Raw genomic sequence first — 115,343 nt, 5'->3', positions numbered from 1 at the left:
ACAGCGGGCTGACGGTGACCTCGCTGTGCCGCGGCGGCTTCTTCACCGCTACGGACGCGGAACTGCGTGCCCGGGCGCTGGACGACAACCGCGCGGCGATCGACGAGGCAGCCACCCTGGGGACGGGCACGCTCGTGCTGGTGTCCGGGGGCCTGCCGGCCGGTGACAGGGGCATCGCGGCGGCGCGCGAGCGGGTGGCCGACGCAGTGGCGGAGCTCGCCCCGTACGCCGGGGAACGGGGGGTGCGGCTGGCGATCGAACCGCTGCACCCGATGTATGCCTCCGACCGGTGCGTGATCTCCACACTCGGGCAGGCACTGGAGATCGCCGAGCGCTTTCCCGCCGACCAGGTCGGTGTCGTCGTCGACACCTACCACCTGTGGTGGGACGACCAGGCGCCGGCGTACACCCGGCGCGCCGGGGAGGGCGGCAGGATCGCGGCCTTCCAGCTCGCCGACTGGGTCACGCCGCTTCCGGAGGGAGTGCTCCTCGGGCGCGGCCAGCTCGGTGACGGGTGCATCGATCTGCGCGGGTGGCGGGAGACGGTGGACGCGGCGGGTTACCGGGGCGCCGTCGAGGTGGAGATCTTCAACCCGGCGCTGTGGGCGAGGGAGGGTGCCGACGTCGTCGCGGAGATCGCGGAGAGGTACGTGAGGCACGTCAGCTGAAAAAATCTTGAGAAGTATGGCGGTCGTAGGACAACCCTGACGGCCGGTGGCATGTCGTATAAGGCGTCACGGCTTCCGGGAGGGCTTCTGGGAAGCCGTGAGGGTAATACGCCCGAGGGGGGCTTCGGGGGTGGTAGGACGGGAGCGGGGTCCGGTGTGCCGGGCCCCGCTCCCGTCTTGTTTCCGCGTACGTGTGGGCGCCGCCCGCGGGGTTGTCCACAGGCCGCGAACGCCGTGTCCCTGCCTGCCGGTACCGTCGGACCAGATCGGCTCCGGGGAGGGAGGTCGGCATGACGGACAGGCCACTCGCGGTGCTGGAAGGTGTGCTGGAGAGGATCACCTACGCCAACGAGGACAACGGTTACACGGTCGCCCGGGTGGACACCGGGCGCGGCTCGGGCGACCTCCTGACGGTCGTGGGCGCGCTGCTCGGCGCCCAGCCCGGCGAGTCCCTGCGCATGCACGGCCGCTGGGGTTCGCACCCCCAGTACGGCAAGCAGTTCACCGTTGAGAATTACACCACCGTGCTGCCGGCCACGGTTCAGGGCATACGCCGCTACCTCGGCTCGGGGCTGATCAAGGGGATCGGCCCGCGGATCGCCGAGCGGATCGTGGACCACTTCGGCGTCAGCACGCTGGAGGTCATCGAGGGCGAGCCGAAGCGGCTGATCGAGGTGCCCGGTCTCGGGCCCAAGCGCACCAGGAAGATCGAGGTCGCATGGGAGGAGCAGAAGGCCATCAAGGAGGTGATGGTCTTCCTTCAGGGGGTGGGGGTGTCCACCTCCATCGCCGTCCGGATCTACAAGGAGTACGGCGACGAGTCCGTCTCCGTGGTGAAGGGCCGGCCCTACCGGCTCGCGGCCGACGTGTGGGGGATCGGCTTCCTGACCGCGGACCGGATCGCCCAGGCCGTCGGCATACCGCACGACAGTCCGGAGCGGGTGAAGGCCGGACTGCAGTACGCGCTGTCGCAGGCCACCGACGGGGGCAACTGCTTCCTGCCGCAGGAGCGTCTGATCGCCGACGCCGTGAAGCTGCTCCAGGTCGACACCGGCCTGGTGATCGACTGCCTGGCCGAGCTGGCCGACGAGGAGGGCGTGGTCCGCGAGAGCGTCCCGGCCCCCGACGGAGACGGCGAGCCGGTCACGGCCGTCTATCTGGTGCCCTTCCACCGTGCCGAGATCGCACTGGCCGCGCAGGTGGTCCGGCTGCTGCGCGGGCCCGAGGAGCGGCTGCCGGCCTTCCGGGACGTGGACTGGGACAAGGCGCTGTCATGGCTGGCGGGACACACGGGCGCGGATCTCGCCCCGGAGCAGCAGCAGGCGGTGCGGCTCGCGCTGACGGAGAAGGTCGCCGTCCTGACCGGCGGTCCGGGCTGCGGCAAGTCCTTCACGGTGCGCTCCGTCGTGGAGCTGGCCCGTGCGAAGAAGGCGAAGGTGGTGCTGGCGGCCCCGACCGGGCGCGCGGCCAAGCGCCTGGCGGAGCTGACCGGGGCGGAGGCGTCCACCGTCCACCGCCTGCTGGAGCTGAAACCGGGCGGCGACGCCGCGTACGACCGCGACCGCCCGCTGGACGCGGACCTCGTGGTGGTCGACGAGGCGTCCATGCTGGACCTGCTGCTGGCGAACAAGCTGGTCAAGGCGGTGCCGCCGGGAGCGCACCTGCTCTTCGTGGGGGATGTCGACCAGCTGCCCAGCGTGGGTGCCGGAGAGGTGCTGCGGGATCTGCTGGCGCCGGACAGCCCGGTGCCCGCCATGCGGCTGACCAGGATCTTCCGGCAGGCCCAGCAGTCCGGGGTGGTGACCAACGCGCACCGCATCAATTCCGGGCTGCCGCCGGTGACGCAGGGACTGCCCGACTTCTTCCTCTTCGCCGAGGAGGATTCGGAGGAGACGGGCCGGCTCACCGTGGACGTCGTCGCCCGCCGCATCCCGGCCAGATTCGGCCTGGACCCGCGGCGGGACGTCCAGGTGCTCACCCCGATGCACCGCGGCCCGGCAGGGGCCGGGACGCTCAACGGACTGCTCCAGCAGGCCGTCACCCCGGCCCGCCCCGACCTGCCCGAGCGCCGGTTCGGCGGCCGGACGTTCCGTGTGGGCGACAAGGTCACCCAGATCCGTAACAATTACGACAAAGGTGCCAATGGTGTCTTCAACGGCACGGTGGGCGTGGTCACGGCCCTGGACGCCGTGGAGCAGGGGCTCACCGTGCGCACCGACGAGGACGAGGAGGTCGGCTACGACTTCGACGAGCTGGACGAGCTGGCCCATGCCTACGCCGTGACCATCCACCGCTCCCAGGGCAGCGAATACCCGGCGGTGGTGATCCCGGTCACCACCGGGGCCTGGATGATGCTCCAGCGCAATCTGCTCTACACGGCGGTCACCAGGGCGAAACGCCTGGTCGTCCTCGTCGGCTCGCGGCGGGCGATCGGGCAGGCGGTGCGCACGGTCTCGGCAGGCCGACGCTTCACGGCTCTCGACCACCGGCTGTCCAGGGGCGCAAAATAGGCACTCCGTGCCACTTTTCGGCCCGATGGCCGACCCCGAGTGCACGCGCCAGTGCCAAATGGGGGACAGTGGACGTAGTCAGGGCACCTCGAAGAAGAGGCAAAACCGTCGGTGAGGGAATGACGTGAGCGACAACTCTGTAGTACTGCGGTATGGGGACAGCGAGCACAGCTACCCGGTGGTTGAGAGCACTGTCGGTGACAAGGGCTTCGACATCGGCAAGCTGCGCGCCGACACGGGCCTGGTGACACTGGACAGCGGTTACGGCAACACCGCGGCCTACAAGTCCGCGATCACCTTCCTTGACGGCGAGGAAGGCATCCTGCGCTACCGGGGCTACCCGATCGAGCAGCTCGCCGAGCGCGGCACGTTCCTGGAGACCGCCTACCTCCTGATCAACGGTGAGCTGCCGACGGTCGACGAGCTGGCGGAATTCAAGGGCCAGATCACCCAGCACACCCTGCTGCACGAAGACGTCAAACGGTTCTACGACGGCTTCCCGCGCGATGCCCACCCGATGGCCATGCTGTCGTCGGTGGTCAGCGCGCTGTCGACGTTCTACCAGGACAGCCACAACCCCTTCGACCCCGAGCAGCGCTACCTGTCCACGATCCGGCTGCTCGCCAAGCTGCCGACGATCGCGGCGTACGCGTACAAGAAGTCCGTCGGCCAGCCGGTGGTCTACCCGCGCAACGACCTCGGCTACGTCGAGAACTTCCTGCGGATGACGTTCTCCGTCCCCGCCGAGGAGTACGAGCTCGACCCGGTGGTCGTCAGCGCGCTGGACAAGCTCTTCATCCTGCACGCCGACCACGAGCAGAACTGCTCGACGTCCACCGTCCGCCTGGTGGGCTCGTCGCAGGCGAACCTGTTCGCCTCGATCTCGGCCGGCATCAGCGCCCTGTGGGGCCCCCTTCACGGCGGCGCCAACCAGTCGGTGCTGGAGATGCTCGAAGGCATCCAGGCCACCGGCGGCGACGTGGACTCCTTCATCCGCAAGGTGAAGAACAAGGAGGACGGCGTCAAGCTCATGGGCTTCGGCCACCGCGTCTACAAGAACTTCGACCCCCGGGCGAAGATCATCAAGGCCGCGGCGCACGACGTCCTCTCGGCGCTCGGCAAGTCCGACGAGCTGCTCGACATCGCGCTCAAGCTGGAGGAGCACGCGCTCAGCGACGACTACTTCGTGTCGCGCAAGCTCTACCCGAACGTGGACTTCTACACCGGCCTGATCTACCGCGCGATGGGCTTCCCGACCAGCATGTTCACCGTGCTGTTCGCCATCGGCCGACTGCCCGGGTGGATCGCCCAGTGGCACGAGATGATCAAGGAGCCCGGCTCCCGGATCGGCCGCCCGCGGCAGATCTACACCGGCGTCGAGATCCGCGACTACGTCTCGGTCGAGGCCCGCTGACGCTCGGCGTCACCCGCGCGCCCGGGCGGACGCCTCTGCGTCGTCCGGGCGCGCACCCGCTCCCGGCGGGACGGAAGCAGTACAAGGAAGCGCCCCGCGCAGGATCCCCCCACGGGTCCGGCACGGGGCGCTCCCGTTCCCCGGAACGGATCCCCCCACGGGTCCGACCGGGCGTTTTGTCGGCGGCTGTGCGCCGTTGCCGGGACGAAAACGGCCCGGGAGGGCCGCTCAAGCTCCCCGGGCGTCGCCCCGGCGACGCGTTCCGGACCGTCCCCCAAGACAGTCCGACCTACAGCCCCCTTACCGGTTCCGCCGGGAACACGGTACTCAAGACATAAGACCCGCCAACCACTGTAATGGTTACGTTCTCCGCCGTGTGATCTATGTCTCTCCGAGAAGGCTGTTTTCGCAGGCTACCCCGCTCGCGTCCGCTTCGCGGGCATCCCGTACCGTGCTGTCTCTCCTGGAGGGGCGGAGTTCATGGCACAGAGCGCGGCAGCGGTGCGCAACATCGTGGTGACCGGGGGCGGTACGGGCATCGGGCGGGCCGTTTCGGTGCGTTTCGCCGAGGAGGGCCACCAGGTCACGATCGTCGGTCGCCGCCGGGAGGTCCTGCACGCCGCGGTCGAGGAGATCCGGGCCGAACGCGGCCTGGACATCACCCCCGTGGTCTGCGACCTCGCGGACCCCGACGACGTCGAGGCGGCGCTGGCGCACCTGCCCGAGCGGGTGGACGTGCTGGTCAACAACGCCGGCAGCCGGGAGCTGGCCGTCGGTGCCGGGCCGCACGGCGTGCTGGCCCGCTGGCGCGGCGACTTCGAACGCAACGTGCTCACCGCCGTCCTTCTCACCGAGTCGCTGCGGGACCGCCTCACCACCGACAGCGGCCGGGTGGTCACGGTGACGTCGGTGGCCGCGCTGCGCGGCGGCGGCTCCTACGGGGCCTCCAAGGCCGCCCTGCACGCGTGGAACCACTCCCTCGCCGCCCAGCTCGGCCCGCAGGGTGTGACCTGCAACATCGTGGCGCCGGGCACGGTCGCCGGCACCGAGTTCTTCGGCTCGCGGCTCAACGACGCCGAGCTGACGCGCCGCGCCGGTCGGACCCTGGTCGGCCGGGTCGGCCGCCCTGCGGACGTCGCCTCGGCCGTGCTCTTCCTCGCCTCCCCCGAGGCCGGATTCATCACCGGCGAGATCCTCCAGGTCAACGGAGGCGAACTGCTCGGCCGCTGAACGGCCCGGCTGCACCCGCCGCAGCAACTCCCGTGCGGCGACGTACTACCTGAGGAGTACCGAGGCTGGACCCTCAGGATGAGCTTCCCTGGGAATCGGACCGAGCGCGGCCAATGCGCTTGCCGACCCCGCCCCGCGCTGTCAGCGTTGAGTGAGGGGACGGGGAAGAGGGGCGGTGGGATGGACGTTGCACTGAGTGTGTCGTCACTTGACTTCACCTCCGGACTCGCCGAGTTCCTGAGGGGCGGCCACGTCATCTGGGCGTACGCGATACTGGCCGCGACCACGGCTCCGCCGCTGGTGCCCAACTCCGTACTCCTCGTGACGGGCGGCGTGATGGCCGCGGAAGGCCATCTGAACCTCGCCCTCGTGCTGCTCGTGGTCGCCGCCAGCGCGGTGCTCGGCGACCTCGCGATGCATCGGACCGGGCGCGCGCTCAGCGGCCGGGTGCTGGAGCGGATGCACCGCAGGCCGCGCCGCGAGGCACTGCTGAAGTGGGCCGCGCTGCGCATACAGCGGCACGGCGTCCCGTTCGTGATCGGCGTGCGCTTCCTGCCCAGCGGCCGGGTGATCGGCGGCCTGGCGGCGGGGATCATGCGCTATCCGGTGCGCCGCTACGCGGTCGGTGCGGGCGTGGCCGAGTCGGTCTGGGCCTCGTACTCGGTCGGGGCCGGCTACGTCAGCGGTGAGGCCGCCTCCAACTCCTTCTACGCCCTCTCCCTGGGCCTCGGGATCTCCCTGCTCGTCGCCGCCCTCGGCACGGGCGCGCAGTGGCTCTCACGGGCCGCGGAGCGCCGTCAGACGGGCGGCGCGCCTCGGCCCTCGGCCGTGATCGCCGCTTCCGTGGCCGGCGAGAGCCGCACGGTCCCCGGCCCGTCCAGGCCCTCCGGTCCTTCCGGCGAGGGTGCCGGAAGGGCCGGACCGCCGCCGGGGCCGCGGGACGGCCGCGACGGGACGTTCAGCTGCCCGTCGGCAGGCCGGGGGGAGTAACCACCTCCGGCGCCGTGCGGTCCTCCGCGCCGGTGCCGGTGCCGGTGCCGGTGCCGGTGCCCGACGCCGGGCGGTACGTGATGTCCTGCGGCGAACCGTCGAACCAGAGGGCACCCCCCGCGGCCAGCGAGGACCGCGCGGCGGCCTTCTCCTCCTCCCCGATCTCGACCGGACCCGTGCCCACGTGGGGCCCGAGGTAGCGGTAGAGCATGCTCTTCAGCTCCCTGGCGTACGCCGTGCGCGCGGCGTCGTCCTCGGTCAGCAGGATGAGTTCGAGGCCGGCCTTGAACATCGCGAAGCTCATCTGGGCGATCACGGTGCGCTCGGTGGGCGGCAGCGACGGGCGGCGCAGCGCCAGCACCCAGGCCACCCGGTCGAGCAGCGTGGCGTGCAGCGTGTCGTGCTCCTCCGCTATCCGGCCCGGCGTGTCGGAGCCCTTGATGAGCGAGAAGAACGCGGGGTTGGCGCAGTTGAACTCGATGAAGGGGTCCGCCACCGCCTCCACCAGCCGGTCGAGCGGGAGGCGGGCGTTCTCCGCGGTGAAGACCCGTCCGTGGGTCTCCTCCATCTCCCCGATCAGCCGGCTTCCCAGCTCGACGGCGATGGCCTCCTTGTTCGGGAAGAACTGGTAGAGCGTGCCGGGTGACACGCCCGCCGCCCGCGCGATGGCGTTGGTGCTCGACGCCGTGTAGCCGACCGTGCAGAACACGCCGGCGGCAGCCTTCAGCAACTGCGCGACCCGGCGCTCGCCGCGTGCCTGCCGCCGTTTCGGTTTCTCGTCCGCCTCGGACACGTGTACTCCCAGAGGGGGATTGACAAACACGAGCTATCACTCGCATTCTGAGAATGCGAGTGATCATTCGTGTTTGTGATTCTAGTCGTTCTAGGGGGAGAGGACACCTCTGCCATGGCTGATGTCAACCATGCGGGTGCGGTCGGTGGCTGGACACGGGTCGTGACCGCCAGACCGCGGCTGACCCTGCTGCTTGCGCTGTTCTTCACCGCGCTCGCCGTCGTGGCGGGCAGCGGGGTCGGGGAGCGGCTGTCCAGCGGCGGCTTCGAGGCCCCCGAGTCCCAGTCGTCGTACGCCACGAAGGCGCTCGCCGAGCACTTCCCCGACTCCCAGCCCAACCTGGTGCTGCTGGTCGACACCCGGGGTGCCGGCCCGGACAACCCGGGTGTCGCGGCCGAAGGGCGTCGGCTCGCCGCCCGGCTCGCCGCCGACCCCGACGTCTCCGGCGTCAGCTCGTACTGGGACACCCGCGCACCGGTGCTGCGCGCCGAGGACGGCAGCTCCGCGATGATCGCCGCCCGGCTGCGGGGGGACGACGACGCCGTGGCCACCGAGGTCAAACGCATCGCGCCCGCCTTCCGCGGCCCGCACGGCCCCGTGAGCGTGACGGTCGGCGGCACCGCGGAGGTGCTGCACGAGATGCAGACGACGATCCAGCAGGATCTGCTGCGCGCGGAGATGATCGCGCTGCCGATCACGCTGGTGCTCCTCGTCATGGTCTTCGGCAGCGCCGTCGCCGCGCTGCTCCCACTGGGCATCGGCATCATCGCGATCCTGGGCACGAGCGCGGTGCTGCGTGGCATCACCGGATTCACCGACGTCTCGGTCTTCGCCGAGAACCTGACCACCGCCCTGGGCCTCGGACTGGCCATCGACTACTCGCTGTTCATCGTCCGCCGCTTCCGCGAGGAGCTGTCCGCCGGCGCAGTCCCGCGGCGCGCGGTGGCGACGACCCTGCGGACGGCCGGCCGCACGGTGCTCTTCTCGGCGCTCACGGTGGCGGCCGCGCTCTCGGCGATGCTGGTCTTCCCGCAGTATTTCCTGCGCTCCTTCGCCTACGCGGGGGTGGCCGTGGTGCTGCTCGCCGCGGCGGCGGCACTCATCGTGCTGCCCGCCGCCCTGATGCTGCTGGGCGAGCGGGTCAACGCGCTGGACATGAGGCGGCTGTTGCGACGCCGGTCGCGTGCGGGGGAGGCGGCGGCCGAGCCGGGCGCCCGCTATGCCGCGCTGGCCCGGGTGGTGATGCGCCGGGCGCCTGCTTTCGCGGTGGCCGCGGTGGCGGCGCTGCTGCTGCTCGGACTGCCCTTCCTGCGCGTGCAGTTCGGATCAGCCGACGACCGGCAGTTGCCGTCGGGGGCCGAATCGCACGTCGTGCAGCAGCACCTCCGGCAGGACTACAGCGGGAGCCCGGTGGGAGCGATCACCGTACTCGCCGAGGGCGCCGATCCCACCGCGCTGGCGGATTACCGCGCCCGCGTCGCCGGTCTGCCGGGAGTGGTCCGGGTGGAGGGGCCGGTTGTCGGCAAGGAAGCCGACACCGCCTATCTGACGGTGGTGCCCAAGGGGGCCGCGGTGGACTCCGGCCCGCAGCGCCTGGTGGGGGAGATCCGCGGTGTGCGGACGGACTTCCGGGCTTCGGTCACGGGCCAGTCGGCGGTGCTCGTGGACAGCAAGCACGCCATAGCGCAGCGACTGCCCTGGGCGGCGGCCATCGTCGGTGTGGTCACCCTGCTGCTGGTGTTCCTGCTGACCGGCAGCGTGATCGTGCCGGTGCAAGCGGTGCTGCTCAACGCGCTCAGCCTCACGGCGATGTTCGGCGCGGTGGTCTGGGTCTTCCAGGACGGCCATCTGTCCGGACTGCTGGGCTTCACCTCGACGGGCAGTATCGAGACCAGCCTGCCGGTGCTGATGTTCTGCGTCGCGTTCGGACTGTCCATGGATTACGGGGTGTTCCTGCTCTCCCGGATCAAGGAGGAGTACGACCGGACCGGCGACCACCAGTCGTCCATCGTCTTCGGCCTGCGGCGGACGGGCGGGCTGATCACTGCCGCCGCCGTCATCCTGGCCGTGGTGATGGTGGGGGTCGGCATGTCCCGGGTCGCCAACACCAAGATGCTGGGGCTGGGCATCGCGCTGGCGGTGCTGATGGACGCGATGGTGATACGCACGCTGCTGGTGCCGGCCGTGATGCGGGTGACCGGGCGGGCGACCTGGTGGGCGCCGCCCGTCCTGCGCCGCTTCCACGAGCGGTTCGGCATATCCGAGGGCGGGGACGCGGCCCACGGCGGGGAGGACGACCAGGCCCCGCGCCCCGGCGAGCGGCGGGACCCCGAGCCGGCGGGAAGGAGCTGAGGTCGCCCGGTGCCTAGCGGCCGCGGTTCCGCGGCCGCCGGGCACTCCAGGCCCGGATGGTGTCCGCGTACCAGTACGGTTTGCCGCCCTCCACACGGTCAGGATCCGGGAGGTGCCCGTGCTTGCGGTAGGAACGCACGGTGTCGACCTGCACGCGGATGTACGTCGCGATGTCCGCGTACGACCACAAGGTCCGGTCCGGCATATCGCTTCCTCCCGAGCGGGGATGACTGTCCGTCAGCACACTCGCCGGGTCAACGGCGCCGGTAGGGAAGCCGCGTGGGCCTGTCGATCACCTGTGACACGGAACCCGCGTAACGGTGACAAATGTCGCGAGCGGCGGGCAGGGTGTCAGGAGGTGAGGGCGGAGCCATCGGAGGGGGAGGGGGGCGCGGCGCGGGAGACGATCCGGAGGAGGTGCTGGGCGGTGGCGGTCATCGCGTCCCTGGCCGGGCGCAGATAGCGGCGCGGGTCGACCACGGCCGGGTAGGCGTCGAGGTGGTCGCGGACTGCCGAGGTGAAGGCGACGTTCAGAGCGGTGCCTATGTTGACCTTCACCATGCCGGAGACAACGGCCCGGTGGAGTTCTTCGTCGGGCACACCGGAGGAGCCGTGCAGTACCAGCGGCACGCTGACGGCCGCCCGCAGCCGGGCGATCAGGACGTGGTCGAGGCGTGCGGTGCGTGCGGTCATGGCGTGCGAGCTGCCCACGGCGACGGCGAGCGCGTCCACCCCGGTGGCCGCGGTGAAGGCGGCGGCCTCGTCCGGGTCGGTGCGCACGCCGGGTGCGTGGGCGCCGTCCTTGCCGCCGACCGCGCCGAGTTCGGCCTCGATCCACAGCCCCCGGGCGTGCGCCCAGGCGGCGACGCGGGCGGTGGCGCGGACGTTCTCTTCGTAGGGCAGGGTCGAGGCGTCGTACATGACGGAGGTGACTCCGGCGGCGGCGCCCGCGCGTACCAGGTCCTCGTCGGTGACATGGTCCAGGTGAACGGCCACGGGCACGGCCGCCGCCTCGGCGAGGCGGACGGCCGCGGCGAGCAAGGGGGCGGCGCGCCCGCCGTGGAAGGCCACCGCGTTCTCGCTCACCTGGAGGACGACCGGCAGACCGGCGCCCTCCGCTGCGGCGGCAATGGCCTCGGCGTGCTCCAGAGTGATCACGTTGAAGGCGGCGACACCGCGGCCCGCGGCCCGTGCGGCGGTGACGAGGTCGGCGGTGGACGTGGCGGTCATACGGTCCTCCGGGCGCGTGGCGGTCGGGTCAGCCGAGGACGACCGAGCGGGTCAGATGGCGCGGGCTGTCCGGGTCGAGGCCCCTGCGCCCGGCGACTTCGACCGCGAGCCGCTGGGCGCGGATCAGGTCGGCGAGCGGGTCGAGGTCCTGGCGGGCCTCAAGGGTGCCGCCGGTCGCGGCGACGGCTTCCGCGAGCCCGTCCGGCAGGCCGCCGAATGCCCAGACCGCCCTGCCGGGGCCGGTGATGCTGATCGGGCCGTGGCGGTATTCCATCGCGGGGTAGCTCTCGGTCCAGGCCCCGGCCGCCTCGCGCATCTTGAGGGCTGCTTCCTGCGCCAGGCCGTAGGTCCAGCCGGTGCCGAGGAAGGTGGTCTGCTCGGCGACCGGCAGCGCGGCGGGGAGGTCGGCGGACACGGCGGTGCGCGCGTCGGCGACGGCGCCGGTCAGGTCGTCGCCCAGGTGGGCGCGCAGCAGGGCGAGGGCGGTGGTGGCGAACCGGGTCTGGACGACGGAGCGTTCGTCGGCGAAGTCCAGCACCACGAGGTCGTCGGCGGTCTGCCGCACCGGGGTGTCGGGGTCGGCCGTGACGGCGGTGACCGGGACTCCCGCGGTCCGCAGCCGGGTGCACGCGCGGAGCACCTCGGTCGTGGTTCCGGAGCGGGTGAGGGCCAGGACGCGGTCGTAGCCGCGGCCGAAGGGGTAGGCAGACGCGGCGAAGGCGTCCGTCAGGCCGTGGCCTGCCTGCTCGCGCAGCACGGCGTAGGACTGCGCCATGAACCAGGAAGTGCCGCAGCCGATCACTGCGACGCTTTCGCCGCGCCGCGGCAGTACCCCGGCGGCGTTCGGGGCGATCTGTGCGGCTCGCAGCCAGCAGTCGGGCTGGGTGGCGATCTCGGCGGTGGTCAGGGACGCGGACATGGGTGCTCCTCGACAGCGGACGCGGTGCCGGCCCGCCCCGGGGTCGGGGCGTCGCGTGCAGTGTAGATGAGCGTTCGTGCGCGAAACCAGCCATTATCGAGCAGAAACGCGCATGAAGGTGCGAGGCCCGCGGGCATGCCGAATCGAGGAGTGCTGACGAGTGGAGAGGGAGGTGGCGGTGGGGAGATGCCGCTCGCCGGGGCGCGGGCGGCGGCCCGGCGTCCGCACCCGGGCATGGCGAGGCGCGCGGCGGGCGGTGGGCCGTTGCCGCGCTCGGGGCCCCGCGGTCAGGGTCGGCGCTCAGGAATTCCGGGGAGAGGGCAAGGTGTGTGGGATCCGCCGGTCAGCTGTCGGCCAACTCGTCCGTGGCCAGGCGTCCGGCGCGTGAAGTGCGCAGCAGGAAGTCGGCGATCAGGACCAGTTCGGCGTCGTCGTAGTCGGAGCAGATTCCGTCGACCGCGCTGTTCATCGCGGCGAAGAGGTGCGCGATTTCGGCCGTGCGCTCCTTGACCACCTGGACCAGTACCGACCGGCGGTCGGTGGGATTGGGCGTGCGCACCACCCAGTTGCCCCGCTCCAGACGGTCGAGTACGCCGGTGAGGGTCGCCGGGTGCATGCCGGCGCGCTTGGCGAGGGCGGTCGGTCCGATCGGCCCGTGCCGGCTGATCAGGTCCAGGCATTCCAGATCGGCGTCCCGCAGATCGAGGTGCATGCCGACCTGGTGGTTGAGCAGCGCCATCTGGATGCTGAGATCGCGCAGGCCGTCCTGGATCCGGTGGGTCAGCCGCCTCCGCCGCCGTGCCGCCGAAGCTGCCGACGTGGTTCCGGGGAGTGTGGAATCCATACGCAGACGATCCTCGTAATCGCTAGCACGCGGGGACAGGCCAAAAACTACCGCACCGCCGCGGCGCGACTTCCGGGCGGAGGTGATCCTTCCGGCTGCCGCATCTGCGGTCCGGCAGAAGTGGCTTTGGTGCACACCCTCTCACAACCCCATAAGCGGCTCATACGACTTACGTAAAACCTCGCTACCCCTGCTGACCAGTGGGACAGGCGGGATTGGCGAGGTTGTCCGCTCTCCCCGGGTGCTGCTTCGGCGGGTGCCGTGCCTGCGCTGATCGCGGTGGGAGACGCCGAACCGGCGGAGCGGACGAACGTGTTCCTTTACGCCGTTGCTACGCGCACCCCGCTAGATTCGGGCCCCCCGAAGCAGCGGATGCCGATGGGTGCCTGTGCCGGGCACGTGCTGTCGGGGTCCGGCGCGAGTGCCGGCCGCAGAACGACGGCCGGTGCCTCTGGGGGAGGCACCGGCCGCGCGAAGGCGCCCCCGGCAGGACTCGAACCTGCGGCCAAGTGCTTAGAAGGCACCTGCTCTATCCGCTGAGCTACGGGGGCCGGACAGCGGCCGCGGCTGTCTTCGCCCCTGGCTGGTTCCGTGACCTGTGCCGAGGTCAAGGATAGGGCGCCGCGTCCGTGCTGCTGTCTGCTTCACTCGCGTGGCACGTTGTGGAGGTTCGGTGAAGCGGTCCGATAATCGCAGGCAGGCGCGCGAGCCGCATCGCTTTTGACGGGTCGCAACGCTGCTGTTGTGCACTCGTTATGCCGGTGGCTCATTCTGGCTCCTGTGTCCCACTGGGCACCGCCCACCAGGGCTTCCGCGCTGTCCGCCGCTCTTTCGGGTGACCATTGACCGGTGTTTCCGGTGCCTGCGGCCCCGCCTGCCGACCGGCGTCCGCGCGGCCCGGCCTGCCGCCGCCGGTTGGGCGTTATCCCGGCCGAATGGGGCCAATTGCCCGAAATACGCTTCGTAAACGGTCCAATATCGGGCATTCTGCCGATGTGGCGATCTTGGATGTACGGCCCGAGCTGCTCGACGCGTTGTCCGCGCTGCGTGATCGCGTCGGCACTGCCTGCTTCCCCTTCCCGCTGCCCGGCGCCGACCGCGCCCGCCGCACTCGCCAGGAACTGCTGGCGCAGTTGGACGACTACCTCATGCCCCGGCTCACCGCGCCCGAGGCGCCGCTGCTCGCCGTGGTCGGCGGTTCGACGGGTGCGGGCAAATCCACTCTTGTCAACTCACTTATCAGCCGTCGTGTGAGCGAATCCGGCGTTCTGCGCCCCACCACCCGGACCCCCGTACTGGTCTGCCACCCCGAGGACCGCGCGTGGTTCGCCGACCCCCGGGTGCTGCCCCGACTGTCCCGCGTGTGGGCCGTACGCCAGCGGGTCCGCGGGGACGACGACGCGCCCGACCGCAGCGAACCGGCCCGCCGCGAGCTGCGCCTGGAATGCGACGACTCCCTGCCGCGCGGACTCGCCCTGCTCGACGCACCCGACATCGACTCCCTCGTCGCCCGCAACCGCGAACTGGCCGCCGAGCTCATCTGCGCCGCCGACATCTGGATCCTGGTCACGACCGCCTCCCGCTACGCCGACGCGCTGCCCTGGCACCTGCTGCGCACCGCCAGGGAGTACGACGTCACGCTGGCCACCGTCCTGGACCGCGTACCCCACCAGATCGCCGACGACGTGAGCAGGCACTACGCGGCGCTGCTGGCCAAGGCCGGGCTCGGTGACGTACCGCGCTTCACCGTGCCCGAGCTGCCCGAATCCGCGGGCGGTGGCGGGCTGCTGCCGCTGACCGCCGTCGCCGGGCTGCGCGAGTGGCTCACGCACTGCGCCCAGGACCCCGCCGCGCGGCAGCACGCCGCCCGCCGCACCGCCGAGGGTGTGCTCGACTCGCTGCGCAGCAGGCTGCCCGCGCTGGCCGCCGCTTCCGCTGCGCAGCACGCCGCCGTGCTGCGGCTGGCCCGCGCAGCCGAGGAGTCGTACGCGCTGGCCGCCCGGCACGTCGACGCCGCCGTGCGCGCCGGTGTCCCGCTCGCCGGGGAGGCGCTCGCCCACTGGCGCGGGTATCCGGCCTGCGGGCCCGACGCCCTGCAGGGTGCGCTCGCGGAGGAAGTGGCCGCGCTGCTGCGCGCGGAGACCGACGCCGCCGACGAGCGCATCGCGGACGCCTGGCGGAACGACCCGGCCGGCGCCGCGCTGCTCGACGACCCCGGCACGCGGCCGGACCGCGACCAGGTGGCCGTCGCCGCGCGGATCGACAAGGGCGTACGGCGCTGGCGCCGCGCCGTCCTCGACCTCGCCTACGCCCATGTGCGGTCCGGACGCGACGGCGAGCGGCAGGCCGCCGACCCCGAGGACGTCGCCGCACTGCTGTGTACCGCGCTGCTCGGCGGCCGGCGCGGGCGGGCGGCCGGCGAGCGCCTCGCCGAGACCGTCGGGGCCCAGGCGGCGCTGCGGATGCGCGACGCGGCGCGGGACCGGCTCGTCGACGCGGTCGCGGGCCTGCTGGACGCCGAGCGTGACCGCCGGCTCGCACCGGTCGACGGCTACGACGTCACGGCAGGGCAGCAGGCCTCGCTGATTTCCGCGCTGTCCCTACTGCAGAAGGAAAGGTGACCCCGGTGCGCCCGACCACCACCGACCAGTCGTCCGCGGTGCCGGAGCCGGAAGCGGGACGTGCGCTCCCCGGTGCCGTGAGTACGGCCGCGTACGGCGCATCCGCGGGCTCCGAGACAGGCGGCGGGGCGGTCGATCCGCTCGGCGAGCGGGTGGACGCCCTCGGCGAACTGCTCGGGCTGTCCCGCGCGCGGATCAGCTCCGACGCACTCGCAGAGACCGGCGAGCTGCTGGAACGCATCGGGGAGCGCCGCAGGCTCTCGCACGAGCACACTGTGGTGGCGCTCGCCGGCGCGACCGGAAGCGGGAAGTCGTCGCTCTTCAACGCTCTGGCCGGGCTGCCGCTGTCCGCGACCGGACTGCGCCGGCCGACCACCGCGCGGCCCGTCTCCTGCGCCTGGCACCCCCAGCGGGCCGCCGGGCTGCTGGACCGGCTCGGCATCGCGCCCCAGGACCGCTACGCCCGGCGCCCCCGCATCCCCGCCCCGGCGGGCGCCCCCGGCGGTCCCGGAGCGGGCACGGGCACCACTGGGCCCGCGGCGGACGGGCTCGCCGAGGGCGATTTCGGAGCCGAAGCCACGGGGCCGGCCGACGCCACGGCCGAGGCCGGCGGTGGGACGGGTGGAAGCTGCGGATACGGCGGGGCCGACGGCATCCCGGTCGGTGACGGCGGATTCCCCGCCGGCTCCGGGCACGTGGCGGCCCGCACCGGCGACGACCGGCCCGAGGGCGGGAGCGGCGACCCGGCGGAGGGCGGCACGACCCTGGACGGCCTGGTCCTGATCGACCTGCCCGACCACGACTCCGCGGCGCCCGGCCACCGCGCGCAGGTGGACCGGTTGCTGGGGCTGGTGGACGTCGTGGTGTGGGTGCTGGACCCCGAGAAATACGCCGACGCGGCGCTGCACGAGCGTTACCTGCGCCCCCTTGCCGGACATGCCGATGTGACGGTGCTGGTGCTCAACCAGGTCGACCGGCTGCCCGGCGACTCGGCCGAGCTGGTGCTCGACGACCTGCGCAGGCTGCTCGACGAGGACGGCCTCGCGGTGGGGGAGCACGGCGAGGCCGGCGCGGTGGTGCTGGCAGCTTCCGCGCTCACCGGGCAGGGCGTGGCCGACCTGCGGGGCGTGCTGGCGCAGATCGTCGCCGAGCGCGCCGCCGCCGGCCGCAGGCTGGCGGCCGACCTGGACCGGACGGCGGACCGGCTGCACCCGCTCTACGTGGCCGAAGGCGGCGCCGGGCTCACCGACCCGGCGCGGGAGGAATTCGTCGACCGGCTGGCGGACGCGGTGGGGGCCGCCGCGGCCGGTCAGGCGGCGGAACGGGACTGGGCGGCCGCCGCCCGCGCGGCGTGCGGCACCCCGTGGGGGCGGCTGAGGGGGGAACGGACGGCAGCGGATCCGGGATCCCGGGAGGCGCCGGCTTCACCCGACCGGCCGAACCCGCCGGGCGGCGGGGCCGGTGCGGTGCCGCTCGTGGCCTCCCGCCCGCTGGTCGGCGAGGCGGTGCGGGGACTGTCCGCCGATGCCGCGCGCGGCCTGCCCGCGCCCTGGGGGCAGGCGGTGCGCGACGCGGCCCGGCGCGGCGGCGAGGGGCTGCCCGCGGCGCTGGACGCCGCGGCGGGCCGCGCCGAGCCGGGGCCGCCGGAGCGCCCGGGCTGGTGGTCGGTGGCACGTGCCGTGCAGTGGTTGCTGATGACGCTCGCGGTCGCCGGGGCGGTGTGCCTGATCACCTTGGCCGTCGGCTCGCTGGCACTGGCGTGGTGGCCGCCCGTGGTGATGATCGCGACCGGCGGGGCGGGCGGGCCGCTGGTCTCCGCGGTCTGCCGGGTCGCGGCGCGCGGCCCCGCCCGGCGGCACGGGCAGGCCGCCGAGCGGCGCCTGCGGGACGCTGCCGCCGACTGCGGGCGGGCCCGGGTGCTGGAACCGGTCGCCGCCGAGCTGATGCGCTACCGCGAGGTGCGCGAGCAGTTCGCCGTCGTGGCCGCAGCCTCGCCCGTTTCTCCGCGCGCACCGCACGCGCGTGATTCCCGCGCCGCGGTGTCCCACACCCGCTCGTCCGAGTGACCTGGTTGTCCACAGAAGCGAGTTATCCACAGGCTTGCGACGATCCCTCCTTGACTGTCCTGGATTCAGGGCACGATGTTCTCAGCGCGTCCCACCGGGGACGCCGAGAAGAGGGAGGAACGTGCGATGAACGAGACCCTGGTGACCGTTGTCGGAAACGTGGCGACGGAGCCCGAGATGCACACGACGGCGACGGGCGTGGGCGTGACGCGCTTCCGGCTGGCCACGACCGCCCGGCGGTGGGACGCGACGCGCGGGGCATGGGCGGACGGGCCGACGAGCTTCTACACGGTGCGCGCGTGGCGGACGCTCGCCGGACACGTCAAGGAGTCGGTCGGGATCGGCGAACCACTCGTCGTCCAGGGTCGGTTGAAGATTCGTGAGGACGAGCGGGACGGGCGCCGCTTCACCGACGCCGAGATCGAGGCGGTGGCCGTCGGCCACGACCTGGCGCGGGGCGTCGCGCGGTTCAGCCGGACGCTGCTGCCGCCCGCGGCCCGGCCGGAGCCCGTGGCACCCCCGCCGGCCGCACCGGTACCGGTGCAGGTGACCTGAGCGCCGGCGCACGGGAGGGTCGCAGGCCCCCGCGGCCCGCGCCCTCCGCGCCGCCGGAGGTACCGGCCCGCCCGCACCCGGCGCCGGTACCCGTTCGCCCCTTGGGGTGGACGTACGGCAAGATGGGGTGTATCTGCCCTCACGCGGCGGAGCCGCACATTGGCCCTTCTCGATCTGCCGGACGGTTTCTCTTGGCTGAGTACATCTACACGATGCGCAAGGCGCGCAAGGCGCACGGCGACAAGGTCATCCTCGATGACGTGACGCTGAGCTTCCTGCCGGGCGCGAAGATCGGTGTGGTCGGCCCGAACGGCGCCGGAAAGTCCACCGTTCTCAAGATCATGGCGGGGCTGGAGCAGCCGTCGAACGGCGACGCGTTCCTGTCGCCCGGGTACAGCGTCGGCATGCTGCTCCAGGAGCCGCCGCTGGACGAGTCCAAGACCGTGCTGGAGAACGTGCAGGACGGTGTGGCCGAGGTCAAGGCGCAGCTGGACCGCTTCAACGAGATCGCCGAGCTGATGGCGACGGACTACTCCGACGCGCTGCTCGACGAGATGGGCAAGCTCCAGGAGAAGCTCGACCACGCCGACGCCTGGGATCTGGACGCGCAGCTGGAGCAGGCCATGGACGCCCTCGGCTGCCCGCCCGGGGACTGGCAGGTGACCAACCTGTCCGGTGGCGAGAAGCGCCGGGTGGCGCTGTGCAAGCTGCTGCTGGAGGCCCCCGACCTGCTGCTGCTGGACGAGCCCACCAACCACCTGGACGCCGAGTCCGTGCAGTGGCTGGAGCAGCACCTGGCCAAGTACGCCGGCACGGTCGTGGCCGTCACCCACGACCGGTACTTCCTGGACAACGTGGCCCAGTGGATCCTGGAGCTGGACCGCGGCCGGGCCATCCCCTACGAGGGCAACTACTCCACCTACCTGGAGAACAAGGCGTCCCGGCTCAGGGTCGAGGGGCAGAAGGACGCCAAGCGGCAGAAGCGCCTCAAGGAGGAGCTGGAGTGGGTGCGCTCCAACGCCAAGGGACGGCAGGCCAAGTCCAAGGCGCGCCTGGCGCGTTACGAGGAGATGGCGGCCGAGGCCGACAAGGTGCGCAAGCTCGACTTCGAGGAGATCCAGATTCCGCCGGGCCCGCGGCTGGGCTCCGTCGTGGTCGAGGTCGAGCACCTGTCGAAGGCCTTCGGTGAGAAGGTGCTGATCGACGACCTGTCGTTCACGCTGCCGCGCAACGGCATCGTGGGCGTCATCGGCCCCAACGGCGCGGGCAAGACCACGCTGTTCAAGATGCTCCAGGGGCTGGAGGAGGCCGACTCCGGCAGCATCAAGGTCGGCGAGACGGTGCGGATCTCCTACGTCGACCAGGGGCGGTCCAACATCGACCCGAAGAAGACGCTGTGGGAGGTCGTGTCCGACGGCCTGGACTACATCAACGTCGGCCAGGTCGAGATGCCGTCGCGGGCCTACGTGTCGGCGTTCGGCTTCAAGGGGCCGGACCAGCAGAAGCCGTCCGGAGTGCTGTCCGGTGGTGAGCGCAACCGGCTGAACCTGGCGCTGACGCTCAAGCAGGGCGGGAACCTGCTGCTGCTGGACGAGCCGACCAACGACCTCGACGTCGAGACGCTGTCGTCGCTGGAGAACGCGCTGCTGGAATTCCCCGGTGCGGCCGTCGTCGTCTCCCACGACCGGTGGTTCCTGGACCGGGTGGCGACGCACATCCTGGCCTACGAGGGCAACTCGAAGTGGTTCTGGTTCGAGGGCAACTTCGAGTCGTACGAGAAGAACAAGGTGGAGCGGCTGGGGCCGGACGCCGCACGGCCGCACCGCGCCACCTACAAGAAGCTGACACGCGGCTGATGGCACGCCACGTCTTCCGCTGCCCCCTGCGCTGGGGGGACATGGACGCCTACGGGCATGTCAACAACGTGGTCTTCCTGCGGTACCTGGAAGAGGCACGGATCGACTTCATGTTCCGCCTGGCGCCGGGGGAGGGGAGCGCGTCCTTCACGGGAGGCTCCGTGGTGGCGCGGCACGAGATCGACTACCTGCGGCCGCTGGTGCACCGGCACGAGCCGGTGGTCGTCGAGACGTGGGTGACGGACATATCGGCGGCGTCCATGACCGTCGCGTACGAGGTCAAGGACGAGGAGACGGTCTACGCCCGGGCGACGACGGTCGTGGTGCCGTACAACCTGGCCGCGGGGCGTCCGAGGCGGATCACGCCGGAGGAGCGGGCCTTCCTGGAGAAGTACCGCGACGTCCGTGACGAGGACCGTGACGACGTGCGTGACGGCGCCCGCGACGAGGACCGTGACGACGACGGGGCCGTCGCAGTATGAAGGCGGTTCGGCTGGTGCTCGGCCATGAGGGCGGCTCCGCCGGGGCTTCACCCGGCGCCGGCGGGGACGGCGAGCGGGAGGCTGCGGACCTGGCCGCCTTCCTCGGGCGGCTGGTCCGCTGGGACAAGGCGGCGGTGGTCCGGCTGCGGTCCGCCGCGGGCGAGCCGGCACTGGGCGTCTTCGGGCACCCGCCGTTCGGAGGCGTGCTGGCCGTGCGCAGTGCCGCGCTGCGCGGGGCCGGACCGGTCGGCGCGGCGGTCGACGCCACGGTGTCCGCAGGGCAGCTGCTGGAGGAGGTGACGGCGGCGGAGGCGGGGTTCGGGCTGCCGCCGTCCGTCACCGGGCCCGCCTGGGCGGGGGTGCTGCCGCCGCGCACCGGCTGGCAGCGGGTGGCCGAACTGGACCCGGAGCAGGTGCGCGGGGCCGCCGCCGGGGCGGTCGCGGAATTCCGGGACCGCAGCGAGCGGCTGCCCCGGGAGGAGCGGACGCGGGCGGCGCTGGACGCGCTCGCCGAGGAGCTGTGGGCCCGCCCCTGGCAGGGCACCACGCTGCGGGTGGTGCACGCGGCCCATGCGCTGGGCTTCCTGCGCGGCAGCGGGGAGGGCGAGGTCGACGGGGCGCCCTTGGCGCTGCTGGCGGCCGGTCCATGGACGCGGCTGCGTACCGAGTACGGCTCGGTGGCGGTCCGCCGGGAGAGCGCGGGCGCGGGGTTGAGTTTCACTCCGGCGTGAGGCTGACGGCTGAGGTCCCGGGCTGACGTGCGGCCACCGCCGCAGGAGCGGGTGAGGGCGCCCTCGGGCCCGATCCCGGGAGGAGGCCGCACTGCCCGCGATCGCTCGGCCTGCGGCACAGCTCGGCTCGGGCCCCGATCCCGGGACGAGGCCGCGCGGGGAGGCCCAACGGGGGGCTGCCCGGGCAGGAGGGCCGCCGGCTGGCGGGGTGCGGCTATTCCTGGGCGGAGGGGTGGTCGTCGGGGCGGACGGTGATGTGGTCGGGCTGGAGTTCCAGCAGGACGCGGCGGCGGATGGCCAGGGCCTCGGTGTAGTCGTGCGGGAGCTGGAGGCGGCCCGCGCGGTCGACGGTGGCGTACTCGCGGGCGACGACCGACTCGCGGCCGTGCTCGTCGATCTCCGTGCGGCGCACGACCTCGGAGGCGGTGCGGCCGTCGCGGATGGCGACCGTGCGGTGGACGGCGTCGGCGACGGACTGGTCGTGGGTGACGACCACGACGGTGGTGCCCAGCTGCTCGTTGGCGGTGCGGAAGGACGCGAAAACCTGCTCGGCGGTGGTGGAGTCCAGCTCGCCGGTGGGCTCGTCGGCCAGCACGACCTCCGGGTCGTTGGCGAGGGCGACGGCGATGGCGGCGCGCTGCTGCTCGCCGCCGGACATATGCGCGGGGTGCCGGTCCTGGCAGTGCGCGACACCGAGCAGGCCGAGCAGGTCGGCGGCCCGGGTGGAGCGTCGGCGGCGCCCGCGCAGGCCGGAGCCGCCGGAGAGCTGCATGGGCAGCATGACGTTCTGCGCGGCGGTCAGGTACGGGAGCAGGTTGCGCGAGGTCTGCTGCCAGATGAAGCCGACGATCTCCCGCCGGTAGCGCAGCCGGGATTTGGCGTCCATGGCGAGCAGGTCGTAGCCGCCGACCGAGGCCGCGCCCGCCGTGGGGACGTCGAGCCCGGCGAGGATGTTGAGCAGCGTGGACTTGCCGCTGCCCGACGCCCCGACCAGGGCCATCAGCTCGCCCTTGGCGACCAGCAGGTCCAGGCCCTGGAGGGCCTGTACCTCGACGCCGTCCGCGGTGAAGATCCGTACCAGCCGGTCGCAGCTGATCAGCGCGTCCTTGCCGTACGCGGGCCGGTCCCGGCGCTCGGCCGCCAGCCGTTCGAGCTCGGCGAGGCTGGCGGGGGCGGGCGGCGTGCCGCCGCCGGACGGGTCCGCGGAGGCCTGCCCGGCGGGGGCCGGCACGGCGCCGTCCCCTGAACCGGCGGGGGCCCGGCCGTCGGGGCGGCGGGGGGCGCCCGCCGCGTCGGCCGTCACGTCGTCGGCGCTCATATGGTCCGGTCACCCGCTCTCAGCTCGGTGCTCTCGTGTCGTCGTGTGCTGGCCCACGCCTGGGCCAGCAGGACCGCGCAGGCCAGCAGGAGCAGCCCCGCGGAGGGTACGGCCAGCGACCAGGGGTCCGCGCGCAGGGTCACCGCGAGGGCGGGCGGCGGCACCACCGAGGCCTTGCCCGCACCGCTGCCGAAGGCCAGGGTGCCCAGGTCGACCCCGGGCCGGAGCAGCGGTATCGCGGCGAGGCCCACCAGCGCACCGCCGCCGGCGGCGAGCACCACCTGCGGCAGCATCTCCAGCAGCACCAGCCGCCGGGACTGCCGGCGCGTCAGCCCCATGGTGCGCAGCCGGGCCAGCAGCGCGGTGCGCCCGGGCGCCGCGGCCATCAGGGACAGCAGCAGCGCCAGCGCGCTGTAGCCGGCCCCGGCTGCGACGGCGGACAGGTAGAGGGTGCGCGCGCCGTGCTGGAGCGGCGTGTCGGCCAGCGCGGCGCGCTGCTCGGAGCGCAGCAGCACCGTCGCGGCGTTGGGCCCGGTGTGAGCGGCGGCGTCGCGCAGCGCGGCGGTGTCGATGTGCTGCCCGGGCGCCTGGGCGGCGAGCAGCATCGTCGGCCCGCCGTACTGCGGGAGCGCGCCGAGTTGTGGGTGCTGGGCGTGCAGTTGCGCCGCGGAGATGATGACGAAGTCGCCGGAGGTGGCGGCCGGGGTGGCGGACAAGGCCGCCACCGGGCGGATGTCGCAGTTGCCCGCGTCGGTGGGGACGGGCGTGGTGCGGTCGCCCAGCAGCTCCGCGATCTTCGGTGAGACGACGGCGGGCAGCGGCCCGTGCGCACCCGCGGCGGAGCCCGAGCCGAACGCGTCCGGTGGGAGGTCCGGCAGGCCCGCGGAACGGGTGATGCGGGCGTACGCGGCCGGGTCGTCGACCACGAGCAGTTCGTAGTTCAGCGGGACGTCCTGGTTGGCGGCGTGCGGCTCGACCCGTACGGCGGCCACGTCGCCGATGCCCGGCACCTTGCGGACCTTGGCCGGCAGCGCGGCGTCCAGTGGGAAGAGCGAGTCCACCCGGGCGTCGGCCCCGACGGCGACCGCCGCCGCGCGGTCCCGCCCGTGGGCGATCCCGGCGAGCACCGACCCGCCGAAGGACGCCACCGTCAGCGCGACCAGCATGGCCACCAGCGGCAGCTGCCCCCCGCTGGGCGCCCGCCCGGCCCGTGCGAGCCCCAGATGCGTGACCGCCCCGCGCAGCCGGGCGGCGGGCCGGGCGAGCCGGCGCAGCGGCAGCGGGTAGACGCGCAGCAGCACCAGCGCCGCGGCCACCGCCACCAGCACCGGCGCGGCCGCCAGGTACGGGTCCGAGCCGTCCGCGGAGCCGCGCCGCCGCAATGTCGCCACCGCTCCGGCCACCAGCAGCGCCACCGTCAGCTCCAGCACGAGCCGCCGCCGCGAGGGGCGGTGCGCCACGAGGTCCTCGCGCTCGGCCGGGCGCGGCCGGCGTACGGCCAGGGTCGCCCGCAGCGGCAGCGCGAGCACGCCGGCCGCGGTCACGAGCGCGCCCAGCGCCAGCGCGTCCCCGTACCGCCCGGTCGGCAGGAGCAGCAGGGCCAGCGTGGTGCCGAGGGCCCCGGCGGGCAGCGCGGCGGCGCACGTCTCGCCCGCGAGCCGGCCGAAGATGCCGCGCAGCGAGCCGCCCCGCGAACGCAGCAGGGCGATCTCGCGCCGCCTGCGGTCGGCGGCGAGCCCGGCGGCCATCAGCAGCACGGCCAGCGCGGTGGTGCCCACGCCGACGGCCGCGATGAGGACGAGCGGGTGCGCGGCGGTCCGGTCGGCGTCGTAGGCGGCGAGCACCCCGCCGATCCCGGCGACCGCGTGCAGCGAGGAGGAGCCGGTGTCGGCCGCGAGCCGGGTGGCGAGCGGCCCGTTGCCGAGGGAGGCCAGCTCGTCGCGGAGCGCGGGCACGTCGTGCGCGGTGAGCCGCGCGGTGTCGAGCGGGTGGTGCCAGTAGAGGGAGGCGCCGGTGCCGAGCAGTGGGATGGACTGCGCGGCGGTGCCGTCGATGAGCACGGTGAAGTGCCAGTAAGTCTTCGGCGGGTCGATCATCGCGTGCGGCGGGAAGCTGACGAGCGGCGCGAGCAGGTCGTCGTCCGTCGTCCAGAAGCCGGAACTCGGGTCGCGCGGGGCGAGGATGCCGCTGATGCGCACGGACAGCGGTGTCGCGCCGAACTTCATCAGATGGATGGTCTGGCCGACCTTCAGGTGCAGCACCTGCGCGGTCCTCTCGGTGACCGCGCCCTCCAGCGAGAGCGCCGGCTTGCCGGGGGTCGGAGCGGGCAGTCGGCCGGCCACGACCCTGGAGTGCTCGGCCAGGCCGGCCTGGGCGACCAGGTCGGCGCCCGGCGCGTGCTCGGAGGTGCGCGGCAGTTCGGGGTCGGGGACCTCGGCCTCCGCGCCGGAGCGCACGCCCTGCACCGCGCCGCCGGGCTGCAGCCGCAGCGGCGGCTGCAGCAGCGCGCGGAAGGACTTCTCCACGGCGTCCAGGGACGAGGGGGCGAGCGGATTGCCGAGCGCGTCCTCGGACGTGCCGTAGTCCTCGGCGAGCGAGATGCCGTGATCGCGCGGCGCGGCGTTCGCGACGGCGTGCCGCAGCGCGCTGTCCTCGTAGCGGTCGACGGCCCGCGGCAGGGCGGCGGCCAGGAAGGACGTGACCAGCACGAGCGCGGCGAGCGCCAGCGCCCCGCCGGGCGCGGCACGCATCCGCAGCACCAGCCAGGACCCGGCGCCGGGCAGGCGCCCGGCGTGTGCCCCGCCCGCGGACGCGGGGCCGGCGGGGCCGGCAGGGCCGGGTGAGTCCGGAGCGCCCGAAGAGACGTCCGGGCCCGGGGACGCGCCCTGCGACCGAGACGGGTCTTCGGCCGCCGAAAAAGCCGGCGCCCCGGTCGGTTCCTGCGGCGCGGGCGCGCCCCCTGCCGGGCCGTCGATCGCCGAAGAACGCAAGGTCCTGGAGGGGTCCTGGGTGTCGGAGGGGCTCTGGGGTGCGGAGGTGGCTTCGGTTGGTGGCGAGCCGTGTGTCTCGGAGGGGTTTGGCTGTCCGGAGGGGTCCTGGGCGCTGGAGGGATCCTGCGTCCTGGAGGGGTCCTGGGTGTCGGAGGGGCTCTGGGGTGCGGAGGTGCCTTCGGCTGCTGGCGAGCCCTGGGTCTCGGACAGGTCCCGCGGCCCGGACGCATCCTGCCGGTCGGGCGGGTCCTGGGGCTCCGGGGGAGGAGGCGTCGGCATGTCAGTCCTCCACCTGGTGTCGCAGGGCGGTCGCCGGGTCGCCGCGGCGTACCGCCGTGACGGCCAGGACGGCGATCGGGGCGGCCAGCAGCATGGCGAGCAGCTCGGCGAGCCGGCCCACCGGGAGTTGCACGATCAGCGGCGGAACCGGGCGCGCGGCCTGGCCCGTGAGCACGATCAGCGGCGTGATCAGCCGGGTCAGGAACGCGCCCAGCGCCACGCCCACCACGAGCGACACCAGCACCAGCAGCGCCTGCTCGGCGGCGAGCATGCGGGCCAGCTGGCGGCGCGGCGCGCCCAGCGCCCGCAGCACCGCGAATTCACCGCGCCGCTCCCGCGCCGCCCCCGCCGCGCCCACGGCGAAGCCCACCGCGGCCAGCACCGCGGCGGCGACCACCGCGGCGGGCAGCGCGGACTGCGGGCCGGCGCCGAGCGGGTCGGCCCGCAGTCCGGCCGCGGACTCGGTGCGGTCCAGGACGGTGTCGACGTCGTCGCGCGCGCGCAGCGCCGCCGCGGCGCGGGACGTGGCGCCGGGGCGGGTGGCCAGCCACCACTCGGTGGGCTGGACGGGCAGCGCGTCCTTGGCCGACAGCACCTTGTTGACGCCCCGCAGGTCCAGCAGCAGCCCGCTGGTGGCGCCGGTCTGGTCGGTTCCGGGCAGCGCGCGCACCGCCGCGGTGATCTTGACGGGCGTGGTCACGTTGCCGATCTGCACCTGGATCGTGTCGCCGGCCTTCGCGCCGACCGCGCTCAGGTACGCGTCGGTGGCCACCCCCGACAGCGGCGGCGGCACGGGTGCGGGGGCCCGGACGCGCACGGTCGCGGGGGTCTGCAAGTAGGTGTTCCCGGGGAAGGAGCCGGTGTGGTAGCGGAGGGTCATCAGGGCGGGGCCGCTCGTGTTCGGGGCCCCGGCGGTGGGCGACTCGATGTCCGGGTTGGCCGCGATCGAGTCGTCGTCGTAGGCGGCGGTGGCCTTCCACGGCGTGCCCGCCAGGGTTCCCAGCGGCGCCTGTGTGCCGTCGGCGAGGACCGTCCGGGCCGAGGCGAGGGTGAGGACGTGGTCCTCGGCGGACTCCGGCACCGCGAAGGACGCCTCCAGGCGCTCCAGCCGCAGCGGCCCCGCGGGGGCGCCCTTCCCGGCGGCGAGGGCGAGGTCGAGCGTGAGGGTGTGCGGGCGGCCGTCCGGCGGCAGGTCGCCGAGCGCGAAGTCGTACGGGACGCCCTCGTCGTCCACCAGCACCGCGCTGACGCGGTCCGGCCGGTCGGGGCTGCCCGCGGGTTTTCCACCGCGGTCGGTGGCCGCCAGAGTGGCCTGGAAGTCCACCTGCCGGACGGTGGCGTCGAGGACCAGGCCCTGGGTCTCCGGGGTGGAGCGCAGCGGGGCGAGCAGCTCGGGCAGCGGGCGGCCGCCGGCCAGGTCGGAGCGCAGCCGGAGGGCCTGCGCGGCCTTGCGGGTGTTTATCAGCAGCGCACTGGTGGTCCCGCCGTCGGGCAGGACCAGGGTCTCGCGGGCGGCGGGCGCGGCGGCGGTGAGGCCGGGCACGGCCGAGAAGATGCCCGCCTGGCCGAAGGGCGGTGTGGTCATGCCGGTCACCCGCAGGTCGGCGCCCACGGCGTAGTCGGCCTGGTCGCGCTGCGAGCGGTCCCAGCTCGCGCCCTGCCCGATCGCGAACATGCCCATCGCCACGGCCAGCACGAGCAGCAGCGCCACCCCGGCGCCGCGCTGCGGCCGGCGGGAGAGCTGCCAGCCGGCCAGCGCGAGCGACAGGCTGCGGCCGCGCGCGGCACGCCGCTCGCCGAGCCGGGCGAGCAGCGGCAGCAGCCGCAGCACCAGCACGGTGCCGGCCAGCAGGCACAGCGCGGGGGCGGCGACCAGCACGGGGTCGATGCCGAGCCCGCCGGAGCGGTCGGCGCTCAGCGCCCCGCCGCCGGAGGCGCGGCGCTGCAGCTGCCAGTACGCGACGCCCGCGACGGCGAGCAGCGCCACGTCCGCACCCGCCTGGAGCATTCCCGGCAGGCCCCCGCGGCGCCCGGCACGGGCCCCCGGGGCGGTCCGCAGCGCGGGCAGCACGACGGCGAAGGCGCAGGCCAGCGCGGCGGCCCCGGCTACCAGCCAGGCGCCCGCCGCGCCCGTGCCGCCGAGGGTGACCCCGGTGCGGGCCATCGCGCCCGTCCCGGCCAGCAGCCGGGTGAGGGGGCCGGCGAGCAGCGGGGCGGCGACAGCGGCGGGCACCGCGAGCAGCAGTGCCTCCCCGGCGGCGAGCCGGGCGACCCGGCCGCGCGAGCCGCCGCGGGCGCGCAGCAGCGCGGTCTCGCCGGCGCGCTCCTCGGCGAGCAGCTGGGCGACCAGCAGCAGCGCGAAGGCGGCGAGGATGACCAGCTGGAGGGCGCCGATGAGCAGCGTGGAGCGGGTGACGAGCAGGCTGCGGCGCAGCCCGTCGACCAGGCCGGGCAGCGCGCTGGTGGTCTGCGCGGCGCCGGTGGCCTCGTCGGCGCCGAGCGCGGCGGTGGTGTCCTTGACGGAGGCTTCCAGCGCGTCGATACGGCCTGCCCCGGCGTCGCTGAAGTCCGCGGTGGCCTGCCAGGACATCTCGTCGGCGGCGACCCGCCCGGAGGCGAAGGTGCCGGGGTCGGCGAGCAGCGGCCCGTAGGTGGTGAAGGCCAGGGTGTGGACGCCGCGCCCGGCGAGCGGGTCGAGCTGCCAGTAGGGCGAGCCGGGTTCGGCGGGGCGGTAGACGCCGGTGACGGTGACGTGCAGCGGCGGCCCGCCGAGCCGGTTGACGAGGGTGAGCTGCCGCCCCGCGGCGAGGTGCAGGGTCCGCGCGACCGCCTCGGGGACCGCGACCTCGACGCCGGGGGAGCCCTTGGCGGCGGGGGCCGGCCACTTCCCGCCGACGAGTGCGAGCTTCGCGCGGTCGAAGGTCGCCAGCAGCGTCAGGTCGGGGTCGGAGCTCTTGGGGGTGCCGACGGGGCGCAGGGCCGGGGGCAGCGCGTAGGGGCCGGAGCGGGTGCTGGCGGCGACGGTCGTGGGGAGCCCGTCGAAGGCGCCGCCCAGCTGCCGGCGTACGGCGCGGTCGAGGGCGGCTGTGCCCTCGTCGTCCTTGCCGGTCAGCGAGGCCTTGGCGTTGTACGTGGACCGGTCGGCGGCCTGGTGCTCGAGGGTGCGGCGGACCGCGGCGTCGCCTATCGCACCGGTGTACGCGGCGAGCGCGGCCAGCACGCACGTGGTCAGCAGTACGGTCAGCAGGGCGGCCGACAGCAGCAACCGGTGCGCGCGGACGCGCAGCAGTACGAATCCGGTCACGCGAGAGCCCCCGTCCTGTTGCTGACGGGATGTTCTCAATTGGTGAGGGTCCGGCGAAACATGTCGGGGATTGTCGGAATGCGATCGTGACCGTCCGCTGAACGGGCGCGAAATGGCCGACGCCACCTCCGCCGTACCCGTCCGGAGCTCCGGACGGCACCCCACCGGAACGCCGGCGCGCCGCAACCGGGTCGGCGCCGCATCGGACCGGACGTCCGGAAACCGCCACCGCCGGGGCCGCCGGACGGCCCGGCAGCCCGTGCGGCGGGTCAGCCGGGGGTGTTCACCATCGAGGCCGCCGCGTACAGCAGGTAGTCCCACAGCTGCTTCTCGTGCTCGGGCGCCAGCGCGAGGTCGTCGACCGCCGCCCGCATGTGCCGCAGCCACGCGTCGTGCGCGGCGCGGTCGACGCGGAAGGGCGCGTGGCGCATCCGCAGCCGCGGGTGGCCGCGCTCGTCGCTGTAGGTGCGGGGGCCGCCCCAGTACTGCATCAGGAACAGCCGCAGCCGCTCCTCGGCCGGGCCCAGGTCCTCCTCCGGGTACATCGCCCGCAGCTCGGGGTCGTCCGCGACGCCCTGGTAGAAGCGGTGGACCAGACGGCGGAAGGTGTCCTCGCCGCCGATCTGCTCGTAGAACGTCTGCTGCGCTGCGCTGCCCTGCGGGATGTCGGTCACACCACCATTTTCTCAGACCGCGCGGACCGGGACCCGGGTCGTAGGACCTCCGCCGGGGGAGCACGATGGAGGCATGGCCGGGTCGGGGCAGGACCAGCGGATGCGGGTCGCGGCGGCCGCGCTGCGGCACCGCATGGTGCGCCGCATCGTCGCAGGCGGTGGGCTCACCGACCGCGCGTGGCGGGCCGCCTTCGACGAGGTGCCGCGCCATCTGTTCGTGCCCGAGTACCACCGCGGCGCGGGCGAGGACGCGCGGTACGCCGCCGACGACCCCGACCCGCGGCGCCGGCTGCGCTGGCTGAGCGGCGCCTACGCCGACCAGCCGATCGCCACCCACGTCGCCCGCGGCGGCGAGCTGGTCTCCTCCAGCAGCCAGCCGTCGCTGATGGCGCTGATGTGCGAGGCGCTGGACGTCCGGGAGGGCCACCGGGTGCTGGAGATCGGCGCGGGCACCGGCTACAACGCGGCGCTGATCGCGCACCGCCTCGGCGGCACGGGCGCGGTCACGACCGTGGACCTGGAGGAGGCGATCACCGCCGCGGCCCGTGCGCACCTCGCGGCGTACGGCACCCCCGAGGCGCTCGCCGTCACGGTCGTCACCGGCGACGGGGCCTTCGGGTACCCACCGGGCGCGCCGTACGACCGGGTCATGGCGACGTGCGAGCTGCCGTCCGTGCCGCCCGCCTGGATCGCGCAGTGCCGTCCAGGGGCGCGCATCCTCGCGCCGCTCGCGTCCGGGCTCGTGCTGCTCACCGTGCGGGGCCCGGAGCGGGCCGAGGGCCGCTTCCTGCCGACGCCCGCCTATTTCGTGCCACTGCGCGGCGCGGGCGCGGGCATCCCGCCGGACGCGGTGGGGGGCGAGCCGTCACTGCTGGACCGGAGCCCGTCGCGCACCCGGTTCGGGCTGAGCGTCGAGGGGAGCCGCCAGTGGATCTGGCTGGACGACCCGGACGGCCCCGACACCTGGCCCGTGCCGGCGGCCTCCCCGTAGCGGGTGGTCGGCGGTCAGATCCGCCGGATGGTGATCGTCGTCCACGCGCCGACGTGCACCCGGTCACCCTCGGCCAGCGGGATCGGGGTGTACGCGGGGATGGGGTCCTCCGCGAGGTTGACGGTCGTGCCGTTCGTCGAGTCCTGGTCGACCACCGACCACGAGCCGTCCGGCTGCTGGACCAGCACCGCGTGCTTGTGCGAGACGCCCGGGTCCTCCGGGGAGCGCGACAGGTCGATGTCCGGCGCCTCGCCCGTGCTGTGCCGCTGCCGCCCGATCGTGACCTGGTGGCCGGTCAGCGGCAGCTGCACTTCCGGCGAGTACGCGGGGAAGTACAGGCCGCCGGCGTCCGGGCCGCTGCGGGCCATCATCGAGGTGAAGTACTCCCGGTCCGCCGCGACGACCGCCATCCACGCGTTCCCCGCGCCGCCCTGCGCGGGCACCACCGTCTGCTGCGCGGCGGCGGCCGAGGCGGACGTCACGGGCACCGGGGGCGCGGCGGTGGGTGCGCTCGGCGGGTCCAGCAGGAAGTCGCCGGAGCCGGACGTCACCGTGACGGACTCCGAAGGCAGCGGCTCGGCGGGCCGGTTGACCCGGGAGGGCTGCGACATCGGCGACTCGTAGCGCTGGTACGGCGGCCGCTCCGGCGCGGGCGGCCCCGGGCTCACCGGCGGCGGCGCGGAGGGGGCGGAACCGGCGGCCGCGCCGGGCGGTACGAAGGTCGTCGCGGAGTGCGTCTGGAAGTTGTAGCGGCACTCCTCGCAGAACAGCGCCTGCCCCTCGCGCGGGGTCCCGCACGCCGGGCAGAGCTGCGCGGCCCCGCCGCCCGCCCCGGCCCCGTCGTGGCCGAAGGCGGGCTGCGGCGAGACCGGCGGCGTCGACGAGGACGACGCCGACGACGACGGGGGACGCGAGCCGTACGACGCCGACGGCGGCGGTGCCATCCGCATGCCGCAGGAATCGCACCAGTCGCTGTCGGCGGACTCGTGGCCGTTGGGACAAAGCATCGTGCCGACTCCCCCTCCGCCTTCCGCGGCGGATCCACAGGTTGTGCGCGTCAGGTGCTCCCGGGGCGCCGGAGACCGGCGCCCCATTACGCTACTTCTTCACCCGAACGGTCTTCGTCGACCGTGTGTCCAGCGTCATCTCGTCGGCCTCGGCGACGCGGGCCTTCAGCCGCACAGTACCGCTCGCGGCGTCCACGACGTCGACGACCTTCGCCAGCAGCTTGGCCGTGTCCTCGTTGCCGGACGCGCTGGCCAGCTGCACCGCCCGGCCCAGCTTGGCCGTCGCGCCGTCCATGTCGCCCGACTTGCGCGCCTCCAGGCCCTGCTGGATGACCTGCGCCAGCTCGGCCTGGCCGGTGTAGTGGGCGACCTGCGGGTTGATCCGGGTGGACATCGCCATGTCGTCGGTCCACACCGCGCGCACCAGGCCCTGCGCCAGCACCTGCGTGCCGCCGTCGGGCTGCGGCAGCACCAGCGACACCCGCGCGGCCAGCATCTCCTGGCCGAGCTGGGCGCCGGGCACCCGCACGCACACGTGGTAGTCGCGGGATTCGTCGCCCCACGAGCCGGTCGGGTAGTCGCCCGCGCGGGGGCCGGCCTCGGTGCGGCGCGCCGTCAGATCCTCCACAGTGGGGGCGACCTGCTTGACGAAGGCGATCTCGGAGCCCAGCGGGGTCCACAGCCGCAGCGCGACGTCCGCGACCTCCTTGCCCATCGCGTTCTCCATCATCGCCTGGAAGTCGGCGGCCAGACCCGCCGGGTCGGCCACGATGTCGACCGAGCCCAGCAGCGCGGAGGCGATGCCGGTCAGCTCCTTGACCTCCCAGTCCGTTCCGACGCCCCGCGCGTCGCACGTGAAGCGGCCGGCGCAGGCGTCCAGCGCGGACTGCAGCTCCTCGGGCTTCTCGTGCTCGTTGCGGCCGTCGGTCAGCAGGATGCCGTGCCGTATCGCCGAGTCGCCGGTGGACAGCAGCCTGTCGGCGAGCCGCAGCCAGGTGCCGATCGCGGTGCCGCCGCCCGCGCTGAGCCGCCGCAGCGCCTGCTTGGCCTGCTCGCGGGTGGCCGGACCGGCGACCGCCAGGCCTCCGTTGGCCGGGTAGACCTCGCGTGCCACGTGCGTGCCGGCGACCACGGCGAAGGCGGTGCCGTCGCGCAGGGTGTCGATCGCGGCGGCCGTCGCGTCGCGCGCGTTGCGCATCTTCGTCGGCGGGTATTCCATCGAGCCCGAGCAGTCGACCATGATCACCACGCCGGCGTTCGCCGCGGCCTGGCCGCCCGCCGCGGGTGAACCGGGCATCGGGTGGCCGCCGGTCGTGCCGCCGCCGGTCGAGGTGACCGTCACCACGGCGTTGACCTCGCGACCGCCGTCCGGCAGGTATTCGTTCTGGTAGACGTCGACGGTGAATTGCGGCACGTTCGGTTTCGAAAGAATGGCCATCGTTCCTCGTAACTCCTCAAAGCCCGTTCACAGCCCCGCCCATCCCGTGGCGGGTGACTACGCGGATGGGAATCCTGCCCGTGCCGCGGTGGCCGGGAACGGCAGCACCGCGACCGTTACGTTGTCGTGGCCGCCCCCGTCGAGCGCCACGCCCACCAGGGTGCGGGCGCTGTGCAGCGGGCGGCTGCGCGCGTCGGCCGGGACGGCCTGCGCCATCTCCGCGGCCGACTCCGCGTAGTTCCACAGCCCGTCGGTGCAGACGACGATCACCCCGGGGCCCTCCGGCTGGAAGGCCGCGACGTGCGGGTCGACCTCGACGGCGTCGGCTCCGAGCCAGCCGGTGATCGCGTGTGCACGGTGGTCGGCGTAGGCCTCGGCCTCCGACATCAGGCCCGCCGAGACCATCCGGGCCGCCCACGAGTCGTCCTCGGTGAGCCGGGCGGCCGGCAGCGTGCGGTCGTCCGGGATCCAGTACGCACGGCTGTCGCCGATCCAGCCGACCGTGAACACCGGGCCGGTCACCACGGCGCTGACGCAGGTGCAGGCGGGCGCGTTGTGGCGGGGCGGGGCGCCCGGCGGCTCCTCCTCGTCGGCGAGCGCGGTCACTGCCTCGAAGGCCGTCATGAGCGCGGAGCGCATCGCGTCCTCGGCCGGGCTGCCCTGCTCCAGCGCGCCGAGCAGCGCGTCGCGCCCGGCGGCGGAGGCGGCGGCCGAGGCGTCGTCGGGGCGGTGCGCGGTCGAGACGCCGTCGCACACCACGGCGGCCACCGCGGGCGAGCCGTCCGGCAGCGAGGTGGTGGCCACGGCGAAGGCGTCCTCGTTGCGGTGGTGCCGCAGCCCGCGGTCGCTGACCGCCGCGACGCCCTCCAGCTCCTGCTCCTGGTGGTCGCGCTGGCGCGGCTGGGCGTGGCCGCAGTGCTCGCAGTAGCCGTCGTCGTCGACCCCGCCGAGCCCGCAGGCCACGCACACCGGGCCGTCGGGGGCGGGCGGTTCCTCGCGCGGGTCGGACATCCGCGCCGAGGGCAGCGGGACGCCGAGCGCGAGGGTGTCGTCGTCGGCGGCTTCGTGACGGTCGGGGGTGTCGGGAGCGCTCGCGTCAACCCCCGCGGGCTTCGGCGGGGCCAGCACGAAGGAGTCGGTCGCGGGGTCGGAGGCGACCGCGGAGGGGGCGGACGACGCGGACGCCGGGGCTGCCGACGCCACCGGCGAGGCCGCCGGGGACCCGTGGGACGCCGACGGCGCCGGGGACGCCGGGGATGCGGCCACCGGCAGGCCCGCGGGCGCCGGCGCGGGCGGGGCGGGTGCCGCGGGCGGCGGCACGGGCGCCGGGGGCGGCGGCGCGCTCAGGTCGAGACCGCAGCGCCCGCAGAAGCGGTCGTCGGAGTCCAGCGGGTCCGCGCAGTTGGGGCAGACCTCCGGCGCGGGCGTCTGGGCCCGCGCCGATTCGGGGAGTGGCGGCATCTGGTTACACCCACGTCCTGGGGCGGAAACGGTTGGCCCGCTCCACCAGTTCGATCCTCGTACTGCCCTGCCGGGCGAGCCTGGCAAGGACCCGGTACGAGCGCTCGAGGCCGAACCGCAGCCCCCGCTCGGTCAGTTCGGCGCCCAGCAGCCCGGCGGAGCCGGACACCGACGACGGTACGCCCGCGGGCGCCCCCGGGTGGTCGCCGACACGGCCGGCCAGCACCCAGTCCAGCGCGCTGCCGAGCACCTCGGTGGCCAGCTGCTCGCGCCGGTCGGAGTCCAGGCCCTGCCGCTGCAGCGCGTCGACCTGCAGTCCTGCCGCATGCAGGTCCGGCAGCAGCGGCTCGCTGGGGGAACGGTCGCGCAAGCGTGCCCGTACCGCCGCGACGCGTGCCGCCGTGTAGTGGATGGACGCCTCGGGCACGGACTCGAGCGCGGCGACCGAGCCCGCCCGGTCGCCGGAGGCGAGCAGCACCCGCGCCAGGCCGAAGGCGGCGCTGACGTAGGAGTGGTCGGTCGTCCACACCAGGCGGTAGTACTCGGCGGCGTTGTCCAGCTGGCGCAGCACCTCCGCGCACACGCCGAGCGCGAGCTTGGGCGCGGACTCGCCGGGGAAGGCGTCGTAGACCGCGTCGAAGCTCAGCGCGGCCGTCTCCTGGTCGCTGGTGCACAGCGCGGTCAGGCCGCGGTGCCACACCACCCGCCAGTCCGCGTTGTCGTCCGGGTCGGCGAGGGTGGCCAGCACCTGCCGGGCGCCGCGCGCGTCGCCCAGCTCCAGCCGGGCCCGCACCTCGCGCAGCCGCCGCTCGACGGAGTCGACCGGCGCCGACTGGAGCGCGGCGACCAGCTCCGCGGGCGCGGCGGCGGAAAGGCCCGCGAGGAAGCCCGCGTTGGGGTCCGACGGGTCGACGAGCGGCACGGGCAGGGCGAGTACGGCCGCGGTGGTGTCCAGCCGGGCCACGACCGGCAGCGGCGCCGCCGCCCACGCCGGGGCCTGCGCGGCGGCCGCCACCGCCGGGCGGCCCGGCTGCGCGGGCAGCGCCGCGGCGGCGCCACCTCCGGCCCGTGCCGCCTTGTCCCTGCGTCTGGACGCCTTCTCCAGCGCCCGGTCGGCGCCCAGCGCCGAGGTGTCGCCGGTCACCGCCCGCACCAGTTCGGTGTCGACGACGCGCAGTTCGGGCCCGAAGAGCGTGGAGAGCGCGGGCCGCTGCACCCCGCTCTCCAGCGCGACGATCTCCCGCAGCACGCCCAGCAGCTGCTCGGACATCTCCTCCGCGGTCCCGAAGCGCTTGTCCGGGTCGGGGTCGGTGGCCCGCACCAGCAACCGGTAGAAGGACTCGTAGCGGGAGAAGACGTCGATGTTGGCCGGGTCGGGCAGGCTGTCGACGAAGACGTTGGTGTAGCCCTGGAAGTCGAAGGTCAGCACCGCGAGGGTGCGGGCGACCGTGTAGAGGTCGGAGGCGACCGACGGGCCGACCTCGCCGACCTCGGGCGCCTGGTAGCCGACCGTGCCGTAGATGGCCGACTCGGTGTCGTCCATCCGGCGGACCGCGCCCATGTCGATGAGCTCCAGCCGGTCCTCGGTTTGGATGGCGTTGTCGACCTTGAAGTCGCAGTAGAGCAGGTTGCGGCTGTGCAGGTGGCCGAGCGCCTCCAGCGCCTCGATCGCGAACGCGATGGCCTGCGTGACCGGCAGCGGCTCGCGCCGGCCGTCGGGCGTGCGGCGCTCGTTGGCGATCTCCTTGAGCGACTTGCCGCCCACGTAGGCCATCACGATGTAGCCGTCGAGGGTTCCGGTGCGCTGGTCGAGGTGCTCGACGAAGTTGTAGATGCGGACGATGTTGGGGTGCTCGATCTCGGCGAGGAAGCGCCGCTCGGACACCGCGGCCGCCAGCGCGTCCTCGTCGCCGGTGTCCAGCAGGCCCTTGAGGACCACCCAGCGGTCCGACACCGCGCGGTCCACGGCGAGGTAGATCCAGCCGAGGCCGCCGTGCGCCAGGCAGCCCACCACGTGGTACTGCCCGTGCACGATGTCGCCGGGGCGCAGCTTGGGCGTGAAGGAGTACGGGTGGCCGCACTTGGTGCAATAGCCCTCGGTGCGGCCCGGCCGGTCGCCGCGGCTGCGGCCCACCGGCGCGCCGCAGTCGCCCTTGCTGCAGAAGCGCTTGCGCTCGGGCACCTCGGGGTTGTCCAGCACCGCAGCCGCGGGGTCGGGCCGCGGTACGGGCGGCACCGCGACCAGGCCCGCGCCGAGCTTGCCGCGGGTCGGTCCTGAGGGGCCGGAGCGGCTGCTGCGCACCGATACCGAGCGGCCCGTGGCTGCGCCGGCCAGGGTCTGCGAGAGCCGCCCGGACACCGAGCGGCGGGAGGCGCGCGAGGAGGACTTCGAGGAGCGTGAGGAGGTGGAGCCGGAGGTGCGCCCGGAGTCCGCGCCCGGGGCGTGCGCCGGGGGCGACGGGAGCGCGGCACCGCCGGAGGCGGCGGTGGGGGCGGCAGGGGCGGCCACCGGCGCGAGGCCGCACGTGTCGCAGTACAGCTCGCCGCCGCCCATGTCCTCCAAGGTCCCGCCGCAGCCCGGCCGTTGGCACTTGGTCACTGTTTCCCCCTCAGCCCTTCCCCTGGTGTGCCGGCGTCGCCGGAGCCGGAACCGGATCCGGCGATCCCGCGCTGCCGCCTACCGCCCTGCCCGTAACGGCTACGACGGCCGTACGGTACGCCCCGGTTGCGAACCGCGCGGGAACTCCCGTCGACGTCCGGCCCCCGTGGTGCGCGCGGGCCGCCGCCCCGGGCCCGGCGGCCGGCCCCGGGGATCTCACCGGCGGTCCTGCGGCGGACCCTGCGGGCGCTGGGCGCCCACCTCAGCGACGGCGTCCTGGTAGCGGCGTACCGTCCGTTCGGCGGCGGCCAGGTCGCAGGGCGCGCTCCACAGCAGCCGCCGCGCCTGGTCGTACCGCTCGATGAGCAGCGGGTCCTCGGCCAGGCCCAGCCGCGCGACCTTGGCCCGGTAGGCGTCCAGCCGGCCGCGCAGCTCGGCGCGTACGGCCAGCGGCGCGGTCACCGCGGTCAGCGACTCGCGGGCCCGCAGCAGCTCGTCGTCGGCGTGCTGCTCCAGGCTGTCCAGCAGCGGCGAGAGCCGGTGCCACTGCGCGGTCCGGGCGAAATCCCCTGCCGCCGCGAGCTGTTCGTGCAGCGCGGACGCCGGGCCGCTCACCGCCGGGACGTCGGAGGCGAGGATCTTCGACAGCACCTCGACGCGCGCGCTGCGCGCCTCGGTCAGCGTGCGGTCGGCGCGCGAGAGGACGTCGCGCAGCCGGGCGAGGCGGTGCTCGGCGTCGTCCCGGACGTGCAGCACCGCCTCGACCTCGCGGCGGATGCCGTCGAGCCGCCGCCCCGCCTCCTCGTAGCGCGCGGTGTCCGGGCGGCCGGGCGGGGGCGTCGCGGACCAGAAGGCCAGCGGGTCGGACACCGCCTGCGCGCGCAGCGCGGTGAGCTCGGCGACCAGCGCCTCCAGGTCGTCCCCCGCGGGGTGAGCGCCGGGGCGCACGCCCACCGAATGGGCCAGCGAGCGCACCCGCTGGGTCTCGGCGGCCAGTAAATCGATCCTGGCGGGCAGCGCGGACCACACCGAGTCGGCGGCGGCCACGGTCTCCATCGCCTGGTCGTACCAGCCGTTCATCCGGCCGACGATCTCCTCCAGGCTGAGCCGCTCGGTGAGCCTGGCCGGACCGGTGAGCGAGCGCGCGTGGTCGGGCAGGTCGGCGCCGGTCACGGTCACCCCGTCGCCGCGCAGCAGGTCGGTCAGCTCGCGCAGCTCGGTCTGCGTCGGCCAGCGGCGCCGGGCGCGCAGCTCGCGGGCGGTTGTCAGGGCGTCGGTGTAGGCGTCGAAATGCGCCCAGAGCGCGGTGATCGCCGCGTCCGTCGCCGCCCAGCGCTCCTTGGTGACACCGGTCAGCTCGGCGCCCTCCAGCAGCCGGCGGCCCGAGTGGTCCTGGAGCGACAGCAGCGAGGACTCGACGGCCTCGTGCTCGGCGGCCAGCCGCGCGAGCGCGCGGTCGACGTCCTCCCGTCCCATCACCGGTCCGGAACGTCCCGCGACCGCCATCCTGCCCTACCTCTCCGGCTGCCCCGGTCTACTTGTACAGCGGCGTCGGCGGTGTCATGTCCGGCAGTTCGGACACCAGCCACCTGTTGTACGCGGCGGCCCAGCGGCCGTCCGCGATGTAGGCGGCGAGCACCTTGTTGACCCGCCGCACCAGGTCGTCGTCGCCCAGCTTCATGGCCACACCGTACGGCTCGACGGTCACGGGTCCGCCCTTGAGGTGCACGGTCGGGTCCTGGGCGGCCTGGCCGGCGGCCAGCGCGTTGTCGGTGAAGACCGCGTCGGCCTGGTGCAGTTGGAGCAGCACGAGGCAGTCCAGCTGGTTGGCGGGGGTGAGCACGTGCTCGGCCCCGTGCTGCGGGTCCGGCTGGGCCAGCGACGCGGGAGAGGTCGGCATGTCCCCGTTGAGCACGTCTTCGCCCGTGGAGCCCTTCGCGGTGCAGACCGTCTTGCCCTTCAGCGAGTCGTTGTAGCCGGTGACGTCCGGCTCGGCGCTGAGTATCTGCTGTCCGGCGGAGAAGTAGGCGGCGGAGAAGGCGACCTGCGTCGCCCGCGCGCAGCTGATCGTCATGGTGCGGATGACCATGTCGACGCTGCCGTCCTTGATCTTCTCGATGCGCATGGCGGTGGGCACGGTCAGGTACTGGACCGCGTTCTCGTTGCCGAGGATGTCCTTCGCGATGGCCTTGACGATGTCGATGTCGAAGCCGGCGAACTGGCCGGTGGCGGGGTCGCGGAAGCCCCACAGGTAGCTGTTCTGGTCGACGCCGACCCGCAGCCGGCCGCGCTTCTTGATGGCCTCCACCGCGGCGCCGTCGATGCTCCCGCTCGCCGGGTCCAGGCTCGGGACCGGCCCCGAGCAGTTGTCGGACGCGTCCGCGTAGTCGGCCCGGACCACCGGGCCCGAGCTGCGGGCCGTGTCGGTCGCCGCGCCGTCCTGCAGCGGGATCAGGGTGCCCGCGACGGCGAGGGCGCAAGCTGTCGTCATGCCCGCGACACCGCCCCAGCCGTGCCGATGTGCCCGCACCGTCAGCCTCACCGCTGTGCCTCCCGTCCTTCGCGTCCGCCGTGCCGCCGTCGCATGCCCGGCCCCCTCACCGGTACTCCGACAGCCGACGGCCGATGCCGAGCAGCGCGCCCGCCGCGCCCAGGACCGCGAGGACCCCGGCGCCGACCGGCAGCAGGGTCAGGGCGTCGCGCCCGCTGGTCGCCGCCTCGTGGAATTCCGCCTGCTCGTGGGCGACGGCCTTGCCGAGGCTGCTGTCGGCGTTGCCGAAGTAGCCGGCGGTCGACGGCGAGACCTTGTTGCCCTGGGCGTCCTTGCCGATGACGTCGGCGACGGCCGTGAGGTAGTCGCCGCTGTCGTCCTTCGTGCGCTCCGTGGTGTGCAGCGCGCGCCACTGCTTCACGTCGGCGATCGCGGCGTTGACCGCGTCGCGCCCCTCCGCGTCGTTGGCGAGCTGCAGTGCCCGGGTCAGCTCGCCCACCTGGCGCTTGGCGGGCACACCGTCCATGAGGTCGGTCATGCCGTGGGTGTAGCTGGTCTCGTACTGGCCCCCGGAGCCGCGCGCCACCAGGGTCAGGTTCTCGTCGCCGCGGGCCTGGAGGACCAGGATCCGGGCGTTGTTGAGCACCTGGACGGACCGTGCGCCGTGCGCCGACGAATTCTCCAGCTGGGTGCGCGCGATCGTGTGCCCGGCCGCCAGCCACAGCAGCAGCACCGCGGTGGCCGCAGTCGCCGCCAGCATGCCCTGGTTGAACACCCGGTTGGTGCGCCGGTAGTGGCGGCGCTGCGCCCAGACCAGCGTGCCGAGCGCCAGCGCGCCGAGCGCCCAGGAGACGTAGGGCAGCGCCTTGGCCTGCGCGTAGTCGTGCCCGAGGCGGCCGTTCTCGATCGTGTAGAGGCTGTCGGCCGTGTCGAGCAGCCCGCCCTCCTGGCGCATCTGCTGGTTGGCGTACCGCAGATAAGCGCCGCCGATCGGCAGGCCCAGCCGGTTGTCGGCCAGCGCGGTCGCCACCAGCGAGGTGTAGGTGGGCAGTTGCTCGTTGAGCTTGGTGATCTGCGCCTGGGCCTCGGGGGACTGCCTGCTGTTGGCCGCGGCGTCGGTGATGAGCTTGGAGGCGGTGGTGATGTCGTCCTGGTACTGCTTCGCCACGTCGTCCGGCTGCGGGCCGCTGACCAGGAACCCGGCGGTCACGGTGGCGTCGGCGTCCGCGAGCGAGCGGTAGATCTCGGCGGCCGTGGCGCTCAGCGGCGCGCTGTGCGAGACGACGTTGTCGGCGGCCTGCGCGCGGTCGTTCACCTGCCACGCGGTGGCCACGCCGAAGGCGACCACCAGCACCGCGAGCGCGGCACCGATGATGCGCAGCCGGCCCGGCTCGGTCGTGGCGGCAGACCTGGCCCGGGTGGTGAGCTCCGCCCAGCCGTGCCGCCCCGCGGGGGCGGCGGCCGGCGCTGCGGGCGCGCTGCCGCCGCGCGGCGCGGGCACGTGGACGCCTCCGCGCGCGTCCGGAATCTGACTGCCCGTCGGCATGTGCGTCACGTACCCTCCCCCGATTCCGGCGTGCCACGAGCCGGCACGTCTCCGCTGTAGGCGCCCAGTATGGCCGCACCCGCCCGGATGGCTCCAGCGGCCGCGTGATCTTGCCCGGTCACTACCCGCCCCCGACCGATCACACGCGCCCCGTCCGGGTTCGGTTCCCGCTCCCGCGCCCCGGCTCGCAACCGCCCCGCGCCGCAGGCCCGTTCGCCCCCACCGTACGCAGTCGCGCCCCGCTCCCGTACGGCACGGGGGCGGCCGTACGGGAGCGGGGCGCGGGCCGGGCGTACGCGGGCCGGGCGTACGCGGGTCAGGCGTAGTGGGCGCGCAGCGCGGCGTGCGCCTCGGGCGGCGCGGCCAGCTGGTCCAGGCCGAGCAGGGCCGCGCCCAGGACGGGCGGCGCGGTCACCACCCGCGTGCGCGCCTTGGGGGCGCGCGCGGTGAGCCGCTCGGCGAGGACGTCCATCAGGTACGGGTTGCGCGCGCTCATCACGCCGCCGCCCAGCACCACGTCGGCCTCCTCGTCGAGCAGCCCCAGCCGGCTGAGCGCCACCACCGCGAGCGCGGTGATCTCGTCGGCCTGCCGGGCCAGGATGGACCTGGCCACCGGGTCGCCCGCGTCGGAGGTCGCGAAGAGCACGGGCGTCAGCTCGTACTTGCGCTCCGGCTCCAGCGCGCCCAGGTGCAGCGCCTCGATGAGCGCGTACATCGAGCCGAGCCCGAAGTGCGCGGGCAGCGTACGGGCCAGCTCGGTGTGCTCGCCGCGGCCGTCCTCGGCGCGCGCGGCGTACCACAGCGCCTCGTCGGCGAGGCCCGAACCGCCGCCCCAGTCACCGGAGATCTTGCCGATGGCGGGGAAGCGGGCGGTGCGCCCGTCGGGCAGCATGCCGACGCAGTTGATGCCCGCGCCGCACACCACCGCCACCCCGCGCGGCTCGTCGACACCGGCCCGCAGGATCGCGAAGGTGTCGTTGGCCACCCGGGTGGTCAGCGCCCAGCCGCGCGCGTGCACGGCCGCCTCCAGCTGCTGCTCCTCGACCGGCAGGTCGGCGTTGGCCAGGCACGCCGAGGTGTACGCGGCGAGCGGCCGCCCGCCGTCGGCCCCGTCCGGTCCGAGGGTGAACCCGGCGTCCGCCGCCGCCCGTCGCACGATCGCGGCCAGCTCGCCCACCGCGGGCTCGACACCGACCACGGGGGGCTGGAAGCCCCCGCCGCGGGCGGCGCCGAGCACCCGCCCGTCGGCGGCGACGAGCGCCACGTCGGTCTTGCTGTTGCCCGCGTCGACGGCGAGGACCCCGCCGGGGACGAGCGGCGGCCCCATGGTCAGGCCCACGCGAAGTGCTCCCGGTTGTGCGCGACGAGACGGTCGGTCAGCTGGTCGGCCAGGTCGTACTGGCCGACCAGCGGATGGGCGAGCAGCGCGGTGAAGACGCGGTCCCGGCCGCCGCGCAGGGCGGCGTCCAGGGCCAGGTCCTCGTACGCCGTCACGTTCGCGACCAGCCCGGCGAAGAGCGGCTCCAGCGGCGGCACCGGCAGCGGCTGCGCGCCCTGCGGGCCCACCGCGGCCGGGACCTCGATGACGGCGTCGTCGGCGAGGAAGGGCAGGGTGCCGTTGTTGTAGGTGTTGACGACCTGTACGTCCCCGGCCGCGTCCGGACCGGTCGGCCGCAGCAGGGAGGCGGCCAGCGCCACCGCGGCCTCGGAGTAGAAGGCGCCGCCGCGCTTGGCGAGCAGCTCGGGCTTCTCGTCCAGCGCCGGGTCGCCGTACATCTCCAGCAGCTCCTTCTCCATCGCGGCGACCTGCGAGGCCCGCGACGGGGAGGTCCTCAGGTCGCGCACCACCTCGTCATGGGCGTAGTAGTAGCGCAGGTAGTACGAGGGGACGACGCCGAGGCGGTCCAGGACCGGGCGCGGCAGGTGCAGGTCGGCGGCGATGTCGGCGCCGTGCTCGGACAGCAGCTCGGGCAGCACGTCCTCGCCGCCCGGGCCGCCGATGCGCACCGCGCGCTCCCACGTCAGATGGTTGAGGCCCACGTGGTCGAGGTGCACCTGCTCGGGCGCCACGCCCAGCCGGGCGGCGAAGCGGCGCTGGAAGCCGATGGCCACGTTGCACAGCCCGACGGCGCGGTGGCCGGCCTGCAGCAGCGCCCGGGTGACGATGCCGACCGGGTTGGTGAAGTCGATGATCCACGCGTCCGGCGCGAGCCGGCGTACCTGCTCGGCGATGTCCAGCACCACCGGCACCGTGCGCATCGCCTTGGCGAGGCCGCCCGCGCCGGTGGTCTCCTGGCCGACGCAGCCGCACTCCAGCGGCCACGTCTCGTCCTGGTTGCGCGCGGCCTGCCCGCCGACCCGCAGTTGCAGCAGCACCGCGTCGGCGCCCTCGACGCCCGCCGCGAGGTCGGAGGTGGTGACGATCCGGCCCGGGTGCCCCTGCTTGGCGAAGATCCGCCGGGCCAGCCCGCCGACCAGGTCCAGACGGTGCGTGTCCGGGTCGATCAGCGCCAGCTCCTCGACGGGCAGGGTGTCGCGCAGCCGCGCGAACCCGTCGATCAGCTCGGGGGTGTAGGTGGACCCGCCGCCCACGACTGCCAGTTTCATCCCTTGACTCCCGTCAGGGTCACGCCTTCGATGAAGGCCTTTTGCGCGAAGAAGAAGACCACGATCACCGGCGCCATCACCAGAACGGTCGCGGCCATGGTCAGGTTCCAGTTGGTGTGGTGTGCCCCCTTGAAGGACTCCAGCCCGTAGCTGAGCGTCCAGGCCGCGGGATTGGAGCTGGCGTAGATCTGCGGGCCGAAGTAGTCGTTCCAGCAGTAGAAGAACTGGAAGAGCGCGACGGCGGCGATGGCCGGCCTGATCATCGGGATGATCACCCGGACCAGGGTGCGCAGTTCACCGCAGCCGTCGACCCTGGCGGCCTCGGTGTACTCCTTCGGGACGGTCAGCAGGAACTGCCGCAGCAGGAAGATGGTGAAGGCGTCGCCGAAGGCCATCGGGATGATGAGCGGCCACAGTGTGCCGTCCAGGCCGAGCTGCTTGGTCCAGAACAGGTACATCGGGATGACGATCACCTGCGGCGGCAGCATCATCGTGGAGATGACCAGCACCATCACCAGGTTGCGGCCGCGGAAGCGGAATTTGGCGAGTGCGTACGCCACCGGCAGCGACGACACCACCGTCAGGGTCGTGCCGACGACGGCGTAGACCAGGGTGTTGCGCCACCAGGTCAGGAAGCCCGGCGCGTGCCACACGGTGCTGAAGTTGGACCACTGCCAGGTGTGCGGCCACAGGTCCCGGGTGAGGGCCTGGTTGTCCGTCATCACCGCGGTGAGGAAGACGAAGACGAAGGGCAGTACGAAGAACGCGGCGGCCGCGATGCCGAGGGCGTGCACCGCGATCCAGTTGAGCCGCGCCTTGCGGCGCGCGGTGCGCCGGGCCCGGGCGTCCGCCGGGCGGCGGGGTGCCTGCGTGGCGCGGGCGGTGAGCGTTGCGTGGGTCACGGCTCAGTCCTCCGCCGTCAGGAATCCGTTGCGCCTGCGCATCAGCAGTGCGGTGAAGGCCATCGAGAGCACGAAGAGGACGAGCGCGATGACGCACGCGGAGCCGTAGTCGAAGCGCTGGAAGCCGCGCTCGTAGACCAGTTGCGGCAGGGTCAGCGTCGACTTGTCGGGGTAACCGGGCTCGAACTGCTGGCCCGAGTTGCCGATGATGCCGGACGCGACCTTCCCCGCCACCAGCGGCTGCGTGTAGTACTGCATGGTCTGGATGACCCCGGTGACCACCGCGAACATCACGATCGGCGAGATGTTCGGCAGCGTCACGTAGCGGAAGCGCGACCAGGCGCCCGCGCCGTCCAGCTCGGCGGCCTCGTACTGCTCCTTGGACACGTCGAGGAGCGCGGCCATGAAGATGACCATCAGGTCGCCGATGCCCCACACCGCGAGGATCGTCAGCGCCGGCTTGGACCAGTGCGGGTCGGTGAACCAGCCCGGGGTCGCGATGCCGATGTCGCCGAGGATGTGGTTGACCGGGCCCGTACCGGGGTTGAGGAGGAAGACGAACGCCATGGTCGCGGCGACCGGCGGGGCCAGGTAGGGCAGGTAGAAGGCAGTGCGGAAGAAGCCCGCGCCGGTCTTGATCCTGGTGATCAGCAGGCCGATGCCGAGGCCGAAGACGACCCGCAGCGTCACCATGACCAGGACCAGCCACAGAGTGTTGCGCAGCGCCGGCCAGAAGAACGGGTAGTCCTGGAAGACGTACTTCCAGTTCTTCGTGCCGGTCCACGTCGGCGGGTTGACGCCGTTGTAGTGCATGAAGGAGAAGTAGACGGTGGAGATCAGCGGGTAGGCGAAGAAGACGCTGAATCCGATGATCCACGGGGACAGGAAGGCGAGGTTGCGCAGCGCCGCCTTGCGGCGCCGGGCCTTCAGCAGGGGGTGGACTGCGGCGCTCATCACCGGGCCTGCGCGATGTCCTTGTCGACCTGCGTGTCGACGCCCCGCAGACCCTGGTTGAGGTCCTTGGACTTGCCCGACTCGTAGGAGTAGCCGAAGTCCTGCAGCGTCACCTGGTAGGCGCCGCCGTTGACGCTCGGCGGGGTGGTGGTGCTGTCCGGGTTCTGCGCGATGTCGAGGAAGGTCTTGAAGCCCGGGTCCTGGTCCAGCTTCGGGGACTTGAGGGCGGCGAACGTGGAGGGCACGTTGTGGATGGCGTTGGCGAAGGAGACGACCGCGTCGGTGTCGGTGGTCATGAACTTCACCAGCTCCCAGGCGGCGTTCTTCTTCGCGCTGGTGTTGGCGACGCCGATGACGGTGCCGCTCAGGTAGCCCTTGCCGTACGTGCCGGCCTGGTCGTCGGGCACCGGGAAGGGCGCGACGGCGAGGTCGTTCATACCGGCGTCCCTGGCCATGCCGAGCCGCCACTCGCCGTCTATGCCCATCGCGACCTGGCCGGTGTGCAGCGGGTTCTTGGCCCCGAACTCGTCGCCGAAGCCCGAGCGGTACTTCTCCAGCTTGCCGAAGCCGCCGAGCGCCTTGACCATCTCCTGCTGCCAGGTGAACATCGCGGCGAATCCGGGGTCCTCGGCGACCTGCGACTTGCCGTTCGCGTCGAAGTACTTCACGCCCCACTGCGCGGCGAAGTGGCCGGGGGTGGACTCGTAGCCGTGGAAGTCCGGCATGAAGCCGAGCTGCGAGTAGCTGTCGCCGGAGGTCTTGGTGAGCTTGACGGCGTCGGCCTCGAATTCGCTGAGCGTCTTCGGCGGCGCGGAGATGCCGGCCGCGGCGAATTCCTTCTTGTTGTAGTACAGGCCGTACGCGTCGCCGAGCAGCGGCAGGGTGCAGCGCTTGCCCTGGAACTGCGTGTATTCGAGCATCGGCTTGGGGAAGGTCGCCTCGGGGTCGATCGCCGACTTCTTCAGGAAGGGCGAGAGGTCGGCGAAGGTGCCCGAGGAGCAGAACTGCCCGACGTTGTCGGTGGTGAAGGACGAGACGACGTCCGGGGCCTTGTCGCCGCCGGCCCGCAGCGCCTGGTTGATCTTGTCGTCGGTGATGTTGCCCTGCACCTTGACGTGGATGTTGGGGTGCGTCTTCTCGAAGCGGGCGACGTTGTCGTTGATCGCCTTGAGCTCGCCCGGCGCCGTCCAGCCGTGCCAGAAGGTGATCGTGACGTCCTTGGTGGCGTCGTCGTCGGCCGAGGTGGTGCTCTGGCCGGTGCACGCGCTCGCGAGCAGGACTGTCGCGGCGCTCGCCGCCACGGCGGCCGCGGCCTTGCGGATACGGGACACTGCTCTCTACCTCCGGGGTGTAGACGGCCGGTCGGGGCCGGTCGAGGGTGTGCGGTGCCGCCGGGACGGCGGGGGTGCCGTTCCGTTGCGGGTGCTGCGGGGTGGTCGGGGGCTTGCGTACGGGGGCTTGCGGGGGGACTCAGCGTGAGGTGTCGAACACCTCGTCGCGGGTCGTGGCGAGGGCGCTTTCCAGCGCGCCGGTCAGGACGGGGTGCATCTCCACGGTGCCCAGCACCAGCCGGGGCCTGGGCACCGCGAGTTCGGCCAGTTCGGACTGGATGAGGGCGCGCAGCGGCTCGCCGCCCGCGACGGCGACGTTCCCGGCCAGCACGATCAGCTCCGGGTCGACGACGGCCACCAGCGAGGCCAGTCCGACGGCCATCCCGGTGGCACAGCGCGCCAGCAGCTCGGCGTACGGGCCGCTCTCCTCGTGCCGGGCCGCGGCCCGGCAGAGCACCTCGGTGGCGGCGTCCGGGAGCGGGCCCTCGGGGATCTCCAGGCCCAGCTCGCGGGCGTTGCGCAGCACCGCGTTGCAGCCGGCCAGCTCCTGGAAGCCGCCGTTGTTGGCCCGGGTGACGTTGCGGACCAGCGGGGTGCCGGGCACGGGCAGGAAGCCGACCTCGCCGGCGCCGCCGGTCCAGCCGCGGTGGAGGCGTCCGTTGATCATGAGGGCGGCGCCGATGCCCTCCTCGTTCCACAGGAGGACGAAGTCGTCGTGCCCGCGGGCGGCGCCGACCCGCTGCTCGGCGACCGCGGCGAGGTTCACGTCGTTGTCGTAGTCGAGCGGCATCGGCAGGGTCGCGGCCAGCTCGTCCAGCAGCGCGGGGGAGTGCCAGCCGGGCAGGTGGCTGGCGTAGCGCAGCCGCCCGGTGCTGGGGTCGAACGCGCCCGGGGTGCCGATGACCGCGCGGTGCACGTCGGGACGGCCGAGCCCGGCGGCCTTCACGGCGCCGTCCAGCGCCGCCACGACCTGCTCGACGGCGCTCCCGGAGCGGCGGCGCGGGGTGGGGAGCCGGAAGGAGCCGACGGTGCGGCCGGTGATGTCGGCGACGGCGGCCCTGATGCGCTCGGTCGTCACGTCCAGGCCCGCGACGTACGCGGCGGCCGGGTTGACCGAGTAGAGCTGGGCGTTCGGCCCGGGGTGGCCCGCGGTGGTGCCGGTGGCGAGCACCAGGCCGGCCGCTTCGAGGCGGGCCAGCAGCTGGGAGGCGGTCGGCTTGGACAAGCCCGTGAGCTTGCCGATCCGGGTACGCGAGAGGGTGCCGTGCTCCAGCAGGAGGTCGAGTGCGGCGCGGTCGTTCATGGCGCGCAACACGCGCGGGGTGCCAGGGGTGCCAGCCATGCGCGCCATCCTCCCTCAGGTCACTGTTAGGAAACCTTCCTATCGGTGAACGTCAAGGTAGGCCCGCTGTCGGCGGAGCGTCAAGGGATGCGCGGGGGAGTCGCCCAAGTCGTTACCGGCGCCGCCGCGGACAACGGAAACGGCCGGGGTACGGGCCCCCCGGCCGTCGGTGTACGTGCGGTGTGCACGGCCGGAGAACGGGCTCTCCGGCCGGTGTCAGGATCCGTAGACCTCTGTCATCTCGGTGATGGTGCTGCCGTCCAGGACGACGTCGTAGAAGTTCTGGCCGTAGCAGAATTCCTTGGACTTCGCGGCCTGGCCGCCGTCCCAGGTGTCACCGTTCGGGTCGGCGCACGATTTCACGTGCGCGATACCCGTTTCAGGGCCTTCCGTGGCCCCGCGTGTCTCGGGGCCGTTCTCGCCGAGGACCGTGATCTTCGCGCTGGGCGAGAGACCGTAGGTCTTGAGGGCGCCCACCGGGTGGTAGGCGGCGCCCTCGTTCATCGTGGGATCGCATGCGGCCTTCGCTTCGCGTGCGATGACGTTGTTCATCGCACCCTCCACGTTGTTGACCCAGATGTAGGAGTGGCCGGGCGCCAGGGTCGGGCAGGAATTGTGGTCCTCGCCCGCCGCGGTCGCCTTGGGTGCCTTGGGTGTGGCGGCGTTGCCGGCCCCCGCGCTCGGGCTGCCGGTGTCGTCGGCTACCGGGTCGTCGGGTCCGCAGGCGGCGAGAGTGAACGCCGCGGACGCGATGGCCAAGGCAGCCAGGATTTTCCGAGTGGAAATAGGAACCCCCGATTCCGGCCCGCGTGCGTACGTGCACGCGGGTGACATGTTCAAGCCGGAGCAGGGTAGCGGGGGCGTCGTCGATCTTGTCAAATCCCGAACGATCGGAAATTCCGGAGGGCGGGACGGTCGTTTCCGGCGGCCGGGCGGCTGCCGGACCCGCGGAAAGGCGCCGGCGCCGCGGAAAGCGGCTGCGGCCGAAAGACGCCGCTTCCGCGGAAAGGGCGGGCTCAGTCCTCGCCGGCGGCCGGCGACGGCACGGCGGTGGGGCGCTGGCCTGCGGGCGGCGGGGCGCTCTCGTCGGCCCCGGACTCCATCGGCGCGCCCTCGGCGGCGTCGGCCGCCGGGTCGGTGACGGTCGCGGCGGGGACGCCGCCGGACAGCGGGATGCCCTCGCGGTCGAAGGCCTGCTTGATCCGCCACCGCAACTCGCGCGCGACCGGCGCTGCCTTGCCCGGCATGGTCTTGGCCTGGAGCTGGATCACCGAGAACTCCGGGCCGACCGACTCCAGGCCCAGCACCTTCACCGGCTCCCACAGGTACTCGTCCCAGGGGTCTTCCTTGCCCATCACGTCCGCGGTCTCGGTGATCACGGTGCGTGCCCGTGTGAGATCGGCCCCGGCGCCCACCTGGACGTCCACCGCGGCCGTCGCCCAGCCCTGGCTGAGGTTGCCGATCCGCTTGACCTCGCCGTTGCGGACGTACCAGATCTCGCCGTTGTCGCCGCGCAGCTTGGTCACCCGCAGGCCCACCTCGACGACCGTGCCGCTGGCCACGCCCGCGTCGATGACGTCGCCGACGCCGTACTGGTCCTCCAGGATCATGAACACGCCAGACAGGAAGTCCGTCACGAGGTTGCGCGCGCCGAAGCCGATCGCGACACCCGCGACACCGGCGCTGGCCAGCAGCGGGGCGAGGTCGATACGCAGCACCGACAGCACGGTCAGCGCGGCGGTGCCCAGGATCAGGAAGGACGCCACGCTGCGCAGCACCGAGCCGATGGCCTCGCTGCGCTGCCGCCGCCGCTCCGCGTTGACGAGCAGCCCGCCCAGGGCGGTGGCGGCCGCGGCCTCCGCGCCGCGGTTCATCCGTTCGATGAGCTTGCTGATCGTGCGCCGGACGATGGTGCGCAGCGCTATCGCGATGACCAGGATCAGGACGATCCGCAGACCTGCGCTCAGCCATCCGGCCCAGTTGTCGTCGACCCAGCTGCCGGCCTGCGAGGCGGTCTGGGAGACGGAGTCGAGGGGTGCGGCGGGTGGGGGCGTCGCGGTGGACACGGGCGGGGACCTCCGGAGGGTTCGAAGCATCCACAGTAACGAAGGACCGATGCCGTTCCGTTGCCCCGTCCGAGGGGCGGAAAGCCTCCCGGCGGGGGAGAAAAAGGGGGAAGAAGGGGGGATAACCAGGGGAGCGGCGCCTGCCGGGCCGGATCGGTGTGGTCCAAAACACTTCCGCTCCGTTACCCGGGCATGGTGGCGCCTCGCCCCGCCTTCCGGAGAGACTGAGACAGATCGTCCCGGCGCGAGCCACGCGCCGCCGGCGTTAAAGGAGGCATACGTGCCGCATGTCCTGGTCCTGAACGCGTCGTACGAGCCGCTCGGCGTCGTACCGCTCCGCCGTGCGCTTGTCCTCGTGCTCAACAACAAGGCCGTGTGCCTTGAGGAATCCGGCGCCTACCTGCACAGCGAGACACAGGCTCTGCCAGCGCCCAGTGTCGTCAAACTCACCAAATTCGTCCGCGTCCCCTTCCGCGGCACCGTCCCGCTCACCCGGCGGGCCCTCTTCGCCCGCGACGGCGGCCGCTGCGCCTACTGCGGCGGCGCCGCCACCAGCGTCGACCATGTGATCCCGCGCAGCCGCGGCGGCCAGCACGCCTGGGAGAACGTGGTGGCGGCCTGCCGCCGCTGCAACCATGTCAAGGCCGACCGCCACGTCGCCGAGCTCGGCTGGCGGCTGCGCCATCAACCCGCGCCGCCCACCGGACTGGCCTGGCGCATCATCGGCACCGGCCACCGGGACCCGCGGTGGCTGCCATACCTGCAACCCTTCGGCGCGGATGACGCCCTGGCCCGGATCGACGGCATATCGGCCTGAGATCCGGGCCTTCGTGTGTCACGGGGCCGCCCACCGCGACCGGGTGGGCGGCCCCGTGACGCCGTATGCCTGTTCGATCACGATGAGTGACCGCGCTGCCGTGCCGGATGTCCTGCTCCGCGCGACCGGGTGTCCGCTGACGGGGGCCCCGGAGTTGTCCACAGGCATTCCGCGGGGTGAACGGGTTGCGTGCGAGGATGGCTGTCTCACCTGACGAGAAGGAGTTGGGCCACCGTGCCTGGTACGAACCTCACGCGCGAGGAGGCGCAGCAGCGGGCGGGTCTGCTGGCTGTGGACGGCTACGAGATCGAACTGGACCTGACGGGGGCCCAGGAGGGGGGGACGTTCCGTTCGCGGAGCAAGGTGGTCTTCGACGTCGCGGGCGACGGCGGCACGAGCTTCATCGACCTGGTGGCGCCGGAGGTGCACGAGGTGGTGCTCAACGGGGCACCGCTGGATCCGGCGGAGGTGTTCAAGGACTCGCGGATCGCCCTGGAGTGGCTGCCCGGGGGGCGCAACGAGCTGGTGGTCGTCGCCGACTGCGCGTACACCAACACCGGTGAGGGCCTGCACCGTTTCGTCGACCCGGTGGACAAGCAGGCGTATCTTTACACCCAGTTCGAGGTGCCGGACTCGCGCCGGGTCTTCGCCGTCTTCGAGCAGCCCGACCTGAAGGGCACCTTCACCTTCACGGTCAGGGCCCCGCAGGGCTGGACGGTGGTGTCGAACTCGCCGACGCCCGAGCCGTCGGCCGACGGGGTGTGGTCGTTCGAGCCGACCCCGCGGATCTCGTCGTACATCACCGCGCTGATCGTCGGCCCCTACACCTCGGTGCACGGCAGCTGGGAGGGCGACGGCCGCAGCGTCCCCCTGGGCATCTACTGCCGCCCCTCGCTCGCCGAACACCTCGACGCCGAGGCCATCTTCGAGGTCACCCGGATCGGCTTCGACTGGTTCCAGGAGAAGTTCGACTACGCGTACCCGTTCGCCAAGTACGACCAGTTGTTCGTGCCGGAGTTCAACGCGGGCGCGATGGAGAACGCCGGGGCGGTGACGATCCGCGACCAGTACGTCTTCCGCTCCAAGGTCACCGACGCCGCGTACGAGGTCCGCGCCGAGACCATCCTGCACGAGCTCGCGCACATGTGGTTCGGCGACCTGGTCACCATGGAGTGGTGGAACGACCTGTGGCTGAACGAGTCGTTCGCCACCTACACCTCCATCGCCTGCCTCGCGCACGCCGAGGGCTCCGCCTGGCCGCACGCCTGGACGACCTTCGCCAACTCCATGAAGACCTGGGCCTACCGGCAGGACCAGCTGCCCTCGACCCACCCGATCATGGCGGAGATCAACGACCTGCAGGACGTGCAGGTCAACTTCGACGGCATCACGTACGCCAAGGGCGCCTCGGTGCTCAAGCAGCTCGTGGCCTACGTGGGGATGGACGAGTTCTTCACCGGTGTCCAGGCCTACTTCAAGCGGCACGCCTGGGGCAACACCCGGCTGACCGACCTGCTCGGCGCGCTGGAGGAGACCTCGGGCCGAGACCTGAAGGCCTGGTCGAAGGCCTGGCTGGAGACCGCGGGCATCAACGTGCTGCGCCCGGAGATCACGGTCGACGCCGAAGGTGTCGTGACGTCCTTCGCCGTCCGCCAGGAGGGGCCCGCGCTGCCTGCAGGCGCCAAGGGCGAGCCGGTGCTGCGCCCGCACCGCATCGCCGTCGGCGCGTACGACCTGAAGGACGGCACGCTCGTCCGCACCCGGCGCATCGAGCTGGACGTGGACGGCGAGCTGACGGAGGTGCCCGCCCTCGTCGGCGCCCGCCGCCCCGACGTGGTGCTGCTCAACGACGACGACCTCTCCTACGCCAAGATCCGGCTCGACGAGCAGTCGCTCGCCGTCGTCCGCGACCACGTCGGCGACTTCACCGAGTCGCTGCCGCGCGCGCTGATCTGGGCCTCGGCCTGGGACATGACGCGCGACGGCGAGGTGGCCACCCGCGACTACCTGGAGCTGGTGCTGCACGGCATCGGCAAGGAGACCGACATCGGCGTGGTGCAGTCGCTGCACCGCCAGGTCAAGCTCGCCCTCGACCTGTACGCCGACCCGGCCTGGCGCGAGACGGGGCTGACCGCCTGGACGGCCGCCGCGCAGCAGCACCTCGCCGCCGCGGCGCCCGGCAGCGACCACCAGCTCGCCTGGGCCCGCGCGTTCGCCGCGACCGCCCGCACCGAGGAGCAGCTCGACGTGCTCGCCGGGCTGCTCGACGGCTCGGTGGCCTACGAGGGCCTCGCCGTCGACACCGACCTGCGCTGGTCGCTGCTGCTGCGGCTCGCCGCGACCGGCCGCGCCGACGAGCAGGCCATCGCCGCCGAGCTGGCCCTCGACCCGACGTCGGCGGGCGAGCAGCACGCCGGGGCGGCCCGCGCCGCCCTCCCGACGGCCGAGGCCAAGGCCGCGGTGTGGGCGAAGGTCGTCGAGTCCGACTCGCTGCCCAACGCCATGCAGGAGGCCGTCATCGCCGGCTTCGTGCAGGCCGACCAGCGGGAACTGACGGCGCCGTACGCGGAGAAGTACTTCGCCGCGATCAAGCAGGTGTGGGCCGAGCGCAGCAACGAGATGGGCCAGCAGATCGTCGTCGGCCTCTACCCGGCGCACCAGGTCTCGCAGACGACGCTGGACACGACCGACGCCTGGCTCGCCACCGCCGACCCGGCCCCGGCCCTGCGCCGCCTGGTCGTCGAGAGCCGCGCGGGCGTCGAGCGCGCCCTCAGGGCCCAGGAAGTGGACGCCGCGTCCGCCGCGAGCTGAGGTCCACCGGCCCCGGGGCGCGCCGTCCCGGGGCCGGTCCCGGCAGGCCACCCGTGCTGCCGGCGGGACGCCGACGTGCGGTGGGGCGCCGTCACGGGGTGACCGCCGGGCGCGCGGGACGCGGGGCCGCGGCCGGGGCGGGCCAGGCGCGGGAGGCCGGCGGGAGGTGCACGGCCGTGTGCGGGAGGCTGCGTTCGAGGCGGAGCAGCACGGCCGCGGCGGTCAGGGCGGTGCCGGTCAGCAGCAGCCACGGCAGCCGCGGGTCCGCGGCGGCCAGCGCGGTGAAGAGGGACGGCGCCAGGATCATCGCGAGCGACCAGGACAGCTGGTAGGCCGCCAGATAGCGCCCGCGCAGGGCCTCGGGCGCCGCGGCGACGGCCAGCGAACTCGCCGCCGGGCTGTGCACGGTCTCGCCCGCGGTGTAGAGCGTGACCAGCGCCAGCAGCAGCCCCGTCGCCGCCCATCCGGCCGCGGGCCGCGCGGTGGCCAGCAGTCCCAGCCCCGCGAAGGAAGCGGCGAAGAGCACCGCGCCCAGAGCCGCCGCCCGGGTGCGGCGCGCCCCGCCCCGCCGGGTGAGCCGGGCGATGTGCACGCCGCCCGCGGCGCACAGCACGGTGTTGAGCGTGAAGGCCGCGCCGGTCAGCGCCTCCGGACCGTGCAGCGGGCCCGCGATGAAGAGCGGGAAGAGCACGCCGAGGGCCGAGTAGCCCAGCGCGGTGAGGAAGTTGACGCCGGTGAGGGCGAGGAAGGGGCGGTCGGCGGCGACCGCCCGGTAGCCCGCCCTCGGCTTCGCTTCCGCCGGGGGCGCGGCTGCTGCGCTCCGACGCCCCGCGGCGGGGGCGTGGACGCGGCGCATCAGCACGAAGGCGACGCCGAAGCTCGCCGCGTTCAGCCATGCCGCGAGCGCGAAGCCGCGGTCCCCGGCGAGCGAGACCACCAGCGAGGCGAGCAGTGCGCCCGCGCCCAGCCCGCCGTTGCGCAGCGCGCGGGACGCGGCCTGCAGCCTGTCCCGGTCCGCGCCCGCCGCCACCTCGCCGATCCAGGACTGCTGCACCGCGGGGAAGGCCCGGTCGCCGAGCGCGGTGCCGAGCGCGACGGCGGCGAAGGCGGGCAGCGCGGCGGCGAAGGGGTAGAGCGCGAAGCCGGTGCCCCGCACCCCGTACAGCAGGAGCTGCACGCGCCGGGCGCCGAACCGGTCCACCGCCGCGCCGGCCAGCGGCAGCCCCGCCATGCCGACCAGCCCCACCGCGCTCAGCACCGCGCCGACGGTGGCGAAGGACAGGCCCGTGAGGTGGTGGAAGAAGACCAGGCTGAAGGGCACGTACATGCCGGAGCCGACGGCGTCGACGGCCATCGCGGCGAGCATGGCCCGTTCGCCCGGCAGGCGGTCCTGCACGGGGTGACGGCGTCGCAGGGAGAAGGGCATGATGTGGCTCCCGGGTAGGTCGGCGCTAACTAGCTTAGCTCTAAGCTAGTTAGCGTCAAGCTACTTTCTTGCCGTCGAGTGGCGGCGCGCCCGATACTGAGGGGATGGGAGACGTTGCTGAGGGTGCTGGTCCCGCCGACGCGGGAGAAGCCGGTGATGCCGTTGACGCGATCACGGCGCAGTGGGCCGCCGAGCGGCCCGAGCTGGACACGCTCGCCATGGCCGTCTACGGGCGCGTCTACCGCATCGCGCGGGTGATGGGCGACCGGATGGAGGCGGAGTACCAGCGGTACGGCATCGGTCGGGGGGAGTTCGACGTCCTCGGGACGCTGCGGCGGGCGGGGGCGCCCCACACGCTGTCGCCGCGCGAGCTGTCCGCGACGCTCATGCTCACCACCGGGGGGATGACGGGGCGGCTCGACAAGCTCGAACGGGCGGGGCTGCTGGTCCGCTCGCCGGACCCGCACGATCGCCGCGGGCTCCGTGTGACGCTCACCGACCGGGGGGCCGAGGTGGTCGACCAGGCCCTCGTCGCGGGGCTCGCCGTCCAGCGCGACGCGCTTGCCGCGCTGGCTCCGGAGGAGGGGCTTCAGCTTGCCGCGCTGCTGCGGCGCCTGCTCGCGGCTTCCGCCGGGGTGTGAGGGCGCGGTTGCCGCGCCGAGCGGGGTGGGTGCTGCGGCTTTCCGCCGTGGGGGGTTGCGCGCAGGCTCCGCCTGGAAGGTGGCCCTTCCGCGCACCTGAGAAACGCTCGCCCCGCGCCACGGCGGCATCCTCCGCACGGGCTTGCATGTGCCGTGCAGGGCAACAGACCAGGGGCGCGGAGAACCGCGCGGCCAACTACAGGGAAGGGACGATCCCGCGACGGCGGAACGCGGCAACCCGGAGGGAGGGGGCGCATGGGGCACCCCCCGGGCGAAGCCCTGGGGGAGAACCGCGCGGGCAGCCCCCACCGGCGGACGGGCGCGCGGGCCACCGCAAGGGGCAGCCCCTCAGGCGTGAACCGCCGGGCAACCCCGCAGGGGTTACTTGCGGGACTTGTCCGTCACGATGACGAGGCCCGCGATGACGGCGAAAGCCACGATCGGGATGGCGACGTAGAGGCCGAGGGTCTGGGCCACGCTCAGACCGGAGCCCGGGTCGTCGCCGTCGTCGTGCGCCACCGCGAACGCCGGGGACGACAGCAGCATCAGCACCGTGGCGGTCGCCGTGACGACGCCGGCGCGCATGACCTTCTTGTTGAGCTTCTTGTCCACGTGGCCAATGTAGTGACCGCCTCCGCGGACCGCGCGCCCGGGGGTGCTTAAGAGGGGGGTGCGAGGGCGCGGCGGATCTCGTCGGTGAGGGCGTGCAGGCGGCGGGAGTCGGCGAGCTGTTCGAGGGCGAGCGGGTTGCCCTCCGGGTCGGCGACGGGAAGCCGCCAGTTGGGGTACTGGTTCCACGTTCCCGGCAGATTCTGGGGGCGGCGGTCGCCGACGCCGTCGCCCAGCCATACGCCGACCATCCGCGCGGGGGTGGCCACCAGGAAGCGGTGAACGGCCTTCACCACGGCCTCCTCGTCCGCCGCGCCCTCCGGGAGCAGGCCGAGCCGCCCGAGCAGGGCGATCCACTCGGCGACCTCCGCTGCGTCGTCCGCCTCTTCCTCCTCCAGGGGCCGGGTGAGCAGGCCCAGCCGGTGCCGCAGCCCGACGTGCTCGCCGGTCAGCCGGGCGGCGGTGCTCGGCAGGTCATGGGTCGTGGCGGTGGCCAGGCACGCCTCCCGCCAGTCACCCGGCAGCAGCGGCAGCGGCCGCCCGTCCGCTCCCGGGCCCCCCGCGGGATCCGGGCCCGCGGTGGAATCCGGGCCCGGGGTGGTGTCCGGGCCCGGGGTGGTGTCCGGGCCCGCGGCGGCGGCCGCGGAATCCGGCCCGCCCTCCGCAACCGCAACCGCAACCGCAACCGCAGCCGTATCCGCATCCGTCTGCGGCGCGGCCCCGCCGCCGTAGTCGCGCTCGAACCACAGCACCGATGTGCCGAGGATGCCGCGGTCGGCCAGCTCCTCCCGGACGCCGGGTTCGACCGTGCCCAGGTCCTCCCCGATGACGACGGCGCCCGCCTCGTACGCCTCCAGCGCCAGCAGGCCGAGGAGCGCGTCCGCGTCGTAGCGGACGTACGTGCCCTCGGTCGGGGGGCGGCCCTCGGGGACCCACCAGAGGCGGAACAGGCCCATGACGTGGTCGATGCGCAGGCCGCCGGCGTGGCGCAGCATGCGGGCGACGAGGTCGCGGTAGGGGGCGAAGCCGGTCGCGGCGAGGGCGTCGGGGCGCCAGGGCGGCAGGCCCCAGTCCTGGCCGCGGGCGTTGAACGCGTCCGGCGGCGCGCCGGTCGACATGCCCGCGGCCAGCACGTCCTGCATCGACCAGGCGTCGGACCCGGCGGGGTTGACGCCCACCGCGAGGTCGTGGACGACGCCGACGGCCATCCCGGCGTCCCGGGCCGCCCGCTGGGCCGCGGCGAGCTGGCTGTCGGTCAGCCAGCTCAGCCAGCAGTGGAAGTCGACCCGCTCCTGGTGCTCGCTGCGGGCGTGCGCCACCTGCGGCGAGCGCGGGTCGCGCAGGCCCGCGGGCCAGGTCCGCCAGTCGGGCCCGTGCAGCTCGGCGAGCATCGACCAGGTGGCGTGGTCGTCGAGCGCCCGGCCCTGTGCGGCGAGGAAGTCGGCGTACGCGGCGCGCCGCCCGGGGCTGAGCGGCACCTCCCGCAGCAGCTCCAGGGCCTGCGACTTCAGCTCCCAGACGGCGTCCCGGTCGATGAGGCTGTCCTTGAGCAGCACGGTGTCGCGCAGCGCCGCGGCCTTGGCCAGCAGTCGCGCGGCGGCGGCGCGCGCGTCGGGCGGCAGGTAGGCGTACTCCGGGATCTCCTCGATCCGCAGGTAGACGGGGTCGGGAAAGCGCCGGGAGGACGGGCGGTACGGCGACGGGTCGGTGGGACTCCCCGGTACGGCCGCGTGCAGCGGATTGATCTGCACGAACCCTGCGCCGAGCGCCCGCCCGGACCACGCGGCCAGCTCCGCGAGGTCGCCCAGGTCGCCCATGCCCCACGAGCGGCGGGAGAGCACGGAGTAGAGCTGCGCCATGAAGCCGAAGGTCCGCCCGCGCGGGCCCGCGAGCCGGGTGGGCGCCACGACCAGGTCGCCGCGGGCGGACCGCCCGTCCGGCGCGACCGCGCGCAGCCCGTAGCGCCCGGGGCGGCCCGGCAGGCGGCTCAGTGCCTCGCCCGCCGCGGTCTCCACGGTGACCTCGGTGCCGTCCGGCAGCCCGGTCAGCGGCTCGCCCGCGCGCAGCACCGTGCACGGCGGCAGCAGCCGCTGCGCGGCCCGCGCCTCGTACCCGGCGAGGGCGGCCCGTACGGCGTCGGGCGTGGACGCGTCCACGCCGAGGGCGGCGAGCACGGCCACCACCGTGTCCTCGGCGACCGCGACCTGCCGGCCGGGCGCGGGGCTGTACGTCACGTCCACACCGTGCAGCGCGGCAAGCCGTGCCCGGTCCATCGAGCCTCCGTGGTCCACTTCCGGATTTTTCCGGCCGATCACCTCAGCCCTACCCCTTCCGGGATGTGCCACACCCGTTGCGGTGGGTCATGGTGGGGTTCTCCCCACCCCCGGGAGGCCGGTGGACGCCATGGTTCACCCGGTCGGCACTCCGTAGCGTCGAGGACATGGCTGCACACGGCATCGTTCCCGCACCCGACACCTCCCCGCGCGGAGGTCCCCCCGGCGCATCCGCCGTCGAACTCCGCTCGGTCACCCGCACCTACGGGCGCGGCGACGCCGCCGTGCACGCGCTGCGCGGCATCGACCTCGCGCTGCCGCGCGGCAGCTTCACCGCCGTGATGGGGCCGTCCGGCTCCGGCAAGAGCACGTTCCTGCAGTGCGCCGCGGGCCTCGACCGGCCGAACGGGGGAGAGGTGCTGCTCGGCGGCGAACCGATCACCGGGCTCGGCGAGAACCAGCTCACCAAGCTGCGCCGCCGCCGTGTCGGCTTCGTCTTCCAGGCCTTCAACCTGCTGCCCTCGCTGACGGTGCAGCAGAACGTGCTGCTGCCGCTGCGGCTGGCCGGGGTCCGCCCCGACCGCCGCCGCGCGCAGACGCTGCTCGCGGAGGTCGGACTCGGCGGCCACGGGCGGCGCCGCCCCGGCCAGCTCTCCGGCGGCCAGCAGCAGCGCGTCGCGATCGCGCGGGCGCTCGTCACCGACCCGGAGGTGATCTTCGCCGACGAGCCGACCGGGGCGCTCGACACGGGCACGGCCCGTGAGGTTCTCGCGCTGCTGCGCCGCGCGGTGGACGCGCTCGGCGCGACGGTGGTCATGGTCACGCACGACCCGGTCGCCGCGTCCCACGCCGACCGCGTCCTCTTCCTCGCCGACGGCCGCCTCGCCGGGGAGCTCCGCTCCCCCTCCCCCACGGAGGTCGCCGACCGCATGGTCGCCCTGACAGCTTCCGCCGCCTCCGCCGCTTCCGCGACGGGGAGGGCGGCGTGATGCCCCGCCGCCGTCTCCCGGCTCCGCGCCGGGCGGGCGTTCTCGGGCTGCGCGTGCCGCGCGGGGCAGTCGTTCTCGGGGGCGCGTGGGGGTACCTCCCAGGCGAAGCCCTGGGGGAGAACCGCGCGCTCAGCCGTCCACCGGCCGGTGGTCCGGAGGGGACCGTACTGCCCCTTCGGGTCGGTGACGACCCGCGCGTGGGTGGGTGGTTGCTCGCGCAGTTCTCCCCCGTGGCTTCGCCTGGGGGTGCCCCCACGCAGCCCCTGGGGGTGCCCGGTGGGGCATCGCGCACCCGGTGCGGGGCTGGGGCGGGTGCCGCCACGGGGCACCTCCTCGGAATGCGCGTGCGACCTCATCCGTGCCCTCGACGGAGTCGACGCGCATTCCTGCGGGGGCACCCCGCACCGTCCCCCTCCGGGCAGGAACAGCGGCTGCCGGCCGGTGAGGGCGGAGAAGGGCTCGCCCGGCAGGGCATGGGCACCGCCGCACCGTCCCCCTCCGGCAGGAGGGCGGGTGACGGTGGTCGTCGGGCGAGGGGGGAGAGGACCGTCCTCCCCCGGGGACGGGGGCGGAAATGAACGGGCTCGCGCGGGCCTCCGTGCGGTTCCGGCCGGCCTCGTTCGCGGGGACGTTCGTCGCGCTGTTCTTCGCCGCGGTCGTCGTCACCGCGTGCGGGACGCTGCTGCAGACGGGCCTGACCGCACATGTCGCGCCCGAGCGGTACGCGCATGTGCCGGTCGTCGTCGCGCCGCATCCGGAGGCGCGGATCCACGTGGGGCACGGTGAGGACGCCGAGACGGAGAAGGAGCCGCTCACGGACACGCCACGGCTGGACGCCGGGCTGGCCGCGCGGGTAGCCGCGGAGCCGGGGGTGGCCGCGGCCGTCGCGGACACGGCCTTTCCCGTGCAGGGTGCCGGGCAGTCCGGGCTGACGGGGCGCAACTGGGCGGCCAGGGTCGTCGACGGCGCCGACGTCGTGCAGGGGCGCGCGCCCGGTGCGGGCGAGGTGGTGCTCGACCCCGCGACCGCGCGCGCCGCGCACACCGGCCCCGGACGTACCGTCACCCTCGGCACCCCCGGGGGTACCACGGCCTACCGGGTCGCCGGGCTCACCGCGCCCGGCGGGGCGCCCACCGCCTACTTCGCGGACGCCACCGCCTCGCGGCTGTCCGGCCACCCCGGGCTCGCCGACGCCGTCGCCGTGTTCGCGAAGCCGGGCGTGAGCACCGAGGCGCTCGCCGACCGGGCCCGGCACGCGGTCGGCGACGCCGCAGAGGTGCGCACCGGGGACGGGCGCGGCGCTGCGGAGCAGCCGCAGCTCGCCGAGGCGCGGGAGATGCTCACCGCGCTCGGCGGGTCCTTCGGCGGCATCGCCACCGCCACCGCGGTCTTCGTCGTGATGGGCACCGTCTCGCTCGCGATCGGCCAGCGCGGCCGGGAGATCGCGCTGCTGCGCGCGGTCGGCGCCACCCCGCGGCAGATTCGCCGCACCGTCGCCGCCGAGGCGCTGCTGGTCGCGCCGATCGCCGGTGCGGCGGGCATCCTGCCGGGCATCGCGCTGGCCCGCTGGTGGCTCGACCAGTTGGTGCACAAGGACGCGGTGCCGCACGGCGTGACCCTCTCGGTCGGCTGGATCCCGATGGTCTCGGCGGTCGGCGCCGGGCTGCTCGCCGCGCTCGTCGCGGGCCGGCTCGCCGCGCGCCGCCCGGCGAAGGCGCGGCCCAGCGCGGCGCTCGGCGAGGCGGCCGTGGAACGCCGGCGGCCCGGCGTGATCCGTACGGTGCTGGGCGTCGCGGCGATCGCGGGCGGGGTCGTGCTCGCGATCGTCGCCGCGCACACCACCGGTGACGACGCGGCGAGCGTCGCCCTCGGCGTCGTCTTCAGCTTCATGGTCGGCGTCGCGCTGCTCGGCCCGGTCGTGGCCTGGCTGGCGTCCGCGCTCCTCGGGCTCCCCCTGCGCGCCGGTGGTGCGCCGGGCGAGCTGGCGGCCGCCAACACCCGCGCCAACGCGCGCCGGCTCGCCTCCGCGATCACGCCCCTGGTGCTCGTCACCGCCTTCACGGGGACGCTCGTGTGGATGCAGAGCTCGGTCGCGCACGAGTCGTCCCGCCAGATCAGGGAGGGTGTCGTCGCCGACCAGGTGCTCGGCTCCGGCGGCCCGGGCCTGCCCGCCGACACCGCCGCGCGCGCCACGCGTACGCCCGGCGTGGACACCGCGGTCGGCCTGCTCCGCAGCGGGGGGCTCTACCGCTCGGGCGGCTCGCTCAACTCCACCAGTGTGCTGGGCGTCGACGGCGACCCCGCCGCGCTGCCCCGCGTCCTCGACCTCGGCGTCCGCGAGGGCTCCCTCGCCGCGCTCACCGGCGACGGGCGCACCGTCGCCGTCGACGCGCTGCTCGCCGGTACGGCCAAGGCGCACGTCGGCCACCGGATCTCGCTGTGGCTCGGCGACGGTACGCAGCTGCGGCCCACCGTCGTCGCCGTCTACAGCCGCGGCCTCGGCCTCGGTTCCCTGCTGCTGCCGCGCTCCGTGGTCGCCCCGCACGCCGCCGCCGCGCTCGACACGGAGGTGCTCGTGCACGACGCCCCGGGGGCGGAACCCGGCGCCGTGCGGCACGCCCTCGGACAGCTCGGCGTGCCCGGCCTCACGGTCACCGACCGCGCGGGCTACCGGGCGCAGGCCGATCGCGACCTCGAACTCAACGGCTGGGCCAACCGGGTCATGGCGGGGGTCCTCGGCGGCTTCGCCGCGGTCGCCGCGGCCAACACCCTCGTCATGACGGTCCTCGACCGCCGCCGCGAGGTCGCGCTCCTCCGGCTCGCCGGTACGACCCGGGCCCAGGTCCTGCGCATGCTCCGGGCCGAGGCTCTCGTCGTCGCCCTCGCCGGACTCGGCATCGGCGGGGCGATCGCCTGGACCACCCTCGTCCCCATCGCCCGCGGCCTCACCGGCGCCGCGCCTTACATCCCACCCACCCAGCCCCTCGCTCTCGCGGCCGCCGCCCTCACCCTCACCTTGGCCTCCACGTCCCTCCCCGCCCGCGCGCTGCTCCGCACGCCGCCGTCCGTCGGCGCCTGACCCCGCGCCTCCGGCCCGGGGTACCCACCCCCGCCACCCGTGCAGGTGATCACGGCAGCTTCTGTCCACCTGCGGGAGCGACTCGCCATCGGGGGGGAACCGCAGTCCCCCGGACATCACCCCTACCGGCGGGCAGCCGCCGACGAGGCGTCGGGTGGGGGCCGATCACCCCGCCCAACCTCACCGGTGGGCAGCCGCCGTCGAGGCGTCGGGAGGGGGTTGATGACCCACCCACCCTCACCGGCGGGCAGCCGCCGACACAATGCACGGGGAGGGGGCCGGTCGCCCCGCCCCCCACCGGCGGGCAGCCGCCGGCGAGACGTCGGGAGGGGGACGATCCGGGGGTGCCCCCGCAGGAATGCGCTTGCCAGTCCGGCACCGGACACGGACGAGGGCGAACGCGCATTCCGAGGAGGTACCCCCGGAGCGGCGCCCGGCCCCACCCCCACACGAACAGCGCGATGCCCCGCCGGGCACACCCAGGGGCGCGTGGGGGTACCCCAGGCGAAGCCCTGGGGGAGAACGGCGCGACCAGCCCCCGCCGGCGGCAAGATCGCGCAGCAAACCGCAACAGGCGCCTCGTGGCGCAAAAAAAGGGGGCGCCCCGCAAAGCGAGGCGCCCCCAGAAAAGAGCTACGGCAGCGTCGAGGCGATCAGGACGGACCCCGTCCCCGCCGGCGTGCCGCCAGGCGTGAGAAGGCTGACCTGCCCGAACAGCTGGCGCCCGGCGGGCGCGACCGCCGCAGCCACCACGTCAGCGGTGACCACCGCGGACGCACCGTGCGGCAACGACACCGGCGCCGCAGCCCCCACCGTCACCTGCCCGAGCGCAGCGGAGTAGTAGACGTCCTCGTACGCGTACGTCGTCGAGCCGGACGGCACCGAGTAGCCGTCCACCTCGAAGGTGTACTTGCCCGGCGCGGGGTTCGCGAGGCTCACGGACTCCTCCGCGTCCCCGTCCGCGCTCTGCGCGACGAGCACGCCGTCGCGGTAGACGTACAGGTCGAGGTCGGCCTGCTGGTCGGACGGCGAGCCGATCGAGACGTCGAGCCGCGAGACGCCCGTCGGCACGGTCAGGTTCGTCGTGCGGGTCTCGCCCTGGGCGATCGTGGGCGTGTCGGTGGCGGCGGAGCCGAGCGGCCCGCCGGCGACCGTACCACCGCTGATCGGCGCGAAGTCGTTCGTGACGGTCCAGCTCACGGGCGTCGGCTCGCCGACCTTCGCGCTGGGCAGCGTCTGCACCGCCGGGTCGAAGGCGGCCCCGAGGACGGCGACGTTCAGCGTGTAGGGGTTGTCGAGCTGCGGCGAGGTCCTGCGGGCCTCGACCTCGATCTCCCAGACGCCCGGCAGCGGCTGCGCGTACGACCGCAGGTCGGGGCGGCAGGTGTTGGCCGGGTTGTTGTAATTCGGGTAGCAGTCAGGGGTTTGGGTGGAGTCCAGCGGCACACCGTACGGGTGAATGGTGATGAAACGGGTCTGGCTGCCGGTCTTGAGGCCGCCCATGGAGACCTCCAGCGAGGTCGCCCCGGCCGGCACGGTGACGAAGTACGAGCGGGTGCTGTCGCGCTGGATCGTCCCGGAACGGGTGAGCGTGAAGGACGGGCCGGTCACCGGCGTGGAGACGATGACGGTCGCGGCGATCTGCGTGTCCGTGCCGGGCGTCAGCGGGTCGTCGACGTCGAGCAGTGCGCTGTGCACGCCCGCGGCGCGCGGCCGCGCGGTGACCTTGACCGTCACCGGCTTGTTCAGCGGCAGCGACACGACCGGGCTCGCGACCGAGAAGGTCCCGTCGTCGTACGCCCAGCGCAGGGCGTGCAGCAGCGCGTAGGACGGGCCGCTGGTGCGGGTCACGGTCACGGTGTAGGTGCGCTGCTGACCGGCGGTCAGGCCGCCCTCGCGGTCGTAGATGCCGGTGCCGTGGCCGGGCGTCTGCAGGTAGCTCGACAGCGTGGTGTCGACGGGCGCGCTGACCGTGTACGTGTCGGTGGTGCCGCCGCGCTTGAGCAGGTCCCACGCGGGCTGGACGGCGACGAGGCCGGCGCCCTGGTCGGCGGTCTGGAAGCCGGGGATCGTCCTGGCGGTGCTGACGAGCGCGGTGCGCAGCTGCGCCGGGGTGACGGTCAGGTGCCGGGCCTTGGCGGCGGACAGCAGCAGAGCGGCGGCGCCGGCGGCCTGCGGGGAGGCCATCGAGGTGCCCTGGAGCATCGCGTAGCCGGGCGGCAGGCTGTAGCCGGCCTCGGCGACGGGTGCGCCCGCCTCCCAGGTCGGGGTGGAGCTGATGGCGGCGCCGGGCGCGGTGATGACGGGCGCGAGGCCGCCGTCCTCGCGCGGGCCGCGCGCGGAGAAGGGCATCAGTGCGTAGGGCACGGTGGTCTGCGAGCCGTAGTTGGCGGCCCACGTCTCGCGGGAGATGGACGCGCCGACGCTCAGCACGTGGTCGGCCAGGCCCGGGTCGCTGATGGTGTTGACGCCGGGGCCGTCGTTGCCCGCGGAGATCACCAGCTGCACGCCGTAGGTGTCGATGAGCTGCTTGTAGAGCAGGTCGCGCGCGCTGGCGCCGTCGTTGAGCGAGCCGAGGCCGCCTATGGACATGTTGACGACGTCGACGTGGTGGTTGATCACCAGGTCGGCCATGCCCTCGGTGAGTGCGATGCTGGTGCAGCTGCCCGTCCAGGTGCAGGCGCGCGAGGAGACGATCTGCGCGCCGGGCGCGGCGCCGTCCATCGCGCCGCCGAACAGCCCGTTGGCGGCCGTGATGCCCGCGACGTGGGTGCCGTGCTCGGCCTCGACGACGCCGATGTTGACGAAGTCGGCCTTCTTGCCCACCCACGTGCCGCCGTAGGGGTCCATCGGGACGTCCTTGCGGATCTCGATGGTGAAGGGGACGGACTCGGAGATGGCGGTGGCCGGGTCGTCCGTGCCGAAGTGGCCGATCTGGTAGCCGTCCTTGTACGGCTTCATCGCGGTCTCGTCGGTGAAGTCGCCGTCGTTGTCGAGGTCGACGCGCACGGTGCCGGCGGCCTGGTCGTACAGCACGCCCCACACGTCGGTGGTGTCGCCGTCGCGGTTGAGGTCGCCGTTCGCGTCGCCGCCCTTGGTGGCGGCCTCGGCGAAGGTGCTGAAGGAGTAGCTGCCCGCGGGCGCGGCCCAGGTGCGGCCGGAGACGGTGAAGGACGGGCCGGACACGGCGGTCACCATGGGGCGCCAGGTGGCGTCGCCGTCCAGGATCGGGTCGGTCGAGGTGACCCAGTCGACGATCTTGCGCTGCCCGGTCGTGGTCTTCTGCAGTGCCGGGTGGCCCACGTCGACGCCGGAGTCCAGGATGCCGATGGTGATGCCGCGGCCGTCCGCGGCGGGGTTGTGCTTGACGAAGTCCACCGCGCCGGTCTCGAAGGCCGGCTGGTAGGGGTTCGCGGCCGGGGTGCGCTTGTCGGGGCCCGGGTAGGTCTTCGCGGGCTTGCCCTGGTGGCGCGCGGCGGCGGTGGTGTCGGCGGACGGCGTCGGGTCGTCGAGCTGGATCTCCTGCTTGAGGTCGATCGCCAGCACCTGCGGGAGCTTCTGCGCGGCGCCGAGGGCCGCGTCCGCCTTGGCGGTGGGCACGGTCGCGCGGACGTAGCCGAGCTGGTCGTACGTCCGGCCGATGCTCGCGCCCTGGGCGTGCAGTCGGGAGCTGATCTCCGCGGTGCTGCCGGGCTTGCCCGCGACCATGAAGGTGACGCTCTTGTCGCCGTCCGCCTTGGCCTTGGCGAGCGCCTCGGCGTCGGCGGCACCGAGCTTGTCGTCGGAGTCCTTGCCGGGCGCGCCGGTGCCGTCGGGGGCGGTGGGCGCGGCGGTCGCGGGCGTCGTGGCGGGCAGCGCCGGTGCGGGGGCGTCGGCGGCCGCGAGCGCGGGGCTCGCGGCCGTGAGGGCGGCCACCAGGCCCGCGGCGAGCGCGAGCCGGGCCGTGCGTCTGGTGCCGGATATGTGAACGAGAGGCATGGGCATCCCTGGTCGGGCCGTCGTGACGGTGTACGGGAATCGGAAAGACTTGCGGAACAGACCGTACGGATCGTCACCCTGCCGGGGAAAGCCGCTCTTTGTGGTGCGTTGACCCTCGCTTGGTGCTCCGCTGACGTGTATCCGCCAGTACCGGAGGTGCCATACCGGCGCAAAGGCCGCACTCTTGCCGCGGGTGGGCCGCGGGTGGGCCGCGGGTCAGCGCGGCGTCACCACGACGTAGGCGGCCGCGAGTTGGTCGGCCGCGGCGACCAGCGCGGTCCGCACCACGGCCGCCTGCCGCGCGCACGCGTCCCGCAGCTCGGCGGGCGTGACGTGCACGAGCGTGATGCCGAGCGCTTCGAGCCGGTCGCGCTGCCGGACGGTCCGCGACCACACCTCGTCGTCCCGGAAGACCGTCTCCGGCTGCCACACCTCCGTGTCCCAGGACCCGCTCCCGCCGTACGGGTCGGCGTAGAGGTCTCCGGTCGCGTCGCCGTCCATTGCCACGCTGTGGCCCATTGCCACGCCGTCATCCGTTGCCGCGCCGTCGTACGCGCCCGGTCCGTACGTTGCCGGGCCGTACGTACCCGGTCCGTCGTACGGGTCGGGGCCGTCGTGGCGCGGGTCGATCGCGAGGGCCACGCCGTGGTCGGGCCAGTACGCGTCCACCGCGCCCAGCGGCGGGCCGCCGGGGAGGCGCAGTTCGACGTTCCAGACCGGGTCGGGCAGCGCGTGGTTGCGCACCATCGCGTAGAGCCGCTGCTCGGCCACGCGACGGTCGGCGCCGTGCAGCGCCCCCACCGCGTCGGCCACGTGCGGGTGGTCCAGCAGCCCGGCCGCGCCCAGTTCGCGCATCACCGCGGCGGCGTCGCAGTACCCGCCGCGCACGGCCTCGGCCAGCAGCCGCCGCACCGACCGGGCGTCGTCCAGGCTCCCCACGGTGTCGGCCAGCGCGCGCGGCACGGGCGCGCAGGGCAGCCCGGCCACTTCCTGGGCCGGGGGGAGGACGCGGGCACGATGCACGGTCACCTCGCCGGCGTCCCGCAGCCGCCGCTGCCGGGGCACCAGCACGTCGATCCCCAGCAGCGCCGACAGCGGCGGCACGCACGCGAAGCCGTGCAGCGCGAGCGCGGCCAGGCCGGTCACCATGGCCTCGCGCCCGCCGCCGGGAGCCGGGCCGGACGGGACGGAGGAGCCAGGAGCACCCGAAGGGCTTGAAGCCGGCGAAGCACCCGCAGGGCCGGAAGCCCCCGCACCGCCCGGCGTGTTGCCGCGCCCGCCGGGCTCGCGGCCCGCGTACAGCAGCGCCGCCCGGAGCCGCTCCCGGTCGCCGGGCGCGCCCGGCCGCAGCAGGTAGACCTGCGGCAGCAGCTGCCGCCAGGGGCCGCCCGGCCGGCAGCGCTCGGCCACGACGGACGCCGGGACGCCGTGCGCGCGCAGCCGGCGCAGCGTCATGACCGGCTCGTCCGCGGGCAGTCTCGGGTCGGGGACGCAATCGGCGGGGTCGGCAGCGCCCTCGCCGTACCCGGCGCGGGAAGAGTGCCCGGCTGCGGTGGGGGAGGAGGGCGCGGCTGAGGGGCGGGGGCCGCGGGAGTCGCGGGGACCATGGGGGAGGCGGGGGTTCACGTTCATGGCGACGTCGTTCCCGTCGCCCGTACGGCCCCTAACCCCTGTTACACGCCCGTCGACAGAACCGGACAACACCGGGCTAAAGTCCAGGTGTTCGGATGCCGACACCCATTTCCCCCGTCCGGGTGACGCGGAACGCGGTGCGGCGGTTCCCCCGCGTCGCCCCACCGGGCAGGACGGCCCGCGCCGCCCCGCCCGGCGGAATGCCCGCACGGGGCGGCCCGTCACGTGCCCGGCCGTCACGTGAGCGGCCCGTCAGCTCGCAGGCCGTCAGGAGCACTGCCCGTCCGGCTGCGGTCCACCGGACCGCAGTCGGCCGGACCGCAGTCCGCCGGACCGCGGCCCGTCAGCTCACAGCGCCGCGCCGGAGCGGGCAGCCTCGGCCGCCCGCGCGTCGCACTCCTGCGCGCGCAGCGCCCGCGCCAGGTCGTCGCGCCCTTCGAGCACCAGGCGGCGCAGGTTGGGCGCGGCGTCCTCGTGGGCCGCGAGCCACGCGTCGGTCGCCTCCAGCGTCTCCCGGCGGTCCTGGAGGCCCGGGAAGAGGCCGCTGACGACCGCCATCGCGATCTCGATCGAGCGGGACGCCCAGATGTCCTCCAGCGCGGCGAAATACCGGTCCGTGAAGGCCGCCAGCAGCTCGCGCTGCCCGGCCTGCACGAAGCCCGCGATGCTGGCCTCCACGAGGGCGTTGGACAGCGCGTCCGACCCCACCACGTCCGCCCACACCCGCTCCTTGACCTCGGCCGAGGGCCGGGCCGCGAGGCAGCGCACCTCGTGCCGGTGCCCGGAGGCCGTGTCGTCCCTGGCCCGCTCTGCCGCGATGTCCGCGTCCGCGGTGCTTCCGGCGACCGCGGCGTCCTGCGCGGTGAGCGCGCCCAGCAGCGTCCAGCGCAGCTCCTGGTCGACCGCCAGGCCGTCGATGCGCGCCGAGCCGTCGAGCAGGCCCCGCAGCAGCTGCAGGTCGGCGGGCGAGGTCGCCATGGACGCGAAGAAGCGCGCCCATGCCAGCTGGTGGCCGCTGCCCGGCTCGGCGAGCCGCAGCTCGTGCACCGCGCCCTGCGCCAGCTCGGTCGCCGCGGAGGCGCGCCGCTCGGGCGTGATGTAGCGGGTGAGCGCGGTGCGGGCCTGGAGGTGCAGCGACTGGAGCACGCCGATGTCGGTCTCGCGGCCCGCGAAGCGCAGCACCAGGCCGAGGTAGTCACCGGCCGGCATCAGGCCGTCCCGCGTCATGCTCCACACCGCCGACCAGGCCAGTGCGCGCGCCAGCGGGTCCGACAGGTCGCCCAGATGCGCGCGCAGGGTGTCCAGCGAATCCGCGTCGAAACGCACCTTGCAGTACGTCAGGTCGTCGTCGTTGACCAGCACCAGGTCGGGCCGGGGCTGCCCGGCGAGGTCGGCGACGACCGTTTGCGGGCCCGCCACGTCGGTCTCGGCGCGCGCGAAGCGCTCCAGCGCTCCGCCCGGCATGCGCCGGTAGAGGCCCACGGCGACGCGGTGCGGGCGCAGCTGGGGACGCGCCGGGTCGTCGGCGCCCTGCAGCACCGCGAGCTCCACGACGCGCCCGTCCGACCCGTAGCTCACCTGCGGGGTCAACGAGTTGACGCCCGCGGTCTCCAGCCAGGCGCGCGACCAGGCGGGCATGTCGCGTCCGGAGGTCTCGCTGAGCACGGACAGCAGGTCGGCCAGTTCGGTGCTGCCGTAGGCGTGCCGCCGGAAGTAGCGCCGGGCCGCCTCGAAGAAGGCGTCCTGCCCGACATAGGCGACGAGCTGCTTGAGGACGGCGGCGCCCTTGGAGTACGTGATGCCGTCGAAGTTGAGCTTGGCGTCCTCCAGGTCGCGGATGTCGGCGACGACCGGGTGCGTGGAGGGCAGCTGGTCGGCGTGGTAGGCCCACCCCTTGCGGCGGTTGGCGAAGGTGATCCAGCCCTCGGTGTACTGCGTCGCCGCGACCTGGGAGAAGGCCGCCATGAAGTCCGCGAAGGACTCCTTGAGCCACAGGTCGTCCCACCAGCGCATGGTCACCAGGTCGCCGAACCACATGTGCGCCATCTCGTGCAGCACCACGCTGGCCCGGTGCTCGTACGACGCACGCGTCACCTTGCCGCGGAAGACGAACTCCTCCCGGAAGGTCACGCACCCCGGGTTCTCCATGGCGCCGATGTTGTACTCCGGCACGAAGGCCTGGTCGTACTTCCCCCACGGATACGGGTAGCCGAAGGTGTCGTGGTAGAAGTCCAGGCCCTGCTTGGTGACGGTGAAGATCTCGTCGGCGTCGAAGTGCTTGGCCAGCGAGCGGCGGCACAGCGCGCTGAGCGGGATGTCCAGCGTCGACCTGTCGTCCAGGGCGCGCGCGTAGTGGTCGTGCTCGACGTGGTAAGGGCCGGCGACGACCGCGGTGATGTACGTCGGGATCGGCAGCGTCGGCCGGAAGCGCGTCGTCGTGCCGCCGCCCTCGGCCGCCGCGGGCGCGTCCTGCGGTTCGGCGTTGGACAGCACCGTCCAGCCCTCGGGCGCGGTCACCTGGAAGGTGAAGGGCGCCTTGAGGTCGGGCTGCTCGAAGTTCGCGAAGACGCGGCGGGCGTCGGCGGGCTCGTACTGCGTGTAGAGGTAGACCTCGCCGTCCTCCGGGTCCTCGAAGCGGTGCAGGCCCTCGCCCGTACGGCTGAAGGAGCAGCGCGCGTCCACCACCAGGGTGTTGCGCTCGGCCAGGCCGTCGAGGGCGATCCGGGAGCCGTCGTACACCTTCGCAGGGTCCAGCTCGCGGCCGTTGAGCCGGACCGACGCGACCTCGGTCGCGACGAGGTCGGCGAAGGACGGCACGCCCGGCCGCGCGCACCGGAAGTCGATCACCGTGGTGGACCGGAAGGTGCGTACGGCGCCGTCCGGCACCGCGCCGACCGCGGACCGCACGTCGAGCGCCACGTCGTAGCGGTCCACCGACAGCACCGCGGCCCGCTCGCGGGCCTCCTCACGGCTCAGGTTCTCGCCGGGCACGGGCGGACTCCTTCGTCTCTGGCCCCGGGTACCCCAGGTACCCCGAGCACATCGGGCAGCTGACCTTCCGCATCCTTCCACGGAGGTCCGACACGGGGGCGCCGACCAGCGCGTACGGCCGCGGGCGCGGCGCGTGGGGCGCGGTTCCGCGGCCGTTCCCCGGACCGCCGGGGAGCGGGGAATGCGCCACCGATCCCGCCGCGTTGTCGGCTGTAGCAGGGGTTTGCCCAGCCGCGCCCGGCCCGTCCCGGACGCCCCCCGACGAGGAGTACGCAGTGACTGCGACCACCGCCGACCCGGCCAAGACGCCCGCCGACTTCTGGTTCGACCCGCTGTGCCCGTGGGCATGGATGACGTCGCGCTGGATGCTCGAGGTCGAGAAAGTCCGCCCCATCGAGGTGCACTGGCACGTGATGAGCCTGGCGGTGCTCAACGAGGACAAGCTCGACACGCTGCCCGAGGAGTACGCCACCTTCCTGCGCGACGCCTGGGGCCCGGTCCGCGTCGTCGTCGCGGCCCAGCAGCAGCACGGCGACGACGTCGTCGGCCCGCTCTACACCGCGCTCGGCACCCGCTTCCACAACCGCGCGCTGCCCAGGACCCGCGAGACGATCGTCGAGGCCCTGGAGGAGGTCGGCCTGCCCGCGGAACTGGCCGACTACGCCGACCGCGACGCGTACGACACCGAGCTGCGCGCCTCGCACAAGGAGGGCATCGACAAGGTCGGCCAGGAGGTCGGCACCCCGGTCATCGCCGTGCCCGGCTCCGACGGCGAGCAGATCGCCTTCTTCGGGCCCGTCGTCACCCCCGCCCCCAAGGGTGAGGAGGCCGCCAAGCTGTGGGACGGCACGCTCATGGTCGCCTCCATCCCCGGCTTCTACGAGATCAAGCGCACCCGCACCGCCGGGCCGAGTTTCGAGTAGGGCGGTCGGCACACCATGGCGCACCTGGGCCTGGTGGCCGTCGTCGTCCACGACTACGACGAGGCCATCGCCTACTACACCCGCGCGCTCGGCTTCGAGCTGCGCGAGGACACCCCGCGCGCGGACGGCTCGCGCTGGGTCGTCGTCGTCCCGCCCGGCGCCCGCGAGACGGGCCTGCTGCTGGCCCGCGCGTCCACCCCGGAGCAGTCCGCCCGGGTCGGTGACCAGACCGGTGGGCGCGTCGGGCTCTTCCTGACCACCGACGACTTCGACGGCGCCTACAAGCGCATGGTCGCCGAGGGCGTCGTGTTCGAGGAGGAGCCGCGCTACGAGCCGTACGGGGCGGTCGTGGTCTTCCACGACCTCTACGGCAACAGGTGGGATCTCCTCCAGCCTGCATAACGTCCCCGCGTAACTTGGTGGAAACCCACAGCTGACACGGTCCGGGGTGGGCTCGTACGGGCCCGCCCCGCCCGCGGCCTCCGGCGTGACGCAGCTCACGCCACCTGCGTAAACCTCCCACCCTGCCGGAGCCGGACTCTCCAAGTGGAAGATCGCGCCTTTGTCGGAAGCAGACGATGATCGGCGCCGGAGTGCTGGGCTAGCGTCGGAGCGCCGCCCTCCGCGGCGACCCCAGCCGCCTCACCCCGCGGGAGAACTCCATGAGCGCCGCCACCCTTGCCACCGGCCGGGCGGGCACCGTCCTCGCCGACCTGCTGCCCGCCTCCTCCGCGACCCGGGCGCGGCTGCGCGACGCCGCGCTCGTCGCGGGCGGCGCCGCCCTCACCGGGCTCGCCGCGCAGCTCTCCGTGCCCGTCCCCGGCTCGCCGGTGCCCGTCACGGGCCAGACCTTCGCCGCGCTCCTGGTCGGCACCACGCTGGGCGCCCGGCGCGGCTTCGCCTCCCTCGGCCTCTACGCCGCCGCGGGCGTCGCGGGCCTGCCCTGGTTCGCGGGCGGCGCGTCCGGCTGGTCCATGGCGAGCTTCGGCTACATCCTCGGCATGCTGCTCGCCTCCGGCGTGGTCGGCTTCCTCGCACGCCGCGGCGGCGACCGCACGGTGCTGCGCACCGCGGGCGTCATGGCCGTCGGCTCGGCGGTCATCTACGCGGTGGGCGTCCCGTACCTGGCGCTCTCCGCCCACCTCTCGGCCCACCAGGCCGTCACGATGGGCCTGCGCCCCTACCTCCTGGGCGACGCGCTCAAGGCCGCCTTCGCCATGACCGCCCTCCCGCTGACCTGGCGCCTGGTGCGCCGCTGAGCCGCGCCCCTGAAAAGCGCCCGCCGCCGGAGATGAAAGACTGGGCTCATGCGTGTGTACCTCGGCTCCGATCATGCCGGTTTCGAACTGAAGAACCACCTCGTCGAATGGCTCACGGCCAACGGGCACGAGCCCGTGGACTGCGGGCCGCACGTCTATGACGCGCTCGACGACTACCCGCCCTTCTGCCTGCGGGCGGCCGAGCGGACGGCCGCCGACGCCGACAGCCTCGGCATCGTCATCGGCGGGTCGGGCAACGGCGAGCAGATCGCCGCGAACAAGGTGCGCGGCGTGCGCTCCGCCCTCGCGTGGAGCGAGCAGACCGCGGCCCTGGCCCGCGAGCACAACGACGCCAACGTGCTGAGCATCGGCGGCCGGATGCACACGCAGGAGGAGGCCGTGAAGTTCGTCGAACTCTTCCTCACGACGCCGTACTCGCACGAGGAGCGGCACCAGCGCCGTATCGACATGCTCTCGGAGTACGAGGCCACGGGCGAGCTGCCGCCGATCCCGGCGCACCACCCGCAGCAGGACTGACCGGCCGCGATGCCGGAAGGGCACACCATTCACCGGCTGGCCGCGGACCACACCGAGCGGTTCGGCGGCCGGCCGGTGCGGGCCGCCAGCCCGCAGGGCAAGTTCTCGGACGGCGCCGCGCTGCTGGACGGCCGTGTCATGGAAGCCGCCGAGGCGCACGGCAAGCACCTCTTCCTGGGATTCGGCGGCGTCGGCTGGGTGCATGTGCACCTCGGCCTGATCGGCACCTTCCGCTTCGGGGAGGGCGCGCCGCCACTGCCCGCGGACACGGTTCGCCTGCGTATTGCCACGGCTCGGCAATACGCCGATCTGCGCGGCCCCGCCGCCTGCGCGCTGATCACCGAGCCGGAGAAGCGGGCGATACACGACCGGCTCGGACCCGACCCGCTGCGGCCGGGCGACGACCCGGACAAGGTGTACGCCCGGATCGCGCGCTCCCGGATCAGCGTCGCCGCGCTGCTGCTGGACCAGAAGGTCGTCGCGGGAGTGGGCAACGTCTACCGCGCCGAGGTGCTCTTCCGGCACGGCGTCGACCCGTTCCTGGCCGGGCGGGACCTGCCGCGGCCGGTGTGGGACGCGATGTGGGCCGACCTGGTGGCGCTCATGCGCGAGGGCGTGCGCAACAACCGCATCGACACCGTGCGCCCCGAGCACGAGCCGGAGGCGATGGGCCGCCCGCCGCGGGTCGACGACCACGGTGGCGAGGTCTACGTCTACCGCCGCACCGGGCAGCCGTGCCTGGTGTGCGGCACCGAGGTCCGCACCCAGGCACTGGCGGCCCGCAACCTGTTCTGGTGCCCGCGCTGCCAGTCGGCCCGACCGCTCAGAAGCCGTACGGCGCCCACGGCTGCACGTCGGACTGGAAGGCCGTCGAAGCGGGCCCCAGGGCCCCCGGCCGCAGCTCGGTGACCAGCCCGGCGGCGGCGAGGGTGCGCAGGGTGTGGCCGCCCAGGTAGGCGGTGGCCAGCTCGCGGGCGGCGAGGGAGAGGTCGGCGGGGTCGGCCGTACGCTCGCACACCGCGCCCGAGGCGTCCGCGGACAGCCGCCAACGCCCCGAATTCCACGGGCAGAAGGCGTCCTCGACCGCCAGCACCACGTCCACCGGCGCGCTGTACGCGCGTGCGGCGAGCGCGGCGGGAAGGTCGACCACCCGCAGGTACAGCCCGTCGCGCCAGCCCAGACGGCAGCGGCGGATGTCGGAGACGAGCTGGTGCACCGGGTCGTCGGCGGGCCGGTTGTGGAAGACCAGCCGCGCGACCAGGTCCATGCCGGTCAGGTAGTGCCACAGCGCCGCGTACGCCGCCGGGTCGAGCGCCTCGGCGTCCCGCAGCTTGACGGTGGCGTCCGGGATGCCCTCGGGAGTCGCACGGCTCGTCGTCCAGTAGCGGGCGTAGCCGCGCACCTCGCCGTCGTCGGTCTCGGCGAGCACGCACAGCATCGGCCCGAAGTCCCCGCGTGCGCCCTCCGGGTCCAGCAGTGGGTGGCGCTCCCAGCCGGGGCGGCGGGCGAGCATGCCGGGCCGGCGCGGCACCACCTGCGCGTAGACCGCCTCGCAGGCCGCCGAGCCCTCCGCCGGGTCGACCAGCCGCATCCGCAGCCGCTCCGCGCCCGGCGGCAGCGCCACCGTCAGCTGCCGCACGTCGAAACTGCCGCGCACCTGGCGCGCCGCGGCCCCGTAGCCGAACCGGCCGTAGATCTGCGGCTCCGAGGCGGTGAGGACGGCGACCGGCGTGCCGCTCTCGTGGAAGGTGTCCAGCTGGCGGCGCATCATCGCGGTCAGCAGGCCGCGCCTGCGGTGCGTCGGCAGCACGCTCACCGCGGTCACGCCCGCGGCCTCCAGCAGGGTGCCGCCCGGCACCGTCATGCGGAAGTCGAAGGCGCCCGCGGTCCCGACGACCTCCTTGCCGTCCCACGCCGTCACCGTCCGCCCGACGGGCAGCAGCTCCCGCCACAGCTGCGCCTCGGCGGGGTCCTCGCCGGGACCGCCGAAGGACCGCAGAAGACACCGTTCGTACGCTTCCCACTCGCCCTCGGCGAGCGCCCGCAACTCGATCGTCATGGACCGTGCCTACCAGGGCGGCGGGTAGCGGGCGAACGTATTTTCCGGCGCGAAAGGGGCGGCCTGGCGGCTCGCCCGGACGGCTCACAGGTTATCGGCGCTGCACAGCCGGGCCGCCGCTCGGTAGGGTCGCCGGGACATGGCAAAAGAGGCGGTGGGCGAGGGAGTCGGGATCCGGTGGCGCAGGCGGCTGCACCGGGCCCGGCTCGGTGTGCGCAAGGCGGCCGTCGACTACTTCCGCGGCGGCGTCTCCGACTGGGCGGGCCTGGCCGTGCTCGTCGCGGCGGTCCCGCTGCTGGCGTACGTCTCGGTCGTCACGCCCGCCTGGTGCCCGCCCAGTGCCCTGGTGCTGCCGATCCTGGCCGGCGGGCTGCTGCTGCGCCCCGCGAGCCTGCTGCTGCTCTACGCGGCCTCGGCGGTGGCGCTGATCGCCGAGTCCGCGACGCTCGGCCCCTACCGGGAGGGCCCGGCCCGGGTCACGCCGGGGACGGTGCTGGAGGTCACCGCGGTCGCGCTGACGGGCCTGGTCATCGCGCAGTTCCGGTCCCGTGTCGGGGTGCCGTGGCGGGGCGGGCACACCATGCTGTTCGACCTCCGGGAACGTATCCGGGTGCAGAGCCGGCTGCCGCGGCTGCCCGGCGGCTGGCACGCCGAGATGTCGCTGCGCCCGGCCGGCGGGCAGTCCTTCTCCGGCGACTTCGTCGTGGCCACCCGCAGCTCCGGCGGGCGGGTGCTGGAGGCGGTGCTCACCGACGTGTCGGGCAAGGGCATGGACGCCGCCTCGCGCTCGCTGCTGCTGTCCGGCGCGTTCGGCGGTCTGCTCGGCTCGCTGCCGCCGCATTCCTTCTTGCCCGCCGCCAACGGCTATTTGCTGCGGCAGAACTGGGAGGAGGGCTTCGCGACCTCCGTGCACCTGGTGCTCGACCTGGAGAGCGGCGACTACGAGCTGCTGTCCGCGGGCCATCCGCCGGGCGTCCAACTGCACGCGGGCAGCGGCGTGTGGGAGCAGATAACCGCCGAGGGGCCGCTGCTCGGCGTCTACGACGGGGCCGAATTCCACGGCGTGAAGGGCACGTTGCGCTCCGGCGACGTGCTGATGCTCTTCACCGACGGCCTCGTGGAGACCGCCGAGCGCGAGATCAGCGAGGGCGTGGACCGGCTGATCGGCGAGGCGGACCGCTTCATAGCGACCGGCTTCCGCGGCGCCGCCTGGCGGCTCATCGAGGCCGTGGCCAAGGACGTCAACGACGACCGGGCGCTGCTCATCGTCAGCCGCGCCCACCGTGCTTCCTGACGCCTCGGCACCTACCCCCGGCTCGACACGCCGAATCCTCGTCCAGCACACCTGATCGCAACCATCTGCCCTGCCGCAGAAGGGCGTTGGTTGTCGGTCGGAGATGGCACCATGGACTACGGGCGAGGCGGGGGGTGCAGCGTGCTTCCCCGGGCCGGCTCGGAACCCGAAAGAGGAAGTGATCCGCTGTGGTTATCTCCCTGTCCGCGGCACTGCTGCTGGCGATCGTGCTCTTCGTCATGATCCGGTCCAAGGCGATCAAGGTGTGGCCCGCGGTCGTCGCCGCCCTCTTCGGCTTCTTCCTGGCGTCCACGAACATGGCGCCGGACATCAACCGGTTCCTGAACTCAGTGGCCGACACCATCAACCAGATAAAGATCTGACGCCGCCCGCTGCGGTGCCGCCGCCGGGGCCAGGAGGGCGCGCAGCAGCGTCCCGGCGTCCGCGTCGTCCGGCCCGCGGTCCGGACCGCCGGCCGCCAGCAGGGCGGCCAGTACCGCGATACGGGCCTGGCCCGGCTTGAGCGCGCCGGTCAGCAGCGCGCCGGCCGCCGCCAGGTCGACGGCGCCGCCGCCGGTGTAGAGCGGGGCCACCGCGCCCGCGGCGACCCGGGTGCTGACGGCGACGTGCACCCCGGCGCCGACCGCGCGGCGCACGGCGTCGGCGACCTCCGGGTTGGCGTTGCCCGCGCCCGTACCGACCAGCACGATGCCGCGGGCGCCGGCCGCGACGGCCGCGTCGAAGAGGACCGCGTCGCCGTCGCTGTGGTGCATCACGATGTCGACCCGCGGGATGCTGCCCGTGCGCGCGGGCAGCGGCAGCGGCTCGTGCCGCGGCACCCGGCGCGACCAGCGCACCCGGCCGAAGTCGACCCGGCCCAGCGGCTGCCCGTCCGGGGCGCCGAAGGCGCGGGCGTCCACCGTGTGCTGCTTGACCGTGCCGCGGGCGGCGAAGACCTGGCCGGCGAAGACGATCACCGCGCCGATGTCCCGCCCGGAGCCGGCGGTCAGCAGCGCGTCGTAGAGATTGCCCGCCGCGTCGCCCTCGGGGGAGTCCAGCGGCTGCTGCGCGCCGGTGAAGACCACCGGGCGCGGGTCGTGGTGGAAGAGGTCGACGAAGAAGGCGGACTCCTCCAGGGTGTCCGTGCCGTGGGTGACGACCACGCCGTCCACCTCGGGGTCGGCGAGAGCCTCGTGCACCGCGTACAGCAGCCGCAGCTGGTGGTCGGTGGTCAGCCGCGAGCTGTTGACGGTGAAGAGGTCCACCACCCGCACCTGGACGCCCTCGGGCACCGCGCCGGCCTCCAGGACCTCCCGCCCGGCGGCCTCTGCCGCGTATCCGTCGCCCTGCCACCGGCTGGCGATGGTGCCCCCGGTGCTGATCACCACGACGTGTCGCACGATGCCTCCGCCTCCATTGCTGCCGCTGCGCCGGACCGCTGCCGCGGGGGCCGCCGACGCCCGTGGGAGCAGGGCTCGGCACCGTACACGGTCTCCACTGCAATGATATGCGCGTAGACCCAGCATATGATTGCGAATACCGGCCGGTACTTTGTTAAATCTGGGTTGATAATGCTGCGATGGACGCCATCGACAGACACATCTTGCGCGAACTCCAGGCCGACGGCCGGCTGACCAACCAGGAGCTGGCCCAGCGGGTCGGCCTCACGCCTTCCCCGTGCCTGCGCCGGGTACGCCAGCTGGAGGACGACGGGGTGATCCAGACCTACCGCGCGGTCGTGGACCCGGCCGCCGTCGGCCGCGGCTTCGAGGTCTTCGCCTCCGTCGAGGTCCACCGCGACCGCGCCTCGGTCGCCGCCTTCGAGACCGAGGTCCAGTCCACCACCGACGTCGTCGAGGCCTACCGCCTCTACGGAGCCCCCGGCTGCCTGCTCCGTATCGCGGTGGCCGACTCCGACGCCTACGAGCGCTTCTGGACCGAGAAGCTCATCGGCATGCCGGGCGTCAGCGACGTCAACTCCCAGATGATCATGCGCCGCATCAAGTCCCCCCAGGGCGTCCCCGTCGACTGACCCGCCCGGCACCCCGCGCCCGTCGCCCCGCCCCGTGCCTGTCCCCGCCCTGTGCCTGTCCCGGTACGACAACGGCCCGGCCCGCGGATTCCCTCCGCGGACCGGGCCGTCTCGTCACAGAGCGGGCGACGGGAATCGAACCCGCGTAGCTAGTTTGGAAGACTAGGGCTCTACCATTGAGCTACGCCCGCAGCGCCTTGATTCTGGCACATCGTGCGGTTGGCGGTCGAACCGGTTGGCCCGCGGGTGAATACCGGCTGCCCACGGTCTAAGGGGCATGTACTCTACGTGTCGCACCAGCGGGGTGTGGCGCAGCTTGGTAGCGCGTCCGCTTTGGGAGCGGAAGGCCGTCGGTTCGAATCCGGCCACCCCGACCAGCGCCTACGCGTCCCGCGGGAGCGGTCGGCGGACCGCCGGGCGACCCCGCCCGGGCGGGTTTGTGGTACGGGTAGGATGGGCCGCCGGCGACCGGGTACGCGGCATGGCCGAGTACCGAGTACCGGACGCGCGAGCCGCGCCGAAGGGCCGAAGGTCCGCCCCCATCAACGTAAAGCCCCCAAGGAGACCCAACCGTGAAGAGCGCCGTCGAGACTCTGAACCCGACCCGGGTTCGACTCACTGTCGAGGTGCCCTTCGAGGAGCTCAAGCCCAGCCTCGACGCGGCGTACAAGAAGATCAACAACCAGGTCACGGTGCCGGGCTTCCGCAAGGGCAAGATCCCTGCCCGCGTCATCGACCAGCGCTTCGGTCGCGGCGCGGTCCTCGAAGAGGCCATCAACGACGCGCTGCCGAAGTTCTACACGCAGGCGGTCACCGAGGGCGAGATCAACGTGCTCGGCCAGCCCGACGTCGACATCACCGAGTTCGACGACGGCAACGAGCTGAAGTTCACCGCCGAGGTGGACATCCGCCCGACCATCGAGATCCCGGACTACTCCGGCATCGAGGTCACCGTCGACGCCGTCGAGGTCACCGACGAGGACGTCGAGAAGTCCCTGGAGCAGCTGCGGGACCGCTTCGCCACCACCTCCACCGTGGACCGCGCCGCCGCCGAGGGCGACGTCGTGGTCGTCGACCTGGAGGCGTCCGTGGACGGCGAGGTCCTCGGCGACGGCATCGCCAAGGGTGTCAGCTACACGATCGGCTCCGGCCAGCTCCTCGACGGCATCGACGACGCCGTGACCGGCCTGTCCGCCGGTGGCTCGGCCACCTTCACCTCCGAGCTCAAGGGCGGCTCGGCCGCCGGCAAGGCCGCTGAGGTCAAGGTCGAGGTCTCCGACGTCCAGCAGCGCGAACTGCCCGAGTTGGACGACGAGTTCGCCCAGCTGGCGAGCGAGTTCGACACGCTGGAGGAGCTGCGTGCGGACAGCCGCAAGCGCCTGGAGTCGATGAAGCAGTACGACCAGGCCACGGCCGCGCAGGAGAAGGTCCTGGACGCGCTCATCGAGCTGACCGAGGTCGCGATCCCGGAGAAGCTGCTCAAGGACGAGATCGAGACCCGGACCCACAACCTGGAGCACCACCAGTTCCCGCAGATGGGTCTGACCTGGGAGTCCTTCCTGGAGCGCGAGGGCAAGACGCGCGAGGAGTACGACGCCCAGATCGAGGAGCAGGCGGTCAAGGGCATCAAGACCCAGTTCATCCTCGACGAGCTGGTCGGCAAGGAGAAGCTGTCGGTCAACCAGGAGGAGCTCACCGAGCACCTCGTGCGCCGCGCCGCGTCCTCCGGCATGAGCCCCGACCAGTTCGCGCAGGCGGTCGTCGAGGGCAACCAGGTCCAGCTCCTGGTGGGCGAGGTCGCCCGCGGCAAGGCGCTCGCGGTCGTCGTCGAGGCGGCGAAGGTCGTCGACTCCAACGGTGAGGTCGTCGACCTGGCCGACGAGGAGGACGACGCGGACGACGCCGACGCGTCCGGGGGCGACGAGGCCGCCGCCGAGGCTGACGAAGCCTGACCTGCGGGTCGAGCGTTTTTCAGGGGCGCGGGGAACCGCGCGACCAGCCCCCACCGGGGCGCGGGTCGTCACCGACCCTGGGGTGGTCCGGTTTCGTACCGGACCACCGGCCGGTGGGTGGCTGAGCGCGCGGTTCCCCGCGCCCCTCAAACGTGCGCCCGGCGCGGACGGGACGCCCTCACCCGGCGCGGAGCGCCATGCGCTCAGAGCGAACAGGTGGCCGTACAGGATTTACGGCCACCACCCGCGCGTTAGGGTCCGTAAGGAGAAGGGCGCAGTCCCCTTGCGGGGAAGGCGTCCGACTCAGACGAAGACCCCGTGACGGCCCGTCTACCGTCCGACAACGAGCAGGTGGATACGTGACGACTCAGATGCCTTCCGCCGCCGGCGAGCCGAACCCCGGTGGCCTCGGCGACCAGGTCTACAACCGACTGCTCGGCGAGCGCATCATCTTCCTCGGCCAAGCGGTCGACGACGACATCGCCAACAAGATCACGGCGCAGCTGCTGCTCCTGGCCGCCGAGCCGGACAAGGACATCTTCCTCTACATCAACAGCCCCGGCGGTTCGGTGACCGCCGGTATGGCGATCTACGACACGATGCAGTTCATCCAGAACGACGTCGTGACCATCGCGATGGGCATGGCGGCCTCGATGGGCCAGTTCCTGCTCACCGCGGGCACCCCGGGCAAGCGTTTCGCGCTGCCGAACACCCGCATCCTGATGCACCAGCCGTCCGCCGGCCTCGGCGGTTCCGCCACCGACATCAAGATCCAGGCCGAGCAGCTGCTGCACACCAAGCGCCGCATGGCGGAGCTGATCGCCCAGCACTCCGGCCAGAGCTTCGAGCAGATCACCAAGGACTCCGACCGCGACCGCTGGTTCTCCGCCGAGGAGGCCAAGGAGTACGGCCTGCTGGACGGCGTCATGCTCTCCGCCGCCCACGTGCCCGGCGGTGGCGGCACCGGCGCCAGCTCCGGCTCCTGAGCCGGGCCGCGGCAGCCCAGACGATCACTCGAAGCTCGACATCACCAGGACGGTGGACGTGAACACTCAGAATTTCCCCGGCAGCGGCCTGTACGAGCGCACCCGGGCCGAGCGGCCCGGCGTGTTCGGCGCGGAGGCCCGCTACCTCGTTCCGCAGTTCGAGGAGCGCACCTCCCAGGGCTACAAGCGCTACGACCCGTACTCGAAGCTCTTCGAGGAGCGGGTGATCTTCCTGGGCGTGCAGATCGACGACACCTCGGCGAACGACGTGATGTCGCAGCTGCTGTGCCTGGAGTCGATGGACCCGGACCGCGACATCTCGGTCTACATCAACAGCCCCGGCGGCTCCTTCACGGCGCTCACTGCGATCTACGACACGATGCAGTTCGTGAAGCCGGACATCCAGACGGTCTGCATGGGCCAGGCGGCCTCCGCCGCCGCGGTGCTGCTGGCCGCCGGCACCCCCGGCAAGCGCATGGCGCTGCCGAACGCCCGGGTGCTCATCCACCAGCCGTACACCGAGACCGGCCGCGGCCAGGTCTCGGACCTGGAGATCGCGGCCAACGAGATCATCCGGATGCGGCAGCAGCTGGAGGAGATGCTGGCCAAGCACTCCACCACCCCGATCGAGCAGATCAGGGACGACATCGAGCGGGACAAGATCCTGACCGCCGAGGAGGCCCTGTCCTACGGCCTCGTCGACCAGATCGTCTCGACCCGCAAGACCTCCGTGAGCGTCTGAGACAGCCCCGGGACCGTCCGGGAACCGTCCGAGAACGTCCGAGAACGTCTGAGAACGGCTGATCCACCCGAGCGGCGGTTCCGGCCGCGCCCCCTCGCCCCCCTGGACCCGGATGAGCGAGTACGTCCAAGGGGGGCCCACACGGGGGGCGCGGCAAGGTACCGTCGATGAGAGAAGCACCCAGGCTCCGTTGAAGGCCGGCGGAACCCAGGCGAAGGGGAAAGACCTCGTGGCACGCATCGGTGACGGCGGAGACCTGCTGAAGTGCTCGTTCTGCGGAAAGAGCCAGAAGCAGGTGAAGAAGCTCATCGCAGGCCCCGGTGTGTACATCTGCGACGAGTGCATCGATCTCTGCAACGAGATCATCGAGGAGGAACTCGCGGAGTCCTCCGAGGTCCGCTGGGAGGATCTGCCCAAGCCGCGGGAGATCTACGAGTTCCTGGAGAGCTACGTGGTCGGGCAGACGCCCGCCAAGAAGGCGCTCTCCGTGGCGGTCTACAACCACTACAAGCGCGTCCAGGCCGGGGAGAACGGCCGCCCGGGCCACGAGGACGCGATCGAGCTGGCGAAGTCCAACATCCTGCTGCTCGGCCCCACCGGCTCGGGCAAGACGCTGCTGGCGCAGACGCTGGCCCGGATGCTGAACGTGCCGTTCGCCATCGCCGACGCGACCGCGCTCACCGAGGCCGGCTACGTGGGCGAGGACGTCGAGAACATCCTGCTCAAGCTGATCCAGGCGGCGGACTACGACGTCAAGAAGGCCGAGACCGGGATCATCTACATCGACGAGATCGACAAGGTGGCCCGCAAGAGCGAGAACCCCTCGATCACCCGTGACGTGTCGGGCGAGGGCGTGCAGCAGGCGCTGCTGAAGATCCTGGAGGGCACGACCGCGAGCGTCCCGCCGCAGGGCGGCCGCAAGCACCCGCACCAGGAGTTCATCCAGATCGACACGACGAACGTGCTGTTCATCGTGGGCGGCGCCTTCGCCGGCCTGGAGAAGATCATCGAGTCGCGGGCCGGTGCCAAGGGCATCGGTTTCGGCGCGACCATCCGCTCCAAGCGCGAGCTGCAGGCCGCCGACCTCTTCCAGGAGATCATGCCGGAGGACCTGGTGAAGTTCGGGATGATCCCGGAGTTCATCGGCCGCCTGCCGGTCATCACCAGCGTGCACAACCTGGACCGCGAGGCGCTGCTGCAGATCCTCGTCGAGCCGCGCAACGCGCTCGTCAAGCAGTACCAGAAGCTGTTCGAACTCGACGGCGTGGAGCTGGAGTTCGAGCGCGGCGCGCTGGAGGCCATCGCCGACCAGGCGATCCTGCGGCAGACCGGCGCGCGGGGTCTGCGGGCGATCATGGAGGAGGTGCTGATGTCGGTGATGTACGAGGTGCCGTCCCGCAAGGACGTCGCCCGTGTGGTGGTCACCGCCGAGGTCGTGCACTCCAACGTCAACCCGACGCTGGTGCCGCGCGAGCCGCGCATCATCGGCAAGGGCGAGCAGAAGAGCGCGTAGCGCTGCCGCCGGCCGTACGACGCGCGAGGGGCGCCCGGTTCCGTACCGGGCGCCCCTCGCCGCGTGAAACGGCGCCGGTCAGCCGATCGGCACCCGGACGTCCTTGCGGACCTGGGCGGTCAGGTCGGCCGTGCTGTTGACGTCCGAGGAGCCGCCGCCGGTGGCCATCGCGGCCAGGTCGAAGGGCAGGACGTAGCCGACCGTGCTGTAGTCGGCCCACAGGCAGATCGTCACGTTGAACGTCTGGCCGGAGTCGCCGTCCGTGGTCTTGGCCTTCTGGCACTTCATGACCGCGTCCTCGGCGCCCGCCGGGTGCACGGTCTGGGCGTCGCCGTCCAGCTCGGTCTTGGTGCCGTCGTCCTTGCTGCCGTCCGTGGCCTGCTTGCGCAGCTCGGTGAACATGCCGTCGACGACCGCCTGCGGGTCCTTCACGTCGCCGTAGACGCCGCTGAACTCGATCAGCTTCCCGGTGAGTTGGGACGAGCCCTTCATGTAACCCGCGGTCACCCGGGTCGGGTTGCTGACCCCGAGGGTCTTCATCTTCGCGACGTCGCTGTCGTCGAAGCCGTCGCTCTCGGCCGGGGTGTCCTCGGACTTCTTGTAGTCCGTGGCGACGACGTCCGGCGTGGTCAGCTTGTACTTCTTGCCGTCGTTCTTCAGGCCGCTGCTGCCGCCGCCGTCGGAGCCGTGCATCGCGAAGACGACGCCCCCGATGACCGCCGCGACGACCACGACGGCACCGACGATGAGGCCGGTCTTCTTGCCGCTGCCGCCGTTCTGCGGCGCGCCCTGCGGCTGCCCGTAGCCGTACCCCTGCTGGGGCACCTGGCCGTAGGGCGGCTGGCCGCCCTGCTGCGGGTAGCCGTAGCCCTGCTGGGCGGGCGGCTGCTGCCCGTACCCCGGCTGGGCGGGAGGCTGCTGGCCGTAGCCCTGCGGGGGCGGCGGGGGCTGCTGGCCGTAGCCGGGCTGCTGCGGTGCGGGCTGCGGGTAGCCGTACCCGGGCTGAGCGGGCGGCTGCTGGCCGTACCCGGGCTGCTGGCCGTACGGGTTCGGCGGCTGCTGCCCGTACGGGTTGGGCGGCGGCTGGTTGCTGCTCATGGATCGTCCCCTCCGTCAAACGAATCCCCCCATCCTCGCGGACGCCGCGCACGCGGGCGCCGGAGGGGGGCAACTGATTCGTAACAGCCCGGCCCGCCCCCGTAGAATCGGCGGGTGACCGACAACACTCAGCGCCCCGCCAGCGGGCCGAACAGCACCCCCGATCTGCCGACGACGTACGCGCCGGCCGAGGTAGAGGGGCCGCTGTACGAGCGCTGGGTAGAACGCGGCTACTTCGAGGCGGACGCCAAGAGCGACAAGCCCGCGTACACCATCGTCATCCCGCCGCCGAACGTCACCGGCAGCCTGCACCTGGGCCATGCCTTCCAGCACACGCTGATGGACGCCCTCACGCGCCGCAAGCGCATGCAGGGCTACGAGGCGCTGTGGCTGCCCGGCATGGACCACGCCGGAATCGCCACCCAGAACAAGGTGGAGCAGCAGCTCGCGGAGGAGGGCAAGTCGCGGCACGACATCGGCCGCGAGGCCTTCGTCGAGCGCGTGTGGCGCTGGAAGGAGGAGTACGGCGGGCGCATCCTCGGCCAGATGCGGCGGCTCGGTGACGGCGTCGACTGGTCCAAGGAACGCTTCACGATGGACGAGGGCCTCTCGCGCGCCGTCCAGACGATCTTCAAGCGGCTCTACGACGACGAGCTGATCTACCGCGCCGAGCGCATCATCAACTGGTGCCCGCGCTGTCTGACAGCCATCTCCGACATCGAGGTGGAGTACCAGGACGACGACGGCGAGCTGGTGTCGATCCGCTACGGCGAGGGCGAGGACAGCGTCGTCGTGGCCACCACCCGGGTCGAGACGATGCTCGGCGACACCGCCGTCGCCGTCCACCCGGACGACGAGCGCTACCGGCACCTCGTCGGCAGGCGCATCAAGCTGCCGCTGACCGACCGCACCATCCCGGTCGTCGCCGACACCCACGTCGACCCGGAGTTCGGCACGGGCGCGGTCAAGGTGACGCCCGCCCACGACCCGAACGACTTCGCCATCGGCCGCCGGCACGGCCTGGAGTCGCTGACGATCATGGACGAGCGGGCGGTCATCACCGCGCCCGGCCCGTTCGAGGGCCTGGACCGCTTCGAGGCGCGGTCGGCCATCGTCGGGGCGCTGCGCGAGCAGGGCCGGATCGTCGCCGAGAAGCGCCCGTACGTCCACTCGGTCGGCCACTGCTCGCGCTGCCGGACCACGATCGAGCCGCGGCTGTCGCTCCAGTGGTGGGTCAAGGTCGGCCCGCTGGCGCAGGCCGCGGGCGACGCGGTGCGCGACGGCCGGGTCGCCATCCACCCGCGGGAGATGGAGAAGCGCTACTTCGACTGGGTCGACAACATGCACGACTGGTGCATCTCGCGCCAGTTGTGGTGGGGCCACCGCATCCCGGTCTGGTACGGCCCGAACGGCGAGACGGTGTGCGTCGGCCCCGACGAGCAGGCGCCGACCGGCGAGGGCTGGACGCAGGACTCCGACGTCCTGGACACCTGGTTCTCCTCCGGCCTGTGGCCCTTCTCGACCCTCGGCTGGCCCGAACGGACGCCGGAACTGGCGAAGTTCTACCCGACCGACGTGCTGCTGACCGGGCACGACATCATCTTCTTCTGGGTCGCCCGGATGATGATGTTCGGCCTGTACGCGATGGACGGCGTCGCGCCCTTCCACACCATCGCGCTCACCGGTCTGGTGCGTGACGAGCACGGCAAGAAGATGTCCAAGTCCAACCCCAACTCGGTGGACCCGCTGGACTGGATGGACGCCTACGGCTCGGACGCCGTCCGCTTCACCCTGGCCACCGGCGCCAACCCGGGCGCGGACGTGCCGATCGGCGAGGACTGGGTCAAGGCGTCCCGCAACTTCGCCAACAAGATCTGGAACGCCACCCGCTTCGCGCTCATGAACGGCGCCACCACCGAGGGCCCGCTGCCCGCCCCCGAGGAGATGTCGGCGGCCGACCGCTGGATCCTCTCCCGGCTCGGCCGGGTCGTCGCCGAGGTCGACGGCTACTACGACGACTACCAGTTCGCCAAGCTGTCCGACGCGCTCTACCACTTCGCGTGGGACGAGGTCTTCGACTGGTACGTCGAGCTGTCCAAGACCACGTTCCTCGGCGGCGGCGAGGGCGCCCGGGTCTCCGGGCGGGTGCTCGGCGAGGTCCTGGACACGCTGCTGCGGCTGCTGCACCCGATCGTGCCCTTCGTCACCGACACCCTGTGGACGACGCTCACCGGCGGCGAGTCGCTCGTGATCGCCGACTGGCCGGCCGACAGCGGCTTCCGCGACGCGGCGGCCGAGGCGGAGATCGCCGCGGTGCAGCGGATCGTCACGGAGGTCCGCCGCTTCCGCAGCGACCAGGGCGTCCAGCCGGGCCAGCGGGTGCCCGCGCGGCTCACCCTGGACGGCACGGTGCTCGGCCCGCACGAAGGGGCCATCCGTCAGATGCTGCGGCTCCAGCCGGCCGAGGAGGGCTTCCACGCCACCGCCTCGCTGCCGGTCGGCGGCGCCGCCGTCGAGCTGGACCTGTCCGGCACGATCGACGTGGCCGCCGAGCGCAAGCGGCTCACGAAGGACCTGGCGGCGGCCGAGAAGGAGAAGTCCGACGCGGAGCGCAAGCTCGGCAACGAGGGCTTCCTCGCCAAGGCCCCGGAGAAGGTCGTGACCGGCATCCGGGCCCGGCTCGCGACCGCGGAGTCCGACATCGAGCGGATCACCGCCCAGCTCGCCGCCCTCCCGCAGGGCTGACGGACAGGGCTGACCAGAGCTGCCGGGCAGCTGACGCGGAGCCGGCGGGCAGCTGACGGACAAGCTGTACGGAAGGGGGCGGCCCTGGCCATGAGGCCGGGGCCGCCTTCCGTAGACTGGACGGTGTGACCGACCTCCCCCGCAGCGGCGACTCCGGATACGACGACGCCTTCGACCCGGATGCCGACGGCGCCGACCACACCGAAGAGGCTGCCTACGACCTCGACGACGAGCGCACCGCGGCCGACGCGCCCCGCGAGGTGGACATGGCCGTCATCGAGGCCGGCAGCCGCACGCTGCGGGCGGGCGTCGCCCCGCCGTCCGCCGCGGACGACGTGCCGCGCCGCCCCGAGGACCCGGCGGTGGACCGTGAGCTGCGCGAGGTCGAGGCGGAGCTGCTGGCCCGCTGGCCGGAGACCAAGCTCGACCCGTCGCTCGTGCGGATGCAGGCCGTGATGGACGTGCTCGGGGAGCCGCAGCGCGGCTACCCGTCGATCCACATCACCGGCACCAACGGCAAGACCACCACCGCGCGGATGGTCGAACGGCTGCTGCTGGCCTTCGACCTGCGCGTCGGCCGCTACACCAGCCCGCACGTCCAGGCCATCACCGAGCGGATCAGCCTGGACGGCACCCCGATCAGTGCCGAGCGCTTCATCGAGACCTACCGCGACCTCCAGCCGTACGTGCAGATGGTCGACGCGGCCCAGGAGCACCGGCTGTCGTTCTTCGAGGTCATCACCGCGATGGCCTACGCGGCCTTCGCCGACGCGCCGGTCGACGTCGCGGTCGTCGAGGTCGGCATGGGCGGCAGCTGGGACGCGACCAACGTGATCGACGGACAGGTCGCCGTCGTCACCCCGATCGCGCTGGACCACACCGACCGGCTCGGCGGGACCCCGGGCGAGATCGCGGTCGAGAAGTCCGGCATCGTCAAGAAGGGCGCGACCGCCGTGTTCGCCCGCCAGCCCGCGGACGCCGCGCACACGCTGCTGGAGCGGGCGGTCCGGGAGGACGCGACGGTGGCCCGCGAGGGCCAGGAGTTCGGCGTCCTGTCCCGCGAGGTCGCCGTCGGCGGGCAGATGCTGACGCTCCGCGGCCTCGGCGGCGAGTACGACCAGGTCTTCCTGCCGCTGTACGGCGAGCACCAGGCGCAGAACGCCGCGGTCGCGCTCGCCGCGGTCGAGGCCTTCTTCGGCATCGGCCAGGTCCACCAGCGCACCCTGGACCTGGACACGGTGCGCGGCGCCTTCGCCGCCGTCACCTCACCGGGCCGGCTGGAGGTCGTCCGCCGCAGCCCCAGCGTGGTGCTGGACGCGGCGCACAACCCGGCGGGCGCGCAGGCCACCGCGGCCGCGATCCGCGAGGCCTTCGACTTCACGCACCTGGTGGGCGTCGTGAGCCCGAGCCGGGACAAGGACGTGCGCGGGCTGCTGGAGGCGTTCGAGCCGGTCCTCGCCGAGGTCGTCGTGACGCGCAACTCCACGTCGCGGGCGATGGACGTGGACGAACTGGCGGCGCTCGCCGTCGAGGTGTTCGGCGACGAGCGGGTGCAGGTCGAACCGCGGCTGGACGACGCGCTGGAGGCGGCGATCACGCTGGCCGAGGACGAGGGCGCGTACGCCGGCGCGGGCGTGCTGGTGACCGGTTCGGTCATCACCGTGGGAGAGGCCCGGCTGCTGCTGGGCCGCAGTTGAGGGGCTTGATCTCATGCGCATGCTGTGTTCGACCACGCTGATCAGCGAGTTCTTCGTGGTCGGCTTCGCGGGACTGGTCGCGATGAAGAACGAGGACCTGTCGGTGGGCACCGTGTGGACGGTGTGCGGGGTCGTGATGGTGCTGTGCCTGCTGCTGTGCGGGATGCTCGGGCGGCGCGGGGCGCTCGCCGTGGGCTGGGCGCTGCAGATCGGGCTGGTCCTCAGCGGCCTGGCGGTCGGTACGATGTTCTTCCTCGGCGCGGTCTTCGCGGCTCTGTGGTGGGCGTCGATCCACTACGGGCGCGTGATCGACGAGGCCAAGGCCAGGAACGCGGCGCAGTCCGCCTGACAGCGGCCTTGTAGGCTCGTCGCACGACCGTCACCCCCATCCCCGCAGGAGCCGCCCGTGTCCACGCGCACCCTCGTCCTTCTCAAGCCCGACGCGGTCCGCCGCGGCCTGGTCGGCGAGATCATCGGCCGCATCGAGCGCAAGGCGGGCTGGACGATCAGCGCCCTGGAGCTGCGCACCCTGGACCGCGGCACCCTGGAGCAGCACTACGCCGAGCACGTCGGCCGGCCGTTCTACGAGCCGCTGGTGGAGTTCATGTCCGCGGGCCCGTCGGTCGCGCTGGTCGTCGAGGGCGAGCGGGTCGTCGAGGGAATGCGCGCGCTGGCCGGCCCGACCGACCCGATCGCCGCCGCACCCGGCTCCATCCGGGGGGACTTCGGCACCATCGTCCGGGAGAACCTGGTGCACGCGTCCGACTCGCCCGAATCCGCCGAGCGCGAGATCAAGCTCTTCTTCCCCGGTCTGGCCTAACTCCCGCAACCGGGGGCGTGACCCGTGGCCTGTCGGGAACCAAACACCCCGACACGGCGTCACCATTACTGGGGTCTGCTGTGTGTTCTGATGACAATGACGTCGGAGCCCCGGCCCGCGCGCCTCACAGGTCGCGACTACGATGGAATCTCCGCTCAAGCTCGGGAAGGCCAGACGTATCCTCATGGCGAACAACATGTCGTTCATCGGCCGTGACATGGCTGTCGACCTCGGCACGGCCAACACGCTGGTGTACGTCAGGGGCCGCGGGATCGTGCTGAACGAGCCATCGGTGGTGGCGGTCAACACCAACACCGGCGGCATCCTCGCGGTCGGCGCCGAGGCCAAGAAGATGATCGGCCGCACCCCGGGCAACATCGTGGCGGTCCGGCCGCTGAAGGACGGCGTCATCGCCGACTTCGAGATCACCGAGCGGATGCTGCGCTACTTCATCCTCAAGGTGCACCGCCGCCGCTACCTCGCCCGCCCGCGCATGGTCATCTGCGTGCCGTCCGGCATCACCGGCGTGGAGCGCCGCGCCGTGATCGACGCGGCCAACCAGGCCGGCGCGCGCACCGTGCACATCATCGAGGAGCCGATGGCCGCCGCGATCGGCGCGGGCCTGCCGGTGCACGAGGCGACGGGCAACATGGTCGTCGACATCGGCGGCGGCACCACCGAGGTCGCGGTCATCAGCCTCGGCGGCATCGTCACCGCGCAGTCCATCCGGGTCGCGGGCGACGAGCTGGACAACGCGATCATCCAGCACATCAAGAAGGAGTACAGCCTGCTGCTGGGCGAGCGCACCGCCGAGCAGATCAAGCTGACCGTCGGGTCCGCGTTCGCGAACAAGGACGACGAGGAGCACACCGAGATCCGCGGCCGGGACCTGGTCAGCGGGCTGCCGAAGACCGTCGTCATCTCCGCCGCGGAAGTGCGCAAGGCCATCGAGGAGCCCGTCAACGCGATCGTCGACGCCGTCAAGACCACGCTCGACAAGTGCCCGCCGGAGCTGTCCGGCGACATCATGGACCGCGGCATCGTGCTCGCCGGCGGCGGCGCGCTGCTGCGCGGCCTGGACGAGCGGCTGCGGCACGAGACGGGCATGCCCATCCACATCGCCGAGACCCCGCTGGACTGCGTGGCGCTCGGCGCCGGCAAGTGCGTCGAGGAGTTCGAGGCGCTGCAGCGCGTTCTCGACGCCGCCCCCCGCAGATGACCCGCGGCCCGCGGGCCGCCGCCTCGCGAGGCCCGGCCGCCCGCGGCGCACGCACCCCAGCACAGTAGCTCCGACCGGCCGCTTGCCCCACCGGCGGCGGGTCCGATGAGGAAGGCACGGACTGGCGCCCGTGAGGGACACAAAGGAGAGCCGGCTGCTGCTGGTGCTGCTGGTCGTGATCGCGTTCGCGCTGATCACCATGGACATCAGGGGCGGTGAGAACTCCCCGCTCGACCGGCCGCGGCAGGCCGCGGAATCCGTCTTCGGCCCGGTGGAGGACGCCGTCTCCGGAGTCGTCGACCCGGTCGGCAACGCGGTGGACGCGGTGCGCGACTCCGGCGACCGCAGCAGCACCATCAGCCGGCTGGAACGCGAGAACGCCGCGCTCAAGCAGAAGCTCGGCAGCAACGACATCACCCGCAACCGGGCGCAGGAGCTCGACAAGCTGCTCAAGACCGCCGGCGCCGGGCAGTACGCCATCAAGGGCGCGCAGGTCATCGCCATAGGAGCGGCGCAGGGCTTCTCCTGGACGGTCACCATCGACGCCGGCAGCCGCGACGGCATCACCCGCGACATGACGGTCATCAACGGCGACGGGCTCGTCGGCCGGGTCACCACCGTCGGCAACAGCACCTCGACCGTCCTGCTGGCCAACGACCCGGACTTCACCGTCGGCACCCGGCTGGAGAGCTCCATGGAGCTGGGCTTCGCCAGCGGCGAGGGCGACCGCCCGATGCGGGTGCAGCTGCTCAACGGCAAGGCCGCGGTGCACAAGGGCGACCGGCTGGTGACCTTCGGCTCGGAGCAGGACAAGCCCTTCGTGCCCGGTGTGCCGGTCGGCAAGGTCATCGGCGTCGACCCGTCCGGGGGCAACCTCACCAAGACCCTCCAGGTGCAGCCCTTCGTCGGCTTCACCCGGCTCGACGTCGTCGGCGTCGTCGTGGTCGGCCCGCGGACCGACCCGCGCGACAGCGTGCTGCCGCCCCGCCCGACGACCCCGCCGCCGCCCAAGCCCAAGGCGACCGGCACCCCGACCGCCCCGGCGTCCCCGGGCAACGACAACCAGGCCGACGGTGTGCTGCCGCCCGCGACGACCACCGCCACGCCCACCAGCCGCGGCAGCAGGGACTGACCCATGCGTCTGAACCGGATCGTGCTCCCCACCGTGCTGGTCGTCGTCGCGATGGTCGTCCAGGTCAGCGTGCTGGCCCGGCTGCACCTGCCGGGCGCCGTGCCCGACCTGCTGCTGCTGACCGTGCTGGGCCTGGCCATCAGCTACGGCCATGTCGCCGGCTGCCTCATCGGCTTCTTCGCCGGTCTGCTCGCCGACCTCGCGCCGCCGGCCGACCACGCGGTGGGCCGCTACGCGCTCGTGCTGTGCGTCGTCGGCTACGCGGCGGGCCTGGCCAAGCCGGAGAGCGGCCGGCTGCGCACCGCCGCCGGGCCCATGCTCGTCGTCATCGGCGGAGCCGTCGCCACCACGCTGCTGTACGCGGGCGTCGGCAGCATCGTCGGCGACACCGCCGGCGCCCATGTGGGCCTGGCCAAACTCGTCCTCACCGCGACGATCTACGACCTGCTGCTCGCGCCCTTCGTGGTGCCGCTGGTCATGGCGATGGCGCGGCACTTCGACCACGACCCGATGTCCGAGGACGTCTCCGGCGGCTACGGCGGCGGCCGGGCCGGCCGGATCAGGACCGGCATCGCCGCACCGCGCGGCGGGCTGTTCGGCAGGGGCGGCACGATGGTCAGGGGGGCCAGGCGATGAGCGGCAACATCCCGGAGACCGGGCGCACCACGCGGGTGACGATCCGGCTGGTCATCCTGCAGATCCTGGTGGTGTCGCTGCTGCTCACGCTCGGCGGCCGGCTGTGGTTCCTGCAGATCCGCAACGGCCAGCAGTACGACGAGAAGGCCGCGAGCAACCACATCCAGCAGGTCGTCACCTCCGCCGTCCGCGGCTCCATCCTGGACGACCGCGGAGTGCCGCTCGCCGACAACGAGACCAAGCTCGTCGTCTCCGCCAGCCGCACCGACCTGCTCAAGCAGGCCGACGACGGCACCGCCGTGCTCACCCGGCTCGCCGGGGTGCTGGGCATGGCGCCGCAGGAGGTGCTGGACAAGGTCCGGCTGTGCGACGCCAAGACGCCCAAGCCGTGCTGGAACGGCTCGCCCTACCAGCCCATCCCGATCACCGACTCGGCCACCACCCAGCAGGCGCTGCAGATCATGGAGCGGCGCGAGGACTTCCCCGGCGTCACCGCCGAGCCCACCGCCGTACGCCGCTACGCCGGCCCCTTCAAATCCAACGCGGCGCAGGTGCTCGGCTACCTCGGCCCGGTCACCGACGACGAGGTCAGCGCGTCGGAGAAGACCAAGACCCCGCTGCTGCGGTCCGACCAGATCGGCCGCTCCGGCCTGGAGAGCGTCTACGACGAGCAGCTGCGCGGCACCGCGGGCGTCACCCGCTACGAGGTCGACAACCTCGGCCGCGTCATCGGCAAGGCCGGCGACACCCCCGCGGAGCCCGGCAGCAACCTCGTGACCAGCATCGACGCCCGCGTCCAGGCGGTCACCGAGAAGGAGCTCAACGACGCGATGGTGGCCGCGCGCAAGACGTACGACACCGTCACGCACAAGAACTACAAGGCCGACTCCGGCGCCGCGGTCGTCATGGACAACCGCACCGGCCGCATCATCGCCATGGCGAGCCTGCCCACCTACGACCCGAACGAGTGGGTCGGCGGCATCTCCACCAAGGCGTACAACGCGCTGATCGACAAGAAGTCCGACTACCCGCTGCTGAACCGGGCCATCCAGGGGCAGTCGGCACCGGGCTCGACCTTCAAGGTCGTCTCCACCAGCGCCGCCATCAACGCCGGCTACGAGCCGGACGGCAAGTACATGTGCTCGTCCTCGATGCAGATCGGCGACCACACCTTCAAGAACTTCGAGAACGAGAACTTCGGCTACATCTCGCTCGGCCGCGCCCTGGAGGTCTCCTGCGACACCGTCTTCTACGGCGTCGCCTACCAGGAGTGGCTGAAGGACGGCGGCACCAACCCCAAGCACCCCAAGGACTGGTTCTTCAAGACCGCCCACCAGTTCGGCCTGGGCGCCAAGACCGGCGTCGACCTTCCCGGCGAGGTCACCGGGCGGGTCCCGGACCGGCAGTGGGCCTCCGACTACAACGACCTGATGCACGACTACTGGTGCCGTACCGCAGCCCAGCACAAGAACGACAAGCAGAAGAGCCAGGCAGTCGAGAGCTCCATCGAGAAGTGCGCCGACCACAACGTGATCCGCGCCGGTGACTCCGTCAACTACTCCATCGGCCAGGGCGACACGCTCGTCACACCGGTGCAGATGGCCCGGGTCTACGCGGCCCTCGCCAACGGCGGCACCCTCTACCAGCCGACCATCGGCAAGGCGGTCGTCAGCGCCGACGGCAAGACCGTCACCCCGATCGAGCCCAAGGTCACCGGCAAGCTCCCGGACACCAAGGCCACCATCAAGTACATCGACAACGCGCTGGCCGGCGTGGTCACCGAGGGCACCGCCGACTGGAAGTTCGGCGGTTGGCCGCAGGACAAGATCAAGCTGCACGCCAAGACCGGTACGGCGGAGGTCTACGGCAAGCAGACGACGTCCTGGTTCGACACGTACACCAAGGACTACACGATCGTCATGACGATCTCCCAGGGCGGCACCGGCTCCGGCGCCTCCGGCGAGGCCGTCCGCCGCATCTACGAGGCGATGTACGGCATCACCAAGGACAGCGCCACGATCGACCCGAAGAAGGGCATCATGCCCAAGCCGCTCTCCACGCTGCCGAAGATCTCCGCCGACGGCGTCGTGACACAGGCCTCCTACACGGTGCCCGCCACCGAGGAACTGGACGCCCCCGCGAGCGGCCCGCACACCGCGGACGGCGCCGCCCCCGCGGTCGCCGCGCTCGGCCCCGGCCGCCCGGAGAAGCTGCTGCTCGGCAGGCGGTACTGGTCATGACCGCCTCCGGCTACGCGAGCGTCCCGCGCTACACCCCCGAGAAGTCCACCCTCGGGAAGCTCCTCGCGCGCGACTCGGTCTTCCGCCGGATGGACTGGGTGCTGCTCTTCGCGGCGCTCCTGCTCACCGGCATCGGCACGCTGCTCGTCTACTCCGCGACCCGCGGCCGCACCAACCTCACCCACGGCGACCAGTACTACTTCCTGATCCGGCATCTGATGAACGCCGGCATCGGCGCCGCCCTCGGCATCGGCACGGTCGTCATCGGCCACCGCCGGATGCGCGACGTCGTGCCCTTCTACTACGGGCTCGCGATCCTCGGCATCCTCGCGGTGCTCAGCCCGCTGGGCTCGACCGTCAACGGCGCGCACTCCTGGATCGTCGTCGGCGGGGGCTTCTCGCTCCAGCCCTCGGAGTTCGTCAAGGTCGCGATCATCGTCGGGATGGCGGTCGTGCTGTCCGCCCGGGTCGACGCGGGCGACCGCGAGCACCCGGACCACCGCACGGTCCTGCAGTCCCTCGGCCTGGCCATGCTGCCGATCTTCATCATCCTGCTGATGCCGGACCTCGGCTCCGTGATGGTGCTCGGCGCGATCGTCCTCGGAGTGCTGCTCGCCTCCGGCGCGTCCAACCGCTGGGTCTTCGGCCTCATCGGTTCCGGCATCGTCGGCGCCATCCTGGTGTGGCAGCTCGGCATCCTCGACAAGTACCAGATCGACCGCTTCGCGGCCTTCGCCAACCCCGCCCTCGACCCCTCAGGCGTCGGCTACAACACCAGTCAGGCCCGTATCGCCATCGGCTCCGGCGGACTCCTCGGCAAAGGCCTCTTCCACGGCGGCCAGACCAGCGGCCAGTTCGTCCCCGAGCAGCAGACGGACTTCGTCTTCTCCGTCGCCGGCGAGGAACTGGGCTTCGTCGGCGCGGCCTTCATCATCGCCCTGATCGGCGTCATCCTGTGGCGCGCCTGCGCGATCGCCCGCGGCGCGACCGACCTCTACGGCACGATCGTCGCCGCCGGCGTGGTGACCTGGTTCGCCTTCCAGTCCTTCGAGAACATCGGCATGACGCTGGGCATCATGCCGGTGACCGGCATCCCGTTGCCCTTCGTCTCCTACGGAGGGTCGTCGATGTTCGCGAACTGCATTGCCATAGGGCTCTTGCAGTCCGTCAAGATGCAGAGGCCGATGTCCGCGTAGGCCCTCCGGGCCGGGTCTCTCGGGGTTCGCGGCTGCCCCGCCGGGCACGCCCTTCCCACCGGCTGGTGGTCAGGACACGGCAGCAACTGCCCCTTCGGGCCGGTGGCGACCCGTGCGTGGCCGGTGGTTGCGCGCGCGGTTCTCCCCCCAGGGCTCCGCCTGGGAGGCACCCCCACGCGCCCCTCGAAAACGCCCACCCCGCGGCAGAGCTGCAGCCCGGAAACGCTTGCCCGGGCGCGACTCCCGGGCCCCGCGCCCGCGGGACGCTTGCCCGGCGCGGGCACGGGTAGCGTCAACCGTATGGGCGCCGAAGCGGGCCGCACGGCCACGTCGTACGTCGAAGCCCAGCGCGCAGCGCTGAAGGCGCTGGGGCCCGCGGTCCGCCGCGGGGAGGCGGACGCCGTGCACAGGATGCGGGTGGCCACCCGCAGGGCCCGCAGCGCGCTGAAGAGCTTTCGGCCGGAGCTGGACCGGGCCGCCACCGATCCGCTCGCCGCGGAACTGAAGTGGCTCGCCGCGGAGCTGGGCGCCGAGCGCGACCGCGAGGTCCTCGCCGAGCGCCTCGCCGCCCGGCTCGCGGAGCTGGATCCGGCGCCCTCCGCCGCCGTACGGGGACGGGTGGACGCCCTGGGCGCGGGCAGCGCCCTCGCGGCTCACGCGGCGGTGCTGCGCACCCTGGACGGCGCCCGGTACGCCGCGCTGCTCGACGCCATGGGCGTGCTGACGTCCGCACCCCCGTACCGCCCGGCCGCGCGGCACCCCGCCGGGCCCGCCGCCGAGGCGACCGTACGGCGGGACATGGCGCGGCTGCGCGCCCGGATGGCGGCGGCCCTCGCGCTGGGGCCCGGCGCGGAGCGGGACACCGCGCTGCACGAGGCCCGCAAGGCGGCCAAGCGGGCGCGCTACAGCGGCGAGGCGGTGCGCCCGGTGCTCGGCGGCCCGGCCAAGGCGCACACCGCGCGGATGAAGTGGCTCCAGGAGCTACTGGGCGAGCACCAGGACAGCGTGATGTGCCGCACGGCGCTGGAGGGCGCCGCGGCGGACGCGCGGGCGGCGGGGGAGGATCCGGCACCGTACGAGGCGATGGCCCGGGCCGAGCGGGCGCGGGCGGCGCAGCAGGGAGACGTGAGCGGGCCGGGGGCTGCGGGCGGACAGGGAGACGTGAGCGGGCCGGGGGCTGCGGGCGGACAGGGAGACGTGAGCGGGCCGGGGGCGTGAGCCACCCCCGGGGGACGCGAGCGGCTCGGGAGGCGCGGGCGGCCGGGTACTCTTGAGGGTCACCCGTCCCCGTCAGGGCGCGTCGCGCCCCGGGACCGCCGCCCACCGTCAGCTGATGAAAGTCGCCGAGATGCCTGTCGAGTCGGTCTTCCCGCGCTTGGAAGCACTTCTCCCGCACGTCCAGAAGCCGATCCAGTACGTGGGCGGTGAGCTGAACTCCACCGTCAAGGAGTGGGACGCCGCCGATGTGCGGTGGGCGCTGATGTACCCGGACGCGTACGAGGTCGGGCTGCCCAACCAGGGCGTCATGATCCTCTACGAGGTGCTCAACGAGCGCGAGGGCGTCCTCGCGGAGCGCACGTACAGCGTGTGGCCGGACCTGGAAGCGCTGATGCGCGAGCACGGCGTGCCGCAGTTCACGGTGGACGCGCACCGCCCGGTGCGGGCCTTCGACGTCTTCGGCCTGAGCTTCTCGACCGAGCTGGGCTACACCAACATGCTCGCCGCGCTCGACCTGGCCGGCATCCCGCTGAACGCCGCGGACCGCACGCTGGACGACCCGGTCGTGCTGGCCGGCGGGCACGCCGCGTTCAACCCCGAGCCGATCGCCGACTTCATCGACGCGGCCGTGATCGGCGACGGCGAGCAGGCCGTGCTGGAGATCACCGAGGTCGTCCGCGCCTGGAAGGCCGAGGGCCGTCCCGGCGGGCGCGACGAGCTGCTGCTGCGGCTGGCGAAGACCGGCGGGGTGTACGTCCCGCGCTTCTACGACGTCGAGTACCTGGCCGACGGCCGGATCGCCCGGGTCGTGCCGAACCGCAGCGGGGTGCCGTGGCGGGTGTCCAAGCACACCGTCATGGACCTCGACGAGTGGCCCTACCCGAAGCAGCCGCTGGTGCCGCTCGCCGAGACCGTGCACGAGCGGATGTCGGTGGAGATCTTCCGCGGCTGCACCCGCGGCTGCCGCTTCTGCCAGGCCGGTATGATCACCCGCCCGGTGCGCGAGCGCTCCATCACCGGCATCGGCGAGATGGTCGAGGCGGGTCTGAAGGCGACCGGCTTCGAGGAGGTCGGCCTGCTGTCGCTGTCGTCCGCGGACCACAGCGAGATCGCCGAGGTCGCCAAGGGCCTGGCCGACCGCTACGAGGACGACAAGATCGGCCTGTCGCTGCCGTCCACCCGGGTCGACGCCTTCAACATCGACCTGGCCGACGAGCTGACCCGCAACGGCCGCCGCTCCGGCCTGACCTTCGCGCCCGAGGGCGGCTCGGAGCGCATCCGCAAGGTCATCAACAAGATGGTCTCCGAAGAGGACCTGATCCGTACGGTCGCGACCGCGTACGGCAACGGATGGCGGCAGGTGAAGCTCTACTTCATGTGCGGCCTGCCCACCGAGACCGACGAGGACGTGCTGCAGATCGCCGACATGGCCAAGCGCGTCATCCAGAAGGGCCGCGAGGTCACCGGGCAGAACGACATCCGCTGCACCGTCTCCATCGGCGGCTTCGTGCCCAAGCCGCACACCCCCTTCCAGTGGGCGCCGCAGCTCGGCGTCGAGGAGACCGACGCGCGCCTGGAGAAGCTGCGCGACGCGATCCGCGGCGACAGGAAGTACGGCCGCAACATCGGCTTCCGCTACCACGACGGCAAGCCCGGCATCGTCGAGGGCCTGCTCTCCCGCGGCGACCGCCGGGTCGGCGCAGTGATCCGCGCGGTCTACGAGGACGGCGGCCGCTTCGACGGCTGGCGCGAGCACTTCTCCTACGACCGCTGGATGCGCGCCTGCGCCGCCGCCCTCCCGGCCACGGGCGTCGACCTCCCCTGGTACACCACCCGCGAGCGCACCGCCGAGGAGGTCCTCCCCTGGGACCACCTCGACTCCGGCCTCGACAAGGACTGGCTGTGGGAGGACTGGCAGGACGCCCTCGACGAGACCGAGGTCGAGGACTGCCGCTGGACCCCCTGCTTCGACTGCGGTGTCTGTCCGCAGTTCGACACATGGCCACAAACGGGCCCCACGGGCAAGAAGCTGCTGCCGCTGACCGTCAAGAACTCTGTGACCAGCGAGAACGCGTAACGGGCGTGAGCGACCCCGTGACGCAGATCACAGATGCGCTTGCCGGTCTCGGCGAGGCCGAGGTGGCCGCTGTCCTGTCCGGCCTGGGCGCGTTCGGCGCGCGGAAGTCCGGGGAGCCGCAGTCCATGGCTCCCCGGACGCCCCTCCCGACTCCTCCGGCCTGCCCCCGCGTCCGCAGCGAGGTCGAGTGGGTCTGAGGAAGCGGCGGGGTTCGGCGGATGTCGACGACGTGGCGCTGGCCGCGTACCTGTCGGCAATGGCGTTCATCGAGATCCGGTACCTTGCCGGACGGGCGCTGAGGGACGAGGTCCCGCCCGCCGAGGCGCTCGCGCGTATCCGGATGCTCGCTGACCTGTGTCACAACATGCCGTCCAGCGGTCGGCCGTGGCCGGGTCGCCGTCGGCGTCAGCTCACGAGCATTGAGCAAGCCATGCGGGCCCGGCGGATGAGCTGGGTGTGGAACTCCGCGAACGCTGAAAAGCGTGCGTGGATGCTCGGCCACATCGAGAAGGCTCGCTTGCAGTGGACCCCTCCGCCGCCCCTCCCGGTCACGCAGCCGGACGCGCACGGCGCCGAGAGCGTATCCAGTGAGGCGCGCCCGGAGTGAGGTCGGGGCCTCCCTTTGAATGGTGGACACGCTGATACTGGTTCTGCTTGATCCGGAGAAAGCGCGACGACGGCACGGAAGCGCCGTTCCCGGACACCGGGGGAGGCGGCTGCGCCCGCGTGTCGACGGAGATGTTCAGAAGGCTTCTGCGAAGTCGTTCTCCCGGACCACGAGCCGCTCGCGCACGTTTTTTGGGATCAGCAGGCGCAGGTGCACCTTCGGTGCGCGTACCTTCGGCACCTTCGTGCGGGTCACCTCGCACCGGATGCCTACTCGGTACAGGTCTGCGGACATCGCCTCCATGCCGCCCTGCTGCCAGTGCTCGCGGAAGGTCTTGCCGCCGTGGACGTCGACCCACCGGTCCTTCACCGTCTCGGGGTCGATGGCTTCGAGTTCCCCGATGAGCTTGTCGAGTGTCGCCTCTGCCTGTTCCTTCGTGAACCGGGTCTTCGTGGACCGGCCCCCTGGTTCGAGTTCCCTCATGTAGAGAGCGATGGAGTCTTGGAGGCGCTTGACCTCTCGCCGGGCCTTGGCGCCCTCGGCGTACTGGCGAACCTCCACCGGGAAGTCGCCGAGGACCTTGAGTACGTCCTCGACGAGTCGCTCGTAGACCTGCTCGGGGTTGGGCGCTCCGAGTCCGCCGCTCTTGCAGTTGCGGCACCGCAGGTACTGGTAGGTCCCGAACTTGTTGTTCGTGAGCTGCACGGTCATGTTCGTCTTGCAGCCGGCGCACACGAGGACGCCGAGGAACTGGGTCAGTCCGCCGACGCGGCGCGGGGGCTGGTTCTTGCTGCGCTTGTCGAGAGCGGCCCCGAGCGTCTCGAACTCCTCCTCGGTGAAGATCGGGGGAGCGATTGTGATGGGCCTGCCGCCCTTGTCGAGTACCGCTTTCGAGCGCCGTTGCCCTCCCTGCCCGTCCTCCTCCACCCGGTAGCCGAGGAGTGCGGGATTACGGAGGCGGCGGTGGAGCGTCGCAACGGTGAGCCCCTGACTCATGAGACCGGACCGCTTCAGGCAGCGCACCATGAAACCCGCGGAGCGTCCTCGGAGCGCCATGCGCCGGGCCCAGTGCAGTGCCGCTGCGGCGTCAGGGTCGATGACAAGGGTGATCTTCCCCGACTCGTCCTCGCCCGAGACGTAGCCGTACGGGGGCTTGCCGATGAGCCACTTTTCCTGAGTCTTCGCGTAGTCCCACAGGCTCGTGACCCGGGTGGAAGTGTTCGCTGCCTCGATCTCGGCGATGCCGCCGATGATCGTGACCATGATCTTCCCGGCGGTCGTGGTGAGATCAAGGTTGTCGTTCTTCGAGACGAGGTTCTTCCCGCGCTTCAGGCTCCACTCGATCATCGTCGAGAGATCGGAGAGGCGGCGTACGAAACGGTCGAGTTTCCAGAACAAGAGCTCGTCGAACTCGGGCGAACGGTTGTTCAGCCACTCGCCGAGTTCCTTCCTCTTCCACGGCGGAACCTTCGTTGCCGACACGTTGAGATCCGAGGCGACGCCGACGACTCGGCAGCCGCGCTCCCTTGCCAGGATGCGAAGGTCGAGTTCCTGCCGGACCGGCGAAGTGGTCTCGTCCGTCAGCACAGACAGGCGGACGGACAAGAGGGCCCGGGGCGCGTCCTCGGGGAGTAAGGCCTCGGCCTGCTTCAGCTCCTCCAGAAGCGCGAGATCTGCCTCGGACCATTCGGACTCGACCGAGTACTGTCGCTGGTCGTCCTTGGACCGTTTCCGCGTGCGTGTCCTCATATCTGGAACCGTAGGCCTGGATTTAGGCACCTGTCCATGTGCCTTCAGATGGACACCCACATCCAGATCGGCCCAACGGGCAAGAAGCTGCTGCCGCTCACGGTGGTGAACGCGGCCGGCTCGTGACCCCCGGCTGACCTGCGGTTGCGCTGCCGAGTGGCGGGCGGGGGCGGGGCGCGCATCCTGGGGGGAGGGGGATGCCGCGACGGGAGGAATCCGGTCATGAAGCTGCGCCAGCTCCCGCCCCGGGCGGCCACCGGGGCGTTCGTCCTGCACTCGGGACTGCAGAAGTGGAAGGGCGACGAGGCCACCGCCGAGATGATGCACGGGATGGCGTGCGGGGCGTACCCGGTGTTCCGCAAGCTCACCGCGCAGCAGTTCCTGCGGCTGCTGTCGTGCGGCGAGATCGCCACCGGGTCGCTGCTGCTCGCGCCCTTCGTGCCCGCCGCCGTGGCCGGCGCCTTCCTCACCGGCTTCTCCGGCGCGCTCCTCGGCCTCTACGCGCGCACTCCCGGGATGCACGAGCCGGGGAGCCCCTGGCCGACCCAGAACGGCATCGCGCTGGCGAAGGACTCCTGGATGTTCGGCGTGGGCCTCGGCCTGCTCGCCGACGACTTCACGTCCTGCGGCTGCGGGCGCCGCTGCCGCTGCCACGGCTGACCGCGTACCGGCGCACCGCGGGCCCGTCAGGGGTGAGGGGGCGGTGGTCCGTGGGCAGCCGCTCGCCGGACGCGCCGTGCAGGCTGCCGCCGTCGGACGTACCGGGCGGTGCCGTGACGGCGTTACGAGGAGAGCGCGGCCATGAGGGTGCGCATCGCCGGGACGAGGTCCTTCGTCTGTCCGGTGGTGTCGATGACGGGGGGACGGGAGTCGGAGTCGGGTTCCGCGCCGTGGGCCGGGTCCCACTCGTTCGTCCCGGTCAGCGTGAGCGTGAAGACGGCCCCGCCGTGCCGTACCCCGAGCGACTGGCGGAACTGCGAGCTGACCAGGTTCGCCCGGTCGCCCAGGCCGCGCGGGTGGGTCGTCCGCTCCGGGATGTCCACGACGAGGAACATCGTCCCGGGGATGTGCGGATGCTGCCCCACGACCTCGCCGTCCGCGTCGAACTCCGTGCTGGGATCGGTCTTCTTGTGCAGGTCCACGGTCACGGCGACGGTGTACGTCGACGTCCAGCCGTCGCCGTCGTCCTCCGAGTCGGCGGTCAGCCGGCACTCGACGTGGTCCAGCGCATCGCTGTGCGCGATCGTCGGCGGCATCTGGCCGAAGGCCCGGGCGCCGAGGTGGTCGGTGAGCGGCCGCAGGTTCAGGTAGGTGCAGGGGTTGCCGTCGCCCACGTGGTAGCCGTGCAGGTCCGGCGCGGAGGTGCGGCCGTAGCCGGTGCCCGCGAGGGCTCCCGCCCACACCGCGGAGGTCATCACGACCGCGCAGGCCGCCCATGCCCACGGGCGGTCCCTCAACCGGAGGAGCAGCGGCTTCAGCCGGGCGGGCCGGGGCGGCCGGCCGGCGCCGCTGAGCACTTCGGCGCGGGGGGCCGTGCCGGGGGCCGATCCCGGGTCCGTGCCCGGGAGCGGGGCCGGTAACGGGCTGCGGGGCCGGTCCGCGAAGGGGCTCGCGCCGGGGGCCGCCGGGGCGCCCTCGTCGCCTTCCATCTCCGGTTCGCCGATCACCCGGTCTCCCCCCTCGCCGCCCCCGTCCCTGCCCGCGCTCACCATAGGCGCCGCGGGCGGGGATCGGCGAGGGGCCCGGGTCAGCGGACGGCCAGCGCGAGCCGCGCGCCCAGCGCCACGAAGGAGCCCGCGAAGACCCGCCGGGCCCACGCCAGCACCCGCGGCCGGGCCACGACCTGCCGCCGTACCGACGCGGCCAGCAGCCCGTACCCGGCGAAGACCGCGAACGTCATCAGCATGAACACCCCGCTCAGCACGAGCATCTGCCGGGCCGGGTGCGGGTCGTCGTCGCGCACGAACTGCGGCAGGAAGGCGAAGAAGAAGAGGGTCAGTTTGGGGTTGAGGAGGTTGAGCAGCACGGCCGAACCGACCACGCGCCGGGCGGGCCGGGTGTCCCCGCCGTCCTCCTCCCGCGGCACGACCAGCGCGTCCTTGTCCCGCAGCGTCGACCAGGCCATGACCAGCAGCCATCCCGCCCCGGCGTACGTCAGTGCGTGGAAGGCGAGCGCGCTGGTGTGCAGCAGCGCGGCGACCCCCGTCACGGTCGCCAGCACGTGCGGCACGATCCCGAGCGTGCAGCCGACCGCCGCGACCACCCCGCCCCGCGGCCCGCGGGCGAGCGCGGCGGACAGCGTGTAGACGACCCCGGTCCCGGGCGTCAGGCACACGACGAGAGCGGTGAGGAGGAAGGCGGTGCTCATGGCGACTCCGGGGGAGGCGGGGGCCGTTGGGGGCCCTGGCTGCGGGTGGGTGTGGTGCGCGGGGCGCGGCCCGCAGCACCACCCTGCTGCCACAATGGCCCCGTGAACAGGTCCAAAGAACGGCCTCTTGACCGGTCCGTAACGCCTGCCGCCGGCGCTTCGGGGGCGGATTTCCTGCAGCTCGACATCACCGCCGCCCCACCCGGCGGACTGGCCGACTGGCTCGCCGCCGAACTGCGTCGCGCGGTCTCCGACGGCCGCCTCCCCCTCGGCAGCCGCCTGCCCGCCACCCGCACCCTGGCTGCTGACCTCGGCGTCTCGCGCGGCGTCGTGACCGAGGCCTATCGCCGCCTCGCGGAGGACGGCCACACCACCGCGGACGGCCGCGCGGGAACGCGGGTGGTGGCCACGCCGCTGACGGTGGGGGAGGCCGGCGACGGCGGCCGTACGGCCTCTGTGGCGGGGGGTGTCGGCGGCGTTGGGGGGCGTACGGCCGCTGGGGGCGGGGTGGTTGGCGGGAACGCTGGTGGTACGGCCTCCGTGGTGACGGGTGTCGAAGGCGGCGCCGCCGGGGGTACGGGCCGGGCCGGCGCGGGCCGCGGGGGCGGGCTCTTCGACGGGGTGCCCGGCTCCGACGTCTTCGACAGGCTGCGGGCGGCGCCCGCGCAGGTCGACCTGTCGCCGGGGGCGCCCGACCTCGCCGCCTTTCCCCGCGGGGAGTGGCTGCGCGCCGAGCGCGCCGTGCTCGCCGACCTCCCCGCCGCCGACCTCGGGTACGGCGACCCGCGCGGCGCCCCCGCCCTGCGCCGCGAGGTCGCCGCCTGGCTGGCCAGGAACCGCGGGATCCCCGCCGACCCGGACGACGTCGTCATCGTCGGCGGCACCGCCCAGGCGCTCGGCCTCTTCGCCCAACTCCTCGCCGCCGACGGCATCGACACCCTCGCCTTCGAGGACCCCGGCTCGCTCGGCGTGCGCCAGCACCTCGTCCGCGCCGGGCTGCACACCCCGCCCGTGCCCGTCGACGCGGACGGCCTGCGCGTCGACGCGCTCCGTGCGAGCGGCGCACCCGCCGTACTGGTCACGCCCGCGCACCAGTTCCCCACCGGCGTCGTGCTCGGCGGGCGCCGCCGCCGCGCCCTCATGGACTGGGCCGCGCGCGACGGCGGGCTCGTCGTCGAGGACGACTACGACGCCGAGCACCGCTACGACCGGCCGCCGGTCGCCGCGCTGCGCGCGCTGCTCGCCGACCACGTCTGCTACACCGGCAGCATCTCCAAGCTCCTCGCGCCCGCGCTGCGGATCGGGTGGGTGCTCGTGCCCGCGCGGCACCACGACGCCCTCGTGGAGGCCAAGCGCTTCGCCGACCTCGGCACCGCGACGCTCCCGCAGCTCGTCCTCGCCCGGCTCATGCGGACCGGGGCGCTGGAACGGCAGTTGCGGCTGCTGCGCCGCAGACACCGCAGGCGCAGGGACGCGATGGTCGCGGCGATCGGGGAGATGCTGCCCGGGGCGGTCGTCCGCGGGGCCGCCGCCGGGCTGCACATCACCGTCACGCTGGAGGCGTACGGGGCGGTGTCCGACACGGAGGTCGCCGCCGCGGCGCTGGGGCACGGGGTGAAGGTGCACCCGCTCTCCTGGCACCGCCAGGTGCCGGGCCCTGCGGGGCTCGTCCTCGGCTACGCGGCCCGCACCCCGCCGGACATCACCACGGGCGTGGCCGCCCTCGCCCGCCTCCTCACTGCGTGAGCCTTCCGCGGCGGCGCCGCGGGCTGCGCCTCGCGGTGGCCCGCGCGACCGTCCGCCGGTGGGTGGTTCCGCGCGCGGTTCTCCCCCAGGGCTTCGCCTGGGAGGTGCCCCCACGCGCCCCTGAAAAACGAGTGCCCTCGCCCCGCAAAGCCTGCCCCCGCAAGACCTGCCCCGCAGGGGGATGCGCCCGTCAGGGGCTTGCCCGTGCCGCGCGGGGGACACACCAGGGGGGTGCGGGAGAACTGCGCGATCAGCCCACCGCCGGCGGAAGGTCGCGGACGCCACCGCAAGTGGCACCCCGGAGCGACAAGCGCCCACGCGCGGAAGATCGCGCAAAGCATCTCCGGTGGCACCCCGGAGCGGCACACCCACCGCGGTCGCGAGGGGATGTCCGGGGCGTACCCCCGGCCGGGCGGGGCTGTTACGTTCAGGGCATGGGGGACCAGGGGGAGTTGGGGGCGGCGCCACCCGCGGGCGAGGGGTGTCTGGTGGTCGCGGTACGCGTACCCGTACGCGTCGTGACGTTCGCCGTCGTGCTGCCCGTACGCCTCGTGTGGGACGCCCTCGCCGCGATCGCGCGCGCCTGCGCGGAAGCGCTGCGGTGGACGTGGCGCCGCGTCGTGCTGCCGCTGCTGTACATCGCGGGGCGGTACCTCTTCGTCGTTCCGCTCGTCGCGCTCTTCCGGTACGTCGTGCGGCCGGCCGCGGTGGCGGCGTGGCGGTGGGGGATCGTGCCGGTGGCCATGGCGGTCGACGCCGTCGTGGGGTTCCTGTGGCGCCGGGTGGCGTGCCCGGCGGGGCGCGGGATCGCCGCGGCGGTGGGGTTCCTGTGGCGCCGGGTGACGCTGCCGACCGGGCGCGCGCTGCGCGCGGTGGTGCGCTTCCTCGGGGCGTATCTGCTGGTGCGGCCCGGCACGTTCGTGTGGCGCCGGGTGGTCGTGCCGGTCGCGAAGGCGGTCGGGTGGGTGCTGGGGCTGGTGTGGCGGGGCGTGGCGCTCGTGGCGCGGGCGGTCGGCTGGGTGCTGGGGCTGGTGTGGCGCGCCCTGGTCTTCGTGGCGCGGGCCCTCGGGAAGGCCGTGGGATGGCTGTTCACGTGGGGGGTGCGGCGGCCGGGCGGCACGCTGTGGCGCCGGGTCGTGGTGCCGCTGGCGCGCGAGCTGTGGACGGCGCTGCGCTTCGCGTGGCGCGGCACCGCGTTCGTGTCGCGCGCGCTGGGCCGGGCGCTGCTGTGGGCCGCGCGGGTGCTGGTCGTGGCGCCGGTGGCGTGGGTGTGGAGCCGGACGGGGGCCCCGGCGCTGCGCGGGGTGCGCGCGGCGGGGCGCTGGTACCGGCGGGCGGTGTGGCGGCCGGTGGCGGACGCGGTGGCCGAGGCCCGCAGGACCGTACGGCACGTGCTGTTCGGCGCACAGCCGCGCGAGCCCGTACGGCGCGGTGCGGAACCGAAGCGGCTGCCGTGGGAGGACGAGCGGCGCTGACCGGCCGGTCGTGCGGCCGCGCCGCGACGGGGTGGGGCCGCACGGCGTAACCTTGGTGCAGACGACGTCCGCCGATTTCTCGTAGGGACTGAACGACACTGGGCAAGCGACAGCCCGAAGGCCCGCCGCCCGCGCCGACGGTGCAGCGCATCAGGTTGCGTTACACCAAGCGGGGCCGCCTCCGGTTCACCAGCCACCGTGACTTCCAGCGCGCCTTCGAGCGGGCCCTGCGCAGGGCCGAGGTGCCGATGGCGTACTCCGCGGGCTTCACCCCGCACCCCAAGGTGTCGTACGCCAACGCAGCACCTACCGGCGTCGGCAGCGAGGCGGAGTACCTGGAGATCGGCCTGGCCGCTTCCCGCGACCCGGAGAAGCTGCGGACCCTGCTGGACGAGTCGCTGCCGCCCGGCCTCGACGTGATCGAGGCCGTCGAGGCCCGCACGCCGGGCCTCGCCGAGCGCCTGGAGGCGTCGGTGTGGCAGCTCCGGCTGGACGGCGTGGAGCCCGCGGACGCCCGCCGGGCGGTCGCGGCCTTCCTCGCCGCGGACACCGTGGAAGTACAGCGCAGCACCAAGAACGGCATCCGCACCTTCGACTGCCGGGCCGCGGTCACGCGGTTCGAGGTCGTGGAGGACGACGGGACCGCCACCGACCCGGGCGCGCCGCTCCCGGGTACCGATACGCCGCAGGACCGCGCCTGTGCGATACTGCGGCTGGTTGTGCGGCACCTGACACCTGCCGTACGGCCCGACGACGTACTGTCCGGCCTTCAGGCGACGGCCGACCTCGCGCCGCCGGTCCCCGCTGCGGTGACCAGGCTGGCGCAGGGGCCGCTCGCCGAGGACACCGGCACGGTCACCGACCCGCTCGCGCCCGATCGCGACGCCGTGGCGGTGCCGGCCGGTACCGCGTAGCCGCGTCGTCACGCGCGTCGCCGACGCACCAGGGAGCCACCCGGGTCCGGCGCCGCTGACCACATGAGACTTTCGTCGGCCCCCGCACGGGCGGCCGACGAGCGACACAGCAAGCTCCCGTGCGGCGCCCGCGCCCCGGAGGGCGGCAACCGCGACCCAAGCGGCATGCCCCTTCCGATCTGGACGCGGCGCCCGGGAGCGCGACGGGAGCACTGCCCGAATGCCCGACCAGAACGAGACGAACGAGACACCTGCCGCCGGCGGCGACACGCCCGCGGAGGCGGCGCCGCCGCGCCGCCGCCGTGCCGCCTCCCGCCCCGCGGGACCGCCGGCCGGCACCGACACCGCGTCCGGGACCGCGGCCGCCGAGACCGAAGCACCGGCCCGGCGCCGTACGCGCAAGGCCGCGGCCGCCGCGCCCGAGACCCCCGACACGCCGGCCGAAGCCGCTGAGGCCGAGGAGCCCGCGGCCCCCAAGCGCCGCCGCGCCACCCGCAAGGCCGCCGCCCCGGCCGCTGAGGAGGCCCCCGCCGAGGCCCCTGCCGAGGAGGAGGCCGCGCCCGCGCGTACCCGGCGCCGTGCGACGCGCAAGGCGGAGAGCCCCGCGGCTGCGGAGGAAGCGCCCGCGGCCGAGGCCCCCGCCGAGGAGGAGGCCGCCCCGGCCCGTACCCGGCGCCGTGCCACCCGTACGGCGGAGAGCCCCGCGGCTGCGGAGGAAGCGCCCGCGGTCGAGACTCCTGCCCAGGAGGAGGCCGCGCCCGCGCGCACCCGGCGCCGTGCGACCCGCAAGGCCGAGAGCCCGGCCCCCGCGGCGGAGACGCCCGCCGAGGCCCCCGCCGAGGAGGAGGCCGCCCCGGCCCGTACCCGGCGCCGCGCCACCCGTACGGCCGAGAGCCCCGCGGCCGCTGAGGAAGCGCCCGCCGCCGAGGTCGCCGAGGCCCCCGCCGGGGAGGAGGCCGCCCCGGCCCGTACCCGCCGCCGCGCCACCCGTACCGCCGCGAGCCCCGCCCCCGCCCCCGCCGCGGAGGAGCGGGCCGAAGCCCCCGCCGAGGAGGAGGCCGCGCCCGCCCGTACCCGGCGCCGTGCCACCCGCTCGGCGGCCGCGCCCGCTGCCGAGACGGCCCCCGCCGCCGAAGCCGCGGCCGAGCCCGCGGAGCGGCCGCGCCGGACGCGGAAGAAGGCCGCCCCCGCCGCCACCTTCTCCGCCGGGGACTCCTCCCGGCGCCTGAAGCCCGGCGCGCTGGCGCCCCGCGAGGCCGAGACCGCCGCGGCCCCCGCCGCCGCGCCCACCACCGACGAGTACACCGGCCGCGCGCTGCGCGACGGCGACGGCTGGGCCGTCGAGGTCGACGACGCCTACGAGATCCGCGGCTACGGCGACACGCCCGAGGAGGCCGCCGCGATGGCGGTCACCGCGATCGCGGACGCCTTCGGCATCCCGGCCGAGCGCGTCGTGCTCGACGTGCGCACCGAGGCGGCGCCGCCCGCGCGCGGCCGCCGCCGTGCCGCGGCGCCGGCGACGTCGCTCTTCCAGCCGCCGGTCTTCGTCGCGCCCACCCCCGCGCCCGCCGCCGCACCCGCCGCCGAGAAGGCGGAGCGGGCCGAGGAGGCGGAGGAGCCGGCCGCCGACGAGTACGAGGGCGGCGGCCCGCGCCGCCGTCGGCGCCGCCGCGGCGCTGCCGCGGCGGAGGAGGCCGCCCCCGAGACGGCCGAGGTCACCGCATCGGCGGAAGCGGAAGCCGAAGAGGACGTCGAGGAAGGGGCCGAGGACGCCGAGGACGACGGCGAGGGCCGTCACACCTCCCGGCGCCGCCGCCGCGGTGGCCGCCGCCGTCGCCGCGGTGAGGCCGCCGACCACGCCGAGGACGGCGAGGGCGGCTCCGACGAGGACGACGACGAGCACGACGGCGACGAGGCCGAGGAGGCCGACGAGCACGAGGACGGGCAGGGGCAGGGCGGCTCCGGCGGGAGCAGCAGCAGCCGGCGCCGCCGTCGCCGTCGCCGCCGCGGCGGTGACGCGGGCGGGGACGACGCGCACGCGGGCGACTCCGACGACCCGGAGCGCACCGTCGTCAAGGTCCGCGAGCCGCGCCCGCACCAGGAGGCGGCCGGCACGGGCGCCGACCAGGTGCAGTCCATCAAGGGCTCGACCCGCCTGGAGGCCAAGAAGCAGCGCCGCCGGGAGGGCCGCGAGCAGGGCCGCCGCCGGGTGCCGATCATCACCGAGGCGGAGTTCCTGGCGCGCCGCGAGGCCGTCGAGCGCGTCATGGTGGTGCGGCAGAACGGCGAGCGCACCCAGATCGGCGTGCTGGAGGACGGCGTCCTCGTCGAGCACTACGTCAACAAGGAGCAGGCCACCTCGTACGTCGGCAACGTCTACCTGGGCAAGGTGCAGAACGTCCTGCCGTCGATGGAGGCCGCCTTCGTCGACATCGGCAAGGGCCGCAACGCCGTGCTCTACGCGGGCGAGGTCAACTTCGAGGCGCTCGGCCTGTCCGGCGGCCCGCGCCGTATCGAGTCCGCGCTGAAGTCCGGCCAGCCGGTGCTGGTGCAGGTCACGAAGGACCCGATCGGCCACAAGGGCGCCCGGCTCACCAGCCAGGTCAGCCTGCCCGGCCGCTACCTGGTCTACGTGCCCGAGGGCTCGATGACCGGCATCAGCCGCAAGCTGCCCGACACCGAGCGCGCCCGGCTGAAGACCATCCTCAAGAAGATCGTCCCCGAGGACGCGGGCGTCATCGTGCGCACCGCCGCCGAGGGCGCGAGCGAGGACGAGCTGCGCCGCGACGTCGAGCGCCTGCAGGCGCAGTGGGAGGACATCCAGCGCAAGGCCAAGCAGGGCGGCGGCTCCAACGCGCCGACGCTGCTGTACGGCGAGCCCGACATGACCGTGCGGGTCGTCCGCGACATCTTCAACGAGGACTTCTCGAAGGTCATCGTGAGCGGCGACGACGCGTGGGACACCGTCCACGACTACGTCGCGCACGTCGCGCCCGACCTCGTCGACCGGCTGTCGCGCTGGACCTCCGAGACGGACGTCTTCGCGACGTACCGCATCGACGAGCAGCTGCTCAAGGCGCTGGACCGCAAGGTGTGGCTGCCCTCCGGCGGCTCGCTGGTCATCGACAAGACCGAGGCGATGGTCGTCGTCGACGTCAACACCGGGAAGTTCACCGGGCAGGGCGGCAACCTGGAGGAGACCGTCACCCGCAACAACCTGGAGGCGGCCGAGGAGATCGTCCGGCAGCTGCGGCTGCGGGACCTCGGCGGCATCGTCGTCGTCGACTTCATCGACATGGTCCTGGAGTCCAACCGCGACCTGGTGATGCGGCGGCTGCTCGAATGCCTCGGGCGGGACCGCACCAAGCACCAGGTGGCCGAGGTCACCTCGCTGGGCCTGGTGCAGATGACCCGCAAGCGGGTCGGGCAGGGCCTGCTGGAGTCCTTCTCCGAGACCTGCGTCCACTGCAACGGGCGCGGCGTCATCGTGCACATGGACCAGGCCACGACGGTGGGCGGCGGCGGCAAGCGCAAGCGCCGCGGCAAGTCCGGCGCGGACGCGCACGTCCACGAGCACGAGCACGAGACGGAGGCCGCCGAGGTCGAGGAGGTGCCGGAGCTGGAGCCGATCGAGGTCGGCGAGTCCGACCTCGTGCCGGCCGTCGGCGACCCGGAGGAGGAGTGGTTCGGGACGGCCGCCGAGGCCGAGGCCGCGGCGACGCAGTCCCGCGGCCGCTCCCGGCGGCGCGGCGCCCGCAAGGCCACCGCGCCCGCCGGTGCGCCCGCTGCGGTGTCCGGTACGCAGGAGGAGCCCGCCGTCGTCGTGGTGCCGGTGAGCGAGCCGGACGTCGAGCCGGCTGCCGCGCTGCCCGAGCCCGAGGTCTCGACGGAGCCGCCGGCCCGCACGCGGCGCCGGGCGACCCGCAAGGTGACCGCTCCGGCGGGCTCGCCTGCGGCGGCGGAGGAGGCGGCCGTCGTGGTCGTCGCCGAGACCCCCGCTCCGGCTGCCGCGCTGCCCGAGCCCGAGGTCTCGACGGAGCCGCCGGCCCGTACCCGGCGCCGGGCGACCCGCAAGGTGACCGCTCCGGCGGGCTCGCCTGCGGCGGCGGAGGAGGCGGCCGTTGTCGTCGTCCCCGCACATGCCGCTCCCGCGGCCGAGCCCGGCGCTCCCGCCGCCGAGCCGGAGGTCCCCGCTGCGGAGGCCCCCGCCGCCGAGGCTCCCGCCGCCGAGGCGGAGCCGAAGAAGCGGACGCGCAAGGCGCCGGCGAAGAAGGCCGCCGCGAAGAAGACCGCGGCGAAGAAGACCGCCGCCAAGAAGACGGCGACCAAGAAGACCGCCGCGAAGAAGGCGGCGACCTCCGCGGAGTAGCCGCTGCCCCGCGCCCCGGGTGGGCCCGCCCTGCTGCGAAGGGCGGGCCCACCCGGGGCGCACCCCCTCCCGGGGAGGGGGAGGGGCGATTTGACCACCGGCGGAACAGCTACGTAAAGTTGACCCTCGGCGTTTCACGCCCTTCTCCTGAGCACATTCCTTCCGGCCCGGCCGGTTGAGGCCTCCCAGCAGCAAGAGTGGGATGGCTGGCATCAGGGGTTCCGCATCGAGCAGAGAGTGAGTTCCGCGTGTACGCGATCGTGCGTAGCGGTGGCCGCCAGCACAAGGTGGCCGTCGGCGACATCGTCGAGGTCGACAAGATTTCCACCGGCAAGGTCGGCGACGCCGTCGAGCTTTCGACGCTGCTCGTGGTGGACGGCGAGGCCGTCACCAGCGACCCGTGGGTGCTCGCCGGCATCAAGGTCCAGGCCGAGATCGTCGACCACCACAAGGGCCAGAAGATCGACATTCTGCGCTACAAGAACAAGACCGGTTACCGGCGCCGCCAGGGTCACCGCCAGCAGTACACGGCGCTGAAGATCACTGGCATCCCCGCCGCGGCTGCGAAGTAAGGGACTGAGGAGAGATGGCACACAAGAAGGGCGCATCGTCCACCCGGAACGGTCGCGACTCCAACGCTCAGCGGCTCGGCGTCAAGCGCTTCGGCGGCCAGGTCGTCAACGCCGGTGAGATCATCGTCCGCCAGCGCGGCACGCACTTCCACCCCGGCTCGGGCGTGGGCATCGGCAAGGACGACACGCTGTTCGCGCTGTCGGCCGGTGCGGTCGAGTTCGGCACGAAGCGGGGCCGCCGCGTCGTGAACATCGTTCCGGCTGCCTGAACGGCACGCTGAGGACTTTCCGAGGGCGGAACCGCTTCCCGGCAGACGGGAAGCGGGGCCGCCCTCGGCGTGTTATGACAGCGCCGAGAGGC

General features: G+C 73.3%; 86 protein-coding genes and 3 tRNA genes (1 of these 89 only partly in view). 51 read left to right on the top strand and 38 right to left on the bottom strand.

What is annotated here, in order from left to right:
• The 5 genes from IH54_RS0109110 to IH54_RS0109090 all read left to right on the top strand — a co-directional run.
• On the top strand, positions 1 to 668 hold the 3' portion of the coding sequence (locus tag IH54_RS0109110) for a sugar phosphate isomerase/epimerase family protein (RefSeq protein ID WP_031514700.1). 187 nt of this gene lie to the left of the window's left edge; 668 of the gene's 855 nt are visible here — the last part of the coding sequence; its start codon lies beyond the left edge, outside the window; the stop codon is at positions 666 to 668.
• Positions 669 to 958: 290 nt separating this feature from the next.
• On the top strand, positions 959 to 3,178 hold the full coding sequence (locus IH54_RS0109105; RefSeq protein WP_031514698.1) for an ATP-dependent RecD-like DNA helicase: 2,220 nt from the start codon (positions 959 to 961) through the stop codon (positions 3,176 to 3,178).
• A 124-nt stretch (positions 3,179 to 3,302) separates the two neighbouring features.
• Positions 3,303 to 4,592, top strand: a complete 1,290-nt coding sequence (locus IH54_RS0109100; protein WP_031514696.1) for a citrate synthase — start codon at positions 3,303 to 3,305, stop codon at positions 4,590 to 4,592.
• A gap of 480 nt (positions 4,593 to 5,072) precedes the next feature.
• Positions 5,073 to 5,822: an SDR family NAD(P)-dependent oxidoreductase gene (locus IH54_RS0109095; protein ID WP_031514694.1), complete on the top strand. Its 750-nt coding sequence runs from the start codon at positions 5,073 to 5,075 to the stop codon at positions 5,820 to 5,822.
• Between the two features lie 180 nt (positions 5,823 to 6,002).
• Positions 6,003 to 6,812 carry a DedA family protein gene (locus IH54_RS0109090; protein WP_078862050.1) on the top strand — a complete coding sequence of 270 codons (810 nt, stop codon included), beginning with the start codon at positions 6,003 to 6,005 and terminating at the stop codon, positions 6,810 to 6,812.
• On the opposite strand, the gene IH54_RS0109085 is transcribed toward IH54_RS0109090, so the two are convergent.
• On the bottom strand, positions 6,781 to 7,605 hold the full coding sequence (locus IH54_RS0109085; protein ID WP_063762268.1) for a TetR/AcrR family transcriptional regulator: 825 nt from the start codon (positions 7,603 to 7,605) through the stop codon (positions 6,781 to 6,783). The genes IH54_RS0109090 and IH54_RS0109085 overlap by 32 nt on opposite strands.
• A gap of 114 nt (positions 7,606 to 7,719) precedes the next feature.
• Between IH54_RS0109085 and IH54_RS0109080 the strand changes: the two genes are divergently transcribed.
• Positions 7,720 to 9,957, top strand: coding sequence for an MMPL family transporter (locus tag IH54_RS0109080; protein WP_031514688.1), 2,238 nt, complete (start codon positions 7,720 to 7,722; stop codon positions 9,955 to 9,957).
• A 13-nt stretch (positions 9,958 to 9,970) separates the two neighbouring features.
• On the opposite strand, the gene IH54_RS0109075 is transcribed toward IH54_RS0109080, so the two are convergent.
• The 5 genes from IH54_RS0109075 to IH54_RS0109055 all read right to left on the bottom strand — a co-directional run bounded on the left by IH54_RS0109075 (position 9,971) and on the right by IH54_RS0109055 (position 13,501).
• On the bottom strand, positions 9,971 to 10,162 hold the full coding sequence (locus IH54_RS0109075; protein WP_031514686.1) for a hypothetical protein: 192 nt from the start codon (positions 10,160 to 10,162) through the stop codon (positions 9,971 to 9,973).
• A gap of 146 nt (positions 10,163 to 10,308) precedes the next feature.
• The gene (locus tag IH54_RS0109070) at positions 10,309 to 11,187 is read right to left on the bottom strand and encodes a class II fructose-bisphosphate aldolase (protein WP_031514683.1); all 879 of its coding nucleotides are present in this window, start codon (positions 11,185 to 11,187) and stop codon (positions 10,309 to 10,311) included.
• A gap of 28 nt (positions 11,188 to 11,215) precedes the next feature.
• Positions 11,216 to 12,106, bottom strand: a complete 891-nt coding sequence (locus tag IH54_RS0109065) for an SIS domain-containing protein (RefSeq protein WP_031514681.1) — start codon at positions 12,104 to 12,106, stop codon at positions 11,216 to 11,218.
• A 343-nt stretch (positions 12,107 to 12,449) separates the two neighbouring features.
• Positions 12,450 to 12,950 (bottom strand): MarR family transcriptional regulator, encoded by a 501-nt coding sequence (locus IH54_RS0109060; protein ID WP_031514679.1) that lies wholly within the window; start codon positions 12,948 to 12,950, stop codon positions 12,450 to 12,452.
• 478 nt (positions 12,951 to 13,428) lie between these two features.
• Positions 13,429 to 13,501 (bottom strand) — tRNA-Arg (locus IH54_RS0109055).
• A gap of 444 nt (positions 13,502 to 13,945) precedes the next feature.
• Between IH54_RS0109055 and IH54_RS0109050 the strand changes: the two genes are divergently transcribed.
• The 6 genes from IH54_RS0109050 to IH54_RS0109025 all read left to right on the top strand — a co-directional run bounded on the left by IH54_RS0109050 (position 13,946) and on the right by IH54_RS0109025 (position 21,261).
• Positions 13,946 to 15,571 (top strand): dynamin family protein, encoded by a 1,626-nt coding sequence (locus tag IH54_RS0109050; protein WP_031514678.1) that lies wholly within the window; start codon positions 13,946 to 13,948, stop codon positions 15,569 to 15,571.
• Positions 15,572 to 15,576: 5 nt separating this feature from the next.
• Entirely contained in the window at positions 15,577 to 17,637 is a 2,061-nt protein-coding gene (locus IH54_RS46110) for an ATP-binding protein (RefSeq protein WP_199923359.1), read from the top strand.
• A gap of 126 nt (positions 17,638 to 17,763) precedes the next feature.
• The gene (locus IH54_RS0109040) at positions 17,764 to 18,192 is read left to right on the top strand and encodes a single-stranded DNA-binding protein (protein WP_043180277.1); all 429 of its coding nucleotides are present in this window, start codon (positions 17,764 to 17,766) and stop codon (positions 18,190 to 18,192) included.
• Positions 18,193 to 18,383: 191 nt separating this feature from the next.
• A complete protein-coding gene (gene ettA / locus IH54_RS0109035) occupies positions 18,384 to 20,048 on the top strand; it encodes an energy-dependent translational throttle protein EttA (protein WP_031514675.1) in 1,665 nt (554 codons plus the stop codon).
• Positions 20,048 to 20,530: an acyl-CoA thioesterase gene (locus IH54_RS0109030; protein ID WP_031514674.1), complete on the top strand. Its 483-nt coding sequence runs from the start codon at positions 20,048 to 20,050 to the stop codon at positions 20,528 to 20,530. The genes ettA and IH54_RS0109030 overlap by 1 nt, the downstream gene beginning before the upstream one ends.
• Positions 20,527 to 21,261, top strand: coding sequence for a hypothetical protein (locus IH54_RS0109025; protein WP_234343423.1), 735 nt, complete (start codon positions 20,527 to 20,529; stop codon positions 21,259 to 21,261). Before IH54_RS0109030 ends, IH54_RS0109025 begins: the two co-directional genes overlap by 4 nt.
• Before the next feature lie 214 nt (positions 21,262 to 21,475).
• Here the strand turns inward: IH54_RS0109025 and IH54_RS0109020 are convergent, their stop codons facing one another.
• From IH54_RS0109020 to IH54_RS0109005, 4 genes are all read right to left on the bottom strand, one after another.
• A complete protein-coding gene (locus tag IH54_RS0109020) occupies positions 21,476 to 22,579 on the bottom strand; it encodes an ABC transporter ATP-binding protein (protein ID WP_078862048.1) in 1,104 nt (367 codons plus the stop codon).
• The gene (locus IH54_RS0109015; protein WP_052397230.1) at positions 22,576 to 25,329 is read right to left on the bottom strand and encodes a hypothetical protein; all 2,754 of its coding nucleotides are present in this window, start codon (positions 25,327 to 25,329) and stop codon (positions 22,576 to 22,578) included. The genes IH54_RS0109020 and IH54_RS0109015 overlap by 4 nt, the downstream gene beginning before the upstream one ends.
• Before the next feature lie 520 nt (positions 25,330 to 25,849).
• Positions 25,850 to 29,152, bottom strand: a complete 3,303-nt coding sequence (locus IH54_RS0109010) for an FtsX-like permease family protein (protein ID WP_031514668.1) — start codon at positions 29,150 to 29,152, stop codon at positions 25,850 to 25,852.
• Between the two features lie 269 nt (positions 29,153 to 29,421).
• Positions 29,422 to 29,826, bottom strand: coding sequence for a globin (locus IH54_RS0109005; RefSeq protein WP_031514666.1), 405 nt, complete (start codon positions 29,824 to 29,826; stop codon positions 29,422 to 29,424).
• A 73-nt stretch (positions 29,827 to 29,899) separates the two neighbouring features.
• On the opposite strand from IH54_RS0109005, the gene IH54_RS0109000 reads away from it, so the two are divergent.
• On the top strand, positions 29,900 to 30,817 hold the full coding sequence (locus tag IH54_RS0109000; RefSeq protein WP_078862047.1) for a methyltransferase domain-containing protein: 918 nt from the start codon (positions 29,900 to 29,902) through the stop codon (positions 30,815 to 30,817).
• A 14-nt stretch (positions 30,818 to 30,831) separates the two neighbouring features.
• On the opposite strand, the gene IH54_RS0108995 is transcribed toward IH54_RS0109000, so the two are convergent.
• The 15 genes from IH54_RS0108995 to IH54_RS0108925 form a co-directional block, all read right to left on the bottom strand.
• A complete protein-coding gene (locus IH54_RS0108995) occupies positions 30,832 to 31,824 on the bottom strand; it encodes an FHA domain-containing protein (protein ID WP_031514662.1) in 993 nt (330 codons plus the stop codon).
• 91 nt (positions 31,825 to 31,915) lie between these two features.
• Entirely contained in the window at positions 31,916 to 33,262 is a 1,347-nt protein-coding gene (locus IH54_RS0108990; protein WP_031514660.1) for a vWA domain-containing protein, read from the bottom strand.
• A 57-nt stretch (positions 33,263 to 33,319) separates the two neighbouring features.
• Positions 33,320 to 34,723 (bottom strand): PP2C family serine/threonine-protein phosphatase, encoded by a 1,404-nt coding sequence (locus IH54_RS0108985; RefSeq protein ID WP_031514658.1) that lies wholly within the window; start codon positions 34,721 to 34,723, stop codon positions 33,320 to 33,322.
• A 4-nt stretch (positions 34,724 to 34,727) separates the two neighbouring features.
• Complete coding sequence (locus tag IH54_RS0108980) at positions 34,728 to 37,277, bottom strand: serine/threonine-protein kinase (protein WP_031514656.1); 2,550 nt, start codon at positions 37,275 to 37,277, stop codon at positions 34,728 to 34,730.
• A gap of 261 nt (positions 37,278 to 37,538) precedes the next feature.
• Positions 37,539 to 38,828 (bottom strand): hypothetical protein, encoded by a 1,290-nt coding sequence (locus tag IH54_RS0108975; protein ID WP_031514653.1) that lies wholly within the window; start codon positions 38,826 to 38,828, stop codon positions 37,539 to 37,541.
• 28 nt (positions 38,829 to 38,856) lie between these two features.
• Positions 38,857 to 39,813, bottom strand: a complete 957-nt coding sequence (locus tag IH54_RS0108970; protein WP_043180274.1) for a glutamate ABC transporter substrate-binding protein — start codon at positions 39,811 to 39,813, stop codon at positions 38,857 to 38,859.
• 106 nt (positions 39,814 to 39,919) lie between these two features.
• The gene (locus IH54_RS0108965; RefSeq protein ID WP_420711725.1) at positions 39,920 to 41,368 is read right to left on the bottom strand and encodes a hypothetical protein; all 1,449 of its coding nucleotides are present in this window, start codon (positions 41,366 to 41,368) and stop codon (positions 39,920 to 39,922) included.
• 307 nt (positions 41,369 to 41,675) lie between these two features.
• Positions 41,676 to 42,686, bottom strand: a complete 1,011-nt coding sequence (locus IH54_RS0108960; protein WP_031514647.1) for an N-acetylglucosamine kinase — start codon at positions 42,684 to 42,686, stop codon at positions 41,676 to 41,678.
• A 2-nt stretch (positions 42,687 to 42,688) separates the two neighbouring features.
• On the bottom strand, positions 42,689 to 43,966 hold the full coding sequence (locus IH54_RS0108955) for a 6-phospho-beta-glucosidase (protein WP_031514645.1): 1,278 nt from the start codon (positions 43,964 to 43,966) through the stop codon (positions 42,689 to 42,691).
• Positions 43,963 to 44,868 carry a carbohydrate ABC transporter permease gene (locus IH54_RS0108950; RefSeq protein WP_031514643.1) on the bottom strand — a complete coding sequence of 302 codons (906 nt, stop codon included), beginning with the start codon at positions 44,866 to 44,868 and terminating at the stop codon, positions 43,963 to 43,965. The genes IH54_RS0108955 and IH54_RS0108950 overlap by 4 nt, the downstream gene beginning before the upstream one ends.
• A 3-nt stretch (positions 44,869 to 44,871) precedes the next feature.
• Positions 44,872 to 45,822: a carbohydrate ABC transporter permease gene (locus IH54_RS0108945; protein WP_031514641.1), complete on the bottom strand. Its 951-nt coding sequence runs from the start codon at positions 45,820 to 45,822 to the stop codon at positions 44,872 to 44,874.
• Positions 45,822 to 47,153: an ABC transporter substrate-binding protein gene (locus tag IH54_RS0108940; RefSeq protein WP_031514639.1), complete on the bottom strand. Its 1,332-nt coding sequence runs from the start codon at positions 47,151 to 47,153 to the stop codon at positions 45,822 to 45,824. The genes IH54_RS0108945 and IH54_RS0108940 overlap by 1 nt, the downstream gene beginning before the upstream one ends.
• Positions 47,154 to 47,292: 139 nt before the next feature.
• Positions 47,293 to 48,504 (bottom strand): ROK family transcriptional regulator, encoded by a 1,212-nt coding sequence (locus IH54_RS0108935; RefSeq protein WP_031514637.1) that lies wholly within the window; start codon positions 48,502 to 48,504, stop codon positions 47,293 to 47,295.
• A 207-nt stretch (positions 48,505 to 48,711) separates the two neighbouring features.
• The gene (locus IH54_RS0108930) at positions 48,712 to 49,254 is read right to left on the bottom strand and encodes a hypothetical protein (protein ID WP_031514635.1); all 543 of its coding nucleotides are present in this window, start codon (positions 49,252 to 49,254) and stop codon (positions 48,712 to 48,714) included.
• A gap of 257 nt (positions 49,255 to 49,511) precedes the next feature.
• A complete protein-coding gene (locus IH54_RS0108925) occupies positions 49,512 to 50,591 on the bottom strand; it encodes a mechanosensitive ion channel family protein (RefSeq protein ID WP_078862046.1) in 1,080 nt (359 codons plus the stop codon).
• A 250-nt stretch (positions 50,592 to 50,841) separates the two neighbouring features.
• On the opposite strand from IH54_RS0108925, the gene IH54_RS0108920 reads away from it, so the two are divergent.
• Both IH54_RS0108920 and pepN (IH54_RS0108915) read left to right on the top strand, forming a co-directional pair.
• Positions 50,842 to 51,378 carry an HNH endonuclease gene (locus IH54_RS0108920; protein WP_031514630.1) on the top strand — a complete coding sequence of 179 codons (537 nt, stop codon included), beginning with the start codon at positions 50,842 to 50,844 and terminating at the stop codon, positions 51,376 to 51,378.
• Positions 51,379 to 51,612: 234 nt separating this feature from the next.
• Positions 51,613 to 54,189 carry an aminopeptidase N gene (gene pepN / locus IH54_RS0108915; RefSeq protein ID WP_031514628.1) on the top strand — a complete coding sequence of 859 codons (2,577 nt, stop codon included), beginning with the start codon at positions 51,613 to 51,615 and terminating at the stop codon, positions 54,187 to 54,189.
• 91 nt (positions 54,190 to 54,280) lie between these two features.
• Here the strand turns inward: pepN (IH54_RS0108915) and IH54_RS0108910 are convergent, their stop codons facing one another.
• Complete coding sequence (locus tag IH54_RS0108910) at positions 54,281 to 55,615, bottom strand: MFS transporter (RefSeq protein ID WP_052397227.1); 1,335 nt, start codon at positions 55,613 to 55,615, stop codon at positions 54,281 to 54,283.
• Positions 55,616 to 55,719: 104 nt separating this feature from the next.
• Between IH54_RS0108910 and IH54_RS0108905 the strand changes: the two genes are divergently transcribed.
• Positions 55,720 to 56,256: a MarR family winged helix-turn-helix transcriptional regulator gene (locus IH54_RS0108905; protein ID WP_031514624.1), complete on the top strand. Its 537-nt coding sequence runs from the start codon at positions 55,720 to 55,722 to the stop codon at positions 56,254 to 56,256.
• Positions 56,257 to 56,637: 381 nt separating this feature from the next.
• On the opposite strand, the gene IH54_RS0108900 is transcribed toward IH54_RS0108905, so the two are convergent.
• A complete protein-coding gene (locus IH54_RS0108900) occupies positions 56,638 to 56,868 on the bottom strand; it encodes a hypothetical protein (protein ID WP_107060128.1) in 231 nt (76 codons plus the stop codon).
• Positions 56,869 to 56,915: 47 nt separating this feature from the next.
• Entirely contained in the window at positions 56,916 to 59,138 is a 2,223-nt protein-coding gene (gene malQ, locus IH54_RS0108895) for a 4-alpha-glucanotransferase (protein ID WP_031514620.1), read from the bottom strand.
• A 167-nt stretch (positions 59,139 to 59,305) separates the two neighbouring features.
• On the opposite strand from malQ, the gene IH54_RS0108890 reads away from it, so the two are divergent.
• Complete coding sequence (locus IH54_RS0108890) at positions 59,306 to 60,127, top strand: ABC transporter ATP-binding protein (RefSeq protein ID WP_031514618.1); 822 nt, start codon at positions 59,306 to 59,308, stop codon at positions 60,125 to 60,127.
• Positions 60,128 to 60,701: 574 nt separating this feature from the next.
• Positions 60,702 to 63,206: an FtsX-like permease family protein gene (locus tag IH54_RS0108885; RefSeq protein ID WP_031514616.1), complete on the top strand. Its 2,505-nt coding sequence runs from the start codon at positions 60,702 to 60,704 to the stop codon at positions 63,204 to 63,206.
• Between the two features lie 633 nt (positions 63,207 to 63,839).
• Here IH54_RS0108885 and IH54_RS0108880 read toward each other — a convergent pair.
• From IH54_RS0108880 to pepN (IH54_RS0108870), 3 genes are all read right to left on the bottom strand, one after another.
• Positions 63,840 to 67,184, bottom strand: a complete 3,345-nt coding sequence (locus tag IH54_RS0108880; protein ID WP_159011718.1) for a S8 family serine peptidase — start codon at positions 67,182 to 67,184, stop codon at positions 63,840 to 63,842.
• A gap of 216 nt (positions 67,185 to 67,400) precedes the next feature.
• Positions 67,401 to 68,639 carry a hypothetical protein gene (locus IH54_RS0108875; protein ID WP_043180270.1) on the bottom strand — a complete coding sequence of 413 codons (1,239 nt, stop codon included), beginning with the start codon at positions 68,637 to 68,639 and terminating at the stop codon, positions 67,401 to 67,403.
• 525 nt (positions 68,640 to 69,164) lie between these two features.
• Positions 69,165 to 71,807: an aminopeptidase N gene (gene pepN, locus IH54_RS0108870; RefSeq protein WP_043180268.1), complete on the bottom strand. Its 2,643-nt coding sequence runs from the start codon at positions 71,805 to 71,807 to the stop codon at positions 69,165 to 69,167.
• A 275-nt stretch (positions 71,808 to 72,082) separates the two neighbouring features.
• Between pepN (IH54_RS0108870) and IH54_RS0108865 the strand changes: the two genes are divergently transcribed.
• From IH54_RS0108865 to IH54_RS0108845, 5 genes are all read left to right on the top strand, one after another.
• Positions 72,083 to 72,730, top strand: coding sequence for a DsbA family protein (locus tag IH54_RS0108865; RefSeq protein WP_031514608.1), 648 nt, complete (start codon positions 72,083 to 72,085; stop codon positions 72,728 to 72,730).
• A 15-nt stretch (positions 72,731 to 72,745) separates the two neighbouring features.
• On the top strand, positions 72,746 to 73,132 hold the full coding sequence (locus IH54_RS0108860) for a VOC family protein (RefSeq protein ID WP_031514606.1): 387 nt from the start codon (positions 72,746 to 72,748) through the stop codon (positions 73,130 to 73,132).
• A gap of 260 nt (positions 73,133 to 73,392) precedes the next feature.
• Positions 73,393 to 73,989 (top strand): biotin transporter BioY, encoded by a 597-nt coding sequence (locus IH54_RS0108855; protein ID WP_031514604.1) that lies wholly within the window; start codon positions 73,393 to 73,395, stop codon positions 73,987 to 73,989.
• Between the two features lie 48 nt (positions 73,990 to 74,037).
• Positions 74,038 to 74,526: a ribose-5-phosphate isomerase gene (locus IH54_RS0108850; RefSeq protein ID WP_031514602.1), complete on the top strand. Its 489-nt coding sequence runs from the start codon at positions 74,038 to 74,040 to the stop codon at positions 74,524 to 74,526.
• A gap of 9 nt (positions 74,527 to 74,535) precedes the next feature.
• Positions 74,536 to 75,435, top strand: coding sequence for an Fpg/Nei family DNA glycosylase (locus IH54_RS0108845; RefSeq protein ID WP_078862044.1), 900 nt, complete (start codon positions 74,536 to 74,538; stop codon positions 75,433 to 75,435).
• Here the strand turns inward: IH54_RS0108845 and IH54_RS0108840 are convergent.
• Positions 75,350 to 76,585, bottom strand: coding sequence for a GNAT family N-acetyltransferase (locus IH54_RS0108840; protein ID WP_031514598.1), 1,236 nt, complete (start codon positions 76,583 to 76,585; stop codon positions 75,350 to 75,352). The two genes, IH54_RS0108845 and IH54_RS0108840, sit on opposite strands and share 86 nt — an antisense overlap.
• Positions 76,586 to 76,724: 139 nt before the next feature.
• Between IH54_RS0108840 and IH54_RS0108835 the strand changes: the two genes are divergently transcribed.
• A complete protein-coding gene (locus IH54_RS0108835; protein WP_031514595.1) occupies positions 76,725 to 77,879 on the top strand; it encodes a PP2C family protein-serine/threonine phosphatase in 1,155 nt (384 codons plus the stop codon).
• A 188-nt stretch (positions 77,880 to 78,067) separates the two neighbouring features.
• Positions 78,068 to 78,262 (top strand): hypothetical protein, encoded by a 195-nt coding sequence (locus IH54_RS0108830; protein WP_031514593.1) that lies wholly within the window; start codon positions 78,068 to 78,070, stop codon positions 78,260 to 78,262.
• Here the strand turns inward: IH54_RS0108830 and IH54_RS0108825 are convergent.
• Positions 78,227 to 79,279 (bottom strand): asparaginase, encoded by a 1,053-nt coding sequence (locus IH54_RS0108825; protein WP_052397226.1) that lies wholly within the window; start codon positions 79,277 to 79,279, stop codon positions 78,227 to 78,229. The genes IH54_RS0108830 and IH54_RS0108825 overlap by 36 nt on opposite strands.
• 179 nt (positions 79,280 to 79,458) lie before the next feature.
• Between IH54_RS0108825 and IH54_RS0108820 the strand changes: the two genes are divergently transcribed.
• A complete protein-coding gene (locus IH54_RS0108820; RefSeq protein ID WP_031514588.1) occupies positions 79,459 to 79,911 on the top strand; it encodes an Lrp/AsnC family transcriptional regulator in 453 nt (150 codons plus the stop codon).
• A gap of 120 nt (positions 79,912 to 80,031) precedes the next feature.
• On the opposite strand, the gene IH54_RS0108815 is transcribed toward IH54_RS0108820, so the two are convergent.
• Positions 80,032 to 80,102: transfer RNA gene (locus IH54_RS0108815), tRNA-Gly, on the bottom strand.
• A gap of 109 nt (positions 80,103 to 80,211) precedes the next feature.
• Here IH54_RS0108815 and IH54_RS0108810 point away from each other — a divergent pair.
• The 5 genes from IH54_RS0108810 to clpX all read left to right on the top strand — a co-directional run bounded on the left by IH54_RS0108810 (position 80,212) and on the right by clpX (position 85,104).
• Positions 80,212 to 80,288 (top strand) — tRNA-Pro (locus IH54_RS0108810).
• A 195-nt stretch (positions 80,289 to 80,483) separates the two neighbouring features.
• Positions 80,484 to 81,863, top strand: a complete 1,380-nt coding sequence (gene tig, locus IH54_RS0108805; protein WP_031514586.1) for a trigger factor — start codon at positions 80,484 to 80,486, stop codon at positions 81,861 to 81,863.
• A gap of 371 nt (positions 81,864 to 82,234) precedes the next feature.
• Positions 82,235 to 82,849 (top strand): ATP-dependent Clp protease proteolytic subunit, encoded by a 615-nt coding sequence (locus IH54_RS0108800; RefSeq protein ID WP_031514585.1) that lies wholly within the window; start codon positions 82,235 to 82,237, stop codon positions 82,847 to 82,849.
• Between the two features lie 58 nt (positions 82,850 to 82,907).
• Positions 82,908 to 83,591 carry an ATP-dependent Clp protease proteolytic subunit gene (locus tag IH54_RS0108795; protein WP_398443128.1) on the top strand — a complete coding sequence of 228 codons (684 nt, stop codon included), beginning with the start codon at positions 82,908 to 82,910 and terminating at the stop codon, positions 83,589 to 83,591.
• 229 nt (positions 83,592 to 83,820) lie between these two features.
• Positions 83,821 to 85,104 (top strand): ATP-dependent Clp protease ATP-binding subunit ClpX, encoded by a 1,284-nt coding sequence (clpX, locus tag IH54_RS0108790; protein WP_031514581.1) that lies wholly within the window; start codon positions 83,821 to 83,823, stop codon positions 85,102 to 85,104.
• 78 nt (positions 85,105 to 85,182) lie between these two features.
• Here clpX and IH54_RS0108785 read toward each other — a convergent pair whose 3' ends face one another.
• Positions 85,183 to 86,202 carry a hypothetical protein gene (locus IH54_RS0108785; protein ID WP_031514579.1) on the bottom strand — a complete coding sequence of 340 codons (1,020 nt, stop codon included), beginning with the start codon at positions 86,200 to 86,202 and terminating at the stop codon, positions 85,183 to 85,185.
• Between the two features lie 114 nt (positions 86,203 to 86,316).
• On the opposite strand from IH54_RS0108785, the gene IH54_RS0108780 reads away from it, so the two are divergent.
• The 13 genes from IH54_RS0108780 to IH54_RS0108720 all read left to right on the top strand — a co-directional run bounded on the left by IH54_RS0108780 (position 86,317) and on the right by IH54_RS0108720 (position 101,789).
• Positions 86,317 to 88,947 (top strand): valine--tRNA ligase, encoded by a 2,631-nt coding sequence (locus IH54_RS0108780; protein ID WP_031514577.1) that lies wholly within the window; start codon positions 86,317 to 86,319, stop codon positions 88,945 to 88,947.
• Between the two features lie 125 nt (positions 88,948 to 89,072).
• Complete coding sequence (gene folC, locus IH54_RS0108775; RefSeq protein ID WP_031514575.1) at positions 89,073 to 90,644, top strand: bifunctional tetrahydrofolate synthase/dihydrofolate synthase; 1,572 nt, start codon at positions 89,073 to 89,075, stop codon at positions 90,642 to 90,644.
• Positions 90,645 to 90,657: 13 nt separating this feature from the next.
• Complete coding sequence (locus tag IH54_RS0108770) at positions 90,658 to 90,993, top strand: DUF4233 domain-containing protein (protein WP_031514573.1); 336 nt, start codon at positions 90,658 to 90,660, stop codon at positions 90,991 to 90,993.
• A gap of 57 nt (positions 90,994 to 91,050) precedes the next feature.
• On the top strand, positions 91,051 to 91,464 hold the full coding sequence (ndk, locus tag IH54_RS0108765; RefSeq protein WP_031514571.1) for a nucleoside-diphosphate kinase: 414 nt from the start codon (positions 91,051 to 91,053) through the stop codon (positions 91,462 to 91,464).
• 196 nt (positions 91,465 to 91,660) lie between these two features.
• The gene (locus IH54_RS0108760) at positions 91,661 to 92,683 is read left to right on the top strand and encodes a rod shape-determining protein (protein ID WP_031514568.1); all 1,023 of its coding nucleotides are present in this window, start codon (positions 91,661 to 91,663) and stop codon (positions 92,681 to 92,683) included.
• A gap of 130 nt (positions 92,684 to 92,813) precedes the next feature.
• A complete protein-coding gene (gene mreC, locus IH54_RS0108755) occupies positions 92,814 to 93,815 on the top strand; it encodes a rod shape-determining protein MreC (RefSeq protein WP_052397225.1) in 1,002 nt (333 codons plus the stop codon).
• 3 nt (positions 93,816 to 93,818) lie between these two features.
• Positions 93,819 to 94,451, top strand: a complete 633-nt coding sequence (gene mreD / locus IH54_RS0108750; RefSeq protein ID WP_031514564.1) for a rod shape-determining protein MreD — start codon at positions 93,819 to 93,821, stop codon at positions 94,449 to 94,451.
• The gene (mrdA, locus tag IH54_RS0108745) at positions 94,448 to 96,691 is read left to right on the top strand and encodes a penicillin-binding protein 2 (protein ID WP_031514562.1); all 2,244 of its coding nucleotides are present in this window, start codon (positions 94,448 to 94,450) and stop codon (positions 96,689 to 96,691) included. Before mreD ends, mrdA begins: the two co-directional genes overlap by 4 nt.
• Entirely contained in the window at positions 96,688 to 97,887 is a 1,200-nt protein-coding gene (rodA, locus tag IH54_RS0108740) for a rod shape-determining protein RodA (protein ID WP_031514560.1), read from the top strand. Before mrdA ends, rodA begins: the two co-directional genes overlap by 4 nt.
• Positions 97,888 to 98,187: 300 nt before the next feature.
• Entirely contained in the window at positions 98,188 to 99,105 is a 918-nt protein-coding gene (locus IH54_RS0108735; RefSeq protein WP_052397224.1) for a CHAD domain-containing protein, read from the top strand.
• A 130-nt stretch (positions 99,106 to 99,235) separates the two neighbouring features.
• Complete coding sequence (locus IH54_RS0108730; RefSeq protein WP_031514557.1) at positions 99,236 to 101,182, top strand: TIGR03960 family B12-binding radical SAM protein; 1,947 nt, start codon at positions 99,236 to 99,238, stop codon at positions 101,180 to 101,182.
• Between the two features lie 5 nt (positions 101,183 to 101,187).
• Positions 101,188 to 101,379 carry a hypothetical protein gene (locus tag IH54_RS0108725; RefSeq protein ID WP_031514555.1) on the top strand — a complete coding sequence of 64 codons (192 nt, stop codon included), beginning with the start codon at positions 101,188 to 101,190 and terminating at the stop codon, positions 101,377 to 101,379.
• Positions 101,370 to 101,789: a hypothetical protein gene (locus tag IH54_RS0108720; RefSeq protein ID WP_031514553.1), complete on the top strand. Its 420-nt coding sequence runs from the start codon at positions 101,370 to 101,372 to the stop codon at positions 101,787 to 101,789. Before IH54_RS0108725 ends, IH54_RS0108720 begins: the two co-directional genes overlap by 10 nt.
• A gap of 135 nt (positions 101,790 to 101,924) precedes the next feature.
• Here IH54_RS0108720 and IH54_RS0108715 read toward each other — a convergent pair whose 3' ends face one another.
• Positions 101,925 to 103,538 carry a recombinase family protein gene (locus IH54_RS0108715; RefSeq protein WP_052397223.1) on the bottom strand — a complete coding sequence of 538 codons (1,614 nt, stop codon included), beginning with the start codon at positions 103,536 to 103,538 and terminating at the stop codon, positions 101,925 to 101,927.
• Positions 103,539 to 103,760: 222 nt separating this feature from the next.
• On the opposite strand from IH54_RS0108715, the gene IH54_RS0108710 reads away from it, so the two are divergent.
• Positions 103,761 to 104,198, top strand: coding sequence for a hypothetical protein (locus tag IH54_RS0108710; RefSeq protein WP_031514549.1), 438 nt, complete (start codon positions 103,761 to 103,763; stop codon positions 104,196 to 104,198).
• A 122-nt stretch (positions 104,199 to 104,320) separates the two neighbouring features.
• On the opposite strand, the gene IH54_RS0108705 is transcribed toward IH54_RS0108710, so the two are convergent.
• The gene (locus IH54_RS0108705) at positions 104,321 to 105,205 is read right to left on the bottom strand and encodes a hypothetical protein (protein ID WP_031514547.1); all 885 of its coding nucleotides are present in this window, start codon (positions 105,203 to 105,205) and stop codon (positions 104,321 to 104,323) included.
• Positions 105,206 to 105,285: 80 nt separating this feature from the next.
• Positions 105,286 to 105,906, bottom strand: a complete 621-nt coding sequence (locus IH54_RS0108700; RefSeq protein ID WP_031514545.1) for a LysE family translocator — start codon at positions 105,904 to 105,906, stop codon at positions 105,286 to 105,288.
• A gap of 102 nt (positions 105,907 to 106,008) precedes the next feature.
• Between IH54_RS0108700 and IH54_RS0108695 the strand changes: the two genes are divergently transcribed.
• The 6 genes from IH54_RS0108695 (at position 106,009) to rpmA (ending at position 115,251) form a co-directional block, all read left to right on the top strand.
• Positions 106,009 to 107,652 (top strand): PLP-dependent aminotransferase family protein, encoded by a 1,644-nt coding sequence (locus IH54_RS0108695; protein ID WP_031514543.1) that lies wholly within the window; start codon positions 106,009 to 106,011, stop codon positions 107,650 to 107,652.
• A gap of 434 nt (positions 107,653 to 108,086) precedes the next feature.
• Positions 108,087 to 109,127, top strand: a complete 1,041-nt coding sequence (locus tag IH54_RS0108690) for a hypothetical protein (protein ID WP_159011716.1) — start codon at positions 108,087 to 108,089, stop codon at positions 109,125 to 109,127.
• 140 nt (positions 109,128 to 109,267) lie between these two features.
• The gene (locus tag IH54_RS0108685; protein ID WP_031514539.1) at positions 109,268 to 110,041 is read left to right on the top strand and encodes a TIGR03936 family radical SAM-associated protein; all 774 of its coding nucleotides are present in this window, start codon (positions 109,268 to 109,270) and stop codon (positions 110,039 to 110,041) included.
• A 220-nt stretch (positions 110,042 to 110,261) separates the two neighbouring features.
• Positions 110,262 to 114,410 carry an Rne/Rng family ribonuclease gene (locus IH54_RS0108680; protein ID WP_031514537.1) on the top strand — a complete coding sequence of 1,383 codons (4,149 nt, stop codon included), beginning with the start codon at positions 110,262 to 110,264 and terminating at the stop codon, positions 114,408 to 114,410.
• A gap of 248 nt (positions 114,411 to 114,658) precedes the next feature.
• Positions 114,659 to 114,982 carry a 50S ribosomal protein L21 gene (gene rplU / locus IH54_RS0108675; RefSeq protein WP_031514535.1) on the top strand — a complete coding sequence of 108 codons (324 nt, stop codon included), beginning with the start codon at positions 114,659 to 114,661 and terminating at the stop codon, positions 114,980 to 114,982.
• 14 nt (positions 114,983 to 114,996) lie between these two features.
• Positions 114,997 to 115,251, top strand: coding sequence for a 50S ribosomal protein L27 (gene rpmA, locus IH54_RS0108670; protein WP_031514533.1), 255 nt, complete (start codon positions 114,997 to 114,999; stop codon positions 115,249 to 115,251).
• Positions 115,252 to 115,343: the final 92 nt, after the last annotated feature.

The sequence above is a fragment of the Streptomyces sp. NRRL F-5123 genome (assembly GCF_000721495.1).
Lineage (GTDB): Bacteria > Actinomycetota > Actinomycetes > Streptomycetales > Streptomycetaceae > Actinacidiphila.
Note: the sequence above shows the minus strand (reverse complement) of the source record. Positions and strands in the feature narration are given on the sequence as shown.

What these genes read in the sequence shown, in the direction of transcription:
- IH54_RS0109095 (WP_031514694.1), top strand. Translation starts at nt 5,073, where the DNA reads ATGGCACAGAGCGCGGCAGCGGTGCGCAACATCGTGGTGACCGGGGGC.
- IH54_RS0108845 (WP_078862044.1), top strand. Translation starts at nt 74,536, where the DNA reads ATGCCGGAAGGGCACACCATTCACCGGCTGGCCGCGGACCACACCGAG.
- IH54_RS0108715 (WP_052397223.1), bottom strand. Translation starts at nt 103,538, where the DNA reads ATGAGGACACGCACGCGGAAACGGTCCAAGGACGACCAGCGACAGTAC.
- IH54_RS0109105 (WP_031514698.1), top strand. Translation starts at nt 959, where the DNA reads ATGACGGACAGGCCACTCGCGGTGCTGGAAGGTGTGCTGGAGAGGATC.
- IH54_RS0108890 (WP_031514618.1), top strand. Translation starts at nt 59,306, where the DNA reads ATGGCTGCACACGGCATCGTTCCCGCACCCGACACCTCCCCGCGCGGA.
- IH54_RS0108955 (WP_031514645.1), bottom strand. Translation starts at nt 43,966, where the DNA reads ATGAAACTGGCAGTCGTGGGCGGCGGGTCCACCTACACCCCCGAGCTG.
- IH54_RS0108700 (WP_031514545.1), bottom strand. Translation starts at nt 105,906, where the DNA reads ATGAGCACCGCCTTCCTCCTCACCGCTCTCGTCGTGTGCCTGACGCCC.
- IH54_RS0108835 (WP_031514595.1), top strand. Translation starts at nt 76,725, where the DNA reads ATGGCAAAAGAGGCGGTGGGCGAGGGAGTCGGGATCCGGTGGCGCAGG.
- IH54_RS0108850 (WP_031514602.1), top strand. Translation starts at nt 74,038, where the DNA reads ATGCGTGTGTACCTCGGCTCCGATCATGCCGGTTTCGAACTGAAGAAC.
- IH54_RS0108880 (WP_159011718.1), bottom strand. Translation starts at nt 67,184, where the DNA reads ATGCCTCTCGTTCACATATCCGGCACCAGACGCACGGCCCGGCTCGCG.
- IH54_RS0108840 (WP_031514598.1), bottom strand. Translation starts at nt 76,585, where the DNA reads ATGACGATCGAGTTGCGGGCGCTCGCCGAGGGCGAGTGGGAAGCGTAC.
- IH54_RS0109090 (WP_078862050.1), top strand. Translation starts at nt 6,003, where the DNA reads ATGGACGTTGCACTGAGTGTGTCGTCACTTGACTTCACCTCCGGACTC.
- mrdA (WP_031514562.1), top strand. Translation starts at nt 94,448, where the DNA reads ATGAGCGGCAACATCCCGGAGACCGGGCGCACCACGCGGGTGACGATC.
- IH54_RS0109015 (WP_052397230.1), bottom strand. Translation starts at nt 25,329, where the DNA reads ATGCGTGCCGCGCCCGGCGGGGCGCTGGCGCTCGCCGCGCTCGTGCTG.
- IH54_RS0108905 (WP_031514624.1), top strand. Translation starts at nt 55,720, where the DNA reads ATGGGAGACGTTGCTGAGGGTGCTGGTCCCGCCGACGCGGGAGAAGCC.
- IH54_RS0108680 (WP_031514537.1), top strand. Translation starts at nt 110,262, where the DNA reads ATGCCCGACCAGAACGAGACGAACGAGACACCTGCCGCCGGCGGCGAC.
- IH54_RS0109025 (WP_234343423.1), top strand. Translation starts at nt 20,527, where the DNA reads ATGAAGGCGGTTCGGCTGGTGCTCGGCCATGAGGGCGGCTCCGCCGGG.
- IH54_RS0109020 (WP_078862048.1), bottom strand. Translation starts at nt 22,579, where the DNA reads ATGAGCGCCGACGACGTGACGGCCGACGCGGCGGGCGCCCCCCGCCGC.
- IH54_RS0108910 (WP_052397227.1), bottom strand. Translation starts at nt 55,615, where the DNA reads ATGCCCTTCTCCCTGCGACGCCGTCACCCCGTGCAGGACCGCCTGCCG.
- IH54_RS0109060 (WP_031514679.1), bottom strand. Translation starts at nt 12,950, where the DNA reads ATGGATTCCACACTCCCCGGAACCACGTCGGCAGCTTCGGCGGCACGG.
- IH54_RS0108970 (WP_043180274.1), bottom strand. Translation starts at nt 39,813, where the DNA reads ATGACGACAGCTTGCGCCCTCGCCGTCGCGGGCACCCTGATCCCGCTG.
- IH54_RS0108935 (WP_031514637.1), bottom strand. Translation starts at nt 48,504, where the DNA reads ATGGCGCGCATGGCTGGCACCCCTGGCACCCCGCGCGTGTTGCGCGCC.
- IH54_RS0108995 (WP_031514662.1), bottom strand. Translation starts at nt 31,824, where the DNA reads ATGCTTTGTCCCAACGGCCACGAGTCCGCCGACAGCGACTGGTGCGAT.
- IH54_RS0109065 (WP_031514681.1), bottom strand. Translation starts at nt 12,106, where the DNA reads ATGTCCGCGTCCCTGACCACCGCCGAGATCGCCACCCAGCCCGACTGC.
- IH54_RS0108735 (WP_052397224.1), top strand. Translation starts at nt 98,188, where the DNA reads ATGGGCGCCGAAGCGGGCCGCACGGCCACGTCGTACGTCGAAGCCCAG.
- IH54_RS0108710 (WP_031514549.1), top strand. Translation starts at nt 103,761, where the DNA reads ATGAAGCTGCGCCAGCTCCCGCCCCGGGCGGCCACCGGGGCGTTCGTC.
- IH54_RS0108860 (WP_031514606.1), top strand. Translation starts at nt 72,746, where the DNA reads ATGGCGCACCTGGGCCTGGTGGCCGTCGTCGTCCACGACTACGACGAG.
- IH54_RS0108925 (WP_078862046.1), bottom strand. Translation starts at nt 50,591, where the DNA reads ATGCTTCGAACCCTCCGGAGGTCCCCGCCCGTGTCCACCGCGACGCCC.
- IH54_RS0108980 (WP_031514656.1), bottom strand. Translation starts at nt 37,277, where the DNA reads ATGGGCGGCGGCGAGCTGTACTGCGACACGTGCGGCCTCGCGCCGGTG.
- IH54_RS0109075 (WP_031514686.1), bottom strand. Translation starts at nt 10,162, where the DNA reads ATGCCGGACCGGACCTTGTGGTCGTACGCGGACATCGCGACGTACATC.
- IH54_RS0108730 (WP_031514557.1), top strand. Translation starts at nt 99,236, where the DNA reads ATGCCTGTCGAGTCGGTCTTCCCGCGCTTGGAAGCACTTCTCCCGCAC.
- IH54_RS0108960 (WP_031514647.1), bottom strand. Translation starts at nt 42,686, where the DNA reads ATGGGGCCGCCGCTCGTCCCCGGCGGGGTCCTCGCCGTCGACGCGGGC.
- IH54_RS0108760 (WP_031514568.1), top strand. Translation starts at nt 91,661, where the DNA reads ATGTCGTTCATCGGCCGTGACATGGCTGTCGACCTCGGCACGGCCAAC.
- IH54_RS0108975 (WP_031514653.1), bottom strand. Translation starts at nt 38,828, where the DNA reads ATGGCGGTCGCGGGACGTTCCGGACCGGTGATGGGACGGGAGGACGTC.
- IH54_RS0108770 (WP_031514573.1), top strand. Translation starts at nt 90,658, where the DNA reads ATGCGCATGCTGTGTTCGACCACGCTGATCAGCGAGTTCTTCGTGGTC.
- malQ (WP_031514620.1), bottom strand. Translation starts at nt 59,138, where the DNA reads ATGGACCGGGCACGGCTTGCCGCGCTGCACGGTGTGGACGTGACGTAC.
- IH54_RS0108690 (WP_159011716.1), top strand. Translation starts at nt 108,087, where the DNA reads ATGGGGGACCAGGGGGAGTTGGGGGCGGCGCCACCCGCGGGCGAGGGG.
- IH54_RS0108885 (WP_031514616.1), top strand. Translation starts at nt 60,702, where the DNA reads ATGAACGGGCTCGCGCGGGCCTCCGTGCGGTTCCGGCCGGCCTCGTTC.
- rodA (WP_031514560.1), top strand. Translation starts at nt 96,688, where the DNA reads ATGACCGCCTCCGGCTACGCGAGCGTCCCGCGCTACACCCCCGAGAAG.
- rpmA (WP_031514533.1), top strand. Translation starts at nt 114,997, where the DNA reads ATGGCACACAAGAAGGGCGCATCGTCCACCCGGAACGGTCGCGACTCC.
- IH54_RS0108785 (WP_031514579.1), bottom strand. Translation starts at nt 86,202, where the DNA reads ATGAGCAGCAACCAGCCGCCGCCCAACCCGTACGGGCAGCAGCCGCCG.
- IH54_RS0108800 (WP_031514585.1), top strand. Translation starts at nt 82,235, where the DNA reads ATGCCTTCCGCCGCCGGCGAGCCGAACCCCGGTGGCCTCGGCGACCAG.
- IH54_RS0109070 (WP_031514683.1), bottom strand. Translation starts at nt 11,187, where the DNA reads ATGACCGCCACGTCCACCGCCGACCTCGTCACCGCCGCACGGGCCGCG.
- IH54_RS0108855 (WP_031514604.1), top strand. Translation starts at nt 73,393, where the DNA reads ATGAGCGCCGCCACCCTTGCCACCGGCCGGGCGGGCACCGTCCTCGCC.
- mreD (WP_031514564.1), top strand. Translation starts at nt 93,819, where the DNA reads ATGCGTCTGAACCGGATCGTGCTCCCCACCGTGCTGGTCGTCGTCGCG.
- IH54_RS0109030 (WP_031514674.1), top strand. Translation starts at nt 20,048, where the DNA reads ATGGCACGCCACGTCTTCCGCTGCCCCCTGCGCTGGGGGGACATGGAC.
- IH54_RS0108985 (WP_031514658.1), bottom strand. Translation starts at nt 34,723, where the DNA reads ATGCCGCCACTCCCCGAATCGGCGCGGGCCCAGACGCCCGCGCCGGAG.
- IH54_RS0108945 (WP_031514641.1), bottom strand. Translation starts at nt 45,822, where the DNA reads ATGAGCGCCGCAGTCCACCCCCTGCTGAAGGCCCGGCGCCGCAAGGCG.
- IH54_RS0109000 (WP_078862047.1), top strand. Translation starts at nt 29,900, where the DNA reads ATGGCCGGGTCGGGGCAGGACCAGCGGATGCGGGTCGCGGCGGCCGCG.
- IH54_RS0108820 (WP_031514588.1), top strand. Translation starts at nt 79,459, where the DNA reads ATGGACGCCATCGACAGACACATCTTGCGCGAACTCCAGGCCGACGGC.
- IH54_RS0109040 (WP_043180277.1), top strand. Translation starts at nt 17,764, where the DNA reads ATGAACGAGACCCTGGTGACCGTTGTCGGAAACGTGGCGACGGAGCCC.
- IH54_RS0109080 (WP_031514688.1), top strand. Translation starts at nt 7,720, where the DNA reads ATGGCTGATGTCAACCATGCGGGTGCGGTCGGTGGCTGGACACGGGTC.
- IH54_RS0108990 (WP_031514660.1), bottom strand. Translation starts at nt 33,262, where the DNA reads ATGGCCATTCTTTCGAAACCGAACGTGCCGCAATTCACCGTCGACGTC.
- IH54_RS0108875 (WP_043180270.1), bottom strand. Translation starts at nt 68,639, where the DNA reads ATGACGCTGCGCCGGCTGCGCGCGCACGGCGTCCCGGCGTCCGTCGTG.